The organism is Thermomonas sp. LB-4, assembly GCF_036409385.1.
GTDB lineage: Bacteria > Pseudomonadota > Gammaproteobacteria > Xanthomonadales > Xanthomonadaceae > Thermomonas.
The window spans coordinates 1-85656 of the sequence record NZ_JAXOFT010000010.1; the positions used below are offsets into that span (position 1 = coordinate 1).

Here is an 85656-nt window from a genome sequence, read left to right on the forward strand (position 1 = left end):
CACATGCCAGCCTCGGCTACAGACCACCCATCACCCGCATCCAACTGAACAACGTGGTGGGTTTACACACCTAGTCGTGGTAGCCCAGCGCGCGCAGCGCGGCCTCGTCGTCGCTCCAGCCCTCGCGCACGCGCACCCAGGTCTGCAGGAACACCTTGGCGTCGAACAGGCGCTCCATCTGCTCGCGGGCGTGCTTGCCGATGTCGCGCAGGCGCTCGCCGCCCTTGCCGATGACGATGGCCTTCTGGCCCTCGCGCTCGACCCAGATCACCGCGTCGATGCGGTACATCACGCCGGCCTTGGGCGAGGGCTCTTCCTCGAAGCGCTCCACCTCCACCGTGGTGGCGTACGGCAGTTCCTCGCCGAGCCGACGCATCAGCTGCTCGCGCACCAGCTCGCCGGCGAGGAAGCGCTGGCTCTTGTCGGTGATCTCGTCCTCGCCGAATGCCGGCTCGCCCTCCGGCATCAGCCCGAGCAGGGTGGCGACCAGCGGCTCCAGCCCGCTGCGCTTGAGCGCCGACAACGGATGCACCGCGGCGAATTCGCGCCCTTCCGTCACCTTGGCGATGAACGGCAGCAGCGCGGTCTTGTCCTTCTGCTTGTCGACCTGGTTGACCACCAGCACCACCGGCAGGCCGGCCTCGCGCAGGGCGTCGAAGGCCAAGCCGTCCTCGTGGTCCCAGCGCCCGGCCTCGATCACCAGCAGCGCGGCGTCTACGCCTTCCAGCGCACCGCGGGCGGCGCGGTTCATCATCCGGTTCATCGCCTTGCCGGAGCGCTTGCCCTGCTCGCCATGGATGCCCGGCGTGTCCACCAGTTGCAGCTGGCCGCCCGGGAAGGTTGCGATGCCCAACAACCGGTGCCGCGTGGTCTGCGGACGGTTGGAGGTAATGCTGATCTTGGCGCCGACCAGCGCATTGACCAGGGTGGATTTGCCGACGTTGGGGCGGCCGATGACGGCCACCGCGCCGCTGCGGGATGTGGGATTCATGCGCGGATTGTAGAGCGCGGCCCGCTTGGCCGCCTCGAATCCGGCGGATCGCGGGCAAAACCCGCCCAGCCGCGATTCAGGCGGACTCGAGCAATTCCAGCATGGCGCCCGCGGCGACCTGTTCGGCCGCGCGCCGCGAACTGCCCTCGCCCTCGGTGCACCGGGCGGGATGGGCCAGGGTGCAGCTGACCCGGAAGATCCGCGCATGGTCTTCGCCGCCTTCGTGCAGCAGCGCATAGACCGGCAGCGGCTGCTGCCGGCCCTGCAGCCACTCCTGCAGGCGGGTCTTGGCGTCCTTGCCGACCTTGTTGGGCGGCGGCAGGGCGTCGATCAGCGGCGCAAACCAGGGCAGCACGGCCTCGCGGCAGGGGGCGAAGCCGGCGTCCAGGTAGATCGCGGCCACGATGGCCTCCACCGCGTCGGCCAGGATGGAGTCGCGGCGATGGCCGCCGGTCTTCATTTCGCCCGGCCCCATCACCAGCCGCGGCCCGATGTCCAGCCGGCGGGCGATGCCGGCCAGCGCGGATTCGCGCACCAGCTCGGCCCGGGCGCGGGTCAGTGCGCCCTCGTCGGCCCGGGGCCAGTGCCGGTAAAGCGCCTCGGCGACGAACTGGTTGACCAGCGCGTCGCCGAGGAATTCCAGCCGCTCGTTGTTGGGGCTGCCCGCACTGCGGTGGGTCAGCGCCTGCGCCAGCAGCGCCGGGTCCGCGAACACATGGCCGGCGAACGCCGGCGGCGTGCGGTCACTAGTCGCTGGCGCCACGCGTCAGCACCTGCTCGGCGTGGAACTTGCCGACCACGTCGAGGTTGGCCAGCAGCGACTCGCGGCGCTCGTAGTCCACCACCATCTTCACCCCACCGTCCCCGGACTCGAACTTCATCGCGTCCATCTTCTTGACGTGGTCGGCGTAGCTCATCTCGAGCCTGCGCAGGTACATCTCGCGGATCTTCTCCTTGCTCGCGCCCGCCAGCCCCTGGTCTTCGGCCAGGCCCTTGAGGGCCTGCTTCACCGAGTAGAACTCGATGTACATGGGCACGATCTTCATCGCGCAAAAGGCGAAGAAAATCACAAGGCACAGCACCATCAGGAACCCCAGCATGGTCATGCCGCGCTGTTTCTGCTTCATTCGTGCATCCCCTCTTGGTTGAACGGCCGTGCCTCTATTGACCAGGCATCGATCAAGGAATACGCGTTCCGATACGGGAAACGTCCACCCAGTGATCCGCGCTGGCGTCGAAGTTCATCCACACCATGAACGCCTTCCCGCGCAGGTTGGCTTCCGGCAGGAATCCCCAGAACCGGCTGTCCTCGCTGTTGCCGCGGTTGTCGCCCATGACGAAATAATGCCCCGCCGGCACCGTCCAGTCACCATCGGCGACGCTGAACTCGCCCTCCAGCACGAAATGGGGGCGGCCCGGCATGCCCTCGGTGAGCTTGGTGTCGCCGGTTTCGCCAGCGCCTTGGCCGACCTCGGTGTACACGCCTTCGACCCGGTACGGCAGCACCCGCCCGTTCACGCTGACCTTGTGGTCGTGGTAACCGATGACATCGCCCGGCACGCCGATCACCCGCTTGATCCAGTCCTCGCGCGGATGGTGCGGGGGGCGGAACACCACCACGTCGCCACGCGCCGGCTCGCCAAGCTCGACGAACTTCTTGTTGGTGATCGGCCAGCGCAGGCCATAGCTGAACTTGTTGACCAGGATGAAATCCCCGATCAGCAGGGTGGGCATCATCGAACTGGACGGAATCCGGAACGGCTCGGCGACGAAGCTGCGCAACCCCAGCACCAGCGCCAGCACCGGGAAGAAGGCCTTGGAGTAATCGACCAGCAGCGGCTCCTTCACCTCGTCCAGCGGGCCGGCCGCGGCGGCGCGGCGCTTGGCCAGGAACAGCTTGTCCAGCAGCCAGACCAAGCCACTCAGCACGGTCAGGGTGACCAGGATCGTTTCGAACCACACCATCATGCGATGTTCTCCAATTGCCTTGCGTCCGCCCCGTCATCGCGCCCCTGCGGTGCGCTCCTACTTGTTGTCCACCTGCAGCACGGCGAGGAAGGCCTCCTGCGGGATCTCCACCCGGCCGACCTGCTTCATCCGCTTCTTGCCTTCCTTCTGCTTCTCCAGCAGCTTCTTCTTGCGCGTGGCGTCGCCACCGTAGCACTTGGCCAGCACGTTCTTGCGCAGGGCCTTGACCGTGGTGCGGGCGATGACCTGGCTGCCGATGGCGGCCTGGATCGCCACGTCGAACATCTGCCGCGGGATCAGGTCCTTCATTTTCTCGGTCAGCTCGCGGCCGCGGCGGTCGGCGTGGCTGCGGTGCACGATGATCGACAGCGCATCGACGCGGTCGCCGTTGATCAGGGTGTCCACGCGCACGAACGGGCCGGCGTCGAAGCGCAGGAAGTGGTAGTCCAGCGAGGCGTAGCCGCGGCTCACCGACTTCAGCTTGTCGAAGAAGTCGAGCACCACCTCGGCCATCGGCAGCTCATAGCTGATCTGCACCTGGCTGGCCATGTAGGTGATGCCGATCTGCACGCCCCGCTTTTCCTCGCACAGCTTGATGATGTTGCCGATGTAGGCTTCGGGGGTGAGGATGTTGGCGCGGATGATCGGCTCGCGGATCTCCTGCACCTGGTTGGCCGGCGGCAGCTTGGCCGGGTTGTCCATCGGCACGATGGTGCCGTCGGTCTTCAGCACCTCGTAGATCACGGTCGGCGCGGTGCTGATCAGGTTGAGGTCGTACTCGCGCTCCAGGCGCTCCTGCACGATCTCCATGTGCAGCATGCCGAGGAAGCCGCAGCGGAAGCCGAAGCCCATCGCCTCGGACGACTCCGGCTCGAAACGCAGCGCGGCGTCGTTCAGGCGCAGCTTGTCGAGCGCCTCGCGCAGCGCCGGATAGTCCTCGGCATCGACCGGGAACAGGCCGGCGAACACGCGCGGCTGCATCTCCTGGAAACCGGGCAGCGGCTTCGGCGCCGGATCGCCGGCCAGCGTGAGCGTGTCGCCCACCGGCGCGCCGTGCACGTCCTTGATGCTGGCGGTGATCCAGCCCACTTCGCCGGCGCGCAGCACCGGCAGCACCTTGCGCTTGGGGGTGAACACGCCGACCGCGTCGACCAGATGGGTGCGGCCGGTGCTCATCACCAGCATCTTGTCGCCGGCCTTCAGCTCGCCCTGCATGACACGCACCAGCGAGACCACGCCGAGGTAGTTGTCGAACCACGAGTCGATGATCAGCGCCTGCAGCTTGTCGGTGTCGCGCGGCTGCGGCGGCGGGATGCGCTGGACGATGGCTTCCAGCACGTCGCCGACATTGAGCCCGGTCTTGGCCGAAATCGCGACCGCATCGGCGGCGTCGATGCCGATCACGGCCTCGATCTCTTCCTTGACCTTGTCGATGTCGGCGGTCGGCAGGTCGATCTTGTTCAGCACCGGCACCACTTCCAGGCCCTGCTCCACCGCGGTGTAGCAGTTGGCCACCGACTGCGCCTCCACGCCCTGCGCGGCGTCGACCACCAGCAGCGCGCCTTCGCAGGCGGCCAGCGAGCGGCTGACCTCGTAGCTGAAGTCGACGTGGCCGGGGGTGTCGATGAAGTTCAGGAAGTAGGTGTTGCCGTCCTTCGCGGTGTACGGCAGCGACACCGACTGCGCCTTGATGGTGATGCCGCGCTCGCGCTCGATCGGGTTGTTGTCGAGCACCTGCGCTTCCATCTCGCGCGCGGTGAGGCCGCCGCACAGCTGGATGATGCGGTCGGCCAGGGTCGACTTGCCGTGGTCGACGTGGGCGATGATGGAGAAGTTGCGGATGAACCGCATCGAATCGTGCTGCATGGGGGGCGTCGGCTGAGTGCGGCAACGGCCGCGGGATCGCGGCCTGTGGGAAAGACAGCCGCGCATTATCGCACAGCCCCGGAGGCACCCCCGGCCGCACCGCTGGTGGCCGGCCGTCGCCGCGCCCGGCCGCCATCGACCGGACGCGGGCTTGCGCCGGGTGTCAGCGCTCGACCGGGGTCACCGTGACGTAGCGGGTACCGCCGCCGCGCCGCACCAGCAGCATCACCGGCTTGTTGGCGCCGACCGCGCGCAACTGGGCATTGAGCGCCTCGACGCTGCCGACATCGTGGCGACCCACCGCCAGCACCACGTCGCCGCGCTGCAGGCCCGCCTCGCGTGCGGCCGGGCCCTCGATGCGGGCGATCAGCACGCCCTCCTTCGGCTGCAGCCCCATGCCGCTGCGCTGCTGGGCGGTCAGTTCCTGGCCGATGATGCCCAGCGGGTTGGCCTGCGCGGGGGCCGCCGGCTTGAGCCCGCCGCCCGCCTCGCCGACTGCCGATGCCGCCGTCTCATCGAGCGCGCCCAAGGTCGCGCTGAGGGTGCGCGGCTTGCCGTCGCGCACCACTTCCAGCGTCACCTTCGAGCCCGGGGCCATCGCGCCGATGATCGGCGGCAGGTCGCTGGACTCGTAGACGCGCTGGCCGTTGACGCTGCGGATCACGTCCTGGCGCTGCAGGCCAGCACGTTCGGCGGGGCTGCCGGGCTCGATGCCCGCCACCAGCGCGCCGTTGGCATCGGGCAAGCCCAGCGCGCCGGCGGCGTCGCGGTCCATGCCCTGGATCTGCACGCCCAGCTGGCCGCGGATCACCTTGCCGGTAGCCTTGAGCTGCTGCACCGCGTTCATCGCCACGTCGATGGGAATGGCGAAGCTGACGCCCATGTAGCCGCCGGAGTTGCTGAAGATCTGCGAGTTGATGCCGACCACCTGGCCGCGGGTGTTGAGCAGCGGGCCACCGGAGTTGCCGCGGTTGATCGCCACGTCGGTCTGGATGAACGGCACGTAGCGCTGGTCGGCCCCGGGGTTGGCGCGGCCGACCGCGCTGACGATGCCGGCGGTGACCGAGTGGTCGAGGCCGAACGGCGAGCCGATCGCCACCACCCACTGGCCTGGCTTGAGCACGTCGGAATCGCCGATGCGCATCACCGGCAGGTTCTTGGCGTCGATCTTCAGCAGGGCCACGTCCGACATCGGGTCGCTGCCCACCACCTTGGCGGTGAATTCGCGGCGGTCGGACAGTTTGATGCGCACGGTGTCAGCGCCGTCGACGACATGGTGGTTGGTGAGCAGGTAGCCATCGGCGGAGATGATGAAGCCGGTGCCCAGCGAGGTGCCGCGCGGGCGCGCGTCCGGCATGCCGGGCATGCCCGGCATCGGGGTGATGCCGGGGCCGAAGAAGCGGCGGAAGAATTCGGGGATCTGTTCGTCGCCATCGCCCTCGGGCAACTGCCGCGCCTGCGCGGCGGCCTGCGAGCGGCCGCCGATCTCCGCCTGCACGCTGACCACCGCCGGGCCCACCTGGTCCACCAGCCGGGTGAAATCGGGCAGTCCGGCGACCAGCTCGGGGGCGGGGGTGGCCGGCATCGCCGGCGACGTTTGCGCGCTGGCGGGGTTCTGGCCGCTGCAGGCCCCGACGCCGGCAACTGCCAGCGCGGAGGTCAGCAGCAGCGGGCGCAGGGAAGCGAACTTGATCGCGGGCATGGCAAGGGATTCCTCTTCGCGTGGATAGGAAACAGGGAAATACGTGGCGCCGCCGGCGCCGCGCAGCGGGCACTCATCAGGGCCGGGGCGGGTCCTGCACGTCGCCGCCGTGGGCCTGCGGCGATGCGGCTTCGTCGGAGAGCAGCTTCGGCGGCGCGCCGAAGACCGGCGGAGCAAACGGGTTGTCGGCGCGCCGGGGGTGGCCGCCGAAGCCCACCGCAAGACCACTGCTGCCGGCGTACTGCGGCAGGATCGAACGCGGCCACGGCCGGGTGACGATGTCGCCCTGCGGGAGGCCGGGGAACTCCGTCGGGACGACATCGATCGCCGCCGGAGCGGCGGCGGCGACCCGGGCAGCGCCCACGGTTGCGGTGACGGGCGCCGCCACGGTGGCAGCGGCGGGCCGGCTACGCCGCGTCGGCTTGGCGGAAGCGGTGGCGGCGGCCGCCACCGTTGCTGCGGCCAGCACGTCGGCTCCGTCGGCCGGCGCCATCGGCGCGGGCCGCGGCGGCGCGGGCTGGCTTTGCGCCGGCAACGGCGCGACCGCGCGCGTCGCGGCCACCTGTGCCACCGGTGCAGGCGCGGTGGGGGAAGCCTCGCCCTCCAGCGCGGGACGGCCCATCAACGCCACCACCGCCAGCGCCGCGGCAAGCGCCCCCGCGCCTGCGCCGCGGCGCAGCCAAGCCGGCCTCGAAGCCGCGGCTGCCGGCGCCGGGCCCGCCTCGCCGCCGTGCAGCGCCGCGGAAACACGGCCAGCGAAATCGGCGGGCAGGCGGCGGGCCGGCGTCATGCCGCGCATCACGTCGCTGGCGATGCGCCATCGCTCCCAGCTGCCGGCCAGCTCGGCGTCGTGCCGAAGGCGGCGCAGCAGGAAGCGGGTCTGATCCTCGGGCAATGCGCCATCCATCAGCGCGGACAACTGCTCGCGGCTGCTGAGTTGGGTGAGGTCGATGCAGTGGCGGTCGGTGTCGTTGGTCATGATGCTTGCGAGCGCTTCGGCAATTCGTCTTGGTCCAGCAGGGGCCGCATGCGGGCGTCGATGGCCTCGCGTGCGCGGAAGATGCGCGAACGCACCGTGCCGATCGGGCAGCCCATGCGTTCGGCGATCTCCTCGTAGCTCATGCCCTCCACTTCACGGAGGGTGATCGCATCGCGCAGGTCCTGCGGCAGTGCTTCGACCGCGGCCAGCACGGTTTGTTCCAGCTGCTGGCGCATCAGTTCGCGCTCCGGGGTGTCGTTGTCGCGCAGGCGCAGGCCGGACTCGAACTGTTCGGCGTCCTCGATCTCGATGTCCTCGCCCGGCGGGCGGCGGCCATGCGAGGCGAGGTGGTTCTTGGCGGTATTCACCGCGATCCGGTGCAACCAGGTGGAGAACTGCGCGTCGCCGCGGAACCCGCCGATGGCGCGGTACGCTCGGATGAACGTGTCTTGGGCCACGTCCTGCACTTCCGCCCAATCGTGGACGTAGCGCGAGATCACCGCGGCCACGCGGTGCTGGTACTTGCGCACCAGCAGGTCGAAGGCGGCGGCATCGCCGCGCTGCACGCGGGCCACCAGGTCCTGATCCAGCGCTTGCGACACCCGATCCTCCGTCATCTGCGCCGCGGCCTCGTGGTTGGGCCCGGTCGCCTCCGGGCGGTATGACAGGAATGCGCCGCGGAAGTTCCGCGGACTTGCCCCTGGAATGAAGGCATTTAGACAAGTATTCAAGTTTCCGCGGGCTACGATAGCCGCTTCCCTGCTGATACGGATGGCACGCCCATGGCCGATTCCTCCGCAACCGGTTTCGACGGATTCCGCCTTCGCCACTGGAAGCCGCAGCGCCGCGACGATGGCGTCATGGTGCTGGCCTTCGACCGCGCCGACGCGGCGGTCAACGCGTTTTCGCAGGACGCCCTGATCGAGCTGGGCGACGCGCTGGAACGCATCGCCCTCGAGCCACCCAAGGCGCTGGTGATCGCCTCCGGCAAGGCCAGCGGGTTCATCGCCGGCGCAGACCTGAAGGAGTTCCAGGAATTCGACCGCAAGGGGACGGTCAACGACGCGATCCGCCGCGGCCAGGACGTGTTCCAGGCGCTGGCGACCCTGCCATGCCCGACCGTCGCCGCCATCCACGGCTTCTGCATGGGCGGCGGCACCGAGATCTCGCTGGCCTGCCGCTATCGGGTCGCCAGCAGCGACGCTTCCACCCGCATTGGCCTGCCGGAAACCCAGCTCGGCATCTTCCCCGGCTGGGGCGGCAGCGCGCGGCTGCCGCGCCTGGTCGGCGCCCCCGCGGCGATGGACATGATGTTGACCGGCCGCGCGCTGGGCGCGAAAGCCGCGCGCGCGATCGGCCTGGTCGACAAGGTGGTGGAGCCCGCGCAGCTGATCGACGCCGCCGCGGCGCTGGCGCTCAAGGGCAGCGTGCGGCCGTTCAAGCAGCGCGCGCTGGGCTGGCTGACCAACACCTTCGTGGCGCGCAAGCTGCTGGCGCCGCAGATGGTGAAGCAGGTCGCGCGCAAGGCGCCCAAGGCGTTCTATCCCGCGCCTTACGCACTGATCTCCACCTGGGAACGCAGCGGCGGCAGCGGCATCCGCGGCCGCCTCGACGCCGAGCGCCGCGCGGTGGTCAAGCTGGCCGGCACGCCGACCGCCCGCAACCTGATCCGCATCTTCTTCCTCACCGAGCGGCTGAAGGCGCTGGGCAAGGGCGAGTCCGGCATCGCCCGCGTGCACGTGGTCGGCGCCGGCGTGATGGGTGGCGACATCGCCGCGTTCGCGGCCTACAAGGGCTTCGAGGTGACCCTGCAGGACCGCGAACAGCGCTTCATCGACGGCGCCTTGCAGCGCGCGCAGACCCTGTTCGAGAAGAAGGTGAAGGACGAGACCAAGCGCCCGGCGGTGGCGGCGCGATTGAAGTCCGACCTCGACGGTGCCGGCGTCCCCGAAGCCGACCTCGTCATCGAAGCGATCATCGAGAACCCGGAAGCCAAGCGCGACCTTTACCAGTCGGTCGAACCGCGCATGCGGGCCCACGCGCTGTTGACCACCAACACGTCCTCGATCCCGCTGGACGAACTGCGCCCGCACATCGCGCGTCCGGCGCAGTTCGCCGGCCTGCACTACTTCAACCCGGTGGCGCAGATGCCGCTGGTGGAAATCATCCGCCACGACGGCATGGCCGCGGAGACCGAGCGCCGTCTGGCCGCGTTCTGCAAGGCGCTGGGCAAGTTCCCGGTGCCGGTGGCCGGCACGCCCGGCTTCCTGGTCAACCGCGTGCTGTTCCCGTACATGCTGGAAGCCGCCACCGCGTATGCGGAAGGCATTCCCGGCCCGGCCATCGACAAGGCGGCGACGCGCTTCGGCATGCCGATGGGGCCGATCGAACTGCTCGACACCGTCGGCCTGGACGTGGCCGCCAGCGTGGGCAAGGAACTGGCCCCCTTCCTAGGCCTGGAGGTGCCGGCGGCGCTGGCGACGGTGGAAGCCGGCAAGCGCGGCAAGAAGGACGGCCATGGCCTCTACAAATGGGAGAACGGCAAGGCCGTCAAGCCCGAGCTGCCGGGGGGCTACGTGGCACCGGACGACCTGGAGGATCGCCTGGTCCTGCCGCTGCTCAACGAAGCCGTGGCCTGCCTGCACGACGGCGTGGTCAGCGATGCCGACCTGCTGGACGCCGGGGTGATCTTCGGCACCGGCTTCGCCCCGTTCCGCGGCGGCCCGATCCAGCACATCCGCGCCACCGGCGCCGACGCGCTGCTGGCGCGGCTAGAAGCGTTGCGCGCGAAGTACGGCGAGCGCTTCGCGCCGCGCGCCGGCTGGGACAACCCGGTGCTGCGCGAACCGGTGGCGTAACGCCGCAGCGCCCGCGCCTAGCGCGCGGGCTTCTTCGCCAGCGCCCTGAACTCCGGCCCGGCCAGCCGCAGGTTCTCGCGCAGGTAGGCGCGCAGGCGCGGCCCCGGCGGTTCCGGTTGCGGCCCGCCGAGGTGGCGCTGGAGCATGCTCTCCATCGCGAACAGATAGGCTTCGCGCGGCACCGGCTCGACCGGCGAATGCCCGCCATTCGGCTCCACCAGCAGCGTGACCGGGCTGCCCTGCGCCTTCAGCCTGGCGACGTAATCGATCACGCTGCGGATCGCCACCGTGCGGTCGGCGCCGCCGGCCATCAGCAGCAGCGGGCGCCGCATCTTCGATGCATTCGCCAGCGGCGATTGCGCGTGCAGGCGCGCGAACACTCCGGGATCGGTCGCATCCAGCGACAGCGCGTGCAGCGTCTGCTTCAGCGAGCGGTCGGGCAGGTCGCCCTGCTCGCCTGCGTCCACCAGCCAGCGCATCCCCCAGCCGAGGTCGGCCGGCGGCGATCCGGCGACGCCGACCTTGAACAGGTCGGGCTGGAAGGTCAGGCCCAGCAGCGCGGCGTAGCCGCCGAAGGAATGGCCGACGATGCCGACGCGTGCCGCATCGCCGATGCCCTGCGCCAGCAGCCAGCGCACGCCCTCCACGATGTCCCGCTGCACGCGGCCGTTGCCATAGTCGCCGTCGGGCGCAAAGGTGTAGGCACGGCCGTGGCCGGTGGAGCCGCGGAAGTTCGACTGGAACACCACGTAGCCGCGGTTGGCCAGGAACTGCGCCACGCCGTCGAAGCCCGGCCGGAAGTGGTTGATCGGCCCGCCATGCACGTGCGCGATGAGCGGAGCATGCGCGGCGTCCACGCCCGGTGGCAGCAGCACGAAGCCGTGTACGCGCCTGCCGTCGGACGCGGTGTAGGCAATGGCGAGCTTGCGCGCCAGCGCGGCTTCTTCGGGCGCACCGGCGGTGATGCCGGGATCGTCCAGGATGCGCCGCAGCCTGCCGTCGCGCGGGTCGTACAGGTACCAGCGCGGATCGCGCAAGGTCGCCGCGCGTTCGCTCACCAGCCACCGCGCGGAGGCGCCGCTGCCGGCCTGCAGGCCGATGTCGCGGCCCGGGAACCTGCGCACGATATCCGCGACCACCGCCTGGGCGTCGCCGATGCCGTAGGTCGCGGCGACGGTGCTGCGATAGCTCGCCGCCAACGGTTGCTGCGTGCGCGGGTCGACCACCACTTCGTCGAGATCGGCTTCACCCCGCGGGTCCTGGTGCAATGTCTGCAACCGGTCGTTTGCATCCAGCCGCATCACCCGCCGGAAATCCCCGCCTGGCGCCGTGCCGGCGGGATTGCCGGCCATCAGCAGGCTGCCGTCGGCCCGTGCCGCCAGCAGATCCAGTCGCTCCATCGGCCGCAGACGCAGCACTTCATGCAGCGTGCCGTCGGGCCGCACGCGATACAGCGCATCGTGGTCGCCTTCGAAGCGCGCCAGCGCGACGATGCGGCCGGCCGCGTCCAGCGCCACGTCGTGCATCCAGCGCGCGTCCTCGCGCAGCACGGTGCGCCTGCCGCGCGCGTCCATGCGCACCACGCGCCAGCGCTCGCCCTTGCCGGCGGCAACACGTTCGCCCAGCAGCACCGCGGCCGGCTGCGAGGGATCGAGCTTGATCACCCGCCGCCGTTCGCTGCCGCCCAGCGGCACGCGCACGCCGGTGCGGCCGTCGCGGCCGACCATGGTCAGCACGCGCGAGGCGCGCAGGAACAACCAGCGGCCATCGCGGGACCACATCATCTGTTCGGCCTGGGTGCTGCCGACCAGCATGCGCGCGTTGCCGCCCCCGGTCGGCAGCAGCCACAGCGCGCGCGAATCCTTCTGTTCGCGCAGGTAGGCCACCGCATCGCCGGCCGGCGAAAGCTCGGCGGCCACCAGCGTGCGGTTTTCGAGGAAGGCCGCGCGCGGCAGGCGTGGCGCACGCGGCAAGGCGCGTTGTGCGGCTTCCGCGGCGCGCAGGCTTTCAGCGGCCTGCGCGGGCAACGTGCGGGGTGCGAGCAGCAGGGCGCACAGCGCCAGCGTGCCGCACAGGCTTCGTAACGTCGTCATCGTCTGGTTCCTTCCACGTCCGGGTTCAGGCCGCCGCCGGCCGCGCACCCGGCGCCGCCATCGGCGAGGTGTCAAGACGCGGATACAGCAACCACAGGCTCGCCAGCGCCGGCAGCCCGATCGCGCCGCACAGCAGCACCCAGGCCCAGCGGCCGCGCGGCGAATGCGCCTGCCGCCCGGTCAGCCACACCGCACCGAGCAGCGCCAGCAGGCAGCACGCCCCGGCCAGCCACAGGATGGGCGCCGGCATCGGCTCGGGCTTGGCGCGCAGCGGATCCTGCGCCGCGAACAAATCCTGCGCGCCCAGGCAGAGCGCGCGCAGCGCCGGCGACAGCCAGGTGTTGCGGTTGGTGTAGGCCGACGGCAGGTCGATCGAGAGGGCACGGCGTGCAACCGTCCGCGCCCGGCCCTCGCCGTCCACGCGCAGCACTTCCTGGTACGGATGCTGCAGTTCGCCGCTCCACACGCCCCAGGTGTAGGTGTAGGACACCAGGTAGCCGTCCAGCAATTCGATCACGTCCATCCGGCTGAGGTTGCCGACCGGCCCCGGCATCGCCACCCGCAGCAGCGGTTGCAGCAGGTCGAGCCCGTTCATCGCCTCGCGGCCGGGATAGAAATAGGCGGCGCGATCGCTGAGCACCACCAGGTTGTCGCCGGCCGGCTCGGGCGGGCTGGCCATCGCTTCGCCCGCAGGCAGGCGAATGCGTTCGAATATGCGCTGCTGTTCGCTGTCGTACTGGTAGGCGGCCTGCGCGTTGTACAGGTAGGTCGCGCCGTACGGCATGGTCGGGCCCGGGAACGCGGCCTGCTCCTCGCCCACGCCCATCTCGCCGATCCGGCGCTGGTCGCGCAGCCCGCGGGTGACGAAGCGCGCGCGGTCGTGGCTGTACACGAGGAAGAGATTGTTGTCGCCGTCGCCGAACTCCATCGGCGCGAGGTTGGTCAGGCTGCCCTGCACCGGCAGGTTGCGCAGCGGATAGGTCGTGTACACGTCGGACAGCGCGATCTGCTCGCGCCACAGCGCGGCCTCCGGGTCGCGGCTGTTCTCGATGCCGAGCAGCAGCATGTCCCTGCCTTCGGCGCGGTCGGCTTCGATGTTGCCGCCTTTCGGCGGCGTGGGCGCGTTGAGCGGGTGGGTGCCGCTGGCGGTCCACGACAACTCGACGCCGAAGCCCAGCATCCAGATCAGGAAATACGCGCCAACCTGCACCGGCAGCGCCACCGCCAGCACCGCCAGCGGATTGCGCGACGGCGCGGCAGGATCCGGCTTGAACGCGATCGCCAGCAGCAGCGCCAGGAAGGCGATGGCGACGCCCTGCACGCCCAGCATGGCGACGCCCGAGGCCTGCGAATACAGGAACAGGTTCGGCACCAGGAACGCCGCGAACGAGTGGCGGCGGTTGCCGACCATCGCATAGGCGCCGGCGAGATAACCGGTCGACGCGACTCCCCACGCGGCGATCGGCAGCAGCCAGTGACGGACATCCACCACGCGCGCAGTCAGGCCTTTCTGATAGGCGGCGACCAGGAGGATCGGCAGGGCCACCGCCAGCAGCAACAGCAGCGCCCCCGCCCCGGTCAACGCACCCGCGATTTGCAGCCGGTGCAACGGCCGGTGCAGCAGGTTGAGCCATTGGTTCGGCTTGCGGTAGCTACCCATCTGGTACATCCCCAGCAGCGCGCCGGCCGCGGCATACACCGCGCCGAAGATCTGGTAGACGATGAGGGGCTGCTGGGCCAGGTCGACCATGCGGCTGAGGAAGCCCAGCACGGCCAGGTTGGCGAGGAAGGCCGCGGTGGCCCACGGGCGGAAGCGCAGCAGCTCGCCCTTGAACAGATCGATCATGGTGGTGTCCTCATGCCCTCGTCGGGCGTCTTGCGCGTCAGGCGGCAGCCGGCGCGGCGTGGTTCTTGGCCAGGAAGGCATTGACGGCGCGGTCCAGGCCGACCGGCATCGATTGCACGTTGCGGGCGCCGGCATCGCGCAGGAAGCGCTCGAACCCGTCGTCCTGGTCCAGCACCAGGTAGTGGTGCAGGCCGTCCAGGCGCTGGACTTCCAGCAGGCCGGGCACGCTGCGCGGATCGGGGCCCTTGAACGGCACGTCGGCCACCCAGTGGCTGACCCGCGCGGTGAACTCCTCCGGCGCCGACATGTGCATTAGCCGGCCGCGCTCGAGGACAATCAGGTTGTCGGCGACGCGCTCGATCTCCTCCATCTGGTGCGAGCAATAGATCACCGTGCATTCGTCGGCGGCGTTGCTGTACAGCAGCGACTCGAGGAAGGCGCGCTTGGCCACCACATCCAGGCCCAGCGTCGGCTCGTCCAGCACCAGCAATTCGGGTTTCTGCGCCAGCGCCAGCGCGAGGTTGAAGCCGGCGCGTTCGCCGCGCGAGAGCTGGCCCACCTTCTGCTCCGGCAGCACGTGGTAATGGCCGATCACGCCGTCGAAGGCCTGCTGGTTCCAGCGCCCGTACTGGTGCTTCTGCATCGCCATCACCTGCGAGACGCGCATCCAGTTGGGCAAGGTGTGCTCTTCGTTGACGAAGCCGATGCGGGCGCGATCCTGCGGGCTCAGCGACTGACTGTCGCCACCCAGGATGCGCGCCTCGCCCGTGCTCGGGGGCAGGAAGCCGAGCAGGATCCGGAACAGGGTGGACTTGCCGGCGCCGTTGGCGCCGACGATGGCATGGATGCGGCCGCGCGGGATCGCAAGGTCAAGCCGATCCAGCGCCAGCTTGCGGCCGTAGCGCTTGGAGAGCGCGCGGGTTTCGATGACGAACTCGGTGGACATGGGAGGCCTCTTCGAGGGAGTCGTCGGGGGCGCGGCGAAGGAACTGCCTCAACGCAACTCGGCAAGCAGGTCCTTCTCCGCACTCCGGGCGACGGAGATGGGAATCGCGCTCAGGCGATCTTTCGGGGAACCAACTGTTGGAATTCACGGGCGACCCGCGCCTGCACGTCGTCGGCCGGGAACCCCAGCGGGATCACGTCGTTGACGAAGCGGCCGATGGCGTCGTCCAGGCGCCGCTCGCGCTCATCGTCGGACAGGCGCTGGCGCATGGCCGCCACGTACAGCCCCATGCCCTGCCGCGACTCCAGCCAGCCTTCCGCGCTCAGTTCGGCATAGGCCTTGGCCACCGTGTTCGGGTTGACCATCAGTTGCTGGGCGAGGCCGCGCACGCTGGGCAATTGGTCGCCCTGCACCAGCTCGGCGGTAGCGATCTTCATCCGCACGGCATCGACGATCTGGCGCCCGATCGGCCGAGCGTCGCCGGTGGCGATCTGGATCATCAGGGGACGGGGTCGGGCCATGCGCGGGCTGTCCTATCTGTACTATTCGAAATAGTACAGATCGAACAGCAGTCGCCCGTCAACCCCGGTCGCGACGAAATCGCCGCCAGGCGCGACGAAACCGCCCTGGGCGGTCCCGGGAGCGGATTCGAGCGTGTTTCCGGCAAGCGGAGCCGCGAAAGCCCGGCAACGGCGTGCTCCGGAAACGCGAAAGGCCGCAACCGCGGCCCCGGATGCGCGCGCCGCACCGGCGCAGGAACGAACCGCTACATCGTCTGGGTCGGCTGGTCCGCGTTGAGGGTACCGGCCAGCGTGGTTTCGATCTTGCTGCGCACCGCCTCGCCCTCGGCGGTATCGGCGAACTGCACGCCGATGCCGGCGGCGCGGTTGCCCTGGGCGCCGGTGGGCGTCACCCACACCACCTTGCCGGCCACCGGCAGGCGCTCGGAGGAGTCCGGCAGGGTCAGCAGCAGGAACACCTCGTCGCCGATGAAGTAACGGCGCGCGGTGGGCACGAAGATGCCGCCCTGGCGGATGAAGGGCATGTACGCGTTGTACAGCGCCGCCTTGTCCTTGATCGCCAGCGACAGGATGCCCTGCCTTGCCCCACTGCTCGGATTGCTCATTCCGGTTCCCTGTCAGTTGCCTGTCCCAAACCTCAGCGCCACGCCAGCAGTGCCTCCGCGACCGCCAGATCCGCGCGCACCGTGGTGTGCAGCAGCTCGCGGGCGCGGTTGGCCGCGTCGAAGCGCGCGGCCAGCGTGCGGGTTGCGGCCGGCTCGGTCAAGCCCGCGGCTTCCCGCAGCGCGAACTCGGCCAGATGACCCAAACGCTCCCCGGCGCGCCCATCGGCCACCCAGCGCTGCGCGACCTCGCTGGGATCGGCCTGCCCGCGCAGCAGCGCCTGCGCGTCCTTGACCGCGTCGCGACGCAGCGCCAGGCCATCCCCCGATGCCCAGGCATCGGCCAGGCCCGGATGCCCGCGCGCGGCATCCAGCGCCTCGCTGGCCAGGGCCTCCGCGTGGCCACGCTGGCGCAGCCAGTGCAGGGCCTCGTCGCGCTGCGGCAGCCGCAGCTCCAGCCGCTGGCAGCGGCTGCGGATGGTCGCCGGCAACCGCGCCGGATTGGACGCCAGCAGCCACAGGTAGCGGCCGGGCTGCGGCTCTTCCAGCGTCTTCAGCAGCGCGTTGAAGGCGCTCCAGTTGATCGCATCGCAGGGGTCGACGATCACCACCTGCGCACCGCCCAGCTGCGCGGTCATGCCCATTTTTTCCGACAGCGCGCGGATCTGCTCGATGACGATCTCGCTGCGCGGCTTGCCGGTCTTGTGGTTGATTTCGTAGCCGAGGAAGCGCAGGTCCGGATGCGCGCTGTGCCCCCACGGGTGTGCCGGGGCTCCGTCCGGGCGGACCTCGGGCGTTTCCATCTGCGCGCGCGACGCGAATAGCGTGCAGCTCCTGCATCCGCCGCAGGCCTCGCCATCGGCGCGCGGCGACAGGCACAGGACGCGCCGGGCCAGGTGCTCGGCGAGCAGGCGCTTGCCGATCAGCGCCGGCCCGGTGATCAGCGTGGCGTGGCCGAAATGGCCGCCAGCGAGCGCGTCGGCCGCCTGCGTATAGGCGCGCTGCTGCCAGGGCGAGAGCGGCGGCAGGTTCATGCCAGCGCCCTGCGGTAGTCGGCCAGCACCGCCAGCGCGGCGGCGGCGACAGTGGCGGCGTCGGGGCTGGCATCGAGCACGCGGATGCGCTGCGGATGCGCAGTCGCACGCGCCAGGAAGCCTTCGCGCACACGCTCGAAGAAGTCGTCGCGCTCGCGCTCGATGCGGTCGGGGGAAGCGCCGCCCAGCAGGTCGCGCCCCCGCGTGCGTTCGCGCGCGTGCGCCACGCCCAGGTCCAGCAGCAGGGTCAGGCCGGGCTCGATGCCGACCGCGCGCCGCTCGAGTTCGGCGATGAAGCCTTCATCCATGCCACGCGCCGCGCCCTGGTAGGCATAGCTGGAATCGGTGAAACGGTCGGATATCACCCATGCGCCGCGCGCCAGCGCCGGCAGCACCACCCGCTGCACGTGCTGCGCGCGCGCCGCGAACATCAGCAGCAGTTCGGTATGCGGATGCACCGGCTCGTCGCCGGCGTCCAGCAGCAGGCCACGGATGCGCTCGGACAGCGGCGTGCCGCCGGGCTCGCGGGTGCAGACCACCTCGCAGCCGTCGGCCAGCAGGGCATCGCGCAGCGCCGACAGCACGGTACTCTTGCCCGCACCCTCGCCGCCTTCGATGGTCAGCAGGCGCGGCTTCGACTGCAGCATCGTCACTTCGGCGTGGCTCCTTCACGCTCGGCCTGCCGCTGCGCGCGGTAGCGCTGCACGTAGTCGCGCACCGCGCTGTTGTGTGCATCCAGCGAGGCGCTGAAGACGTGCCGCCCGCTGCCGTCGCCCACCGCGACGAAATACAGCGCATCGCCCGGCGCAGGATGCGTGGCCGCCTGCAGCGCCGCCTTGCCGGGCATGGCGATGGGCGTGGGCGGCAGGCCGTCGCGGGTGTAGGTGTTGTAGGGCGTATCGGTGGTCAGGTCGCTGCGGCGGATGTTGCCGGTGTAGCTGGAGCCCATGCCGTAGATCACGGTGGGATCGGTCTGCAGGCGCATGCCGCTCTTCAGCCGGCGCACGAACACGCCGGCGATGGCCGGCCGCTCCTCGGCGATGCCGGTTTCCTTCTCGACGATGGAGGCCAGGGTCAACGCCTGGTCGCGGCTGTCCAGCGGCAGATCCGGCGCGCGCGATTTCCACGCCGCATCCAGCGCCTTGTCCATCCCGGCGTAGGCGCGCCTGAGGAGGTCGAGGTCGGAATCGCCGCGCACCCAGGCATAGGTCTCCGGCAGGAAGCGGCCCTCCGGATGCTGGCCGGCGTGGCCCAGCGCCGCCATCAGCGCGGCATCGTCCATCTGCGCGGTCTTCTGCTCCAGCAGCGGCGCCTTGCGCAGCGCCGCGCGCAGGTCGCGGATGTTCCAGCCTTCGATGATGGTGAACATGCGCCGCACCACCTTGCCGTCGCGCATGGCCTGCAGCAGCGCACGCGGCGAAGTGTCCTCGCGCAGCGCGTACTCGCCCACCTGCAGGCGCCCGGCAGCGCCGGTCTGGCGCGCCAGCAGCTGCCAGTACAGGCGGTCGCCGGTGTCGATGCCCTGCGCCTGCAGCTTGCGCAGCACCTTGTCGAGGTTGTCGCCGCGCGCGACCACCAACCCGGCGTCGGCCTGGATGCCGGGCAGCGGCGCCTCGGCAAACGTCCGGAAACGGTCCCAGTACCACGCCGCCACCGCCAGCACGGCCAGCAGCAGGATCAGCAGCGGACGACGCGCCTTCATGCGCGCACCGCGGGATTGGAAAACATCGGATGGGCCATCGCCAGTCGCGCCTGCAGGTCGGTCAGCGCCGGGTGCGCCGACCAGTGGCGCGCGCCCAGCAGGGAGACCGGCAGGATACCGCGCACGGCGTTGCACAGTGCCAGTGCCTCGACGGATTCCAGCGCGTCCGGCGCCAGTTCGGCCTCCTCCGCCAGCCCCTGCGCCAGCAGCCAGCCGCGCAGCACCCCGGCCACCCCGCAGCGGGCCACCGGCGGGGTCAGCCAACGACCGTCGCGGTAAGCCAGCAGATTGGCCGAGGTGGCGCTGACCGCGCGGCCTTCGCTGTCCAGCATCAGCCCTTCGTCGCAACCGGCGCGCTCGACTTCGACCCGCGCCAGCACCTGCTCCAGCCTGTTGCAGTGCTTGAGGCCGGCCAACGCGGGCTGGATCGTCAGGCGCGTTTCGCAGGCATGCAGGCGCAGGCCGGTGGCGGACGCGGGCGGCAGCGGGTGCAGCGCCAGCATCCATGCCGGCGGCGCATCGACGGGCGGCGCATAGCCGCGCCCGCCGTCGCCGCGCGTCAGCAGCAGCTTGAGCACGCCGGCATCGACGCCATCGCTCATTTCCGCGATGCGGGCCTCGATGAACGCCGGATCGGGCACGGCGATGCCGAGCCGCTGCGCACCCTCGCGCAAGCGCGCGAGGTGGCGCGGCCACAGCGGCAGCGTGCCGCGATGCACGCGCATGGTTTCGAACAGGCCGTCGCCGTAGTTCAGGCCGCGATTGGCGGGGGAAACGCCGTCCGCACGCGCAAGCCCCACGAACGACGCGGATGCCATGGGATTCAACGCAGTCGCTCCCCGATACTCGCTTGGTGCGTCGAATCCCATGGCATCCGCTTCCGATTGCTCTGGCGTCCCGTCACGACGCGGATCGCGATGCCGTCCATCACTCCACCCCCAACGCCCGCAGCATTCCCCGCGCCTTCGCCCGCGTCTCCTCCAGTTCGCGCTGCGGGTCGGAGTCGACCACGATGCCGGCGCCGGTGCGGAAGCGCAGCGTTGCGCCCTCCACTTCTGCGCTGCGGATCAGGATGTTCAGGTCCATGTCGCCGTCGCGGCCCAGCCAGCCCATCGCACCGGTGTAGGCGCCGCGGCCGGTGCCTTCCAGCTCGGCGATGATCTGCATGCAGCGCACCTTCGGGCAGCCGGTGATGGTGCCGCCGGGGAACACCGCGGCGATCGCCTGCCCGGGGTTCACGCCGGCGCGCAGCGTGCCGCGCACGTTGCTGACGATGTGGTGCACGTGGGCATAGCTCTCCACCGTCATCAGCTCGTCCACCCGCACGCTGCCCGGCGCGCAGACGCGGCCCAGGTCGTTGCGCTCGAGGTCGATCAGCATCACGTGCTCGGCGCGCTCCTTGGGATGGCCAACCAGCTCGCGGATGCGCGCCGCGTCGTCGTCGCCGGCGAAGCGCGCGCGGGTGCCGGCGATGGGCCTGGTTTCGGCCACGCCCGCCTGCACCGACAGCAGCCGCTCCGGCGAGGCGCTGACCACGCTGCCCCAGGCGCTGCGGAAGATGCCGGCGAACGGCGCGGGATTGTGCGCGCGCAATCGCTGGAACAGCGCCGCGGGATCGAGCGCGGCGTCGAACGCGGCCTGCCAGCCGCGCGACAGGTTGACCTGGAACACGTCGCCCGCGGCGAGATAGTCGAGGATCCGCGCCACGCCCTCGAGGTAGCGCTGCGGCTCATCTTCCTCGATGCGCACCGGCGGCGCCCATGCCGGCAGCACCGGCAGCGCGCGCGCGCGCTCGGCGTCGTCCGCGATGCGCCCCAGCCACTCGCCTGCATCGGTTTCGGCCACGGCGACGCATTCGCCGCTGGCGCGATCGTGCAGCAGCGCCGCCGGGCAGCGCAGCGCCACCGCGACGGGCAGCGCGCCGGCGGCTTGCGGGAGGCGCAGGATGGGCTCGACCTGCTGCGCCAGCTCGAAGCCCAGCAGCAGCGCCCAGCCCCCGCGGAACGGCGCCCCGGCATCACCATCGCGGTCGATGCGCGCCGCGCGCCAGTGCGCGTCCAGCACGTCGAGGAAGCGGCCTTCGACAACCTCGCCGGCCAGCGTGCGCACCACGCCGTCGCGATGCAGCGCGAAGCCCTCGCCCGCATGCGCCAGCAGCAGGTCGCGGCGCCCGTGCGCGCCGCTGGCGCTGGATTCCAGCAGCACCGGGTAGCGCGCGGGATCAAGCCGATGCAGGTCGAGCAGGTCGAGGCCGGACGGAATCGCGCGGGTTCGGATCATGGGTGCCAGTCGTTCCCGCGTGAGGCCGCTTCCCGGCCTGAAGATGGATCGTGGACAGGCGTTGGCAGTGCGCAATGCTTCAATCGAACGGACTCACCGCACCGCCATCCGCCCGCGGGCAGCTTCTCCCGAAGAAGAAGGCACGGCTTGCGGTCGCGCGCGGGCGAGGGGCTCAGATGCGCTTGAACACCAGCGTGCCGTTGGTGCCGCCAAAGCCGAAGCCGTTGGAGACGGCGACGTCGATCTTCGCTTCGCGCGCCGTGTTCGGCACGTAGTCCAGGTCGCAGCCCTCGCCCGGATTCTCCAGGTTGATGGTGGGCGGGATGATCCCGGTCTCCAGCGCCTTGATCGAATAGATCGCCTCCACCCCGCCGGCCGCGCCAAGCAGGTGGCCGGTCATCGACTTGGTGGAACTGACCATGGTCCGGTACGCGTGCTCGCCCAGCGCGCGCTTGATCGCCAGCGTCTCGGCCAGGTCGCCCAGCGGGGTGCTGGTGCCGTGCGCATTGAGGTAGCCCACATCCTCCGGATTGATGCCGGCGTCGCGGAACGCCATCGCCATGCAGCGCGCCGGGCCTTCGCCGTTCTCGCTGGGCGCGGTCATGTGGAAGGCGTCCGAGGTGGCGCCGAAGCCGGCGAGCTCGCAGTAGATGCGGGCGCCGCGGGCCTTGGCGTGCTCGTATTCCTCCAGCACCAGCACGCCGGCGCCGTCGCCCAGCACGAAGCCATCGCGCTCCGCGTCCCACGGCCGCGAGGCGCGGGCGGGTTCGTCGTTGCGGGTGCTCATCGCCTTCATCGCGCAGAAACCGCCCATCGAGGTCGGCGAGCTGCCGCGCTCGGCGCCGCCGGCGAACATCACGTCGGCGTCGCCGTACTGGATCATGCGCATCGCCATGCCGATGCTGTGGTTCGAGGTGGCGCAGGCGGAGACCGCCGAGAAGGTCGGGCCCTTGATCCCGGTCATCAGCGAGAGCTGGCCCGGGAGCATGTTGATGATGGTGCTGGGGATGTAGAACGGGCTGATCTTGCGGACGCCGCCCTCGTGCAGCTTGATCGCGGTTTCCTCGATCCCCCAGATGCCGCCGATGCCGGCGCCGATCAGCGCGCCGATGCGCTCGGCGTTGGCGTCGGTGACCTCCAGCCCGGCGTCGTCCTTCGCCATCAGCGAGGCGGCGATGCCGTAGTGGATGAAGTGGTCCATCTTCTTGGCGTCCTTCGCGTTCACCCAGCGGGTGACGTCGAAGTCGCGGATTTCTCCGGCGATGCGGGTGGGATAGGTGCTGGCGTCGAAGCCTTCCACCGGGCCGATGCCGGAGCGGCCATTGACGATGCCGTCCCAGTTGCCGGCCAGGTCGTTGCCCAGCGGCGAGACGATGCCCATTCCGGTAACCACAACGCGTCGCTTGCCCATCGCCCTTTCCTCCACACGCTCGTTACGTTCGATGCAAACACAGGGGGCCGCATGCGCGGCCCCCGGGGTACCACTGGCGTACGCCCGGCTTACGCCTTGACGTGGGCCTTGATGTAGTCGATCGCCGCCTGCACGGTGCTGATCTTTTCCGCGTCCTCGTCCGGGATCTCGCACTCGAACTCTTCCTCGAGCGCCATCACCAGCTCCACGGTGTCCAGCGAATCCGCGCCCAGGTCGTCCACGAACGACGCGCTGTTGGTGACGTCTTCTTCCTTGACGCCCAGTTGTTCGACGACGATCTTCTTGACGCGCTCTTCGATGTTGCTCATGTGGGTTGCTCCTCCCGGAAATCGGGTCGTTCGGTGGTGAAGTGTACGGTAAACCCGGGCGGCATGACGTCACGCCGCCCGGCTGTAAATCACGGCATGTACATGCCGCCGTTGACGTGCAGGGTCTCGCCGGTGATGTAGGCCGCCGACGGGCCGGCCAGGAAGGCCACTGCGCGGGCGATGTCGGCCGGCTCGCCCAGGCGGCCCAGCGCGATCTGGCCCAGCATCGCCTCTCTGGCGGCTTCCGGCAGGTCGGCGGTCATGTCGGTGGCGATGAAACCCGGCGCGACCACGTTCACGGTGATCCCGCGCGAGCCGATCTCCTTGGCCAGCGACTTGCTGAAGGCGATGATGCCGGCCTTGGCCGCGGCGTAGTTGGCCTGCCCGGCGTTGCCGGTGACGCCGATCACCGAGGCGATGTTGACGATGCGGCCCCTGCGCGCCTTCATCATCCCGCGCAGCACCGCCTTCGAGGCGCGGTAGACGGAGGTGAGGTTGGTATCAAGGATGGCCTGCCAGTCCTCGTCCTTCATCCGCATCAGCAGGTTGTCGCGGGTGATGCCGGCGTTGTTGACCAGGATCGAGATGGCGCCGAACTCGGTGGACACCGCGTCCACCAGCGCCTCGATGGCGCCGGCCTCGTTGACGTTGAGGCGGCGCCCATGGCCGCCGCGCGCGGCCAGCCGCTCGCCGATCGCCTGCGCGCCGGCATCGCTGGTGGCGGTGCCGATGACGGTGGCGCCCAGCGCGGCCAGTTCGTCGGCAATGGCGGCGCCGATGCCGCGCGACGCGCCGGTGACCAGCGCGACCTCGCCCTTCAGCAGTTGTTCGCTCATGCGTTCCATTCCTCGATGGCGCCGGCGAACTCGGCCGGCGTGCCCAACGCGCGCGCGTCGAGCGATTTGTCGATGCGCTTGACCAGGCCGGCCAGCACCTTGCCCGGGCCGCATTCGGCGATCCGGGTCACCCCGCGCGCGGCCAGCGCCTGCACGCAACCGGTCCACTGCACCGGCAGGTAGAGCTGGCGCACCAGCGCGTCGCGGATGGCGTCGATGCTGTCGTGCACGCGGGCATCGACGTTCTGCACCACCGGCAGCGCCGGCAGCTTCCATTCCAGGCCGGCCATGGTCTGCGCCAACCGATTGGCCGCTTCGCGCATCATCGGCGTGTGCGACGGCACGCTCACCGCCAGCTTCACCGCCTTGCGCACGCCCTTTTCCTGCAGCAACGCCAGCGCGCGATCCACCGCCGCGGCATCGCCACCGATCACGATCTGGCCGGGCGAGTTGTAGTTGGCCGGCACCACCACCTGCGCGCCGGACGCCTCTGCGCAGACGGCCTCGACCAGCGCGTCCTCGGCGCCCAGCACGGCCGCCATCGCGCCGGTACCTGCCGGCGCCGCGTCCTGCATCAGCTGGCCGCGGATGCGCACCAGGTGCGCGCCGTCCTGCAGCGACAGCGCGCCGGCGGCGACCAGCGCGGTGTATTCGCCCAGGCTGTGGCCGGCCAGCACGGCCGGCATCGGGCCGCCCTGTGCGCTCCACAGCCGCCACACCGCCACGCCCGCGGCCAGCAGCGCCGGCTGGGTGTATTCGGTGCGGTTCAGCATTTCCTCGGGGCCGCCCTGCGACAGCGCCCACAGGTCCACGCCGGCGCCGTCCGAGGCCTCCTCGAACGCGGTCTTGACGGCGGTATGGAGCTCGGCCAGTTCGGCCAGCATGCCGACCGCCTGCGAGCCCTGGCCGGGGAACATCAGGGCGATCGAGTTGAAATGGGTCGTTTCGCTCACGCTATCGGAACCGTGCAGGAGGGGCGCAGACCTGCGCCCCGCAGTGGGGCGGGCATGATACGAGCAATTGCTCTAGCGTGTCTGTACCGGGGCGTATGTCCGCGTTCCCGGGCTCAGTAGCGCAGCAGCGCCGAGCCCCAGGTGAAGCCGCCGCCGAAGGCTTCCAGCAGCACCAGCTGGCCGCGCTGCACGCGGCCGGAGCGCACCGCTTCGTCCAGCGCCAGCGGCACCGAGCCGGAGGAGGTATTGCCGTGCTTGTCCACGGTCACGATGACGCGATCCATCGGCATGGTCAGGCGCTTGGCGGTGGCTTCGATGATGCGCAGGTTGGCCTGGTGCGGCACCAGCCAGTCCAGCGCGGTGCGGTCCAGCCCGTTCGACTCCAGGGCTTCCTCGACCACCGAATCCAGCGCCTTCACCGCGTGCTTGAACACCTCGTTGCCGGCCATCATGACCCGCACGCCGGCGTTCTGTTCTTCCGGCTTGAAGCCGGCGGAGACGCCGACCGGGTTCCACAGCAGTTCCGCCTTGCTGCCGTCGGCATGCATGTGGGTGCTGAGGATGCCGGTCTCGTCATCGGCCCTGAGCACCACCGCGCCGGCGCCGTCGCCGAACAGCACGCAGGTGCCGCGGTCGTTCCAGTCGAGCATCCGGGTCAGGGTTTCCGCACCGATCACCAGCGCGGTTTTCGCCGCCCCCGAACGGATGAACTTGTCGGCGATGGTCAGGCCGTAGATGAAGCCGGAACAGGCCGCGTTGACGTCGAACGCCGGGCAGCCGGCCGCGCCCAGCTTGTGCTGGATCAGGCAGGCGGTGGACGGGAAGATCAGGTCCGGGGTGGTGGTGCCGACCACGATCAGGTCGATGTCCGCGGCGGTCACGCCGGCGGCCTCCAGCGCGCGCAGCGCGGCCTGGTAGCCGAGGTCGCTGGTGGTCTCGCCTTCCGCCGCCACGTGGCGCTCGCGGATGCCGGTGCGCGCGGCGATCCACTCGTCGCTGGTGTCCACCATCTTCGCCAGGTCGTCGTTGGTCAGCACCTTCTCGGGCAGGTAGCTGCCGGTGCCGGCGATGCGGGCGTAGATGCGGCTTTCGGTCTGGCTCATGCGGACGGCAACTCCCGTGGTCAAGCGGACAAGATTAGCCGATGCCGGGCACGGGCGCGGCCGAAGCCACCGCCGGAACCGCCGCCACCGGGATTGCAGGCGCAGAAACGCCAACGGCCGCGCCATGGGGCGCGGCCGGGCGTGGTGCGTCGTGGCGCCGGCCTTGCGGCCGACGGATCACTCTTCGTCGACGACCTTGGTCTTCGGCACGATGACCTGCTTGCCACGGTAGTAGCCGTCGGCGGTCACGTGGTGGCGCAGGTGGGTCTCGCCGCTGGTCGGGTCGGTGGCCAGCTGCTTGGCGGACAGGGCGTCGTGGGCGCGGCGCATGCCGCGGCGGGACGGGGAAACGCGGGACTTCTGGACGGCCATGGGACAACTCCAAGAAAAACGTATGTGACGCGCGATGCGGCGATTATCGCACTATTCCTTCTTCCACCCGGACAACGCCGCGAACGGGTTGGCCTGGGCGGCCTCCTCCACGGTGGGCGCGAAGTCGCGCTCGACCGTCTCGGCATCGGGCGACACCGGCACCACCGGCAACGCCAGAATCAATTCGTCCTCGACCAGCTCGGCCGGCCGCAGCATGCCGTCGGCGGGCACCAGCAGGGGCTCGTACTCCGGCGGCAGGGCCGCTTCGTCGGCCTCGTCGCGGATCAGCCCCAGCCGCTGCACCAGCTGCACCGGCTGCAGGAACCGCTGCAGGCTGCGCTGGCATTCCAGCGGCAGCGCCGCGTCGATCCGCAGCTCGACGTAGGGCACCTTCAGGCTGTCGGTGTCGAAGGCCAGCGCGTAGCGCACCTCGCCTTCGGCATCGACCAGGCTGCCGCGCAGCCGCATCATCGCCGCCAGCGGAATCCTGCCCTCGAACTCGCGCCGCGCCGCCACCATGCGCCAGGCATCCAAGACTTCTGGTACCCGGCTTGTCGGCTGTTCGGACATAAGCCGCAAAATGCTACGCGCAGGCCCGGGCCCTGTCAAATCCGGCGGCCCGCCCGGCACCCTTTGGAACGACGCAGGTTTGCGGCCCGGAGCGGGCTCGCGCAGACTGGGCCGATGCAAGCCGTCCTGCCATTGCTTCTCTTCGCGCTCGCCGGCGCCGCGACCTGGCTGGCGCTGCGCGTGCGCCGCGCCAGCCGCCGCCGACAGCAGGCGATCTCGCAGCTGCTCGACGCCGCGGATGCGCTGGAGTCGCGCCTGCGGGCGGCGCGCGCGGAGATCGAGGCGGTCGCCGGCAGCGACGAAAACCCGGTGCGCGCGGCCATGCAGGACCTGCTGCGGCAACGGCTTTGGCTGCAGGACAATGCCCAGCAGGCCAGCCTGAAACAGCTGCACGGCGTGCGCGACGCACTGGACGCCGCCCGCGCCAGCATCGATCGGCAACTGCAGCGGGTGGATCGCGCCCGGGCCGGAGCGGCCTGACCGATGCCCCGCCTGACCCTCGCCTCGACCTCGCGCTACCGCCGCGAACTGCTGGAACGACTGCGCCTGCCGTTCGACGTCGCGCGCCCGGAGGTGGATGAAACCGCCCTGCCCGGCGAATCGCCGCTGGCGCTGGCCACGCGCCTTGCCGAAGCCAAGGCGCAGGCGGTGGCGCAGGCGCTGGGCGATGGCGGCTGGGCGCTGGGCTCGGACCAGGTCGCCGATCTCGACGGCCGGCCTCTGGGCAAGCCGGGCGGCCGCGAGGCCGCCATCGCCCAGCTGCGGTCCATGTCCGGCGGCTTGGTGCGTTTCCACACCGCGCTGTGCCTGGCCCGGGCCGACGGCCGCGCGTTTGCCGCCATCGACTGCACCGAAGTGCGTTTCCGTACATTGACCGGCGCCGAAATCGAACGCTACGTGGATGCCGAGCAGCCGTTCGACTGCGCCGGCAGCTTCAAGTCGGAAGGCCTGGGCATCGCCCTGTTCGAGTCCATCGACAACCGCGACCCGACCGCGCTGATCGGGCTGCCGCTGATCGCCACCTGCACGCTGCTGCGGCAGGCGGGCTTCATGCTGCCTTGAGCGACCCGAACCGTTTACCCATCCCGACACATTTACGGTAGGTTTCAAGCAGGGTCTCGGTGGCGACCTCGCGACTGAACTGCGCGGCATACGTCCTGCGCCCGTTCTCCACCAGCATTTGCCGCAGCTCGCGATCGTCGATCACGCGCCGGAGTTGGCGGGCCAACCCGGCAGCATCATCGATCTCGCACAGCAGCCCATCGACGCCATCGGATACGTACTGCGCTGCGCCTGCTGCACGTGTAGCCACCAACGGCACCCCCGCATACCAACTCTCCGCCATCACCGTGCCGAACGGCTCGTAGCGGGATGGAAGCACGCAGATGTCAGCTGCATTCAAGAGCGCGGCGCGATCAGTTCGCCAGCCCAGGAAGCGCACCCGCTGGGCAAGCTGGAGGCGATCCGCAAGTCGACGGTACGCCGCCAACTCCGGGCCATCCCCGGCCAGCCAGAAATACGCATCCGGCAATGCAAGCGCGGCCCGCAGCAACGTATCTACGCCCTTCTTTCGGTGCATGCGCGAGAGCAACAATACCACCGGCACTCCCTCCGGGGTCCGCAATGCCGACCGCGAAACTGCCGCCTGCGGTTGCAGCGTGCCGAAGGTGTGGACCACGAAACATCTGTCCTCGCAGCCGGATTCCTCGATGAGACGCCGCCGGATATCCCGGGTAACGCCTACGAAGGCATCGCAGTGCCGGAACCGCTTGAGATCGTAGTAGCCGCCGAACCAACCCAATACCGGTACCTGCACGTCGGCGGGCATGAACGAGGATGCCCGCCCCATCCATGCATGCACGATATCGGGGGAATGCTCGCCGATGGCACGCCGGATCACGGCGCTGCCCGCCCCCGAAAGCCGTTCCCACAGGTTGAAGTCCAATACCTTGTGTCGGATCCCCAACCGCTCCAGCACCTCAAGGTAGTGGGGATGGGCACGGCATACCACCGACTGATTCACGCCTAGCGCATGCAGCGCCTGGATCGCGTCAAGGCAATAGGTTTCCGCCCCTCCCCTGCTGCCTCCGGCCACGACATGCAACACCTTCATTGCCGCCCCATCTTGAATTCATCCCCTTCGCTTGCGCAGATACCACAAAACCATTACCCGCACTCCCCCACGCAAAACCGCTGCTCAGGCCAATCCTCGACACCACCATCCATTCCGTGCAGGCGCAGCCCAAGCCAATGTGTGCCGGGCGGCACGTCACGCAGATATGCGCGGAAATACAGCTTCGGCTGATTCGGGTCGCGGCTGCCCCAGTATTCTGCGACATGCGGCGCAGCCAGCCCATAATTGGCGCGCGCCACCGGCTGCCCGCCAAGCAGCACGTCCACGCGACGCAGGCCCGCGCCATCTTTGAAGGCCCAACCTGCCACCTCGAAGTCCGCTGATGCTGTTGCGCCTGCTGCCGGTGCATCCAGATAAGCCAGCGCCGGAGTGACGCACGCCGCCTCATGACGCTGCATCAGAAGCGCGAACAGCAGGAAACGCTGGCGGCCGTGGTCGACATTCACTACCTGCGGCGGTGGCAGCGAACCCAGCTGCTCGCACAGGCGCCGGTAGTACTGCAATCGATCGCGCAGCTTCACATCGGTATCGCCCACCACCAGCAGCATCGGCGCAGCGCGGGCGCCGTCGTGCTGCAGGCCCCACAGCGCCAGCTGCGGCGCGCGGCCGTGGTGGTGGTTGAGCGGATGGTCGAGAACCGCGATGGAGGCGTCGCCGCGCAGGAAACCGAGTTCGGCGCCGACCTTGAAGTTCCCGGCCAACAGGCGTGTGTTCGCCGGCATGACGGCAAGCTTCGCGCGCACGGCGTCGTCCAGTTCGCTCCACCCCGCGAAGTTGGCCGGGTATGCGGCATGCCCGGCGGCCTTCTGTCGCCACGCCGGCGTCGAGGCCACGATGAAAAAGCCCAGCGCCAACACCAGCCCCAGCGCTGCGGTGACCGGCACGGCGATGCGCCAGCCGCGCGACCATCCCGCCAGTAGCCCCGGCAACAGCGGCAGCAGCGCCACGAAGCCGGGCAGCGGCCAGTGGAAGCTGACCCGTTCGCGGTCGGTGAAGAAACCCAGCAGGAGGAAGCCGGTCACGATCAGCGTTCCGCACAGCGCCAGGTAACGCGCCGCCGGGCGTGCATCACGCAGGCCACGCCATGCGGCGGCGACCATCGCCGCCAGCAGCAGCGGCGTGACCGGCAGCAGCTGCAGCGCCCCGAGCAGGAAACCATCGCCGCCGAAGTGCCAGGGGTGCCGATCCACCAGCTGGAAGCGCAGCCCGGCATCGGCATTGCGCAGGTTCCACAGCAGCAGCGGAAGCCAGGCCAGCGCGCCGACGGCCACTGCCACCCATGGGCCGGGATGCCGCAGCGCGCGACGCCCGTCGCGCAGCATAAGCAACCCGGCAAAACCGACTGCGATCACCGCGACGAAGCGGTAATGCGTCAAGCCGCCCAGCGCCAGGCCAAGCGCCAGTTCGCCCACTGCCGGCGCGTCAACCCGGCGCAGCAGGCGCAGCCCGGCATCCAGGCAGAGCAGCGTCGCCAGCAGCAGCGGCACGTCGGGCAGCGCCAGCAGGCCCAGGCTGCCGGCCAGCGGCAGCAGCAGCGCCAGCGTCCCGGCCTGCCAGCCGGCGCGTTCGCCAAACTCGCGCCCGGCCATCCGCGCCACCAGCCACGGGAGCGCCGCACCGATCAGCAGGAACGGCAGCCGCAGCCCCAGCGCATGCTGGCCGAACACCTCCACGCCCAGCCGCGCCAGCCACGCGGTCAGCGCCGGCAGGTCGGAATAGGCCCAGGCCGGATGCTGGCCTTCCTGCCAGTAAAAGGCCTCGTCTACAAACAGCGGCACCCGCACCGCTAGCGCCAACTTGAGCGCACACAGCAGCAGCCAGGCGACGATGAATCCGCGCCGCGCCACCGCGTTTCCCGCATCCCGCATGTCCGGGCGTCCTCGCTACACTCGTTGCCACTTCCGAGAACCGATGCCCAACGACATGTCCGCGATCCCGGTACCGGCGCAGATGCTAACCGATGACCTGCAGCAGGCCCTGCGCGACGCGCAGGCGCAGGTGAACACACTGGTGCTGGGCAAGCCGGTGCAGGTGCGGCTGGCGTTCGTCGCCCTGCTGGCCGGCGGCCACCTGCTGATCGAGGACCTGCCCGGGCTCGGCAAGACCACCCTGGCGCACGCGCTGGCGGCCACGCTGGGGCTGGACTTCAGCCGCGTGCAGTTCACTTCCGACCTGCTGCCGTCCGACATCCTGGGCGTCTCGGTGTACGAGGCGCAGGCGCGGCGCTTCGAGTTCCACCCCGGCCCGGTGTTCACCCACGTGCTGCTGGCCGACGAGATCAACCGCGCGCCGCCGCGCACCCAGAGCGCGCTGCTGGAGGCGATGGCCGAACACCAGGTCAGCATCGATGGCCAGACCCGCGCCTTGCCAGATCCGTTCCTGGTCATCGCGACGCAGAACCCGGTCGATCTGTCCGGCACCTATCCGCTGCCGGACTCGCAGCTGGACCGCTTCCTGCTGCGGCTGGCGCTGGGCTATCCCGATGCCGCGGCAGAGCGCGCACTGCTGTCCGGCAGCGACCGCCGCGACCTGATCGCGAACATCGCGCCGCTGCTGGACGCACCGCGCATCCTCGCCCTGCGCCAGGCGGTGCCGCGGGTGCACGCCAGCGACGCGCTGCTGGACTACGTGCAGGCGCTGATCGCGCGCAGCCGCCAGCAGCCCGGCGTGCGGGTGGGGCTGTCGCCGCGCGCCGGGCTGGCGCTGCTGCGCGCCGCGCGGGCGCATGCGCTGCTGCTGGGCCGCGGCCACGTGGTGCCCGAGGACGTGCAGGCGCTGTTCCCGGCGGTGGCCGAACACCGGCTGGTGGCGGATGCCGACACCCCGGCCGCCAGCCTGGCCAAGGCGATCCTGCACGCGGTCGCGGTGGACTGAAGGTGATCGCCGCGCTGCGCAGACGGCTGCGCGCGTGGACGCGCCCGCGCGCGCCGGAGGCGCTGCCGGCGCAGCTCACGCGCCACCGCATCTACGTGCTGCCCACCGCCAGCGGGCTGTTCTTCGGCCTGCTGCTGGGCGCGATGCTGCTGGGCGCGCTCAACTTCAACAACAACCCGGCGCTGCTGCTGGCGCTGCTGCTGGCCGGTGCCGCCCAGGCCAGCCTGATCGCCGCGCACATGCAGCTGTCCGGCCTGCGGGTGGAGGCGGTGGCGGCCGAACCGGTCGCGGCCGGCGAAGACCTGCACCTGCGCATCGCGCTGGGCGCGGCCGATGCGCGCCAGCGCCGCGGCCTGCGCGTTGCGCTGGGCGGACACGCCGCGCACGTCGCACTGGACGCCGGCGGCGCCTCCGCCGAACTGCGCCTGCCGACCGCGCGTCGCGGCCTGCTGCCGCTGCCGCGGCTGGAGCTGTCCAGCGTGCAGCCGCTGGGGCTGGCGCGGGCCTGGGGCTATGCCTGGCCGGCGCAGTCGCTGCTGGTCTACCCGGCGCCCGAAACCCAGGCGCCGCCGCTGCCGGTGCCGGCCGGCGGGCACGACCATCCGCAGGTGACCCGGGCGGGCGACGATCCGCACCATCTGCGCAGCTACCGGCCAGGCGATGCGCCGCGCTCGGTGGCGTGGAAGGCGTCCGCGCGCCACGACAGCCTGCTGGTCCGCGACTACGAGCAGCAGCGCGGCGGCGAGCTGCTGCTGGACTGGCAGCAGACCGCCGGCCTGCCTTACGAGCAGCGCATCCGCCGGCTGGCGCGCTGGGTCGACGACGCCGAGCGCGAGGGCCGCCGCTACGGCCTGCAGCTGCCGGCGCAGCCGCTCATCGCCAGCGACCGCGGCGCTCCGCACCGGCACCGCTGCCTGCGCGCGCTGGCGCTGCTGCCGCAGGAGGAGGCCGATGGCTGAGCGCCCGTCGCCGCCGATGACCCGGCCCTCGCGCATGCTGGTGCTGGCTGCTGCCGCCGCCTGCCTGCTGCCGCTGCTGCTGCAGCTGCCGGCCTGGCTGGGCCCGGCGTTCGGCATCGGCGCGCTGGCGGTGACCGCGGCAGCGTGGCGACGGCCGATGCCGGCGCTGTTGCGCCTGCTGCTCAGCGCCTGCGCCCTGCTCGCGGTGGCGGTGGTGGCGCCGGGGATCGGCCGCGACACCGCCTGCGCGGTGCTGGCGGCGATGCTGGCGCTGAAGCCGGCGGAAACCTGGTCGCTGCGCGACGGGCGCAGCCTGGTGGGCTTCGGCCTGTTCGCGCCGTTCGCCACCTTCCTGCTCGACCAGGGGCCGGCCAGCCTGGCCCTGGCGCTGGCCGCGGTCCTGCTGGCGCTGCTGGCACTGCAGCGGCTGGCCGCCGACGAGGGCGAAGTGGTGCAGCCGGCCGGGCGCAGCGCAGCGACCTTCGGCGTGCTGCGCCTGTTCGCGCTCGGCCTGCCGCTGGCGCTGGCCGCGTTCTGGCTGTTCCCGCGCCTGCCGACGCCGCTGTGGGGACTGCCGCACCGCACCGTCGCCACGCCGGGGCTGTCCGACACGATGACCCCCGGCGCCATGGCCGACCTGCTGCTGGACGACAGCCCGGCCGCGCGCGTGCAGTTCTTCGGCGCCGTGCCCGCGCCCGAGCAGATGTACTGGCGCGGGCCGGTACTGTGGGATTTCGACGGCCGCAGCTGGCGGCAGGCGCGCGACCTGCAGCGGCTGCCCGCCGCGGCGATGCGGCCTGCCGGCGCCGGCTGGGATTACCGCATCGACCTCGAACCCACCGAAGACCGCCAGCTGGTCGCGCTGGACCTGCCCACCCGGCTGCCGGACGGCGCCTACGCCAGCCGCGACTACACGCCGTGGGCGGCAACCCCGCAGTACAACGTCTCGCGCTGGCGCATGCGCTCGGCGCCGTCGGCCGCATTCGAAACCGACCTGCCGCCGTCCCTGCGCGCCCGCGCGCTGGCGCTGCCGCGGGGCTACAACCCCCGCACCGTCGCGCTGGGCCGGCAGTGGCGGCGCGAGGCCGGCGGCGATGCGCAGGGACGCGGCGAAGCCGCCATTGTCGGGCGCGCGCTGGCGATGATCCGCCGCGACTTCGCCTACACCCTCAACGTGCCGCTGGCCGGCCGCAACGAGATCGACGATTTCCTGTTCGACCGCCGCGAAGGCTATTGCGAGCACTTCAGCTCCGCCTTCGTGGTGCTGATGCGCGCCGCCGGAATCCCGGCGCGCGTGGTCACCGGTTACGCCGGCGCCTACCGCAATCCGCTCGGCGACTACTGGCTGGTGCGCAAGTCGGACGCGCACGCATGGGCGGAGGTCTGGCTGCCGGCGCGCGGCTGGGTGCGCGTGGACCCCACCGCCGCGGTCGCGCCCGAGCGCGTCTACGACACCATCGCCGACCGCCGGCCTGGCCGCATCGGCGGGCTCGATGCGCTGGTGCCGGTGTTCAATGCCGGCGACTGGCTGCGCCGCGGCTGGAACGACTTCGTGCTGGGCTTCGATGCGCAGCGCCAGCAGACCCTGCTCAAGCCGTTGGGGCTGGAGCGGCTCGGCGCCGGCGCGCTGGTCGCGCTGTTCGCTGCCATCGCCGCGCTGGCGCTAGCGTGGATGGCCTGGCTGATCGCCCGCGGCGAGCGCCAGCGCGACCCGCTGCTGCGCGCCTGGCATGCGCTGGAGGCGCGCTACCGCAGGCTCGGTCGCGGCCGTGCGCCGCACGAACCGGCGCTGGCCTGGGCGACGCGGGTGGCGGCGGACAGCCCCCGCGCCGGCCAGCACCTGGCCACGCTGGCCGCGCGCTTCAACCAGGCGCGCTACGCGCCGGGCGGCAACCGCGCGGCGCTGCAGGCGCTGCTGCGCGATCTGCGCGCCCACCGCCCCTGAGCACGGCCCGCGGGGAGCATCCCCGCGTCATTCCGCCAGCAGGGGGCCGGGCAACGCCTCGGCGGGCATCGGCTTGCCGAACAGATAGCCCTGGAACTTGTGGCAGCCGTGCGCGCGCAGGAACTCGAACTGCGCCTCGGTTTCCACGCCCTCGGCCACCACCAGCAGCTCCAGCGGCGCGGACAGGGCCAGGATCATGCGGATGATCGCCACGTCGTCGCTCGCATCCGGCAGCCCCCGCACGAACGACTGGTCGATCTTGAACTGGTCCAGCGGCAGCCGCTTGAGGAAGTTGAGCGAGGAATAGCCGGTGCCGAAATCGTCGAGCGAGAAGCGCACGCCCAGCTCCCGCAGCGCCTGCATCTTGGCGATGCTGTCGTCCAGGTCTTCCTGCAGCAGGCTTTCGGTGATCTCCAGCCGCAGCCGCCGCGGCGACGCCCCGCTGCGCGCCAGCGCGGCTTCGACATCGGCCACGAACTCCGGCATGCGCAGCTGGCGGGCGCTGATGTTGACCGCCACGGTCCAGTCCGCGCGGAGCGGATCCCGCGCCCACGCCGCGAGCCGGGCGCAGGCCGTCTCCAGCACCCATTGCCCGATCGGCACGATCAGCGGCGACTGCTCCGCCACCGGCATGAACAGACCCGGCGAAAGCAGGCCGCGCACGGGGTGCTGCCAGCGCAGCAATCCCTCCACCCCGACGATGCGGCGGGAGGCATCGATGATCGGCTGGTAGAACAGCCGCAGCTGCCCCTCCTCCAGCGCCACGCGCAGGTCGCGCAGCAGCGCGGTGCGGTGGTTGACCTCCTCCTGCAGCGCCGGGTCGAAGAAGCGCAGCACGTTGCGTCCTTCATCCTTCGCCTTGTACAGCGCCAGGTCCGCGCGCTTGAGCAGTTCCTCGGCGTCCAGCGGTAGGTCGCCGCGCAGCATGACGATGCCGAGGCTGGGCGTGCAGACCACCGGATGGCCGTCCAGCACATAGACCGGCGCCAGCATCGAGCGGATCTTCTCGCCGAGGTCGGCGGCATGGCTGGTCGCTTCGTCCAAGGTCGAGCCCAGATCCTCCAGCAGCAGCACGAATTCGTCGCCGCCGAGCCTGGCCACGGTATCGCTGCCGCGCACCGCCGCGCGCAGGCGGTCCGCCACCAGCCGCAGCAGCGCGTCGCCCTGTGCGTGCCCCAGGGTGTCGTTGACCTCCTTGAAGTGGTCGAGGTCGATCAGCACCAGCGCGCCGTGCTGCCGCTCGCGCCCGCAGTGCGCGATCACCTGCGCCAGCCGGTCGTTCATCAGCCGCCGGTTCGGCAGCCCGGTCAGCACGTCGTAGAAGGCGAGCCGCTGGGCCTCGTGCTCGGCCAGCTTGCGGCGGGTGATGTCGGCGCGGATGGCGATGAAGCGCACCGGGCGCCCGTCGGCGCCGAGCAGCGGCATGATCGTGGTCTGCACCCAATACAGGCTGCCGTCCTTGGCGCGGTTGCAGAGTTCGCCGTTCCAGACCTCGCCGCGCGCGATGGTGGCCCACATCTCGGTGAAGAACGCCCTCGGGTGGAAGCCGGAATTGACCACCGCATGGGTCTTGCCCACCAGCTCTTCCCGCGCGTACTGCGAAATCTCGCAGAACTTGTTGTTGACCTGGACGATGATCCCGCGCCGGTCGGTGACCGCCACGATCGCGTGGGCGTCCAGCGCGGCCTTCAGTTCGCGCGTCTCGCGCATGGACTCCTGCAGCGCCTGTTGGGCGCGCTCGCGCGCACTGGTGTCCTGGATGATCACCAGGACGTGCTGGATCTGGCCATCGCCGGCGTGTTCCGGCGTCGCCATCAGGTGCCGGTGCAACCGCCCCAGGGCCGGCGACACGAACGTGTAATCCACCTCGGCCAGCTCACCCCGCAGCGCGGACTGCAGCACCGGCAGCACCGCCTCCGCGACCTCCGGCGGCAGGATGTCGCCGATGTGGCGGCCGTGCATCTCCTCGAGCGGCCTGCCCAGGCTGGTTTCGAGCTGCAGGCTCGCCAGCCGCAGATGAAGCCGCGGATCCAGCCGCATCACGATGATCGGGAGGTTGTCGATCAGCGTCCGGTATTGCTGCTCCTTCAGCAGCAGCTGCCGCTGCGCGGCGTGCAGCCGCTGGTGCGGCCGGCGCATGGCGGACAGGAAGATCGCGCGGAACACGAAGACGTAGGCGACCACCTTGTAGACATGGCCCAGCGCGACCAGCCACTCGCCCGGGCTGGTGTAGCCGGTGAAGGCCAGTTCGGCGAGGCCCATGACATAGCTCGCCCGCGCCAGTTCGGCCAACTCCACGTCGTCGCTGTCCGCGGCCTTGCGCCACAGCCGCCAGGCCAGCAGCAGGTAGCCGGCGCAGAGCAGGTAGTCCGACGCCGCCTTGAGGTCGGTGACGCCCACCCCCGGCACGAACAGCGGCGGGAACAGCGCCAGATGGCGGCCGCCCAGCCACGCCACCAGGACGCTGCCGGCCACGCCCAGCAGCAGCCAGCGCCAGCGGCCGCCCGGCAACCGGACCCGGCCCAGCGCCAGCGCGAAGCCCAGCAGCTCGACCACGCGACCGCACATCCAGAAGAAGGCCGCCTTGGGCATGCCGTTCGGCGAGTCGAGGAACGGCGGCATGCCGTCGTAGGACAGCGTGTGCGCCAGGTCGATCCCGGCCACCAGGGTGAAGGCGACGATCAGGCTGTTGGCAAGCGGGCTGCGCTCTTCCTCCAGCGAGAAGAAGGCGGTGACGACCACCATCAGCGACACCACGACCGCCACCACTTCCAGCAGCAGGTGGCTTGCCAGCAGCCCGCTGGACCCCACTTCGAACAACTCGCGGCCGGGCAGCAGGCGCGCGCCCAGCATCAGCAGCAACAGCATTCCTGCGAGCGGCAACTCGCCGGGCCACGGGCGGCGCATCCACATGACCGGCTTCTCCATGCCCTGCCTTCCGCTCCTGGACGCCGCTATTGCGTGGTCGATCTCGCCATTACGGCGCGACCGCGGAAAACCTTAGCCGCCAGGCGTGCCGAAGTGCCCCAGCGGCGCACCGGCCAGCAGGTGCAGGTGGATCTGGAACACCGTCTGGCCGCCGTCGCCGTTGCAGTTCATCACGATGCGATAACCGTCCTCGGCAAAGCCCTGCTGCTTCGCGTAGCGCGCGGCGGCGGTGGCCAGCCGGCCGATCACCGCGGCCTCGCTGCCCGGGACTTCGTTGAGGGTGGCGAAATCCACCTTCGGCACGAACAGCACGTGCACCGGCGCCTGCGGAGCGATGTCGCGGAACGCGATCATGTGCTCGTCCTCGAAGACGATGTCGGCGGGGATCTCGCGGCGGATGATCTTGTGGAAGATGGTGTCGGGCATGTCAGGCTCCTCGCGGATTTCCAATTGTCAGGACCGCACCGCTGGGACGCGATGCGCTTTGCGTGATCCGGCAAGAACGTTCGCGCCCCGGTGGCGCGCTCCTTACGGAATCTCCATCCGGCTGCCGAACGCGTGCGACAGCGTGCCGCGGTCCACGTATTCCAGCTCGCCGCCCAGCGGCACGCCGTGCGCCAGCCGGCTGGGCTGCACGCCGCGCGCCCGCGCCAGCTGCGCCAGGTAGTGCGCGGTGGCCTCGCCTTCCACGGTGGGATTGGTGGCGACGATCAGCTCGCGCACGCCGCCCTCCTCCAGCCGCTGCGCCAGCAGGTCCAGGCCCAGCTCGCGCGGGCCGATGCCGTCCAGCGGGCTCAGCCGCCCCTGCAGCACGAAATACAGCCCGCGGAAGCCGGTGGCCTGCTCGATGGCCAGCCGGTCCGCCGGCGTTTCCACCACGCACAGCAGCTGCGCGTCGCGGGCGCCGCTGGCGCAGGTGGGGCAGACCTCGGTCTCGCTGAAATCGCGGCAGCGGCTGCAGTGGCGGATCCGCTCCATCGCCTCGGCCAGCGCATCGGCCAGCCGCCGGCCGCCGTCGCGCTGGCGCTCCAGCAGGTGGTAGGCCATCCGCTGCGCGGATTTCTGGCCCACGCCCGGGAGCACCCGCAGCGCATCGATGAGTTGTTCGAGCAACGAGGCGGTCATGGGCGCGGGGCCGGGTTGCGCAGGCGGCCATGCGCTTGTGGCGCGCGCGGGGCCAGGCACAAGCGGGGGGAGCCCTGGTCGTTGGCCGGCATCGCGAATGCGGCGGCAGGCTGCCCGGTCATCCTCGGACTCAGAACGGCAGCTTGAAGCCCGGCGGCAGCTGCATGCCGGCGGTGGCGCCGGCCATCTTTTGCTGCGACGCGGCGTTGATCTTGTTGACCGCGTCATTGAACGCGGCGGCGATCAGGTCCTCGGCCATCTCCGGGTCGGCCAGCGCGGCCGGGTCGATGCGCACCCTGCGGCAGTCCATGCGTCCGCCCAGGGTCACGCTGACCATGCCGCCGCCGGCGCTGCCGGTGGCTTCCAGCGCTGCCACCTCTTCCTGCGCGCGCTGCATGTTTTCCTGCATCTTCTGCGCCTGCTGCATCAGCTGGGCGATGTTTCCACGCATGTCGTTCTTCCGTTGTTGCGTTGTTGGAGTTCAGTTCGCGTCGAGCGGGCGCACCGAGTCCGGCACGATCTGCGCGCCGAACTGCTGGACCAGCCGCTGGATGCCGGGATCGGCGGCGAAGCCGCTTTCCGCGCCGGCCTGGCGCGCGTCGCGCTCGCGCGCGTTGCGTGCGTTGGCAGTTTCGCCGCGCGCCTGGCCAGTCTCGAAACGGATCTTCACCTCGCCGCCGAGCTGCCTGCCGATGGCGTCACACAATTGCAGCACCAGGCTGGCCGACTGCAGGACTTCCTGCTCCGGGGCCAGCGACAGCCGCAGGACACCATCGCTGTGCGCCACGAAGGCGGCGTTTTCAGCCAGCACTTTGGCGGCGCCACGCAAGCCACAGCGCGCTACCAGTTCCAGCCAATGCTCCGAATCGGTCACCAGCAGGGAGCTGCCCATGGATGCCGGAACCGGTGCAACCGCGGCAGGCTCCGACAGCGGCGCAGGCATCGGGGCAATGGTTTGCGCCTGCACAGGCGCGGGCGGCAGAGGCGCAGGCTCCGGCACGGGTTGTGCCGGCGACTCGATCGCCGGTGCTTGCGGCTGCCGTGCGTTCATCGGCAGGGTGTCAGCCAGCGCGGCACGCGCACGCGCTGCGGCGTCGGTGCGCGCCTGCCTGGACGATTCCGGCGCGGCCGCCTGCAGCGGCGACGACCGCGGCGCCGACAACTGCGCGGCGGCATCGGGACGGAACGCCAGCATCCGCAGCAAGGTCATCTCGAAACCGCTGCGCGGGCTCGGCGCATGGCCGAGGTCGCGGCGGCCGTTGAGCGCCATCTGGTACCACAGCTGCACCAGCTCCGGGCGAAGCTGCGCGGCCAAGCCTTCGACATCGATGGCGTCGCTGCCCACGTCCACCGCAGGCACCAGCTGCTTCACCTGGATGCGGTGCAAGGCCTGCGCGAAGGCATCGAGGATGCTTGCCCAGTCCGGCGAGAACTCCGCCAGCTGCGCCGCCTCCTCCATCAGGCGCGCGCCGTCGGCGTCGGCCAGCGCGGCCAGCAGCGCCTGCACGCGGCTACGGTCCACCGTGCCCAGCATCGCCGCCACTGCGTCGCCATCGAGCCGCCCGCCGGTGTAGGCGATGGCCTGGTCGAGCAGCGACAGGCCGTCGCGCAGGCTGCCATCGGCGGCCCGGGCCAGCTGCGCCACCGCGTCCTCATCGGCCTCGATGTCTTCCGCCGCCAGGATCTTGACGATCTGGCCGCGGATCTGCGCTTCGTCCAGCCGCTTGAGGTTGAACTGCAGGCAACGGCTCAGCACCGTGACCAGCAGCTTCTCCGGGTCGGTGGTGGCGAACAGGAACTTGACGTGTCCCGGCGGCTCTTCCAGCGTCTTCAGCAGCGCGTTGAACGCCGGCTTCGACAGCATGTGCACTTCGTCGATCAGGTAGACCTTGTACTTGCCGCGGCTGGGCATGTACTGCGCGTTCTCGATCAGCTCGCGGACGTTGTCCACGCCGGTGTTGGAGGCGGCGTCGATCTCCAGCAGGTCGATGTAGCGGCCGGCATCGATCGCCTTGCAGGTCTCGCACTCGCCGCAGGGGTCGCTGGAGGTGCCGCGCTCGCAGTTCAGGCTCTTGGCGAAGATCCGCGCGATGGTGGTCTTGCCGACGCCGCGGGTGCCGGTGAACAGGAAGGCATGGTGGACGCGGCCGGTCTCCAGCGCGTTGGTCAGCGCGCGCACCACGTGTTCCTGGCCGACCAGTTCGGCGAACCGCTTGGGGCGCCACTTGCGGGCGAGCACGAGATAGGACATGCCGCCATTGTGGCATGGGCCACCCGCAGCCCGGCGCCCGTCCGTGCGTTCTGTTGTGGAACCGCCGGGCCACCGCTAGAATGCGCGATCCCGGAGAGGTGTCCGAGTGGTTGAAGGAGCACGCCTGGAAAGTGTGTAAGCGTCTAAACCGCGCTTCGGGGGTTCGAATCCCCCTCTCTCCGCCAGGTTCCCGGGCCGCGCGCTGCGCGGCCCACGTCTATGGTGGCCCCGTCGGCCCCTCGCGACGCTAGGTCGAAAACCCCGCCAGGGCCGGAAGGCAGCAACGGTATCGACTGACGCGGGCGCCGAGGCCAGCCGGCGGGGCCGCCACCTTTTCCGGCCCGGTACGACCGCCGGGGCCCTGCGGCGTCCCCCCGCAACGCGGCGGCCATCGGCGATCGGGCGTGCGCCGGGCAGGGCCCGGCGTTGGTCGGCTAGTAGCCGCGATCCCACGCAACAGAATAGGCCGCGCGCAGGCGGGCGAAGTCGGCATCCACCTCATCAGCGCTGCGCGTGCCGCGCAGCTTGCGCAGCGAGCGGTGCAGGCGCGCCAGGTTGGCTTCGCGCCAGGCGGTGGCGGGGATGCGCAGGCGCGACTGGTCGAGGTCGATGAACCAGCCGCGTCCCTGCCCATCAAACAGGATGTTGTGCGCATTGAGGTCGGCGTGGTCCAGCCCCGCGCGATGGAACTGCGCGATCAGCAGGCCCGCAGCCTCCCACGGCGCGATCCCCTCGGCGGCCAGCGCGGCCAGCGGACGCACGTCCTGCAGGCGCTGCATCAGAATCGCCGCGCGGTAGTGCAGGCCGTCGCGGTGGTACCACGCGGCGAACGGCAGCGGCACCGGCAGTTTCCTGGCGCGCAGGGTGCGCAGCAGGCGGAACTCGGTGAAGCTGCGCACGCGCTGGATGCCGCGCCACAGGTGACGGTCGCGGCTGAAGCGCGCCACCAGGCCGCCGCGCAGGTAGTGGCGCAGCAGCGCGTCGCCCTGGCCGAAATCGATGAACCACGCGCCACCGCGGCCGCCGTCCGACACCCGCTGGGCCGCGATGCCCCAATGGTCCGGGTCGAACCAGCCCGGTTCGGGTTGCCGCACCTGCGTGCGGTCGAACAGAATCGCACCGTAGCCGCGCGCGTCGCGGAACGGCGTCAGATGCTCGTTGGCGTCGAAACCCGTCATCCTTCCGAGTGTAACAACCGCGTGCAAAAAGCCCATGCCCCGCGTTCGATCTGCCTGCTGCGGCTGTCCGCGCTGGGCGACGTCACCCACGTGCTGCCGCTGCTGCACACCCTGCGCGCGGGCCTGCCCGGGGTCGAGCTGACCTGGATCATCGGCCGCGGCGAGCGCCGTCTGCTGGACGGCCTGCCGGGGGTGCGTTTCGTGGAATACGACAAGAAGACCGGGCTGGCCGGCATGCGCGCCCTGCGCCGTGAGCTGGACCAGCGCTTCGACGCACTGCTGCAGCTGCAGGTATCGGCGCGCGCCAACCTGCTGTCTGCGTTCGTGCCGGCGCAGCGACGGATCGGTTACGACCGCTCCCGCAGCAAGGAAGGGCACGGCCTCTTCATCCACGAACGCATCCCCGACCACGGCGACGTCCACGTGCTGGACGCCATCGGCAGCTTCTGCGAGCCGCTGGGACTGGTGCGCGACGAGGTGGCCTGGAACCTGCCGGTGCCGGACGACGCCCACGCCTGGGCGCGCGCGCAGTGGGCCGACGACGGCCGCCGGACGTTGATGATCTCGCCCTGTTCCAGCCACGCGCTGCGCAACTGGCGTCCCGAGCGCTACGCCGCGCTGGCCGACCATGCCGCCGCACAGGGCTGGCGCATCGTGTTGTGCGGCGGGCGCAGCCAGCTGGAGCGCAGCACCGGCGATGCCATCCTCGCCGCCATGGCCGCGCGCAACGGCGTGCTCGACCTGATCGGCAAGGACACCCTCAAGCAGCTGCCGGCCCTGCTGGCCCGCGCCGACCTGCTGGTCACGCCGGACTCCGGCCCGATGCACATCGCCAACGCGATGGGAACGAAGGTGCTGGGCCTGCACGCCGCCACCAACCCGCACCGCAGCGGCCCCTACTCGGACCGGCGCTGGTGCGTGGACCGCTACGACGATGCCGCCCGCAAGTACCACGGCAGGCCGGCGGCGGACCTGAAATGGGGAACGAAGATCGAGGCCGAGGGCGTGATGGACCTGATCAGGGTCGAGGACGCGGTGTCGGCGTTTGAGCGTTTTCGCAACGACGCCGCGAAATTGTAGGCGCGGCTTCAGCCGAGGCCGGAGGCACCTCGGTTGCAGGCCTGCAGGACTTACGCGCCCTGCCCGCTGCCGTAGTCCTGGTAGGACTTCTCCTCGACGTAGGCCGAGCCCAGCGCCAGGTTGATGTCCTTCTTCACCCGCGCGCGGATGTCGTTCTGGAAATAGACCGAGCGCGCCAGCTGGATGAACTCGTCGTCGAAGGCCTGCGCTTTCTCCTTCAGGCGGATGTCGTCCTCGATCACCCACAGGCGCTCGTTGACCGCCTTCAGCTCGGCGCGCAGCTTGACCACGTCCTGGCCCGCGGCGGGGTGCGCCATCCAGGTCTTCTCCAGCGCAGACAGCTCGGCGCGGACGTTGGCCAGCTTGGCCGGGTCGGTCATGCGCTCGGACTTGATCTGCAGGATGGCGATCTTGTCCAGCAGCTCGCCGAACGACACGGGCACCAGGATTTCGGACATCGGGACGCAGCCTCGGTAGGGGCGGCCAGTGTACCGTCTTGCCGAGCGGCCAAGCGCCCCGTATCATGCGTGGCCCGCTTCCGGAGAGGTGGCAGAGCGGTTGAATGTACCTGACTCGAAATCAGGCGTAGGTTTATAGCCTACCGAGGGTTCGAATCCCTCCCTCTCCGCCAGACATGCAAGCGCCCCCGCAAGGGGGCGTTTTCATGTCTGCGGGGATGCGACGGACAAGCACCCTTGCGGGTTCGACTGATTCGCCGGGAGCGAATCAGGACAGCCGCAGGCTGCGCGTAGCGCGAGGGCCATGGATGGCCCGAGTCCATCCCTCCGGTCCCCACTCCGCCTCCTCGCCGCACTTCCGGCACAGGTGCCCGCCTGCGATCTCCGTAACCATCGCCCAATGACCGTGCACCCCCGCATTGCCGTCCCGTCCGGTTCCCGCGCATGATGCCGTTTACTTCCATGACTCCCGGACAAATGCCGCGCGCATGATCGAATTCGGACATCTGACCCATGTCGGCCTGCGGCGCGAGCTGAACGAAGACACCTACTACGGCGACAGCGACCTCGGCCTGTGGCTGGTGGCAGACGGCATGGGCGGCCACGAGTACGGCGAAGTCGCCAGCGCGCTGGCGCGGGAAACCATCGTGCGCCAGGTGCGCGCGGGCAGCAGCCTGGCCGAGGCCATCCGCATCGCCGACGAGGAAATCATCCGCTGTTCCCGCCGCCGCGGGGACAGCCTGCCGATGGGCACCACGGTGGTGGCGGCACGGGTCAACGGCAACCGCTTCGAAGTGGCCTGGGTCGGCGACAGCCGGGTCTACCTCTGGCGCGACAGCACCTTGACCCAGATCTCCCACGACCACAGCTACGTCCAGGAGCTGATCGCGCAGGGGGCCATCAGCGCCGACCAGGCGCGCAGCCACCCGCACCGCAACGTGGTGACCCAGGCGCTGGGCGTCACCGCCCCCGAACAGCTCAACGTGGAAACGCTCGCGGGGGAACTGGGCCCGGGCATGCAACTGCTGCTGTGCAGCGACGGATTGACCGAGGAAGTGGACGACCGCCACATCGCACAGGTGCTGGCGCATCGGGAGTGCAGCGCGCAGGAATGCGTCGATGGCCTGGTGGCAGCGGCGCTGGACGGGGGCGGCTCGGACAACGTGACGGTGGTGCTGGTCCGCCGGCACTGAGCCGCGGCCACGTCTTGCTGCAGCGGCCGGCGCCGCGCCGGCCCGGCTAGCCGGGCTGCGCCACGCCCGCTTCGGGATCCGTCTCCAGCGCCAGCCACACGGCCTGCCCCGCCTTCCTGGCCAGACCGGCCAGGCGGGCGGCGTGGGCGTCGGCTTCCTCGGCGGAAACCCGCACCCGCGGGCGCGGCGGTGCGGCGTCCGCCTCCACCACGAAACTGACCGCAGCGACCGCCTGCGGCATCGCTTCGCTGTCGAAGCCGATCTCGCCCTGGCCCGAAGTAAGCGCCAGGTACACATCCATCAGGATCTGGGCGTCGAGCAGCGCGCCGTGCAGCTGGCGCTGCGAGTTGTCCACGCCCAGCCGCTTGCACAGCGCGTCCAGCGAGTTGCGCTGGCCGGGGTAGCGCTGGCGCGCCATCAGCAGCGTGTCCTCGACCGTGCAGCGATCCTGGATGCGGCCTGCGCCTTCGAGTCGCGCCAGCTCGGCATTGAGGAAGCCGAGGTCGAAGGCGGCGTTGTGGATGATCAGCTCGGCGCCGTCGATGAACGCCAGGAACTCGTCGGCGATCTCGGCAAAGCGCGGCTTGTCGGCGAGGAAGTCCAGGGTCAGCCCGGTGACCTCCTGCGCGCCCGGTTCGAATTCGCGGTCCGGCTTCAGGTAGCGGTGGAAGGTGCGCCCGGTCGGCCGACGCTCGACCAGTTCGACGCAGCCGATTTCGACCACGCGATTGCCCTTCTGCCATTCCAGGCCGGTGGTTTCGGTATCGAGGACGACCTGCCGCATCAGCCCGTGTACTCCTTGTGCTTGAGCGCCTGCAAACGTGCCAGCTGATCGACCCGCTCATTCTCGGGATGCCCGGCGTGCCCCTTGACCCAGCGCCAGTCCACCGTGTGCCGGCCGGCGGCTGCGTGCAGGCGTTCCCACAGGTCGCGGTTCTTGACCGGCTCGCCGCCGGAGGTTTTCCAGCCTCGCCGGATCCAGCCGGCCATCCATTCGGTGATGCCCTGTCGGACGTACTGGGAATCGGTGGTCAGCACCACCGTGCAGGGTTCCTTCAGGGTCTCCAGCGCGGCGATCGCCGCCATCAGTTCCATCCGGTTGTTGGTGGTGGCGGCTTCGCCCCCGGACAACTCGCGCTCGATGCCTCGCCAGCACAGCAGCGCGGCCCAGCCGCCCGGCCCGGGATTCCCCAGGCAGGCGCCATCGGTGTGGATGTCCACGTGCTTGCGTGCAGGGGTCACGCGGTCGTTCCCGCCTGCAGCGCCAGCGGCCGCGGCTTGCGCAACGGCGTCATCGGCAGCCGGCGCTTCTCGGCACGCAGCAGGAAGGCGGCGCGCAGGCCCACGCCATCCTGCAAGCGCGCATCCGGCGCGATGTCCCAGACGGGGCCGACCCCCTGGGTCAGCGAATCCGGCGCCAGCCCGGCCGCGCGCAGGCGCCTGCGCCAGGTGACCGGTTCGCGCGCTTCCAGCCCCTGCCCCCACCAGCGCAGGCGGTACGGCGACAGCGGGTTCAAGGCCAGCAGCCACAGCCAGCCGCCGGGCAGCAGCACCCGCGCGCATTCCGCCAGCAGTTCCGCCGGATCGCAGCCGGAGCCGTCGCCATGCTGCACGACGACGACCGCGCAGGCATCACTGGCCAGCGGCAGCGGCAGGCCGCAGCGCAGGTCGCCGTGGAAGGGGGTGCCGTCCAGATGCAGGCGCAGCGGCAGCAGGCTGTCGCTGGCCGCCGGCAGCGAAGCGGCCGCCGGGCCCAGCCACAGCGCGGCCTGGCCCGGGCGCTGCTGCAGCGCGGCGCCCACGCAGTCGGCTTCGCTGTCCAGCAGCACTTGCCCCATCCTCCCCGCAAACCAGGCGGCGACAACGGCGGGATCGGGTTGTGGGCGGAAGGACGACAGGGGCATGATCGTGATTCTGCGGGAAAGCCCGCACCACGTCACGGCTGGACAAATGCAGGTACTGCCGATCCCGGCGTTCGACGACAACTACATCTGGCTGCTGCGCGACGCCGCCGGCCGCGCGCTGGTGGTCGATCCGGGCGACGCGGCGCCGGTGCTGGCGGCGCTGGGCGACGGGTCGCCGCCGCTGGCGATCCTGCTGACCCATCACCACGGCGACCACATCGGCGGCGTCGCTGCTCTGCTGGCGCGCTGGCCCGCCACGCCCGTGTACGCCCCGCACGACGACCGCATTCCCCTGGCCAGCCACCGCGTGGCGGACGGCGACGTGCTGGTCCTCGGCGACTGGCGCTTCCACGTGCTGGCCGTCCCCGGACACACCCGCAGCCACGTGGCCTACCACGGCGAGGGCCTGCTGTTCTGCGGCGACACGCTGTTCAGCCTGGGCTGCGGACGGTTGTTCGAAGGCACGGCCGCGCAGATGCATGCGTCGCTGGCGCGCCTGGCGGCGCTGCCCGGCGAAACCCGGGTCTGCTGCGCGCACGAGTACACGCAGGGCAATGCGGCGTTCGCACTGGCGGTGGATCCCGGCAATCGGGCGCTGCAGGCACGCGCAGGCGAAATCCGCGGCCTGCGCGCGCTGGGGCAGCCCACCTTGCCGGCGCGGCTGGACGAAGAGCGCGCCTGCAATCCGTTCCTGCGCTGCGCCGACCCGGCCGTGCGGACCTCGGCGGAGCGACATGCTGGCCGGCCCTTGGCGGACGCGGCCCAGGTGTTCGGCGCATTGCGCGCCTGGAAGGACGGCTTCCGTGCCTGACCTGCCCCGTACGGGCGCGAACACTGGCCGCGGCATCGCGCGCAGGGTACACTAGAGCATTCGCTCGAAGCGCCCCACGCGCACATTCAAGGAGACACCATGGGATTCCTGCAGGGCAAGCGCGCGCTGGTCACCGGCATCGCCAGCCAGCGTTCGATCGCCACCGGCATCGCCGACGCCTTCCACCGCCAGGGCGCCGAACTGGCGCTGACCTACCAGAACGAAAAGCTCAAGTCGCGCGTCGAGGACGCCGCCGCCGGCTACGGCAGCAGCATCGTGCTGCCGCTGGACGTGGCCGACGATGCCCAGATCGACGCCTGCTTCGCCGAACTGGGCAAGCACTGGAGCGACGGCTTCGACATCCTCGTCCACTGCATCGCCTTCGCCCCGCGCGAGGCCATCGAGGGCGATTTCCTGGACGGCATCAACCGCGAGCGCTACCACATCGCCCACGACATCAGCGCCTACTCGCTGGCGGCGCTGGGCAAGGCCGCGCGCCCGCTGATGAAGGGCCGCAACGGCAGCATCCTCACCCTGTCCTACCTGGGCGCCGAGCGCGCGCTGGCCAACTACAACACGATGGGCGTGGCCAAGGCCTCGCTGGAAGCCACCGTGCGCTACATGGCGATGGCGCTTGGGCCGGAGGGCACCCGCGTGAACGCGATCTCGGCCGGCCCGATCCGCACCCTGGCCGCGTCGGGCGTGGCCAATCTCCGCAAGATGCTGAGCAGCTTCGAGGCGGCCGCGCCGCTGCGCCGCGCGGTCACCATCGAGGACGTGGGCAACACCGCCGCGTTCCTGTGCTCCGACCTGGCCAGCGGCATCACCGGCGAGATCACCTATGTCGATGCCGGCTACAACATCATGGGCATGAGCGGGATCGACTGATGCCTGCGCCGCTCCCCGCCCCGCGGGGAGCGGCTTTCGCGGCTGGAAGGCGCACGCATCGTGGCCGCCCCGCACATCCGCCCAACGAAAACGCCCGGCACTGCCGGGCGTTTTCGCAAGCGGGCGGTGGCGGCGCGCGCGCATCGCGCCCTTGACCGCCGGTGCTTACAGGCGGTCTTCCGCCACCTTGATGCTGTACTTGGCGCGCGCCGCGCGGATGAAGGCCTCCTGCGCCTGCATGCCGTGCGCGGCCGACATCTGCTTGCGCAGGGTGTCGCGCTCCTGCGGGGTGACCTGGCCGATGTCCGCGTCGCGCACCGCGCGCACCGCGAACACGACGTACTCGCCGCCCACCAGCACCTTGTCGACCGAGGCCTTGCCAGACTGCGGGCGCGGCTGGTTGAAGAACGCCTGCGCCGCTTGCGGCGAGGGCACCGGCATGCCGCGGGTGATGTCGTTCAGGTCGGTCACGGCCAACCCCGCCTCCTGCGCGGCTGCCGCCAGGCCCTTGTCCTTCGCGGCCTTCACCAGCGCGTCGGCGGCGGCCTCGGCGGCCTTGCGCTGGCGATCGGCGCGGATCGCCGCCGCCACCGCATCGCGCACCTGCGCCAGCGGCAGCGCCTTCTCTGGCTCGTGCTCGATGACCCGGACCAGCACGGTCCGCTCCGGGCCCAGCTCGATCGGATCGCTGGCGGTGCCGTCCTGCAGCATCGTGTCGGAGAACGCCACGCGCAGCACCTTCTGGTCGCTGGCAATGCCGGGGCCACCGGCGCGGGTGAACGCCGGGGTGGTCTGCAGCGGCAGGCCCAATGCCTTGGCGGCCGGCTCCAGCGAGGTCGGCGTCCGGTACGCGGCGTCGACCAGCTTGCCGGTCAGTTCGTTGAAGGCGCGCTCGCGGGAGCCTTCCTGCAGCTCCTTCTCGAGTTCGGCGCGAACGTCCTCGAACGGCCGCTGCACTGCGGGCTGCACGGCATTCACCTTGATGATGTGCCAGCCGAAATCGGTCTTCACCGGCCCGCGCACCTCGCCAGCCTGCATCGCGAAGGCGGTGTCGTCGAACGCGCCCGGCATGCCGCCCTTGGCGATCGAACCGAGGCTGCCGCCATCTGCCTTGGAGCCGGCGTCATCAGAGTTGGCGCGCGCCAATGCGGCGAAATCCGCGCCAGGCGCCTTCGCTTCGGTCGCCAGCTTGTTCGCCTTCGCCTCGGCCGCCTTGCGCTCGGCGGGGCTGGCATTGGCCGCCACCGCCACCAGGATATGCGCGACCTCGCGCTTCTCGGCCGAGGAATACTTGGCGATCTGTTCCTGGTACCGCTTGCGCAGCGCCGCCTCGTCCACCGCCGGCGCGGGCAGCGCGCTGCCGTCGATCTCCACGTATTCCAGCCGCACCGTTTCCGGCTTGCGGTAATCGGACTTGTGGGCCTGGTACCAGGCCTCGATCTGCGCCGCCGTGACTTCGGCGGTATCCGGCGCGGCCGGCGGCAGGGTCACGAAGCCGACGTCGCGGCGCTCGCCCAGCAGGCGCATCAGGCGATCCAGCTCGGCGTCGGTGACGAAGGCGGAGCGGGCGATACCGGACGGGATCAGCTCGTTCTTCAGGCTGTCGCGGATGCGCGCCTCGAAGTCGCGCGGGGTCATCGGCGGATTCTGCGAGGCCAGCAGCAGCTGGTAGCGATCCGCGTTGAACGCCCCGTCGACCTGGAAGTCCGGGAACTTCTGGATCGCGTCGCGCACCGCGGCGTCGCCGATGACGATGCCGTCGCGCTCGGCGGCCAGCTTCATCAGCTGTTCGTCGATCAGCGCATCCAGGACCCGGCGCTTGTTCTCCGCCGATTCGAACGCCTTCGGGTCGAAATTCTCGCCCTGCTGCTCGCGCATGTTCATGCGCACCATTTCCAGGCGCTCGCGGTACGTCTGCGCATCGATGTCGTGGAACGTCCACAGGTAGGTCACCGGCCATACCTGCGGCGCCGACTGCCACCACGATGGCGGCTGGGCGATGCGCGCGGCGTAGTTTTCCACCTGCTGCGACATGTATGACTCCATGCCGAAGAAGGCGAACGGGACGATCAGCAGGCCGAGGATCACGGTGGCGATCCAACCGGAAGTCTTTTCGCGGAGTTTCTGCAGCATGGGCGAACCGGCAATGAGACGTAGCCGGTTAGTCTAACCCGAGCAGCGCGGCAGGCACGCGGGAGCGGGGCATGCGCACAGCAAAAAGCCCCGCATTCCTGCAGGGCTCTTGCTTCAAACTGGCGGAGTGGACGGGACTCGAACCCGCGACCTCCGGCGTGACAGGCCAGCATTCTAACCGACTGAACTACCACTCCGCTGTGAGCCCGCAATCATACCTACATTTTCCGCAGGCGCAAGCGTTTTCTTTCGCAACCTGGTGGGCACTGAGGGGATCGAACCCCCGACCCGCTCCTTGTAAGGGAGCCGCTCTACCGCTGAGCTAAGTGCCCGGGGCGACGATTATCGCAGCCCACGCGGCGCAACGGAACCTCCGCCAGCGACCGCCGGACACGAAAAAGCCCGGCTTGCGGCCGGGCTTTCCCGATGCTCCCCGAGGGGAAACGATCAGTTGACCGCGTCCTTCAGCGCCTTGCCGGCCTTGAACGCCGGATTCTTGGAGGCCTTGATCTTGATGGTGTCGCCGGTGCGCGGGTTGCGGCCGGTGCGGGCGCCGCGCTTGCGGACCGAGAAGGTGCCGAAGCCCACGAGGGTCACGGTGTCGCCCTTCTTGAGGGCCTTGGTGATGGCGGCGACCATCGCGTCGACCGCGCGGCCGGCGTCGGCCTTGGTCAGTTCGGCGTTGTCGGCGACGGCTTCGATGAATTCGGCTTTGTTCATTTGCTTATTGGCTCCGATGCGGAAAGTGACGCGGAGAATTCTCGTTGACCGGAACCGCGGCGCTCCCCTGCCGTGGTTCCGGGCTTGCCGCGACGCATGGTCAGGCCGCCGCGGTTGCCAACCTTATACCAGCGCCGTTTCCGGCGCGCAACACGAAAGCGAGCAGTGGTGCGGCTTTCAGACGCATGCGGGCGATCCCGCGCCAACAGCTGCAGGCAGCGCTCAGTGCTGCACGGGGGGACGGCTGCCCGTCCTGCCCCTGGCCTTGCCCTTGGATGCCGCCGCCGGCTTGCCACCGCCGCGCGCCTGAGCGGGCAGCGGACGCTCCAGCGCAAGGTCCAGCACCTCGTCGATCCACTTCACCGCAACGATCTTCAGGTGCTTGGTCACGGTCGCCGGGATGTCCGCCAGGTCCTTGCGGTTCTCGTCCGGGATGATCACCGTGCGGATGCCGCCGCGCAGCGCCGCCAGCAGCTTCTCCTTCAGCCCGCCGATGGCGCTGACCTTGCCGCGCAGGGTGATCTCGCCGGTCATGGCTACATCGTTGCGTACCGGGATCCGGGTCAGCATGGACACCAGCGCGGTGGCCATGGCGATGCCGGCGCTTGGGCCGTCCTTCGGCGTCGCGCCGTCGGGCACGTGCACGTGGATGTCGTGCTTCTGCAGGAAATCGAGTTCGATGCCCAGCTGCTCGGTGCGCGCGCGCACCACCGACAGCGCGGCCGACGCGGACTCCTTCATGACGTCGCCCAGCTGGCCGGTCAGGATCAGCTGGCCCTTGCCGGGGACCAGCGTGGATTCGATCTGCAGCAGGTCGCCGCCGACCTCGGTCCAGGCCAGCCCGGTGACCAGCCCGATCTCGTTCTCCGCCTCGGCGCGGCCGAAGTCGAAGCGCTGCACGCCCAGGTACTTGTCGAGGTTCCTGTCGGTGACCACGATGGTCTTCGCCTTCGCGGCCTTGCCCTTCTTCGGTGCCGGCTGCGGACCCTTCAGCGCGATCTCCTTCACCACCTTCCGCGCGATCTTGGCGATCTCGCGCTCGAGGTTGCGCACGCCGGATTCGCGCGTGTAGTAGCGCACGATGCCGGCGATGGCGCTCTCGTCGATGCGCAGCTCGCCCTCGCGCAGGCCGTTGGCCTTGAGCTGCTTGGGCACCAGGTAGCGCATTGCGATGTTGAGCTTCTCCTCCTCGGTGTAACCGGGGATGCGGATCACCTCCATGCGGTCCAGCAGCGGGCCGGGGATGTTCAGCGAATTGGAGGTGGCCACGAACATCACCTCGGACAGGTCGAGGTCGACCTCCAGGTAATGGTCGTTGAAGGTGTGGTTCTGCTCGGGGTCGAGCACCTCCAGCAACGCCGAGGACGGATCGCCGCGGAAGTCCATCGACATCTTGTCGATCTCGTCCAGCATGAACAGCGGGTTGCGGGTGCCGACCTTGTTGAGGTTCTGCACGATCCGGCCTGGCATCGAGCCGACGTAGGTGCGCCGATGGCCACGGATCTCGGCCTCGTCGCGCACGCCGCCCAGCGCCATCCGCACGAACTTGCGGTTGGTGGCCTTGGCGATCGACTGCCCCAGCGAGGTCTTGCCCACGCCAGGCGGGCCGACCAGGCACAGGATCGGGCCCTTCATCTTGGCAACGCGCGACTGCACCGCGAGGTACTCGAGGATGCGGTCCTTGACCTTCTCCAGCCCGTAGTGGTCGGCGTCCAGGGTTTCCTGCGCGCCCTTGAGGTCCTTGCGCACCTTGCTGCGCTTCTTCCACGGCACGCCCAGCAACCAGTCCAGGTAGTTGCGCACCACCCCGGCCTCGGCCGACATCGGCGACATCTGCTTGAGCTTGGCCAGCTCGGTGCGCGCCTTGGTTTCCACCGCCTTCGGCATGCCGGCGTTGGCGATCCGGCGGGCGATCTCGTCGAGATCGTTGGGCGCGTCGTCGAGCTCGCCCAGCTCCTTCTGGATCGCCTTCATCTGCTCGTTGAGGTAGTACTCGCGCTGGCTTTTCTCCATCTGGCCCTTGACCCGGCCGCGGATGCGCTTTTCCATCTGCTGCACGTCGATCTCGCCGTCGACCAGGCCGACCAGCAGCTCAAGCCGGCCGGCGGTATCCAGCGTCTCCAGCAACTTCTGCTTGTCGGCCAGGCGCACGCCCAGGTGCGCGGCGATGGTATCGGCCAGGCGATCGGGCTCTTCGATGCCGGACAGCGTCTGCAGCAGCTCCGGCGGCAGCTTGCGATTGGTCTTGATGTACTGCTCGAACAGCGACAGCAGGGTGCGCACGATCGCCTGCACCTCGCGCGGTTCGCGCTCGTCGCCCGAAGCCACTTCGTGCGCCGTGGCGAACAATGCGCCGTCCTGCGGATGCACGTCGTCGGCGCGCGCGCGCGACAGCCCCTCGACCAGCACCTTGATGGTGCCGTCGGGCAGCTTCAGCAGCTGCAGCACCTGCGCCATCGTGCCGATGGCGTGCAGGTCGCCGGCCTCCGGATCATCGGTGTCGGCGGCCTTTTGCGCCACCAGCAGGATGCGCTTGTCGCCTTCCACGGCGATGTCCAGCGCGCGGATCGACTTCTCGCGCCCCACAAACAGCGGGATCACCATGTGCGGGAACACCACCACGTCGCGCAGCGGCAGCACCGGCAGGACGGGGGTTTCGGATCGGGTCGGGGCAGCCATGTGGGGGACTCCGTTGCGGCCGCGGCGCGCCTGCGCCGCCATGACTCGTTTATGGGGATCTTGCGCCCGGGTTGCAAGCGGGCTCCACCATGGGCACACAATCCCTTTCAGATCAGGGTGTTGCACCCGTGTTGCACGGCACGGACAGGCGCATCTTTCCCGCTGAAACGCGAAAGCCGCCCGAAGGCGGCTTTCCACGCAGCTGCGGCGGCGGTTCAGTCGGCGGCAGCGGCCTTGGCCGGCGCCGGCACCGTCTGGTAGATCAGATACGGCTCGGACTTGTGCTCGATCACCGACTCGTCCACCACCACCTTGCTGACGTTTTCCAGCGAGGGCAGTTCGTACATGGTGTCCAGCAGCACCGACTCGACGATGGTGCGCAGGCCGCGCGCGCCGGTCTTGCGCTTGATCGCCTTCTTGGCGATGGCGGCCAGCGCGTCGGGGCGGATCTCCAGCTCCACACCTTCCATCTCGAACAGCTTCTTGAACTGCTTGGTGATGGCGTTCTTGGGCTCGGTGAGGATTTTGATCAGCGCCGCTTCGTCCAGCTCCTCCAAGGTGGCGACCACCGGCAGGCGGCCGACGAACTCGGGGATCAGCCCGTACTTGATCAGGTCTTCCGGCTCGACCCGCGCCAGCACCTGGCCGACATCGGCCTTGCGCTCGGCGCTCTTCACCTTGGCACCGAAGCCGATCCCGCCCGCTTCGGTGGAACGCTGCTGGATCACCTTGTCCAGGCCGGCGAACGCGCCGCCGACGATGAACAGGATGTTGCGGGTGTCGACCTGCAGGAACTCCTGCTGCGGATGCTTGCGGCCGCCCTGCGGCGGCACGCTGGCAAGGGTGCCTTCGATCAGCTTCAGCAGCGCCTGCTGCACGCCTTCGCCGGACACGTCGCGGGTGATCGACGGGTTCTCGGACTTGCGGCTGATCTTGTCGATCTCGTCGATGTAGACGATGCCATGCTGCGCCTTCTCGACGTCGTAGTCGCACTTCTGCAGCAGCTTCTGGATGATGTTCTCCACGTCCTCGCCGACATAGCCGGCTTCGGTCAGCGTGGTCGCATCGGCCATGGTGAAGGGCACGTTGAGCATGCGCGCCAGCGTTTCCGCCAGCAGCGTCTTGCCCGAGCCGGTCGGGCCCACCAGCAGGATGTTGGACTTGGCCAGCTCGACCTCGTCGTTCTTCTGCCGGCTCTCGATGCGCTTGTAGTGGTTGTAGACGGCCACCGCCAGCGTCTTCTTCGCGCGCTGCTGGCCGATCACGTACTGGTCCAGCACCTCGAGGATCTCGCGCGGCTTGGGCAGCGAGCTGCGGTTGGACTGCGCCTTCTCCTCGAGTTCCTCGCGGATGATGTCGTTGCAGAGCTCCACGCACTCGTCGCAGATGAACACGCTGGGGCCGGCGATCAGCTTGCGCACCTCGTGCTGGCTCTTCCCGCAGAAGGAGCAGTAGAGGATCTTGCTGTTGTCGCCGGTGTTGCGTCCCTGACGGTCTTCGCTCATTCGCCACTCGCTCGCCGCGCAGTGCGGCTTCGGCCCGAGAATACCATACGCCCCCGCCGGGCCCAGCCGGGGCGGTTGTTCGTTGTACGCCAGTTATCGGCCAATGGATCGGAACCGTGAGCCACGGCCCGCCATCCGGTTCAGCTGGTCTGGATGGACTCTTCCGGGCGCCGGCTGAGCACTTCGTCCACCAGCCCGTAGTCGCGGGCGGCTTCGGCGCTCTTGAAGTTGTCGCGTTCGGTGTCGCGGGCGATCACGTCGATGGCCTGGCCGGTATGGCGGGCCAGAATCTCGTTCAGGCGCTCGCGCATCGCCAGGATCTCGCGCGCCTGGATGTCGATGTCCGTGGCCTGGCCCTGGGCGCCGCCCAGCGGCTGGTGGATCATGACCCGCGAGTTCGGCAGCGCGTAGCGCTTGCCGGCGGCGCCCGCCGCCAGCAGCACCGCGCCCATCGAGCAGGCCTGGCCGACGCAGATGGTGCTCACGTCCGGCTTGATGTACTGCATGGTGTCGTAGATCGCCATGCCGGCGGTCACGATCCCGCCCGGCGAGTTGATGTACAGGCTGATGTCCTTCTCGGGATTCTCCGCCTCGAGGAACAGCATCTGCGCGACGACCACGTTGGCCACGTGGTCGTCGATGCCGCCGACCAGGAAGATCACCCGCTCCTTCAGCAGGCGCGAATAGATGTCGTACGCGCGCTCGCCGCGGCTGGTCTGCTCGACCACCATCGGCACGAGGTTGAGGCTCTTGATCGGATCCATGGGTTCTCGCTCGGCGCTTCCGCCTGTTGAAGGTTACTGGCTGATGGCTTCCTGGAAGCTCAGCGCCTGTTCGGTGTGCTTGGCGCGCTCGGCGATCCAGTCGGTGACCTGCTCTTCCATCACGCGGTTCTGCAGGCCCTGCATCAGCTGGGGGTCGTTGCGGTACAGATCAATGACCTGCTGCGGCTGCTCGTAGGTGGACGCGATCAGGCGCATGGTTTCGTTCAGGCGCTCAGGCTCCAGCCGCAGCTCGTTGCGGCGGGCAACCTCGCCCACCAGCAGCGCCACCAGCACGCGCTTGCGCGCCGCCTCCTGGAAAGCTTCCGGCGCGGCGGACAGCTGCTGGCCCTGGCGACGGGCCTGTTCGGCGGCGCTGGCCATCAGCGCCTGCGCTTCGGTTTCGACCAGGCGCGGCGGCAGCTCGACGTCCTTGTAGACGGCCGCCAGCTGCTCGCCGACTTCGCGGCGCAGGCGGTTCATCAGCGCGCCCTTGAGCTCGCGCTCGAGGTTGGCGCGGATCTCGACCTTGAACTGTTCCAGCTCGCCGCTCTTGACGCCGAAGCTGCGGATGAACGCGGCATCGACTTCCGGCAGCACCTGCTCGGCCACGTCAAGCAGCTTGAAGGTGGAGGTGATGGTCTTGCCGGCGAACTGCGCGGCGTGCCAGTCGGCCGGCAGGGTCACGTCGAGGGTCTTCTCCTCGCCCGGCTGCATGCCGACGATGGCCGACTCGACTTCCGGGTAGATCGCGGCCGAACCCAGCACAGTGCTGGTGCGCTCCACGCCTTCGGCCGGCATGCGGTTGCCGTCGACGGTGCTGCTGGTCTCAAGGTTCACCAGGTCGCCGGCCTTGGCGGCGCGGGTGACCGCGCTCCAGCTGGCGCGCTGCTGGCGCAGGTTCTCGAGCATGCGCTCCACGTCGGCGTCGGTGACTTCCGCGGTATGGCGGACGATTTCCAGCTTGCCCATATCGAGTTCGCCGAAGTCCGGCGCCAGTTCCACCGAGGCCACGTACTTCAGTTCGCCCTCGGCGGCGTCCTCGCCCGGCATCATCTGCGGTGCGCCGACGACGTTCAGTTCGTTCTCGCGCACCGCCTTGCCCAGTCCCTCGCGCAGCAGGCCATCGAGGATCTCGGCGCGGACCTGGCCGCCGTAGCGCTGCTCGACCACCTTGGTCGGCACCTTGCCCGGACGAAAGCCCTTGATCCGCACCGTGTGCGCGATCTCGCGCAGGCGGTTGCCGACCTGCGCCTCGACGTCGCCGGCAGGCAGGCTGAGGATGACGCGACGCTCGAGGTTGCCGATGGATTCGACCGAGACTTGCATGATGCGATGACTCCTGGGCGGGTTCGCGGGAACCCGGAATTGTGCGGATGGATGCGGTGACCGGAGCGGCGCCCCGGGCGCGGCCACGGCCGCGCGGAACTTGCTAGTTTCCCCGATTTCCGGCCGCCTCGCCACCATTCTTCCGCGATGCGTTGACAGACGGCTCGCGCAGTCGGACAATGCCCGGCCTTTCGCTGCGCTGGCGCGCTCGAAAGACAGTGATCGCAGCAACCGGGCGGGCGCTGGAATGAATCGGTTCCGTCGGGCGGGGTATAGCGCAGTCTGGTAGCGCGCCTGCTTTGGGAGCAGGATGTCGGGGGTTCGAATCCCTCTACCCCGACCATTCCGGCGTGGTCTGGTTCAAGTTCCGGCCGGGCGCCCGTAGCTCAACCGGATAGAGCACCGGCCTTCTAAGCCGGTGGTTGCAGGTTCGATTCCTGCCGGGCGCGCCAAATAGCGGGACAGTTTTCGGTGGTGGCTGTAGCTCAGTTGGTTAGAGTCCTGGATTGTGATTCCAGTTGTCGAGGGTTCGAGTCCCTTCAGCCACCCCACCCTTTGATGAACGATCGGCGGCGGGTACTTGCAGTCGATCGTGTGTTTGCTACAATTTCGCGTCTTCGGGGCCGTTAGCTCAGTTGGTAGAGCAGTTGACTCTTAATCAATAGGTCCAAGGTTCGAATCCTTGACGGCCCACCAAACCCCGAAACGCCCGGCCGCAAGCCGGGCGTTTTCTTTTGTCCGGCGCTCAGCCAGGCCGGATTCAAACCTGCGGTTCGCCCGCTGCGCGGGCCCGGCCCGGCGCGATGCAGCGCGCCGGGCGCTCGCGGGCTCGCAGCCATGCTGCTCGAAACCCCCGCTCGCCCTTGACGGCCCACCAAACCCCGAAACGCCCGGCCGCAAGCCGGGCGTTTTGTTTTGCCCGACGCCTGCCAACGCAGGATTCGAACCTGCGGTTCGCCCGCTGCGGGAGTCCCGCACCGCTACAATGCCGGCGCGCGAAAGTGGCGGAATTGGTAGACGCCCTGGATTTAGGTTCCAGTGCCGCAAGGCGTGCGGGTTCGAGTCCCGCCTTTCGCACCAGCGCTGGCAGCCGGCCGCAGTGCGGGCTATCCTCGGGCGATCCCGGCAGCGGCCGGCCAAGCACAGGATGATCCCCATGCGCAGCGGCAATCCCGCACTCAAGGACAACACCTTCCTCGACCTCGGCAGCGGCACGCTGGTCCGGAACGACGGCGGCGCGATGACGCTCAACGGCGCGGTCAACAAGACCGCGATCCTGCTGGTGCTGACCCTGGCCGGCGCGCTGTTCACCTGGGCGCAGTTTTCCGCGGCGATGGCCGCCGGCAACCCGGGCGCGGTGATGCCCTACGTCTGGGGCGGCGCGATTGGCGGCTTCGTGGTCGCGCTGGTGACGATCTTCAAGAAGACCTGGTCGCCGTACACCGCTCCCGTCTACGCGGTGCTGGAAGGCCTGTTCCTGGGCGCGGTGTCGGCGATGTTCGAGCTGCGCTTCCCCGGCATCGTGATGCAGGCCGTCGGCCTGACCTTCGGCACCCTGGCGGCGCTGCTGCTGGCCTACCGCAGCGGCCTGATCAAGGCGACCGAGAACTTCAAGCTCGGCGTGGTGGCCGCCACCGGCGGCATCGCCCTGCTCTACCTCGTCCAGCTGGGACTGGGCCTGTTCGGCTTCAAGGGCATGAGCTTCATCCACGACAGCAGCCTGATCGGAATCGCATTCTCCGGCTTCGTGGTCGTGATCGCGGCGCTGAACCTGGTGTTGGACTTCGACTTCATCGAGCAGGGCGTGGAACAGGGCGCGCCGAAGTACATGGAGTGGTACGCCGCGTTCGGCCTGCTGGTGACGCTGGTGTGGCTGTACCTGGAGCTGCTGCGGCTGCTCAGCAAGCTGCAATCGCGCAACTGACTCCGTCCTTCCCGGACATGAAAAAAGGGCACCGCGAGGTGCCCTTTTCCGTTGCGAGGCCGAGGCCGGCGCGCGATGGGTCGCTTACAGGCGCGAGGCAATCGCGTTGGCGAACGACATCGTGTTGCCTTCGCCGCCCAGGTCCGGGGTCAGCGAATCCTTGGCCTCCAAGGTGGCGACGATGGCGTCGCGCAGGCGGTTGGCCTGGTCCGGCTTGCCGAGGTGGTCCAGCATCTGCGCCGCGCCCAGCAGCAGCGCGCACGGGTTGGCCTTGCCCTGGCCGGCGATGTCCGGCGCGGTGCCGTGCACGGCCTCGAAGATCGCCGCGTCGGCGCCGATGTTGGCGCCCGGCGCCAGGCCGAGGCCGCCGACCAGGCCGGCGCACAAGTCGGAGATGATGTCGCCGAACAGGTTGGTGGTGACGATGATGTCGAACTGTTCCGGCTTCATCACCAGCTGCATGCAGGTGTTGTCCACGATCATCTCGTTGCACTCGATGTCGGGGTACTGCGCCGCCACTTCGCGCGCGGTCTTCAGGAACAGCCCGGAGGTGGACTTCAGGATGTTGGCCTTGTGCACCACGGTGACCTTCCTGCGGCCGGTCTTGCGGGCCAGGTCGAAGGCGTAGCGGACGATGCGCTCGGAGCCCTTGCGGGTCACCTTCTGGGTCAGCACCGCGGTCTCGCCGTCCTCGGACACGCTCTGGCCCTCGCCGATGTAGGCGCCCTCGGTGTTCTCGCGGACCGTGATCAGGTCCACGTTGCCGGGGAAGCGGGTCTTGGTGTTGGGGAAGCTGCGCGCCGGGCGTACGTTCGCGTACAGGTCGAAGCGCTTGCGCAGCTCGACGTTGATCGAGGAGAACCCGCCGCCCACCGGGGTGGTCAGCGGGGACTTCAGGGCGATCCGGTTGCGGCGGATCGAGTCCATGGTCGCCTCGGGCAGCAGGTCGCCGTGCTTCTCCAGCGCGACCATGCCGGCATCCGCGAATTCGTACGAAAGGCCCAGCTGCATCGCGTCGAGCACGTGCAGGGTGGCGTCCATGATTTCCGGGCCGATGCCGTCGCCGCGGATGACCGTGATCGTTGTCATTTTCCAGTTTCCAGACAGGCCGCCGCCACGCCGGGAAGCGTGGCGGCGAAGGGGGATGCGTAGCCCGTCATTATGGCAGATGCCATCCGGCGGCGTATGCCGGACGGGATTCAACCATGGTCGTGGGTGGCCGGCGCTTCGACCTCGCCCTGCTCCAGCCGGTCCAGGAAATCGACCGCCCGGCGCAGGTGCGGGATGACGATGGAGCCGCCCACCACCAGCCCGACCGAGAACGCCTCGAACATCTCTTCGCGGGTGACCCCGGCGTCCTTGCACTGGGCGACGTGGTAGCTGATGCAGTCGTCGCAGCGCAGCACCATCGAGGCGGTCAGCCCCATCAGCTCCTTGGTCTTCACGTCCAGCGCGCCGGCCTGGTAGGTCTGGGTGTCCAGCGCGAAGAAGCGCCGCACCACCTGGTTGGGCTCGTCCAGGATGCGCTTGTTCATGCGCTGGCGGAACTCGGTGAACTGCTTCACCCGGTCGTCGGCGCCGCTCATGCCGGCTTGCCTTCGAGCAGCGGTTCCAGCTTGCCCTCGCGGTGCAGCGCCATCATGTCGTCGTAGCCGCCGACGTGGACGTCGCCGACGAAGATCTGCGGCACGCTGGTGCGCTTGGTCAGCGCCACCATCTTCTCGCGCTCGGCCGGGTCGGTGTCGATGCGGACCTCGGTCCACTCGCGACCCTTGCTCTTGAGGAAATTCTTGGCCATCACGCAGTACGGGCAGACCGCAGTGCTGTAGATGGTGATGGCGGGGGTGCTGGCTTCGCTCACGAATTACTCCTGAACCGAAAGGCGGGATTCTGGTCGAATATGGGGACAGCGCGCTGGTTTTCCAGCCGCTCAAGCCCCATTCACGCCCCGCACCCGCCCAGCCCGCATCCTGTCCGCATGACTCTTCATCAGCGCCGCCTGCCCACCGCCCTGCTTGCCTGCCTGCTGGCCACCGGCACGGCCGCGGCCATCGCCCAGGACCGCGGCCTGCCCGACATCGGCTCTTCGGCCGGCAGCATGCTCTCGCCGGCCCGCCAGGCCGAATACGGCGCGATGGTGCTGGCGCAGCTGCGCCACGCCGGCTACGTGCTGGACGACCCGCTGCTGGACGGCTGGCTGGACGACGTCGGGCAGCGCCTGTCCGGCGCCAGCGACCGGCCGCAGCAGAGTTTCACCTTCTTCATGCTGCGCGACCGCCAGATCAACGCGTTCGCCACCCTCGGCGGCTACATCGGGATGAACGCCGGGCTGGTGCTGGCCGCCGACCGCGAGGACCAGGTGGCCGGCGTGCTGGCGCACGAAATCTCCCACGTCACCCAGCAGCATGTGCTGCGCGGCGCCGAGAAGGCCCAGCGCGAGAGTCTGCCGATCCTGCTGGCCACGCTCGGCGCGATCGTGGCCGCCCAGCAGGCCGGCGGCAATTCCAGCGGCGACGCCACCTCGGCCGCGCTGATGACCGGCCTGGGCGTGCTGCAGCAGCGCCAGATCAACTACACCCGCGACAACGAGGCCGAAGCCGATCGCATCGGCATCCGCACGCTGGCCCACGCCGGCTACGACCCGGAAGCGATGGCGGATTTCTTCCAGACCCTGCAGTCGGTGGTGCGGATGAACCAGGGCGACGAACGCGCCGCCGTGCCCGGCTACCTGCAGACCCACCCGCTGACCCTGTCGCGGATCAGCGAGGCGCGCGAGCGCGCGGCCAAGCTGGAGCCAACCCTGGCCAACACGGCCACGGCCGGGCCGAGCACCAACCCGCTGCTGCCGCCCGGCCTGCGCATCGCCACCGGTGCGCGCAGCCGCCAGGGCCAGGGCAATACCGGTGATTTCGACTGGGCGCGCGAGCGCCTGCGGGTGCTCAGCGCGCCCACGCCGGCGCAGGCGATCCGCGAATACCAGCAGATGCGCGCCAAGGCGCCGCTGGACGAGGCGCGCCGCTACGGGCTGGCGTTCGCCCACCAGCAGGCCGGGCAACATGCGCAGGCCCTGCAGGAACTGGCCCCGCTGGCGCAGGCGCGGCCGGATAACCTGTGGGTGCAGATCGCGCTGGGCGAGTCCGAGGCCCGCACCGGCCACGCCGGGGACGCCGACCGCCGCTTCGAAGCGCTGCTGGCGCGCATGCCCACCCACCGCGCGCTGGCGCTGGGCTATGCGCGGCTGCTGGGCGAGCGCAACACCCGTGAGGCCGGCATCCGTGCGGTCGCCGTGCTGCGGCCGCTGCTGGGCGGGGCCGGCAACGACCTGCCGTTCCAGCAGGCCTATGCGCGCGCCAACGAGATCGCCGGCGAGCCGGTGCGCGCCGGCGAGGCCTGGGCCGAGGCGGCCTACCTGTCCGGTCGCCCCGAGCAGGCGCTGGTCCAGCTCAACAACCTGAAGAAGCGCGACGACCTGGACTACTACGCCCGCGCCCGCATCGACGCGCGCATCGCCGCGATCACCCCGACCGTGCTGGAACTGCGCCGGCAGGGCGTGCGCGACGAGGAGGTACGCGGCGGACGGTTGGGATTCGGGGTCCGCGCCGGCAGGTGACGGAGTCACGAAACTGTCACCAAACCGTCGTGTAATGATGGCGCGCGCCCTCCCGCGGCGCGGCCATCGGACGACATGCAAAAGCACATCCTGATCGTCGAAGACGAGCCCGCCATCCGCGACATGCTGGCCTACGCCCTGCGCAAGGGCGACTACGCGCCGCTGCTGGCGGCCGACGCCCGCGAGGCGCAGGAACGCATCGCCGAGCGCGTGCCCGACCTGATCCTGCTGGACTGGATGCTGCCCGGCACCAGCGGGCTGGAGCTGGCGCGCCGGTGGCGCCGCGATGCGCTGACCCGCGACATCCCCATCATCATGCTGACCGCGCGCGGCGAGGAAAACGACCGCGTCGGCGGGCTGGAAGCCGGCGTCGACGACTACGTGGTCAAGCCGTTCTCGGCCCGCGAGCTGCTGGCGCGCATCCGCGCGGTGCTGCGGCGCTCGCGCGACGACGACGACGACGGCAGCGTGCAGGTCGGCGCGCTGCGCATCGACGGCGCCGCGCACCGGGTGTTCGCCGACCTGGACGGCAGCTCGCACCCGATCCAGATGGGCCCCACCGAATACCGCCTGCTGCACTTCTTCATGACCCACGCCGAGCGCGTGTATTCGCGCACCCAGCTGCTGGACCACGTCTGGGGCGGCAGCGTGTACGTGGAGGAACGCACCGTCGACGTGCACATCCGCCGACTGCGCAAGACCCTGGAGCCGCACCAGCTGGACGCGATGGTGCAGACCGTGCGCGGCGCCGGCTACCGGTTCTCCGCGGCGGTCTGAACCGGCATGGCCCACGCGCGGGCGATGCGGCGGCGCGGGACGCGGCGCTGCCCCGCGCCGCCCACCCTTCCGCCCCCCGGCAAGCAGGCTTGGGGGCAAACACGGATACTTGCCTGATGCCGCCCGAAGCCCGCCAAGCCTGGTTCCGCACGCTGGGACAACTCGCGCTGGTGCTGCTCGCCGGCTTGGCCCTGGGCCTGTTGCTGGGCCAGCCCTGGCCGGCACTGGCGATCACCGCGCTGGGCGTGGTGGCCTGGCACTACTGGCGGCTGCACCGGGTACTGCGGCGGCTGGCGGCGCGCCAGCGGCCGGCGCCCACCGCCGACGGCGGCGCCTGGAACGCACTGGACGCCCTGCTGTTCCGCGGCCAGACCGAGATGCGCGCGCGCAAGCGGCGGCTGCTGGAGATGCTGCGCGCCTACCGCGCGGTGGCCGCGGCGCTGCCCGACGCGGTGGTGCTGGTGGAACGCAACAGCCAGCGCGTGCTTTGGTTCAACGAGGCCGCCACGCCGCTGCTGGGCCTGCGCTACCCGCAGCACCACAACGCGCCGGTGGCGGACGCGCTGCAGCCGCTGCCGATGGCGCAGTGGCTGGCGGCGGGGCGCAACGCCGAGCCGATGGAGGACGTGGCCTCGCCCGTCGACCCCGGCCGCCGCCTGAGCCTGCGCCTGCTGCCCTATTCCGACGAGCTGTGGCTGCTGCTGGCGCGGGACGTGAGCAAGCTGCTGCGGCTGGAGCACATGCGCCGCGACTTCGTCGCCAACGTCTCGCACGAGCTGCGCACCCCGCTGACGGTGATCCACGGCTACCTGGAGATGCTGGACGCCGACGACAACCCGGAATGGGCAGCGCTGCTGGCGGAAATGCGCCGGCAGTCGCAGCGGATGACCCGGCTGGTCGAGGACCTGCTGACGCTCTCCCGGCTGGAAGCGCGCGACCAGCTGCCGGACGAGCACGTGGCGATGGCGCCGATGCTGGCCAGCCTGCGCCGCGAAGCCGAGGCGCTGAGCGGCGGCCGCCACCGCGTGCAGGTCGAGGACGTGGCGCAGGTGGACCTGCGCGGCGCCTCGAAGGAGCTGCACAGCGCCTTCGGCAACCTGGTCAGCAACGCGGTGCGCTATACCCCCGACGGCGGCGAGATCGCCATCCGCCTGGGCCGCGACGACGGTGGCGGCGTAGTGCTGGCGGTGCGCGATTCCGGCTACGGCATCCCGGCCGCGCACCTGCCGCGGCTGACCGAACGCTTCTACCGCGTGTCCACCAGCCGCTCGCGTGAATCCGGCGGCACCGGTCTTGGCCTTGCCATCGTCAAGCACGTACTGGGCCTGCACGAAGCGCAGCTGCGCATCGACAGCGACGTGGGCGCCGGCAGCACGTTTTCCTGCCACTTCGGCCCCGAGCGCGTGCTCGACCGCGGCCTCGACCACGACTCTTTGGCATCCTTCCCGACATGACCGCCGATTCCAACCTGCCCTCGCTGCACGACCCGTCGCTGTATGCCAACCGCGAACTGGGACAGCTCGACTTCAACTTCCGCGTGCTGGCGCAGGCGCAGGACCCGTCGGTGCCGCTGCTGGAACGGCTGCGCTACCTGTGCATCTCCTGCACCAACCTCGACGAGTTCTTCGAGATCCGCGGCGGCGCGGTGCGCCATGCGGTGGAGCTGAACCTGCCGGCGGGCATGGATGGGCTTGCGCCGGCGGTGCTGCTGGAGCGCATCCACGAGCGCGCGGCGGCGCTGGTGGACGCGCAGTACCGCTGCTTCTACGAGGAACTGCGCCCGGCGCTTGCCGAACAGGGCATCCGCCTGCTCCAGCGCGAGCAGTGGACGGCGGAACAGGCCGGCTGGCTGCGCGCGCATTTCCAGGAAGAGATCATGCCGGTGCTGTCTCCGCTCGGCCTGGACCCGGCGCATCCGTTCCCCAAGATCCTCAACAAATCGCTCAACGTGGTGGTGCAGCTGGAAGGCCGCGATGCCTTCGGCCGCGAAGGCCACCTCGCCATCGTGCGCGCGCCGCGCTCGCTGCCGCGGATCATCCGCCTGCCGGACGCCGACGGCGACGGCGACGCCTTCCACGACTTCGTGTTCCTGAGCGAGGTGCTGTCCGCGTTCGTGCACGAGCTGTTCCCGGGCATGACGGTCAAGGGCGCGCACCAGTTCCGGGTGACCCGCAATTCCGAGCTGATCGTCGACGAAGACGACATGGACAACCTGGCGCTGGCCCTGCGCGACGAACTGCTGGGCCGCGGCTACCTGCGCGCCGTGCGGCTGGAGATCGACACCCGCTGCCCGCAGCCGGTGGTGGACACCCTGCTGGCCAACTTCGACCTCTCGGAAAGCGCGGTCTACAAGATCAACGGCCCGGTCAACCTCAACCGGGTGGTGCAGGTCTACGACATGGTGCAGCGGCCGGACCTCAAGTTCCGCCCGTTCCAGCCGCGCGTCCCGCGCGAGATGGACGCGATGTTCGAGCTGATCCGCCAGGGCGACGTGCTGCTGCACCATCCCTACGACGGGTTCACCCCGGTGCTGGAGCTGATCCGCCAGGCCGCCGAGGACCCGGACGTGCTGGCGATCAAGCAGACGCTGTACCGCACCGGCCGGGAATCGCCGATCGTCGAGCACCTGATCCAGGCCGCGCGCAACGGCAAGGACGTGACCGTGGTGGTGGAACTGCGCGCGCGCTTCGACGAGGAAGCCAACCTGCGCCTGGCCGACCGCCTGCAGGATGCCGGCGTGCAGGTGGTGTACGGGGTGGTGGGGTACAAGACCCACGCCAAGATGCTGCTGATCGTGCGCCGCGAGGGCAGCGCGCTGCGCCGCTACGTCCACCTGGGCACCGGCAACTACCACAGCGGCACCGCGCGCGCGTACACCGACTTCGGCCTGCTGACCGCGCATCCGGAAATCGGCAACGACGTGCACCTGATCTTCCAGCAACTGTCCGGGCTGGCCGCGCCGCTGAGCCTGTCGCGCCTGCTGCAGTCGCCATTCACCCTGCACCCGGGAGTGCTGGCGCGGATCGCGCGCGAGGCCGCGCATGCGCGCGCCGGCCGGCCGGGACGGATCGTGGCCAAGATGAACGCGCTCAACGAACCGGAAGTGGTGCGCGCGCTGTACGAGGCGTCGCAGGCCGGGGTGGAGATCGACCTGATCGTGCGCGGCGCCTGCGCGGTGCGGCCGGGCATCCCCGGGATTTCCGACAGCATCCGGGTGATCTCGGTGGTGGGCCGCTTCCTGGAGCACCACCGGATCTGGTGGTTCGGCAACAACGACGCACCGGAGCTGTTCTGCTCCTCGGCCGACTGGCTGGAGCGCAACCTGCTGCGGCGGGTGGAAACCGCCTTCCCGCTGCTGGACCCGGGCGTGGCCGCGCGGGTGCAGCGCGAAGGCCTGCTCAACTACCTGGCCGACAACCAGAACGCGTGGGAGCTGCGCGCCGACGGCCGCTACGAGCGCCGGATGCCTGCCGCGGGCGAGACGCCGTTCTCGGCCCAGCTGGCCCTCCTCGAGGCGCTGGACGCCTGACGGCGCCGGCCCCGCGGGCGATAATGCCGCATGCGCCTTCCCAGCCCTTCGACCGCATGAGTCCGCTTCCGCCCCGCGCTCCCACGCCGCTGCACGACGGCGACCTGGTGGCAGCGGTCGACCTCGGGTCCAACAGCTTCCACATCGTGGTGGCACAGCGCGTGCTGGGCCAGCTGCGGGTGGTCGACCGCCTGCGCGAGACCGTGCGCATGGGCGAAGGCCTGAACGCACTGGGCGGGCTGTCGCCGGAGGTGCGCGACCGCGCGCTGGCCTGCCTGGCGCGGTTCGGCCAGCGCATCGCCGAGATCCCGCCGCGCCAGGTGCGCGCGGTGGCCACCCATACCGTGCGCCAGCTGCGCGCGCCGGAATCGTTCCTGGCCCCGGCCGAGGCGGCGCTGGGCCACGCCATCGACGTGATCTCCGGCCGCGAGGAAGCGCGCCTGGTCTACCTGGGCGTGGCCCACGAGCAGCCGCCGCAGGAAGGCCAGAAGCGACTGGTCATCGACATCGGCGGCGGCTCCACCGAATGCATCATCGGCGAGGGCTTCACCCCGCTGGAGCGCGAAAGCCTGCAGGTCGGCTGCGTGGCCAGCACGCGCCGCTTCTTCGAGGGCAACAAACTCACCCGCAAGCGCTGGAACGCCGCGTTCACCGAAGTGTCGGCGCAGCTGCAGCAGTTCGCCGCCACCTATCGCCGGCTGGGCTGGGACGAAGCCATCGGCACCTCCGGCACCCACAAGGCGATCGGCGGCATCTGCGCGGCGATGAAGCTGACCAAGGGCGCGATCACCTTCGACGCACTGGTGCAGATCCGCGACCGCATCCTGCAGGCCGGCAGGATCGAGGACATCGACCTGCCCGGCCTGTCCGACGACCGCCGCCCGGTGATCGCCGGCGGCGTGCTGGTGCTGGAAGCGGTGTTCGCCGCACTGCGGCTGGAACGGCTGCAGGTGAGCAAGGCCGCACTGCGCGAAGGCGTGCTGTTCGACCTGCTGGGCCGCGGCGGCGCCGACGACCCGCGCGACGTGTCGGTGGCCGCGCTGATGCAGCGCTACGGCGTCGATGCCACCCAGGCCATGCGGGTGGAAACCACCGCACTGGCCCTGTTCGAGCAGGTGGCCGGCGACTGGGCGCTGAGCGCCGACGACCGCGCCATGCTCGCCCGCGCCGCCCGCCTGCATGAACTCGGGCTGGCGATCGCCCACAGCGGCTACCACACCCACGGCGCCTACGTACTGCAGAACTCCGACATCGCCGGCTTCTCGCAGCAGGGGCAGCGCTTCCTGGCCGCGCTGGTGCGCACGCACCGGCGCAGCGTGCCGAAGTCCGCGTTCGAGATGATTCCCGACCGGCTGCTGGCCAACGTCCGCCGCACCGCCGCGCTGCTGCGGCTGGCGGTGCTGCTGCACCGCTCGCGCGGCAGCGAGCAGCCGCAGGGCCTGCAGCTGCAGGCCGACGGCGACCGCTTGCTGTTGCAGCTGGACCGTCGCTGGCTGCAGGGCCGTCCGCTGCTACGGGCGGACCTGGAGGCGGAGCCGGAGGACATGCTGGGGCTGGGCATCCACCTGAAGCTCGCGCTCGACTGAGCCCGGCCAGCCGCCGCTGCACGGGCGCAGCCGGGCCAACAAAAAGGGTCGGCACATGGCCGGCCCTTCGCGTTTCCCCGCAGAACCCGCTTACTTCTCGACGAACGGCTTGCGCGGCAGCTTGGCCGGGCGCATCGCGGTGTTGTAGACGAACGAGGCGACGATCGCCGAGGCCTGCTTCAGGTCGTTGGCCACCGCGTGGTCCTGCACGTCCAGGTGGGTGTGGTGGACGTGGCTGAAGTAGTCCAGCTGGTCCTGCACGAACTGGAAGCCGGGGATGCCCACCGCGTCGAAGCTGACGTGGTCGGTGCTGCCGGTGTTGCGCTGGGTGACGATGGTGGCGCCGACGTCGTGCCACGGCTTCAGCCATTCCTCGAAGATCGGCGCGACGGCGAGGTTTTCCTGCGCGTAGACGCCGCGGATCTTGCCGCTGCCGTTGTCGAGGTTGAAGTAGGCGGAGATCCTGCCGTGGTCGGCGGTGCGGATCAGCTTGCCCTTGCTCTGGCGGAAGAACGCCGGCAGCGCCTTCTCGGCCGGGTCCTTGGGCTCCTCGAACTTGCCGAAGTGCTTGCCCACGTAGGCCTGCGAGCCGATCAGGCCCTGCTCCTCGCCGGTCCACAGGGCGACGCGGATGGTGCGGTTGGGCTTGGCGCCCACCGCCTTGAGGATGCGCATGGCCTCCATCATCACCGCCACGCCGGCGCCGTTGTCGTTGGCGCCCGAACCGGTATGCCAGGAATCCAGATGCGCGCCCAGCATCACCACTTCGTTCTTCGAAGGGCCGGTGCCCGGGATCTCGGCGATCGTGTTGTAGCCCGGCTGGTTGACGTCATCGAGGAAGCGGGCGTCCACGTTCAGGCGCAGCTTCACGGTTTCCTTGCGGTCCAGCGCGCGCATCACCGTGTTGTAGTGCTCCGCCATCATCACCAGCGCGGGCACGCCGACCGATTCGCCGGCCTTGCGCGAGCCGCCGCCCATCACGCGCACGATGCCGTCGTTCCAGCTGCTGATGGAGACGGTGGCGGCCACGCCTTCGTCGATCAGGTACTGGTTGATCAGCGGCGCCAGCTCCATGCGCGCGCGGAAGCGCGCCATCATTTCCGGATCGCTGTTGCGTTCCTGCGGCAGCGGATACGACAGCAGCTCTTCCAGGCTGTCGTGGTCGTGGCGGCTGAAGTCCGACTTCTCGTTCGGCTTGTACGGGCGCAGCGCATCGGTGAAGACGATCTTGCCCTTCAGCTTGCCCTTCCACTTCTCCAGGTCGGCCTTGGATTCGATCTTGGCGAAGATGGCCTCGCCCTCGACCGCGCCGTTGGTGCCCGGCGTCCATGCCTTCGGCAGCGCATGCAGCGGCATCGCGCGCGGGGACAGCATCTCCATGCTGGCGTCGGTGAACGCCCAGCCGCGGCCGATGTCGTCCACTGCCTCGTCATGGACATTGGCCAGGCCCCACTCGGTGAACTTCGAACGGGTCCACTGGTTGGCCTGCGCCATCGACGGCGAATTGGTCAGGCGGGGCCCGATCACATCGGTCAGGTGGTTCAGGGTCGCCATCACCTGCGAACGCTGGAAGGCTTCCTGGCGGATCTGCGAGGTCATGTCCAGGTCCACCTTTTCCTGCGCGTGCACGCTGCCCAGCCCGGCCACCAGCAGGGCGGCCGTCAACATCAATCGCTTCATCGTCATCCCCGGGGAACTGCGGCAAAGACCGGAGTCTAGCCAGCCCGCCGGCACCCGCACCCGGGCCTTTGGTCATGCTCGCCGCCGCTGCCCGTGACGGGGCGCACGTTCCGCGCCCCGCCCCGCATCAGCGCGCCCCGCCGTCCTCGCGGGCGGAGAGCTGGTACCAGTCGATCCGCCGGGTCGCCACCATGATCGCCGCCAGGATCGCGAACAGCAGCCCCGCGCCCAGTGCCAATGCGTTGTCCTCCGACAGCAGCAACCCGTACAGGGCGGCATACAGCGCGCCCAGCGTCACCGCGAAGCCGATCCCGCGCGCGGTGCTGCGCAGCACCGCGGCCAGGTAGAAGCCGATCAGGCCGATGCAGGCGGCGGCCGCCAGCAGGTAGGAGAGGCCGAAATCGAGGTGCTCGCTCAGGCTGAGCAGCAGCAGGAAGAAGATCGCGATGGCCATGCCCACCAGCAGGTACTGGATGGGATGCACGCGCACCCGCTTGATCAGCTCGAACATGAAGAAGCCGACGAAGGTCAGCAGCACGAACAGCAGGCCGTACTTGCTGGCGCGGTCCGCTTGCAGGTACGGGTTCACCGGGTCGATCAGCGCCACGCTGACCGCATCGCCCGGCGGCGCCCAAGGCATCGCCCCGGCCAGCGCCGGGCGCACGCCGTTGGCATCGCCCTGTTCCGGCGCCAGCACCGGCGACTGCAGGTAGCGGCGCTGCGCATTGCTCGCCACCGCGGCGATCTGCCAGCGCGCGCGGAAGCCATTCGCATCGATGTCGTGCTGCGGCGAGCGGCCCGCGAACTTCGGGCTGCGCCAGCGCGAGCGCAGGCGCAGGTCGTTGGCCTCCCCAAGCGGCAGCATCGCGAACGATTCGGTGCCGCGCAGCGACAGCCCGGCGTCCACCGACAGCCGCAGGCGCGCGCCGGCCGCCGGCACCGGCAGGCGCGCGTGCACGCCGGGGCCGTCGGCATGGCCGAGGCCTTGCGCCACCGCCACCGGCGCCCCATCGACACTGATGCGTGGCGTGCCGTGCAGCCCGCCGACATCGGCGATCCCCAGGCTCAGCCACGGCTGGCCGATGCGGCGCTGCACGCCTTCGGCCGCTGCCGGCACCGCGGCGTCGAAGCGCGCCAGCGCGCGCCCGTCCCACTGGTACACACGCACCTCGTGCAGGCCGCGCCGGCGTACATCCGGCTTGAGTTCGCCGTCGATCGACAGTGCTTCCGGGAAGAACGTCCACTGCCCGCTCCTGCGTCGCAGCGTACGGCGTTCGCTGCCGTTCTCGTCGCTGCTGACTTCGACCACGCGCTCCTCGTAGGGCACCACCAGCACCGGCCCGGCAAGGGTCTGCCGCGCGCCGTAGCTGGCGCCGATATCGCGCACCGCTTGCTCCCGGTATTGCTGGCGCTCATGGATGGTGCCGCGGATCAGCTGCAGGGGAATGAGGATGGCCAGGGTCAGCAGCACCACCATCCCCGCCTTGAATGCCAGGCGCATCGTCTTGCTCCATCGGAAGATTGCGACAGCCTGGCGCGGCGGTTCGAGGCGACGATGGCGCGCCGATGAGGCGGGCGTGAAGCGCGGATGCACACCGCGCCCGCAAGCGCCCACCGCAGGGGCACGAACGCTTTCTCCGGAACACGCGAAGAGCATCGCGCCCCTGCGGTGCTCCTACAGATCGCGCGGGGAAGCGAGATACAACGGGGGCCGCCTGCCAGTAGGAGCACGGAACGGGCGCGAACGCTCTCTCGCAATCACGTCGAACGCGTGGCGTCCTTCAGTTGCGCCTATGGCGATGCGAGCGGCAGCAGGACGGTCGCGAGCGCCCCGCCGCCTTCGCGGTTCTCCAGCACCACCCGCCCGCCATGGAGCTTGGCGATCTCGGCGACGAAGTTCAGGCCCAGGCCATTGCCGCGGGCGCTGCCGTCCGGACGCGGCAGCGAGTAGAAGCGCTCGAACACCCGTTCCAGCGCGAAGCCGGGGATGCCGGGGCCGCGGTCGCCGACCTCGATGCGCAAGCCATCGCGCTGCGCCCGCAAGCGCACCTCCACCGCGGCGCCGGCCGGCGAGAAATCGATGGCGTTGTCGATCAGGTTGGCCAGCAGCTGGCGCAGCAGGAACGCATCGCCGCTGACCTGCGGCAGCGCACCGTCCGCCTGCAGGCGCACCGCCACGCCGCGCGCCTGCGCGCGCGACGCCGCATCGTCCAGCGCCTCGCCCGCCAGCGCGGCCAGGTCCAGCGGCAGCGGCGCGTCCAGTCCTTCGCGGTGCTCCAGCGCAGCCAGCGCCAGCAGCCGGTCCACCATCGCCGCCATGCGCCGGCCCTGCGCATCGATGCTGGCGACGAAGCGGGCGCGGTCGGCCTCCGGCAGCGGCCGTTCCAGCAGTTCGGCCGCACCGCGGATCGCCGCCAGCGGGCTCTTGAGTTCGTGGGTCAACGCGTGCACGTAGCGCTCGACGTACTGCTTGCCTTCCAGCTGCCGGCGCATGCTTTCCAGCGCGCGGCCCAGGTCGGCGAATTCGCCGGCGGCGTCGGGGAGCGTCGCGCGTTCGCCGCGCGCCACCGCGTCGGCATAGCGGCGCAGCGCGGCCAGCTGGCGCGACAGCCACCACGCCGCCAGCCCACCCACCAGCAGCGCGCTGCCCAGCAGCACCCAGCCCCAGCGCAGGATGGTGTTCTGGCTGCGCTCGATGAACGGCTGGATGCTGCGGTTGGGCTTGGACACGGTGAGCACGCCGGCGACGCTGCCGGCCGCATCGAAGATCGGCGCGGCCACGTACATCACCGTGCTGGCTTCGTCGTCCGGATCGTCGCGGGTGGAGCGCGCGCCGTACTGACCGCGCAGGGTGCGGTAGACGTCGTTCCAGCGCGAGTTGTCGCGGCCCAGCTCGCGCCCGGCGGAATCGAACACCACGATCCCGCGCGCGTCGGTGATGGTGACCCGATAGCTGGCGCGGCGCTTGGCCTGCCCCCAGATGTCGGCGTCCAGTTCGCGCCCGGTCATCGCCCGCACCCGCGCCGCAAAGCGGCCGTCGGCGATCCGCCCGGCCAGCAGGTCGTCGCTGGCCAGCTCCGCCAGCAGGTTGGCGGTGTCGGCCAGGGTGTCCTCCATCGCCTGGCGCACGCCGGGCTTGACCTGCTGCACGAACACGTTGCCCAGCAGCAGCGCCGCCAGCGCGACGATCACGAAATAGCCCAGCAGCACGCGCAGCGCGATCTTCACCGTCGCTCAGTCCACGTCGATGGAATAGCCCAGTCCGCGATGGGTGCGGATCGGGTCGCGCGCGGGATCGAGCTGGCGCAGCTTGGCGCGCAGCGTCTTCACGTGGGTGTCGACGGTGCGCTCGCCGGATTCCAGCGCGTCCGCCCATACCCGGTCCAGCAGCTGCGCACGGGCAAGGATGGCGCCGGGACGGCGCAGCAATTCGGCCAGCAGCGCGTGCTCATAGCGGGTCAATTCCAGCCAGTGGCCGGCGTAGCGGATGCGGTGGGCCTCGCTGTCAATCTCGAAACGGCCGCGCTGGCGGGCCTGCCCGCCCTCGTGCCGGCGCAGGCGCGCGCGCACCCGCGCCACCAGTTCGCGCGGCGAGAAGGGCTTGGCCATGTAGTCGTCCGCGCCCAGCTCCAGCCCCAGCACGCGGTCGATCTCGTCGCTGCGCGCGGTCAGGAAGATCACCGGCAGCGCGTGGCGTTCGCGCAGCCGGCGGCAGATCTCGAAACCGCTGGCATCGGGCAGGCCGACGTCGAGGATGACCAGGTCGATCCCGCCCTGCGCCAGCCGCGGCAGCACCTGTCCGCCCAGCAGCACGTGCTCGGCGGCGAAGCCTTCGGCGCGCAGCGCGTACAGCACCGTCTCGGCGATGGCGGCCTCGTCTTCGGCCAGCAGGATGGTGGGCATGCCGGCATCGTAACCGGGCGTGCGCCGCGGTTTGGGGGGCCAATGTGAAGTGGGTGCGACAATGCGCGCATGAATTACCGCCACGCCTTCCATGCCGGCAACCACGCCGATGTCCTCAAGCACGTGGTGCTGCTGGCGCTGTGCGAGGCGCTGACCGCCAAGCCGTCGCCCTGTTTCGCGCTGGACACCCACGCCGGCCGCGGGCTGTACAAGCTGGACGGCGAAGCCGCGCAGGCCACCGGCGAAGCGCAGGACGGCATCGCCCGGCTGCAGGCCGAGGCCCCGCGCGACCCGGCGATCCAACGCTACCTGACGGCGGTGCGTGCCTGCCGCACCCAGCACGGCGGCGCGGCCTATCCGGGCTCGCCGTGGTTGCTGGGCCATGCGCTGCGCGAGATCGACCGCATCGCCGCCTGCGAGCTTCACCCGGAAGAAGCCGCAGTGCTGAAGCAGCATTTCGCCGCCGATCCGCGCATCGCCGTTCACGCCCGCGACGGCTACGCCGCGCTCAAGGCGCTGCTGCCGCCAAGGCATGGCGCACGGAAATTCGCCCGCGGGCTGGTGCTGATCGATCCGCCGTTCGAGGCGCAGCTGGCCGAATTCGACCTCGCGCTGGCCGCGCTGGCCGACGGCCTGGCGCGGTGGCCGCAGGGCATGTTCGCGCTGTGGTACCCGATCAAGCAGGGCCGCGCGCTGCATCCGTTCCGCCGCGCCGCCGCCAGGCTGCCGGCGAAGTCGGCGCTGCTGCTGGAGCTGCTGGTGCGCCCGGACGACTCGCCGCTGCGGCTGAACGGCAGCGGCATGCTGATCCTCAATGCCCCGTGGCAGTTCGACGCCGACATGTGGCCCACCCTGGACGCCCTGCGCCGGGCGCTGGGCGAACCCGGCGCCAGCGCGCGGGTGGAGTGGGTGCGCGAACCGGCGTGAGGGCTGCGACGGCGCCGTCGCGCGCCGTTGCACCCGGGCATGCGAGACTTCCGCCCCTGCCCCGACTGAATCAGCCCATGGCTTCCAGCTTCTTCGCGCTGTTCGACGACATCGCCACCCTGCTCGACGACATTTCGGTGATGGCCAAGGTCGCCACCAAGAAGACCGCTGGCGTGCTGGGCGACGACCTGGCGCTGAACGCGCAGCAGGTCACCGGCATCCGCGCCGAGCGCGAGCTGCCGGTGGTTTGGGCGGTGGCCAAGGGCTCGCTGGTCAACAAGGCGATCCTGGTGCCGGCGGCGCTGGCGATCGCGGCGCTGGAGGCGTGGCTGAAATCGCGCGGCATCGGCATCCCGCTGATCCTGCCGCTGCTGATGCTGGGCGGCGCCTACCTCTGCTACGAGGGCGTGGAGAAGCTCGCGCACAAGTTCCTGCACAAGGGCGATGACGCCGAACACCGCGACATGCTGGTGCAGGCGGTGGCCGACCCGTCGATGGACATGGTGGCGTTCGAGCGCGACAAGATCCGCGGCGCCGTCCGCACCGACTTCATCCTGTCCGCCGAGATCATCGTCATCACCCTGGGCACGGTGGCCACCCAGCCGTTCGCCAAGCAGCTGGGGGTGCTGGTGGTGATCGCCCTGCTGATGACCGTCGGCGTGTACGGACTGGTCGGCGGCATCGTCAAGCTGGACGACCTGGGACTGCGCCTGACCCGGGCTGGCGCCGGCAGCGCCAGCATGGCGCTGGGCCGGGCCATCCTGGCCTTCGCCCCGAAGCTGATGCGGTTCCTGTCGGTGGCCGGCACCGCCGCGATGTTCCTGGTCGGCGGCGGCATCCTGGTCCACGGCATCCCGCTGCTGCACCATTGGGCCCAAGCCGCGCACGCGCTGCCGCCGGGCTGGCTGTGGGAAAACCTGTTCAATGCCGCCTGCGGCGTGGTCGCCGGGGCACTGGTGCTGGGCGCCGTCAAGGCCGTGGCCGGCCTGCGTGGCCGCGGCTCGCCCGCCGCCGGCTGAGGCTCATCCGCCAGACACGCGCCGTTCATTTTTTTAACGCCTCCCACGCGAAGATGCCGGAATGGCCGCCCGCAACCGCATGCCCCCGTGGCACGAAAACGTCCGCCTCGCCAACGGGCGGGACATCCTGATCCGCCCGATCCGGCCGGAAGACGCCGGGCCGATGCAGGCCGCGTTCAGCCTGCTGGAGCCGGACGAGATCCGCCAGCGTTTCCTGCACCCGATGAAGGAACTGAGCGCGCAGCAGGCAGAGCGGCTGGCCCGCCCGGACCCGCGCCGCGACTTCGCGCTGGTGGCCGCTGAACCGCTGCCGCCTGGCGAGGCACTGGTCGGCGCGGTGGCGCGCATCTCGATCGACGACAACGGCAGCGACGCCCAGTTCGCCATCCTGGTCAGCCACTACGTCAACGGCATGGGCCTGGGCCGCCACCTGATGCGCCGGCTGGTGCGCTGGGCCAAGGGCCGCAAGGTGCGCCGGGTGTACGGCGACGTGCTGGAAAGCAACCTGCCGATGCAGGCGCTGGCCACCTCGCTGGGCTTCCGCCAGGAGGCGACCGGCGAACCCGGGCTGGTGCGGGTGGTGCTGGATATTCCGCCACCGAAGCCGAAGATCGTCCCGCCCCCCATGCCCCTGCCGACCGGCTGAGCATGCATCGGGCAGACGGGTCTGGATGTTCGACCCGGTAGAATCGGCCTCCAATCCCATCGACAACGCGCTGGCGCACGGCGTCCGGCGCGGGCGCGTTTTCCATGCCTGATCTGCAGCTGCAAGCCCCCGTTCCCCTGCCGCGTCCCGGCCAGCAGCGCGCCTGGTGGCGCGCGCCGGCGTCCGGCACAGCCCTGGCCGCCGCCGCGCTGGCCGCGGCGCAGCGCTTCGATGGCCCGCTGCTGCTGGTGGCGCGCGACAACCACGCCGCGCACCAGCTGGAGGCCGACCTGCGCACCCTCACCGGCGGCGATCCCGCGCTGCCGGTACTGGGCTTCCCCGACTGGGAAACGCTGCCCTTCGACCGCTTCAGCCCGCACCCGGAAATCGTCAGCCAGCGCCTGGCCACGCTGGCACGCCTGCCGGAACTCAAGCGCGGCCTGGTGATCGTGCCGGCCGCCACCCTGATGCAGCGGCTGGCCCCGCGCGCGCACGTGCTGGGCAACCGCTTCAGCGTGCGGCTGGGCCAGCGCATGGACATGGACGCGGAGAAGCGGCGGCTGGAATCGGCCGGCTACCGCAACGTGCCGCAGGTGTTCGACCCCGGCGACTTCGCGGTGCGCGGCGGCCTGCTGGACGTGTACCCGATGGGCGCCGACGCGCCGTTCCGGGTGGAGTTGCTGGACGATACGATCGACAGCATCCGCGCCTTCGACCCTGAGTCGCAGCGCTCGCTGGAAAGGATCGAGGCCATCGAGCTGCTGCCGGGCCGCGAAGTGCCGATGGACGATGCCCACGTGCAGCGCGCGCTGGAGGCACTGCGCGAACGTTTCGACATCGACACCCGGCGCAGCGCGCTGGTGCAGGACCTGAAGGCCGGGCTGGCGCCGGCCGGGGTGGAGTACTACCTGCCGCTGTTCTTCGCCGCGCCGCGCGGCGCCACCGCCAGCACCGAGACCCTGTTCGACTACCTCGGCGCCAACGCACTGCCGCTGGTCTGCGACGGCGCGCTGGAGGCCGCCGAGCACGCGTGGAAGCAGATCGGCGAGCGCTACGAGCAGCTGCGCCACGACATCGAACGCCCGCTGCTGCCACCGGCCGAGCTGTGGCTGTCGCCCGATGCGCTGCGCGAAACCCTGAACCGCTTCGAGCGCATCGAGGTCTGCGGGGCGCAGCATCCGCGCCACGACGACGCCCAGCCGCTGCCGGTGCAGCCGGCCCCCACCTTGCCGCTGACCGCGAAGGACCAGCCCGCCGGGCAGGCGCTGCGCGATTTCCTGTCGCACTACCCCGGCCGCGTGCTGGTGGCGGCGGATTCGCCGGGGCGGCGCGAGGCGCTGCTGGAGGTGCTGCAGGCGGCGGGATTGCAGCCCGAAGTGCTGGCAGACTGGTCGGCTTTTGCGGGAGCCACCCAAGGCGCGATGGGCCTTGCCGCCGGGCGCGGTGGGCAGACCGACCAAGCGAGTATCGGGGAGCGCCTCGGGCTGCCTGCCGCGCCCGGCGGCAAGGCCGGCCCGCAGCCGTTCGCAATCGCCGTCGCCCCCTTCGACGATGGCTTCGCGCTGGATGCGCCGGCGCTATGCGTGCTCACCGAACGCCAGCTGTTCCCCGAACGCGCCAGCCAGCCGCGCCGTCGCAAGCGCGCGGGACGCGAGCCGGAAGCGATCATCCGCGACCTCGGCGAGCTGACCCTGGGCGCGCCGATCGTGCATGAGGACCACGGCGTGGGCCGCTACCGCGGGCTGGTGGCGATGGACGTGGGCGGCATGCCCGGCGAGTTCCTCGACATCGAATACGCCAAGGGCGACCGGCTGTACGTGCCGGTGGCCCAACTGGACCGCATCAGCCGCTATTCCGGCGCCAACCCCGACACCGCGCCGCTGCACAACCTCGGCGGCGAGCAGTGGGCGAAGGCGAAGAAGAAGGCCGCCGACAAGGTCCGCGACGTCGCCGCCGAACTGCTGGAGATCCAGGCCAAGCGGCAGGCGCGGCAAGGCCTGGCCATCGACGTGGACCGCGCGATGTACGAGCCGTTCGCGGCGGGCTTCCCGTTCGAGGAAACCCCCGACCAGCACGCCGCCATCGAAGCGGTGCTGCGCGACCTGGCCTCCTCGCAGCCGATGGACCGGGTGGTCTGCGGCGATGTCGGCTTCGGCAAGACCGAGGTGGCGGTGCGCGCCGCCTTCGCCGCAGCCAGCGCCGGCAAGCAGGTGGCGATCCTGGTGCCCACCACCCTGCTGGCCGAGCAGCATTACCAGAACCTGCGCGACCGCTTCGCCGACTGGCCGCTGCGGGTGGAGGTGCTGTCGCGCTTCAAGAGCAAGAAGGAAATCGAAGCGGAACTGCAGAAGCTGGCCGAAGGCAAGCTCGACGTGATCGTCGGCACCCACCGCCTGCTGCAGCCGGACGTGAAGTTCAACGACCTGGGCCTGGTCATCGTCGACGAGGAACAGCGCTTCGGCGTGCGCCAGAAGGAGGCGCTGAAGAAGCTGCGCGCCAACGTGCACCTGCTGACGCTGACCGCCACCCCGATCCCGCGCACGCTCAACATGGCGATGAGCGGCCTGCGCGACCTCTCCATCATCGCCACCCCGCCGGCCAACCGGCTGGCGGTGCAGACCTTCGTCCACGTCTGGGACGACGCGCTGCTGCGCGAGGCCTTCCAGCGGGAACTGGCGCGCGGCGGCCAGGTGTATTTCCTGCACAACGACGTGGAGAGCATCGGCCGCATGCACGACCAACTGCAGGCGCTGGTGCCGGACGCGCGCATCGGCATCGCCCACGGGCAGATGCACGAGCGCGAGCTGGAGCGGGTGATGCTGGACTTCCACAAGCAGCGCACCAACGTGCTGCTGTGCTCCACCATCATCGAATCCGGCATCGACATCCCCAATGCCAACACCATCCTGATCAACCGCGCCGACAAGTTCGGCCTGGCCCAGCTGCACCAGCTGCGCGGCCGCGTGGGCCGCAGCCACCATCGCGCCTATGCCTACCTGCTGGTGCCGGACGGCCGCAGCATCACCGCGGACGCGAAGAAGCGGCTGGAGGCGATCAGCTCGATGGACGAACTGGGCGCCGGCTTCACCCTGGCTACCCACGACCTGGAGATCCGCGGCGCCGGCGAACTGCTGGGCGAGGACCAGAGCGGGCAGATGGCCGAGGTCGGCTTCAGCCTGTACACCGAGCTGTTGGAACGCGCGGTCAAGTCGATCAAGCAGGGCCGGATCCCCGACGTGGACGACACCGACCGCTTCGGCGCCGACGTGGACCTGCACGTGCCGGCGCTGATCCCCGACGACTACCTGCCCGATCCGCACGCGCGGCTGACCCTGTACAAGCGCATCAGCGCCGCGCGCGACTTTGATGCACTGCGCGAGCTGCAGGTGGAGATGATCGACCGCTTCGGCCTGCTGCCGGATGCCGCCAAGCACCTGTTCGCCACCGCCGAGTTGAAGCTGGATGCGACCCGGCTCGGCATCCGCAAGCTCGACCTGGGCGGCAGCGGCGGGCGCATGCAGTTCGTGGAGAAACCCGCGGTGGACCCGATGGCGGTGATCCGGCTGATCCAGGGCCAGCCCAGGCACTACCGCATGGACGGCCCGGACAAGCTGCGCATCACCCTGGAGCTGCCCGACGCGGCCACGCGCTTCAGCGCCGCGCGCGGCCTGCTGACGGCGCTGCAGCCGGGATAGCGTGCCATCCGCGGCAACGGTCCGGACCAAGCCGCGCGCGAACGGGGGCCAGCCCTGCGGGCGGCCTATGATGGGCGGATGCAACGACGCCTTTCCGCCCCCATCGCCGCGCTGGCCTGCCTGCTGCTGGCAGCCTGCGCGACCCGCCCGCCCACCGCCACCGACACCGCGACCTTCATCGTGGTGCGCCACGCGGAAAAGGTCGATGCCAGCCGCGACCCCGACCTGAGCGCAGCCGGCCAGGCCCGCGCCCGCGCGCTGGCGGCGCGGCTAGGCGCGCTGCCGCTGGCGGCGGCCTACGCCACCGAGTTCAAGCGCACCGGGCAGACCGTTTCGCCCACCGCGCAGGCACGCGGGCTGGCGATCACGGCCTATGCCGCCGGCGAACCGGCTGCCGCCCTTGCCGTCCGCCTGCGCGCCGCGCACCCGCGCGGCACGGTACTGGTGGCCGGCCACAGCAATACCGTGCCCGACATCGTCGCCGCGCTCTGCCGCTGCGCCGTCGCACCCATGCCGGACCACGAGTACGACCGCCTCAGCACCATCCGCATCGGCGCCGATGGCCAGCCGCGCCTGCTGGTGGAACGCTATGGCGCAGCCAATCCGCCTCCGGCCACCACCCCGTGATCAGCACAGCCCCGCAATGGCAGGGCGACAGCGCCGCGCTGCGCGAACTGCAGGCAAGCCTGGCGGAGGAGGTGGAGCTGCGCGACCGCTTCCCGCAGCCGTTGCGCAGCATCGCCGGTTTCGCGGTGGGCAGCGGGGACGACGGTGCCACCGTGCGCGCCGTCGCAGTGCTGATGGATGCAGAGACGCTGGCCGTGCTCGACCATCGGACGGTGCGCCGACCGGCTTCGATGCCGGCACTTCCCGGCCTGCGCAGCTTCCGCGAACTGCCCGCCCTGCTGGACGCGCTGGCGATGCTGCGGCGCGCCCCGGACCTGGCCTTCATCAACGGCCACGGCTTCGCCCATCCGCAGCGGCTTGGCATCGCCGCGCATTTCGGCGTGGCCAGCGGCCTGCCCAGCATCGGCGTGGCCACCAGCACGCTTGTCGGCGAAGCCCGGATGGCGCTGCACGAGATGCGCGGCGCGTTTACTCCGCTGCGCGACGGCCCCAAGCAGATCGGCTGGCTGCTGCGAAGCCGGGCGGACTGCGCGCCCCTGGTGGTCTCGCCCGGCCACCGGGTAGCGATGGCAGCAGCACCCGAACTGGTGATGCGCTTCACCACCAGCCACCGACTGCCGGAACCGCTGCGGCTGGCCGAAACCCCGGCCCCACGGATGGCGTGACGCGCGGCCATGGCCGCAACGGTGGAAGCGCCGGGCACGCCGCCTCCACCGAAGAAGTGCTATATCCCGCACTGACCCCACTGCAGCGAGCCCGCCATGCGCCGTATCGCCAGCCTCCTTGCCATCGCCCTGCTCGGCGGCTGCGTCGGCGCAGTGCCCAGCCCCCAGCCGCCTGCCGGCGAGGACAGCCCCATGCACGACCACGCCCCGCAGACCGTGACCCTGGGCGTGGGCGAACGCGCCATCCTGATGGACGGCAGCCAGTTGACCTACCTGCGCCTGGTCAACGACTCGCGCTGCCCGCCGGACGTACGCTGCGTCTGGGCCGGGGATGCCGAAGTCCGGCTGCGTTGGCAGCCCGACGACAGCAGCGGCAGCGAATTCTCTCTGCACACCAGCCCGCTGCGCGGCCAGGGCCAGACCGAGGCAACCGTGGGCGGCCTGCACATCGCGCTGCAGTCGCTGGAACGCGGCATCGCCCCGAAGGCAAGCCTGCTGGTCACCGCCACCAATCCCTGACCGCTCATCCGTCCAGCGGGCTGCGCACACCGCGCCCGCCCCGGTTCAACACGTGGGTGTAGATCTGGGTGGTGGCCACGTCCTTGTGCCCCAGCAGCTCCTGGATGGTGCGGATGTCGTAGCCGGCCTCCAGCAAGTGGGTGGCAAACGAGTGGCGCAGGGTGTGCGCACTGAGCAGCTTGTCGATCCCCGCCTGCGCCCGCGCCTGCTTCAGGGCACGCGCCAGCACCGCATCGTCGACGTGGTGGCGATGGATCCCGCCGCTGCGCGGGTCCACCGAGCGCCGATCCGCCGCGAACACGAACTGCCATCCGAACTCGCGCCCCGCCTGCGGATACTTGCGCGACAACGCATCGGGCAGCGGGGTTTCGCCGAAGCCTTCGGCGAGATCCTGGCGATGCAGCACCCGTGCGCGCGCGATTTCACGCTGAAGCGGCCCCTCCAGCGCCCGCGGCAGCATCGTATGGCGGTCCTTGCCGCCCTTGCCATTGCGGATGAGGATCTCATTGCGGGCAAAATCCACGTCCTTGACCCGCAGCCGCAGGCACTCCATCAACCGCATGCCGGTGCCATACAGCAGGCTTGCCATCAGCCAGGTACGCCCCTCCATCATCGAAAGAAGCCGCCGCACCTCTTCCATCGACAGCACCGTGGGCAGCCGCCGCGGCCGCTTGGCCCGCAGCACCGAGGCCATCCATGGCAAATCCACCCGCAGCACATCGCGGTACAGGAACATCAGCGCCGACAGCGCCTGATTCTGGGTGCTGGCCGCCACGTTGCGCTCCGTCGCCAACCGACTGAGGAACGCCTCCACCTCGGCACCCCCCAACTCACGAGGATGCCTGCGCCCATTCGCCAGAATGAACCGACGGATCCACCCCAGATACGCCTGCTCCGTGCGGAGACTGTAGTGTCTTGCGCGGATCCTGCGGCGAACAGCTTCCATCAAGCTGACTTTCCCCTCCTCGCCCTGCCCCGGTGCTACACCTCGTTTTTCAGGTATCTGCCCCATTACGCCCCCGGATCCGCCGCATATCCAGGATGGTTCAGCATCCACCGCACCGCCGCATAGCAGATAAGGGATTGTTTTCATGTAGGAAGTCGCCTTGACCCGCCTACCTCAACCGCGCAACATCCCGTCCTATACCCCGCTTTTGGGGTCTACTCAGGTGTTAGAGGGCAATGACTTCTTGTGGCACGCGATCAAATGCGTGTCAGTCAGCCACTTGCTGATCTTCTTGTCGTAGACCGCTTTGTCGCCGGAGCGGTGCATGTAGTTGTTGTACGTGTACCGTTGCCCGCAGTAAGGGCAGGGGCCTCGCCCGCCAGTTCCATTCGGCTGTGCCATTGCTTGCCCTCTAACAATTCGCTCAACCCGACGCCGCTTCGGGTTCGCGGTGAAATCACGCGCAGTCGGCGGCGCGGGTTAGCTCAGGTGTTAGGCCGCTAAGAGCAATGCTTCCGCAGCTGCGCCCGGCAGCTCGCAGGCGCAACTCGCCAACCGGCTCTTCCGTCGGCTTCCTGGCGCTCTGCTCCAACCTCGTTCAACGGCTCGTGCTTGCCTCAACGTCGCCGGGCGCACGTGGCCTCTCGCGGCAGCAGACACGCAAGCACTCTCGTCCGCTGCAGCGTTTCCTCGCAGCTCTCTCGCTGTGCGCTCGTGCGACTCGGCTGTCGGACGGCACAGGCAACTGCGTGCAACCGCTTGCCTTGCGCTCGCGCGCCCGCCTGTCCCGGTCTTCTGCTACTTTGCGCCCTAACAAGTCATTCAAGCCGACGCCGCTTCGCGGCGCGGCTTAACTCAGGTGTTAGGGCGCATGCCCGCGTGACTTGTCAAATGCGCGGTTTCGCTCTGGTGTCTTTGCATGTTCCGGGCAGTAGTGCATCGTTCGGCCCAGTGTTCCGGTGAACCAGTCCCACCCATGCTTGTCCGCGGCTTCAATGCTCGCTCGCCTGTTGCACAGGTCGCATTTGATAATGTGCCGTCGGTTCAGATCGCTGTGTTCAACAACCGCCATGTCCTCTCTCTCCGTGCAATGCGCCCTAACAATTCGTCCAAGCCGACGCCGTTCCGGCGCGGCTTAACTCAGGCGTTAGGCAGCACAGAGCGACCATTTCATGTCCGCGAGCACCCCCCCCATAACTCTTCGCCTCATGACCGAGCGCGACCTGCCGATGCTCCATGATTGGCTCAACCGGCCGCACATCGTTGAGTGGTGGGGTGGTGACGAAGAGCGACCGACTCTTGATGAAGTGCTGGAACACTACCTGCCCAGAGCGATGGCGGAAGAGTCCGTAACACCGTACATCGCAATGCTGGGCGAGGAACCGATCGGCTATGCTCAGTCGTACGTCGCGCTCGGAAGCGGTGATGGCTGGTGGGAAGATGAAACTGATCCAGGAGTGCGAGGAATAGACCAGTCTCTGGCTGACCCGACACAGTTGAACAAAGGCCTAGGAACAAGGCTTGTCCGCGCTCTCGTTGAACTACTGTTCTCGGACCCCACCGTGACGAAGATTCAGACCGACCCGACTCCGAACAACCATCGAGCCATACGCTGCTATGAGAAGGCAGGATTCGTGCGGGAGAAGATCATCACCACGCCTGACGGGCCGGCGGTTTACATGGTTCAAACACGACAAGCCTTCGAGAGAAAGCGCGGTGTTGCCTAACAACTCATTCAAGCCGACGCCGCTTCGCGGCGCGGCTTAATTCAGCAACTGTCTTGTGA

75 protein-coding genes, 9 tRNA genes and 1 other RNA gene are annotated in these 85656 nt (G+C 69.9%); 32 read left to right on the forward strand and 53 right to left on the reverse strand.

The annotated features are described in order from the left end of the window. Nucleotides 1-70 precede the first annotated feature (70 nt). From era to rpoE, 8 genes are all read right to left on the reverse strand, one after another. Nucleotides 71-991, reverse strand: coding sequence for a GTPase Era (gene era, locus SPK54_RS08480; protein WP_330947482.1), 921 nt, complete (start codon nucleotides 989-991; stop codon nucleotides 71-73). Between the two features lie 76 nt (nucleotides 992-1067). Next, nucleotides 1068-1754: a ribonuclease III gene (rnc, locus tag SPK54_RS08485; RefSeq protein WP_330947483.1), complete on the reverse strand. Its 687-nt coding sequence runs from the start codon at nucleotides 1752-1754 to the stop codon at nucleotides 1068-1070. Beyond that, nucleotides 1738-2118, reverse strand: a complete 381-nt coding sequence (locus SPK54_RS08490; protein WP_330947484.1) for a DUF4845 domain-containing protein — start codon at nucleotides 2116-2118, stop codon at nucleotides 1738-1740. The genes rnc and SPK54_RS08490 overlap by 17 nt, the downstream gene beginning before the upstream one ends. Before the next feature lie 52 nt (nucleotides 2119-2170). Next, nucleotides 2171-2956: a signal peptidase I gene (lepB, locus tag SPK54_RS08495; RefSeq protein ID WP_330947550.1), complete on the reverse strand. Its 786-nt coding sequence runs from the start codon at nucleotides 2954-2956 to the stop codon at nucleotides 2171-2173. Between the two features lie 60 nt (nucleotides 2957-3016). Further along, nucleotides 3017-4810 (reverse strand): translation elongation factor 4, encoded by a 1794-nt coding sequence (gene lepA, locus SPK54_RS08500; RefSeq protein WP_330947485.1) that lies wholly within the window; start codon nucleotides 4808-4810, stop codon nucleotides 3017-3019. 178 nt (nucleotides 4811-4988) lie between these two features. Continuing rightward, nucleotides 4989-6527 (reverse strand): DegQ family serine endoprotease, encoded by a 1539-nt coding sequence (locus SPK54_RS08505; protein ID WP_330947486.1) that lies wholly within the window; start codon nucleotides 6525-6527, stop codon nucleotides 4989-4991. Between the two features lie 76 nt (nucleotides 6528-6603). Next, complete coding sequence (locus tag SPK54_RS08510; protein WP_330947487.1) at nucleotides 6604-7506, reverse strand: sigma-E factor negative regulatory protein; 903 nt, start codon at nucleotides 7504-7506, stop codon at nucleotides 6604-6606. Continuing rightward, nucleotides 7503-8108 (reverse strand): RNA polymerase sigma factor RpoE, encoded by a 606-nt coding sequence (gene rpoE / locus SPK54_RS08515; RefSeq protein ID WP_330947488.1) that lies wholly within the window; start codon nucleotides 8106-8108, stop codon nucleotides 7503-7505. Before rpoE ends, SPK54_RS08510 begins: the two co-directional genes overlap by 4 nt. 180 nt (nucleotides 8109-8288) lie before the next feature. Here rpoE and SPK54_RS08520 point away from each other — a divergent pair, with 180 nt between their 5' ends. Further along, nucleotides 8289-10364 (forward strand): 3-hydroxyacyl-CoA dehydrogenase NAD-binding domain-containing protein, encoded by a 2076-nt coding sequence (locus tag SPK54_RS08520; protein WP_330947489.1) that lies wholly within the window; start codon nucleotides 8289-8291, stop codon nucleotides 10362-10364. Between the two features lie 17 nt (nucleotides 10365-10381). On the opposite strand, the gene SPK54_RS08525 is transcribed toward SPK54_RS08520, so the two are convergent. From SPK54_RS08525 to SPK54_RS08605, 17 genes are all read right to left on the reverse strand, one after another. Further along, nucleotides 10382-12457: an alpha/beta fold hydrolase gene (locus SPK54_RS08525; protein ID WP_330947490.1), complete on the reverse strand. Its 2076-nt coding sequence runs from the start codon at nucleotides 12455-12457 to the stop codon at nucleotides 10382-10384. A 25-nt stretch (nucleotides 12458-12482) separates the two neighbouring features. Further along, entirely contained in the window at nucleotides 12483-14303 is a 1821-nt protein-coding gene (locus SPK54_RS08530; protein ID WP_330947491.1) for a hypothetical protein, read from the reverse strand. A 37-nt stretch (nucleotides 14304-14340) separates the two neighbouring features. Beyond that, complete coding sequence (locus tag SPK54_RS08535; RefSeq protein ID WP_330947492.1) at nucleotides 14341-15249, reverse strand: ATP-binding cassette domain-containing protein; 909 nt, start codon at nucleotides 15247-15249, stop codon at nucleotides 14341-14343. A 110-nt stretch (nucleotides 15250-15359) separates the two neighbouring features. After that, nucleotides 15360-15770, reverse strand: a complete 411-nt coding sequence (locus SPK54_RS08540) for a GntR family transcriptional regulator (protein WP_330947493.1) — start codon at nucleotides 15768-15770, stop codon at nucleotides 15360-15362. Nucleotides 15771-16015: 245 nt separating this feature from the next. Beyond that, nucleotides 16016-16375, reverse strand: a complete 360-nt coding sequence (locus SPK54_RS08545) for a PilZ domain-containing protein (protein ID WP_330947494.1) — start codon at nucleotides 16373-16375, stop codon at nucleotides 16016-16018. Between the two features lie 32 nt (nucleotides 16376-16407). Further along, the gene (locus SPK54_RS08550; protein ID WP_330947495.1) at nucleotides 16408-17406 is read right to left on the reverse strand and encodes a DNA polymerase III subunit delta'; all 999 of its coding nucleotides are present in this window, start codon (nucleotides 17404-17406) and stop codon (nucleotides 16408-16410) included. Further along, complete coding sequence (tmk, locus tag SPK54_RS08555) at nucleotides 17403-18053, reverse strand: dTMP kinase (RefSeq protein ID WP_330947496.1); 651 nt, start codon at nucleotides 18051-18053, stop codon at nucleotides 17403-17405. Before tmk ends, SPK54_RS08550 begins: the two co-directional genes overlap by 4 nt. 2 nt (nucleotides 18054-18055) lie before the next feature. Beyond that, nucleotides 18056-19108 carry an endolytic transglycosylase MltG gene (gene mltG, locus SPK54_RS08560; RefSeq protein WP_330947497.1) on the reverse strand — a complete coding sequence of 351 codons (1053 nt, stop codon included), beginning with the start codon at nucleotides 19106-19108 and terminating at the stop codon, nucleotides 18056-18058. Next, nucleotides 19105-19926 carry an aminodeoxychorismate lyase gene (gene pabC, locus SPK54_RS08565; protein WP_330947498.1) on the reverse strand — a complete coding sequence of 274 codons (822 nt, stop codon included), beginning with the start codon at nucleotides 19924-19926 and terminating at the stop codon, nucleotides 19105-19107. Before pabC ends, mltG begins: the two co-directional genes overlap by 4 nt. 109 nt (nucleotides 19927-20035) lie before the next feature. Then, the gene (locus SPK54_RS08570; RefSeq protein ID WP_330947499.1) at nucleotides 20036-21388 is read right to left on the reverse strand and encodes an aminodeoxychorismate synthase component I; all 1353 of its coding nucleotides are present in this window, start codon (nucleotides 21386-21388) and stop codon (nucleotides 20036-20038) included. A gap of 172 nt (nucleotides 21389-21560) precedes the next feature. After that, nucleotides 21561-22799 (reverse strand): beta-ketoacyl-ACP synthase II, encoded by a 1239-nt coding sequence (fabF, locus tag SPK54_RS08575; protein WP_330947500.1) that lies wholly within the window; start codon nucleotides 22797-22799, stop codon nucleotides 21561-21563. Nucleotides 22800-22888: 89 nt separating this feature from the next. Continuing rightward, nucleotides 22889-23128 (reverse strand): acyl carrier protein, encoded by a 240-nt coding sequence (gene acpP / locus SPK54_RS08580; protein ID WP_028838444.1) that lies wholly within the window; start codon nucleotides 23126-23128, stop codon nucleotides 22889-22891. Between the two features lie 89 nt (nucleotides 23129-23217). After that, nucleotides 23218-23964: a 3-oxoacyl-ACP reductase FabG gene (gene fabG, locus SPK54_RS08585; protein ID WP_330947501.1), complete on the reverse strand. Its 747-nt coding sequence runs from the start codon at nucleotides 23962-23964 to the stop codon at nucleotides 23218-23220. Continuing rightward, entirely contained in the window at nucleotides 23961-24917 is a 957-nt protein-coding gene (fabD, locus tag SPK54_RS08590; protein WP_330947502.1) for an ACP S-malonyltransferase, read from the reverse strand. Before fabD ends, fabG begins: the two co-directional genes overlap by 4 nt. 113 nt (nucleotides 24918-25030) lie before the next feature. Then, complete coding sequence (locus SPK54_RS08595; RefSeq protein WP_330947503.1) at nucleotides 25031-26020, reverse strand: beta-ketoacyl-ACP synthase III; 990 nt, start codon at nucleotides 26018-26020, stop codon at nucleotides 25031-25033. Nucleotides 26021-26197: 177 nt separating this feature from the next. Next, on the reverse strand, nucleotides 26198-26392 hold the full coding sequence (gene rpmF / locus SPK54_RS08600) for a 50S ribosomal protein L32 (RefSeq protein ID WP_330947504.1): 195 nt from the start codon (nucleotides 26390-26392) through the stop codon (nucleotides 26198-26200). Between the two features lie 51 nt (nucleotides 26393-26443). Then, nucleotides 26444-26962: a YceD family protein gene (locus SPK54_RS08605; protein WP_330947505.1), complete on the reverse strand. Its 519-nt coding sequence runs from the start codon at nucleotides 26960-26962 to the stop codon at nucleotides 26444-26446. 114 nt (nucleotides 26963-27076) lie between these two features. Here SPK54_RS08605 and SPK54_RS08610 point away from each other — a divergent pair, with 114 nt between their 5' ends. Together SPK54_RS08610 and SPK54_RS08615 are read left to right on the forward strand one after the other, a co-directional pair. Next, entirely contained in the window at nucleotides 27077-27442 is a 366-nt protein-coding gene (locus tag SPK54_RS08610; RefSeq protein ID WP_330947506.1) for a hypothetical protein, read from the forward strand. A 3-nt stretch (nucleotides 27443-27445) separates the two neighbouring features. Beyond that, the gene (locus SPK54_RS08615; RefSeq protein ID WP_330947507.1) at nucleotides 27446-28024 is read left to right on the forward strand and encodes a Maf family nucleotide pyrophosphatase; all 579 of its coding nucleotides are present in this window, start codon (nucleotides 27446-27448) and stop codon (nucleotides 28022-28024) included. On the opposite strand, the gene SPK54_RS08620 is transcribed toward SPK54_RS08615, so the two are convergent. Together SPK54_RS08620 and SPK54_RS08625 are read right to left on the reverse strand one after the other, a co-directional pair. Then, complete coding sequence (locus SPK54_RS08620; protein ID WP_330947508.1) at nucleotides 28011-29075, reverse strand: glycosyltransferase; 1065 nt, start codon at nucleotides 29073-29075, stop codon at nucleotides 28011-28013. The genes SPK54_RS08615 and SPK54_RS08620 overlap by 14 nt on opposite strands. A gap of 53 nt (nucleotides 29076-29128) precedes the next feature. After that, nucleotides 29129-30964 carry a glycosyltransferase family 39 protein gene (locus tag SPK54_RS08625; protein WP_330947509.1) on the reverse strand — a complete coding sequence of 612 codons (1836 nt, stop codon included), beginning with the start codon at nucleotides 30962-30964 and terminating at the stop codon, nucleotides 29129-29131. Between the two features lie 55 nt (nucleotides 30965-31019). Here SPK54_RS08625 and SPK54_RS08630 point away from each other — a divergent pair, with 55 nt between their 5' ends. From SPK54_RS08630 to SPK54_RS08640, 3 genes are read left to right on the forward strand one after another with little or no spacing between them, the layout of a single operon-like run. Then, nucleotides 31020-31970 carry an AAA family ATPase gene (locus SPK54_RS08630; RefSeq protein ID WP_330947510.1) on the forward strand — a complete coding sequence of 317 codons (951 nt, stop codon included), beginning with the start codon at nucleotides 31020-31022 and terminating at the stop codon, nucleotides 31968-31970. A 5-nt stretch (nucleotides 31971-31975) separates the two neighbouring features. Further along, the gene (locus SPK54_RS08635) at nucleotides 31976-32929 is read left to right on the forward strand and encodes a DUF58 domain-containing protein (protein WP_330947551.1); all 954 of its coding nucleotides are present in this window, start codon (nucleotides 31976-31978) and stop codon (nucleotides 32927-32929) included. Then, nucleotides 32922-34874, forward strand: coding sequence for a DUF3488 and transglutaminase-like domain-containing protein (locus tag SPK54_RS08640; protein WP_330947511.1), 1953 nt, complete (start codon nucleotides 32922-32924; stop codon nucleotides 34872-34874). The genes SPK54_RS08635 and SPK54_RS08640 overlap by 8 nt, the downstream gene beginning before the upstream one ends. Nucleotides 34875-34901: 27 nt before the next feature. Here the strand turns inward: SPK54_RS08640 and SPK54_RS08645 are convergent, their stop codons facing one another. The 5 genes from SPK54_RS08645 to dnaX form a co-directional block, all read right to left on the reverse strand. Further along, on the reverse strand, nucleotides 34902-37802 hold the full coding sequence (locus tag SPK54_RS08645) for an EAL domain-containing protein (RefSeq protein ID WP_330947512.1): 2901 nt from the start codon (nucleotides 37800-37802) through the stop codon (nucleotides 34902-34904). A 72-nt stretch (nucleotides 37803-37874) separates the two neighbouring features. Continuing rightward, nucleotides 37875-38228 (reverse strand): histidine triad nucleotide-binding protein, encoded by a 354-nt coding sequence (locus tag SPK54_RS08650; RefSeq protein WP_330947513.1) that lies wholly within the window; start codon nucleotides 38226-38228, stop codon nucleotides 37875-37877. 102 nt (nucleotides 38229-38330) lie between these two features. Then, on the reverse strand, nucleotides 38331-38927 hold the full coding sequence (recR, locus tag SPK54_RS08655; protein WP_330947514.1) for a recombination mediator RecR: 597 nt from the start codon (nucleotides 38925-38927) through the stop codon (nucleotides 38331-38333). Between the two features lie 130 nt (nucleotides 38928-39057). Then, a complete protein-coding gene (locus tag SPK54_RS08660) occupies nucleotides 39058-39378 on the reverse strand; it encodes a YbaB/EbfC family nucleoid-associated protein (RefSeq protein ID WP_330947515.1) in 321 nt (106 codons plus the stop codon). 30 nt (nucleotides 39379-39408) lie between these two features. Continuing rightward, nucleotides 39409-41178 (reverse strand): DNA polymerase III subunit gamma/tau, encoded by a 1770-nt coding sequence (dnaX, locus tag SPK54_RS08665; RefSeq protein WP_330947516.1) that lies wholly within the window; start codon nucleotides 41176-41178, stop codon nucleotides 39409-39411. A 92-nt stretch (nucleotides 41179-41270) separates the two neighbouring features. On the opposite strand from dnaX, the gene SPK54_RS08670 reads away from it, so the two are divergent. Then, nucleotides 41271-41363, forward strand: a tRNA-Ser gene (locus tag SPK54_RS08670). A gap of 43 nt (nucleotides 41364-41406) precedes the next feature. Continuing rightward, an RNA gene (ffs, locus tag SPK54_RS08675) (signal recognition particle sRNA small type) lies at nucleotides 41407-41497 on the forward strand. A 115-nt stretch (nucleotides 41498-41612) separates the two neighbouring features. On the opposite strand, the gene SPK54_RS08680 is transcribed toward ffs, so the two are convergent. Beyond that, on the reverse strand, nucleotides 41613-42356 hold the full coding sequence (locus SPK54_RS08680; protein WP_330947517.1) for a 3-deoxy-D-manno-octulosonic acid kinase: 744 nt from the start codon (nucleotides 42354-42356) through the stop codon (nucleotides 41613-41615). Between the two features lie 21 nt (nucleotides 42357-42377). On the opposite strand from SPK54_RS08680, the gene SPK54_RS08685 reads away from it, so the two are divergent. After that, nucleotides 42378-43436 (forward strand): glycosyltransferase family 9 protein, encoded by a 1059-nt coding sequence (locus SPK54_RS08685; RefSeq protein ID WP_330947518.1) that lies wholly within the window; start codon nucleotides 42378-42380, stop codon nucleotides 43434-43436. Between the two features lie 50 nt (nucleotides 43437-43486). On the opposite strand, the gene SPK54_RS08690 is transcribed toward SPK54_RS08685, so the two are convergent. Beyond that, nucleotides 43487-43894 (reverse strand): DUF6165 family protein, encoded by a 408-nt coding sequence (locus tag SPK54_RS08690; protein ID WP_330947519.1) that lies wholly within the window; start codon nucleotides 43892-43894, stop codon nucleotides 43487-43489. Nucleotides 43895-43976: 82 nt separating this feature from the next. On the opposite strand from SPK54_RS08690, the gene SPK54_RS08695 reads away from it, so the two are divergent. Together SPK54_RS08695 and SPK54_RS08700 are read left to right on the forward strand one after the other, a co-directional pair. Beyond that, nucleotides 43977-44067, forward strand: a tRNA-Ser gene (locus SPK54_RS08695). A gap of 315 nt (nucleotides 44068-44382) precedes the next feature. Continuing rightward, nucleotides 44383-45087, forward strand: a complete 705-nt coding sequence (locus SPK54_RS08700) for a protein phosphatase 2C domain-containing protein (protein WP_330947520.1) — start codon at nucleotides 44383-44385, stop codon at nucleotides 45085-45087. Nucleotides 45088-45133: 46 nt separating this feature from the next. On the opposite strand, the gene dnaQ is transcribed toward SPK54_RS08700, so the two are convergent. Genes dnaQ through SPK54_RS08715 form a run of 3 tightly spaced genes read right to left on the reverse strand, consistent with a single transcriptional unit; the run spans nucleotide 45134 to nucleotide 46916 of the window. Next, the gene (gene dnaQ, locus SPK54_RS08705; RefSeq protein ID WP_330947521.1) at nucleotides 45134-45871 is read right to left on the reverse strand and encodes a DNA polymerase III subunit epsilon; all 738 of its coding nucleotides are present in this window, start codon (nucleotides 45869-45871) and stop codon (nucleotides 45134-45136) included. After that, on the reverse strand, nucleotides 45871-46329 hold the full coding sequence (gene rnhA / locus SPK54_RS08710; RefSeq protein ID WP_330947522.1) for a ribonuclease HI: 459 nt from the start codon (nucleotides 46327-46329) through the stop codon (nucleotides 45871-45873). The genes dnaQ and rnhA overlap by 1 nt, the downstream gene beginning before the upstream one ends. After that, on the reverse strand, nucleotides 46326-46916 hold the full coding sequence (locus SPK54_RS08715; RefSeq protein ID WP_330947523.1) for a hypothetical protein: 591 nt from the start codon (nucleotides 46914-46916) through the stop codon (nucleotides 46326-46328). Before SPK54_RS08715 ends, rnhA begins: the two co-directional genes overlap by 4 nt. Before the next feature lie 121 nt (nucleotides 46917-47037). Here SPK54_RS08715 and gloB point away from each other — a divergent pair, with 121 nt between their 5' ends. Together gloB and SPK54_RS08725 are read left to right on the forward strand one after the other, a co-directional pair. Continuing rightward, nucleotides 47038-47802 carry a hydroxyacylglutathione hydrolase gene (gene gloB / locus SPK54_RS08720; protein WP_330947552.1) on the forward strand — a complete coding sequence of 255 codons (765 nt, stop codon included), beginning with the start codon at nucleotides 47038-47040 and terminating at the stop codon, nucleotides 47800-47802. Between the two features lie 99 nt (nucleotides 47803-47901). Beyond that, on the forward strand, nucleotides 47902-48690 hold the full coding sequence (locus SPK54_RS08725) for an enoyl-ACP reductase (RefSeq protein ID WP_330947524.1): 789 nt from the start codon (nucleotides 47902-47904) through the stop codon (nucleotides 48688-48690). A gap of 165 nt (nucleotides 48691-48855) precedes the next feature. On the opposite strand, the gene SPK54_RS08730 is transcribed toward SPK54_RS08725, so the two are convergent. The 8 genes from SPK54_RS08730 to tig all read right to left on the reverse strand — a co-directional run bounded on the left by SPK54_RS08730 (nucleotide 48856) and on the right by tig (nucleotide 57817). Then, on the reverse strand, nucleotides 48856-50823 hold the full coding sequence (locus SPK54_RS08730) for a SurA N-terminal domain-containing protein (protein WP_330947525.1): 1968 nt from the start codon (nucleotides 50821-50823) through the stop codon (nucleotides 48856-48858). 120 nt (nucleotides 50824-50943) lie between these two features. Beyond that, nucleotides 50944-51020 (reverse strand) — tRNA-Asp (locus SPK54_RS08735). Between the two features lie 60 nt (nucleotides 51021-51080). Continuing rightward, nucleotides 51081-51155 (reverse strand) — tRNA-Val (locus tag SPK54_RS08740). 115 nt (nucleotides 51156-51270) lie between these two features. Beyond that, a complete protein-coding gene (locus SPK54_RS08745) occupies nucleotides 51271-51561 on the reverse strand; it encodes an HU family DNA-binding protein (RefSeq protein WP_330947553.1) in 291 nt (96 codons plus the stop codon). A 204-nt stretch (nucleotides 51562-51765) separates the two neighbouring features. Continuing rightward, entirely contained in the window at nucleotides 51766-54222 is a 2457-nt protein-coding gene (gene lon / locus SPK54_RS08750) for an endopeptidase La (protein WP_330947526.1), read from the reverse strand. A 215-nt stretch (nucleotides 54223-54437) separates the two neighbouring features. Next, nucleotides 54438-55727: an ATP-dependent Clp protease ATP-binding subunit ClpX gene (gene clpX / locus SPK54_RS08755; RefSeq protein ID WP_330947527.1), complete on the reverse strand. Its 1290-nt coding sequence runs from the start codon at nucleotides 55725-55727 to the stop codon at nucleotides 54438-54440. A 140-nt stretch (nucleotides 55728-55867) separates the two neighbouring features. Beyond that, nucleotides 55868-56491: an ATP-dependent Clp endopeptidase proteolytic subunit ClpP gene (clpP, locus tag SPK54_RS08760; RefSeq protein ID WP_330947528.1), complete on the reverse strand. Its 624-nt coding sequence runs from the start codon at nucleotides 56489-56491 to the stop codon at nucleotides 55868-55870. A 33-nt stretch (nucleotides 56492-56524) separates the two neighbouring features. Continuing rightward, nucleotides 56525-57817 carry a trigger factor gene (tig, locus tag SPK54_RS08765; protein WP_330947529.1) on the reverse strand — a complete coding sequence of 431 codons (1293 nt, stop codon included), beginning with the start codon at nucleotides 57815-57817 and terminating at the stop codon, nucleotides 56525-56527. Nucleotides 57818-58083: 266 nt separating this feature from the next. Between tig and SPK54_RS08770 the strand changes: the two genes are divergently transcribed. From SPK54_RS08770 to SPK54_RS08795, 6 genes are all read left to right on the forward strand, one after another. Continuing rightward, nucleotides 58084-58160 (forward strand) — tRNA-Pro (locus SPK54_RS08770). Nucleotides 58161-58192: 32 nt separating this feature from the next. Further along, nucleotides 58193-58269 (forward strand) — tRNA-Arg (locus SPK54_RS08775). Between the two features lie 22 nt (nucleotides 58270-58291). Beyond that, nucleotides 58292-58368 (forward strand) — tRNA-His (locus tag SPK54_RS08780). Between the two features lie 69 nt (nucleotides 58369-58437). Continuing rightward, nucleotides 58438-58513, forward strand: a tRNA-Lys gene (locus SPK54_RS08785). A 299-nt stretch (nucleotides 58514-58812) separates the two neighbouring features. Then, nucleotides 58813-58897: transfer RNA gene (locus SPK54_RS08790), tRNA-Leu, on the forward strand. 76 nt (nucleotides 58898-58973) lie between these two features. Further along, complete coding sequence (locus SPK54_RS08795) at nucleotides 58974-59741, forward strand: Bax inhibitor-1/YccA family protein (protein ID WP_330947530.1); 768 nt, start codon at nucleotides 58974-58976, stop codon at nucleotides 59739-59741. A gap of 84 nt (nucleotides 59742-59825) precedes the next feature. Here the strand turns inward: SPK54_RS08795 and SPK54_RS08800 are convergent, their stop codons facing one another. The 3 genes from SPK54_RS08800 to grxC form a co-directional block, all read right to left on the reverse strand. Continuing rightward, nucleotides 59826-60830, reverse strand: a complete 1005-nt coding sequence (locus tag SPK54_RS08800) for an isocitrate dehydrogenase (protein WP_330947531.1) — start codon at nucleotides 60828-60830, stop codon at nucleotides 59826-59828. Nucleotides 60831-60940: 110 nt separating this feature from the next. Continuing rightward, a complete protein-coding gene (locus SPK54_RS08805; protein WP_330947532.1) occupies nucleotides 60941-61327 on the reverse strand; it encodes a carboxymuconolactone decarboxylase family protein in 387 nt (128 codons plus the stop codon). Beyond that, the gene (gene grxC / locus SPK54_RS08810; RefSeq protein ID WP_330947533.1) at nucleotides 61324-61602 is read right to left on the reverse strand and encodes a glutaredoxin 3; all 279 of its coding nucleotides are present in this window, start codon (nucleotides 61600-61602) and stop codon (nucleotides 61324-61326) included. The genes SPK54_RS08805 and grxC overlap by 4 nt, the downstream gene beginning before the upstream one ends. A gap of 117 nt (nucleotides 61603-61719) precedes the next feature. On the opposite strand from grxC, the gene SPK54_RS08815 reads away from it, so the two are divergent. The 5 genes from SPK54_RS08815 to ppx all read left to right on the forward strand — a co-directional run bounded on the left by SPK54_RS08815 (nucleotide 61720) and on the right by ppx (nucleotide 69243). After that, on the forward strand, nucleotides 61720-63351 hold the full coding sequence (locus tag SPK54_RS08815; RefSeq protein WP_330947534.1) for a M48 family metalloprotease: 1632 nt from the start codon (nucleotides 61720-61722) through the stop codon (nucleotides 63349-63351). A gap of 75 nt (nucleotides 63352-63426) precedes the next feature. Beyond that, nucleotides 63427-64128: a phosphate regulon transcriptional regulator PhoB gene (phoB, locus tag SPK54_RS08820; RefSeq protein WP_330947535.1), complete on the forward strand. Its 702-nt coding sequence runs from the start codon at nucleotides 63427-63429 to the stop codon at nucleotides 64126-64128. 116 nt (nucleotides 64129-64244) lie between these two features. After that, nucleotides 64245-65582, forward strand: coding sequence for a phosphate regulon sensor histidine kinase PhoR (phoR, locus tag SPK54_RS08825; protein ID WP_330947536.1), 1338 nt, complete (start codon nucleotides 64245-64247; stop codon nucleotides 65580-65582). Continuing rightward, the gene (gene ppk1 / locus SPK54_RS08830) at nucleotides 65579-67657 is read left to right on the forward strand and encodes a polyphosphate kinase 1 (RefSeq protein ID WP_330947537.1); all 2079 of its coding nucleotides are present in this window, start codon (nucleotides 65579-65581) and stop codon (nucleotides 67655-67657) included. The genes phoR and ppk1 overlap by 4 nt, the downstream gene beginning before the upstream one ends. Nucleotides 67658-67713: 56 nt before the next feature. After that, nucleotides 67714-69243, forward strand: coding sequence for an exopolyphosphatase (gene ppx / locus SPK54_RS08835; protein WP_330947538.1), 1530 nt, complete (start codon nucleotides 67714-67716; stop codon nucleotides 69241-69243). Between the two features lie 90 nt (nucleotides 69244-69333). Here the strand turns inward: ppx and SPK54_RS08840 are convergent, their stop codons facing one another. The 4 genes from SPK54_RS08840 to creB all read right to left on the reverse strand — a co-directional run bounded on the left by SPK54_RS08840 (nucleotide 69334) and on the right by creB (nucleotide 74826). Beyond that, nucleotides 69334-70911 (reverse strand): M20/M25/M40 family metallo-hydrolase, encoded by a 1578-nt coding sequence (locus tag SPK54_RS08840; protein WP_330947539.1) that lies wholly within the window; start codon nucleotides 70909-70911, stop codon nucleotides 69334-69336. Between the two features lie 139 nt (nucleotides 70912-71050). Further along, the gene (creD, locus tag SPK54_RS08845; RefSeq protein ID WP_330947540.1) at nucleotides 71051-72424 is read right to left on the reverse strand and encodes a cell envelope integrity protein CreD; all 1374 of its coding nucleotides are present in this window, start codon (nucleotides 72422-72424) and stop codon (nucleotides 71051-71053) included. A gap of 290 nt (nucleotides 72425-72714) precedes the next feature. Next, nucleotides 72715-74151, reverse strand: coding sequence for a two-component system sensor histidine kinase CreC (creC, locus tag SPK54_RS08850; RefSeq protein WP_330947541.1), 1437 nt, complete (start codon nucleotides 74149-74151; stop codon nucleotides 72715-72717). A 6-nt stretch (nucleotides 74152-74157) separates the two neighbouring features. Continuing rightward, on the reverse strand, nucleotides 74158-74826 hold the full coding sequence (gene creB, locus SPK54_RS08855) for a two-component system response regulator CreB (RefSeq protein WP_330947542.1): 669 nt from the start codon (nucleotides 74824-74826) through the stop codon (nucleotides 74158-74160). A 69-nt stretch (nucleotides 74827-74895) separates the two neighbouring features. On the opposite strand from creB, the gene rlmJ reads away from it, so the two are divergent. From rlmJ to SPK54_RS08890, 7 genes are all read left to right on the forward strand, one after another. Next, nucleotides 74896-75753: a 23S rRNA (adenine(2030)-N(6))-methyltransferase RlmJ gene (rlmJ, locus tag SPK54_RS08860; RefSeq protein ID WP_330947543.1), complete on the forward strand. Its 858-nt coding sequence runs from the start codon at nucleotides 74896-74898 to the stop codon at nucleotides 75751-75753. A 77-nt stretch (nucleotides 75754-75830) separates the two neighbouring features. Then, nucleotides 75831-76772: a DUF808 domain-containing protein gene (locus SPK54_RS08865; protein WP_330947544.1), complete on the forward strand. Its 942-nt coding sequence runs from the start codon at nucleotides 75831-75833 to the stop codon at nucleotides 76770-76772. Between the two features lie 61 nt (nucleotides 76773-76833). Beyond that, nucleotides 76834-77418: a GNAT family N-acetyltransferase gene (locus SPK54_RS08870; RefSeq protein WP_330947545.1), complete on the forward strand. Its 585-nt coding sequence runs from the start codon at nucleotides 76834-76836 to the stop codon at nucleotides 77416-77418. A gap of 104 nt (nucleotides 77419-77522) precedes the next feature. After that, nucleotides 77523-81113, forward strand: coding sequence for a transcription-repair coupling factor (gene mfd, locus SPK54_RS08875; protein ID WP_330947546.1), 3591 nt, complete (start codon nucleotides 77523-77525; stop codon nucleotides 81111-81113). 78 nt (nucleotides 81114-81191) lie between these two features. Continuing rightward, a complete protein-coding gene (locus SPK54_RS08880; protein WP_330947547.1) occupies nucleotides 81192-81740 on the forward strand; it encodes a histidine phosphatase family protein in 549 nt (182 codons plus the stop codon). Further along, nucleotides 81737-82405, forward strand: a complete 669-nt coding sequence (locus SPK54_RS08885; RefSeq protein WP_330947548.1) for an endonuclease V — start codon at nucleotides 81737-81739, stop codon at nucleotides 82403-82405. Before SPK54_RS08880 ends, SPK54_RS08885 begins: the two co-directional genes overlap by 4 nt. Nucleotides 82406-82501: 96 nt before the next feature. Continuing rightward, nucleotides 82502-82924, forward strand: a complete 423-nt coding sequence (locus SPK54_RS08890) for a hypothetical protein (protein WP_330947549.1) — start codon at nucleotides 82502-82504, stop codon at nucleotides 82922-82924. Nucleotides 82925-82928: 4 nt separating this feature from the next. On the opposite strand, the gene SPK54_RS08895 is transcribed toward SPK54_RS08890, so the two are convergent. Beyond that, a complete protein-coding gene (locus SPK54_RS08895; protein WP_330947554.1) occupies nucleotides 82929-83870 on the reverse strand; it encodes an integron integrase in 942 nt (313 codons plus the stop codon). A gap of 1172 nt (nucleotides 83871-85042) precedes the next feature. On the opposite strand from SPK54_RS08895, the gene SPK54_RS08900 reads away from it, so the two are divergent. Next, on the forward strand, nucleotides 85043-85597 hold the full coding sequence (locus SPK54_RS08900) for an aminoglycoside N-acetyltransferase AAC(6')-IIa (RefSeq protein WP_023622803.1): 555 nt from the start codon (nucleotides 85043-85045) through the stop codon (nucleotides 85595-85597). Nucleotides 85598-85656 lie beyond the last annotated feature (59 nt).

What these genes read in the sequence shown, in the direction of transcription:
- era (WP_330947482.1), bottom strand. Translation starts at nt 991, where the DNA reads ATGAATCCCACATCCCGCAGCGGCGCGGTGGCCGTCATCGGCCGCCCC.
- SPK54_RS08490 (WP_330947484.1), bottom strand. Translation starts at nt 2,118, where the DNA reads ATGAAGCAGAAACAGCGCGGCATGACCATGCTGGGGTTCCTGATGGTG.
- lepB (WP_330947550.1), bottom strand. Translation starts at nt 2,956, where the DNA reads ATGGTGTGGTTCGAAACGATCCTGGTCACCCTGACCGTGCTGAGTGGC.
- lepA (WP_330947485.1), bottom strand. Translation starts at nt 4,810, where the DNA reads ATGCGGTTCATCCGCAACTTCTCCATCATCGCCCACGTCGACCACGGC.
- SPK54_RS08505 (WP_330947486.1), bottom strand. Translation starts at nt 6,527, where the DNA reads ATGCCCGCGATCAAGTTCGCTTCCCTGCGCCCGCTGCTGCTGACCTCC.
- SPK54_RS08510 (WP_330947487.1), bottom strand. Translation starts at nt 7,506, where the DNA reads ATGACCAACGACACCGACCGCCACTGCATCGACCTCACCCAACTCAGC.
- SPK54_RS08520 (WP_330947489.1), top strand. Translation starts at nt 8,289, where the DNA reads ATGGCCGATTCCTCCGCAACCGGTTTCGACGGATTCCGCCTTCGCCAC.
- SPK54_RS08525 (WP_330947490.1), bottom strand. Translation starts at nt 12,457, where the DNA reads ATGACGACGTTACGAAGCCTGTGCGGCACGCTGGCGCTGTGCGCCCTG.
- SPK54_RS08530 (WP_330947491.1), bottom strand. Translation starts at nt 14,303, where the DNA reads ATGATCGATCTGTTCAAGGGCGAGCTGCTGCGCTTCCGCCCGTGGGCC.
- SPK54_RS08535 (WP_330947492.1), bottom strand. Translation starts at nt 15,249, where the DNA reads ATGTCCACCGAGTTCGTCATCGAAACCCGCGCGCTCTCCAAGCGCTAC.
- SPK54_RS08540 (WP_330947493.1), bottom strand. Translation starts at nt 15,770, where the DNA reads ATGGCCCGACCCCGTCCCCTGATGATCCAGATCGCCACCGGCGACGCT.
- SPK54_RS08545 (WP_330947494.1), bottom strand. Translation starts at nt 16,375, where the DNA reads ATGAGCAATCCGAGCAGTGGGGCAAGGCAGGGCATCCTGTCGCTGGCG.
- SPK54_RS08550 (WP_330947495.1), bottom strand. Translation starts at nt 17,406, where the DNA reads ATGAACCTGCCGCCGCTCTCGCCCTGGCAGCAGCGCGCCTATACGCAG.
- tmk (WP_330947496.1), bottom strand. Translation starts at nt 18,053, where the DNA reads ATGCTGCAGTCGAAGCCGCGCCTGCTGACCATCGAAGGCGGCGAGGGT.
- mltG (WP_330947497.1), bottom strand. Translation starts at nt 19,108, where the DNA reads ATGAAGGCGCGTCGTCCGCTGCTGATCCTGCTGCTGGCCGTGCTGGCG.
- pabC (WP_330947498.1), bottom strand. Translation starts at nt 19,926, where the DNA reads ATGGCATCCGCGTCGTTCGTGGGGCTTGCGCGTGCGGACGGCGTTTCC.
- SPK54_RS08570 (WP_330947499.1), bottom strand. Translation starts at nt 21,388, where the DNA reads ATGATCCGAACCCGCGCGATTCCGTCCGGCCTCGACCTGCTCGACCTG.
- fabF (WP_330947500.1), bottom strand. Translation starts at nt 22,799, where the DNA reads ATGGGCAAGCGACGCGTTGTGGTTACCGGAATGGGCATCGTCTCGCCG.
- acpP (WP_028838444.1), bottom strand. Translation starts at nt 23,128, where the DNA reads ATGAGCAACATCGAAGAGCGCGTCAAGAAGATCGTCGTCGAACAACTG.
- fabG (WP_330947501.1), bottom strand. Translation starts at nt 23,964, where the DNA reads ATGAGCGAACAACTGCTGAAGGGCGAGGTCGCGCTGGTCACCGGCGCG.
- SPK54_RS08595 (WP_330947503.1), bottom strand. Translation starts at nt 26,020, where the DNA reads ATGAGCCAGACCGAAAGCCGCATCTACGCCCGCATCGCCGGCACCGGC.
- rpmF (WP_330947504.1), bottom strand. Translation starts at nt 26,392, where the DNA reads ATGGCCGTCCAGAAGTCCCGCGTTTCCCCGTCCCGCCGCGGCATGCGC.
- SPK54_RS08605 (WP_330947505.1), bottom strand. Translation starts at nt 26,962, where the DNA reads ATGTCCGAACAGCCGACAAGCCGGGTACCAGAAGTCTTGGATGCCTGG.
- SPK54_RS08610 (WP_330947506.1), top strand. Translation starts at nt 27,077, where the DNA reads ATGCAAGCCGTCCTGCCATTGCTTCTCTTCGCGCTCGCCGGCGCCGCG.
- SPK54_RS08615 (WP_330947507.1), top strand. Translation starts at nt 27,446, where the DNA reads ATGCCCCGCCTGACCCTCGCCTCGACCTCGCGCTACCGCCGCGAACTG.
- SPK54_RS08620 (WP_330947508.1), bottom strand. Translation starts at nt 29,075, where the DNA reads ATGAAGGTGTTGCATGTCGTGGCCGGAGGCAGCAGGGGAGGGGCGGAA.
- SPK54_RS08625 (WP_330947509.1), bottom strand. Translation starts at nt 30,964, where the DNA reads ATGCGGGATGCGGGAAACGCGGTGGCGCGGCGCGGATTCATCGTCGCC.
- SPK54_RS08630 (WP_330947510.1), top strand. Translation starts at nt 31,020, where the DNA reads ATGTCCGCGATCCCGGTACCGGCGCAGATGCTAACCGATGACCTGCAG.
- SPK54_RS08640 (WP_330947511.1), top strand. Translation starts at nt 32,922, where the DNA reads ATGGCTGAGCGCCCGTCGCCGCCGATGACCCGGCCCTCGCGCATGCTG.
- SPK54_RS08645 (WP_330947512.1), bottom strand. Translation starts at nt 37,802, where the DNA reads ATGGAGAAGCCGGTCATGTGGATGCGCCGCCCGTGGCCCGGCGAGTTG.
- SPK54_RS08650 (WP_330947513.1), bottom strand. Translation starts at nt 38,228, where the DNA reads ATGCCCGACACCATCTTCCACAAGATCATCCGCCGCGAGATCCCCGCC.
- recR (WP_330947514.1), bottom strand. Translation starts at nt 38,927, where the DNA reads ATGACCGCCTCGTTGCTCGAACAACTCATCGATGCGCTGCGGGTGCTC.
- SPK54_RS08660 (WP_330947515.1), bottom strand. Translation starts at nt 39,378, where the DNA reads ATGCGTGGAAACATCGCCCAGCTGATGCAGCAGGCGCAGAAGATGCAG.
- dnaX (WP_330947516.1), bottom strand. Translation starts at nt 41,178, where the DNA reads ATGTCCTATCTCGTGCTCGCCCGCAAGTGGCGCCCCAAGCGGTTCGCC.
- SPK54_RS08680 (WP_330947517.1), bottom strand. Translation starts at nt 42,356, where the DNA reads ATGACGGGTTTCGACGCCAACGAGCATCTGACGCCGTTCCGCGACGCG.
- SPK54_RS08690 (WP_330947519.1), bottom strand. Translation starts at nt 43,894, where the DNA reads ATGTCCGAAATCCTGGTGCCCGTGTCGTTCGGCGAGCTGCTGGACAAG.
- SPK54_RS08700 (WP_330947520.1), top strand. Translation starts at nt 44,383, where the DNA reads ATGATCGAATTCGGACATCTGACCCATGTCGGCCTGCGGCGCGAGCTG.
- dnaQ (WP_330947521.1), bottom strand. Translation starts at nt 45,871, where the DNA reads ATGCGGCAGGTCGTCCTCGATACCGAAACCACCGGCCTGGAATGGCAG.
- gloB (WP_330947552.1), top strand. Translation starts at nt 47,038, where the DNA reads ATGCAGGTACTGCCGATCCCGGCGTTCGACGACAACTACATCTGGCTG.
- SPK54_RS08725 (WP_330947524.1), top strand. Translation starts at nt 47,902, where the DNA reads ATGGGATTCCTGCAGGGCAAGCGCGCGCTGGTCACCGGCATCGCCAGC.
- SPK54_RS08730 (WP_330947525.1), bottom strand. Translation starts at nt 50,823, where the DNA reads ATGCTGCAGAAACTCCGCGAAAAGACTTCCGGTTGGATCGCCACCGTG.
- lon (WP_330947526.1), bottom strand. Translation starts at nt 54,222, where the DNA reads ATGGCTGCCCCGACCCGATCCGAAACCCCCGTCCTGCCGGTGCTGCCG.
- clpX (WP_330947527.1), bottom strand. Translation starts at nt 55,727, where the DNA reads ATGAGCGAAGACCGTCAGGGACGCAACACCGGCGACAACAGCAAGATC.
- clpP (WP_330947528.1), bottom strand. Translation starts at nt 56,491, where the DNA reads ATGGATCCGATCAAGAGCCTCAACCTCGTGCCGATGGTGGTCGAGCAG.
- tig (WP_330947529.1), bottom strand. Translation starts at nt 57,817, where the DNA reads ATGCAAGTCTCGGTCGAATCCATCGGCAACCTCGAGCGTCGCGTCATC.
- SPK54_RS08795 (WP_330947530.1), top strand. Translation starts at nt 58,974, where the DNA reads ATGCGCAGCGGCAATCCCGCACTCAAGGACAACACCTTCCTCGACCTC.
- SPK54_RS08800 (WP_330947531.1), bottom strand. Translation starts at nt 60,830, where the DNA reads ATGACAACGATCACGGTCATCCGCGGCGACGGCATCGGCCCGGAAATC.
- SPK54_RS08805 (WP_330947532.1), bottom strand. Translation starts at nt 61,327, where the DNA reads ATGAGCGGCGCCGACGACCGGGTGAAGCAGTTCACCGAGTTCCGCCAG.
- SPK54_RS08815 (WP_330947534.1), top strand. Translation starts at nt 61,720, where the DNA reads ATGACTCTTCATCAGCGCCGCCTGCCCACCGCCCTGCTTGCCTGCCTG.
- phoB (WP_330947535.1), top strand. Translation starts at nt 63,427, where the DNA reads ATGCAAAAGCACATCCTGATCGTCGAAGACGAGCCCGCCATCCGCGAC.
- phoR (WP_330947536.1), top strand. Translation starts at nt 64,245, where the DNA reads ATGCCGCCCGAAGCCCGCCAAGCCTGGTTCCGCACGCTGGGACAACTC.
- ppk1 (WP_330947537.1), top strand. Translation starts at nt 65,579, where the DNA reads ATGACCGCCGATTCCAACCTGCCCTCGCTGCACGACCCGTCGCTGTAT.
- ppx (WP_330947538.1), top strand. Translation starts at nt 67,714, where the DNA reads ATGAGTCCGCTTCCGCCCCGCGCTCCCACGCCGCTGCACGACGGCGAC.
- SPK54_RS08840 (WP_330947539.1), bottom strand. Translation starts at nt 70,911, where the DNA reads ATGTTGACGGCCGCCCTGCTGGTGGCCGGGCTGGGCAGCGTGCACGCG.
- creD (WP_330947540.1), bottom strand. Translation starts at nt 72,424, where the DNA reads ATGCGCCTGGCATTCAAGGCGGGGATGGTGGTGCTGCTGACCCTGGCC.
- creB (WP_330947542.1), bottom strand. Translation starts at nt 74,826, where the DNA reads ATGCCCACCATCCTGCTGGCCGAAGACGAGGCCGCCATCGCCGAGACG.
- rlmJ (WP_330947543.1), top strand. Translation starts at nt 74,896, where the DNA reads ATGAATTACCGCCACGCCTTCCATGCCGGCAACCACGCCGATGTCCTC.
- SPK54_RS08865 (WP_330947544.1), top strand. Translation starts at nt 75,831, where the DNA reads ATGGCTTCCAGCTTCTTCGCGCTGTTCGACGACATCGCCACCCTGCTC.
- SPK54_RS08870 (WP_330947545.1), top strand. Translation starts at nt 76,834, where the DNA reads ATGGCCGCCCGCAACCGCATGCCCCCGTGGCACGAAAACGTCCGCCTC.
- mfd (WP_330947546.1), top strand. Translation starts at nt 77,523, where the DNA reads ATGCCTGATCTGCAGCTGCAAGCCCCCGTTCCCCTGCCGCGTCCCGGC.
- SPK54_RS08880 (WP_330947547.1), top strand. Translation starts at nt 81,192, where the DNA reads ATGCAACGACGCCTTTCCGCCCCCATCGCCGCGCTGGCCTGCCTGCTG.
- SPK54_RS08890 (WP_330947549.1), top strand. Translation starts at nt 82,502, where the DNA reads ATGCGCCGTATCGCCAGCCTCCTTGCCATCGCCCTGCTCGGCGGCTGC.
- SPK54_RS08895 (WP_330947554.1), bottom strand. Translation starts at nt 83,870, where the DNA reads ATGGAAGCTGTTCGCCGCAGGATCCGCGCAAGACACTACAGTCTCCGC.
- SPK54_RS08900 (WP_023622803.1), top strand. Translation starts at nt 85,043, where the DNA reads ATGTCCGCGAGCACCCCCCCCATAACTCTTCGCCTCATGACCGAGCGC.